This window comes from Roseovarius sp. ZX-A-9 (assembly GCF_028369135.1).
Taxonomy (GTDB): Bacteria; Pseudomonadota; Alphaproteobacteria; order Rhodobacterales; family Rhodobacteraceae; genus Roseovarius.
This window is the reverse complement of the sequence record NZ_JAPWHW010000010.1, coordinates 1-114,843: the sequence shown is the minus strand read 5'-3', so window position 1 is coordinate 114,843 and position 114,843 is coordinate 1. Positions and strand designations below refer to the sequence as shown.

Below are 114,843 nucleotides of genomic sequence, written 5' to 3'. Positions count from 1 at the left end.
TCTGCACGTCGCAGGCCACCCCGAGGGCAACCGCGACATCGACCCGGACGGATCGATGAAAAACGTGGATGACGCCCTGCGCTGGAAACAGAAATTCAGCGAAACCACCGATGCCGAAATGGCGTTGGCCACCCAGTTCGCCTTTGACGCCAAACCGATCATCGCATGGGCCGACAGCCTTGCCGCGGCCGGGATCACCCTGCCCATCCATATCGGCATCGCCGGCCCCGCGAAACTGCAGACGCTGATCAAGTTCGCTATCGCCTGTGGCGTCGGCCCGTCGCTGAAAGTGCTGCAAAAGCGCGCCATGGACGTGACCAAGCTGCTGCTGCCCTACGAGCCGACCGACGTGCTGACGGAACTGGCCGCGCACAAGGCCGCGCACCCCGATTTCAACGTGACCAACGTGCACTTCTTCCCGCTCGGCGGGATCAAGGCGAACGCCACATGGGCAATCGAGCATGGCGGTTCAGCCGCTGTTCCGGCAAAAGACGCTGCATCGCAGGCATGAAAGTGCTTTGGAGAAAACCGTGCCTGCGCGCTAAGGTGACTGCATCCACATCATGCAGGAGCGGAGCCCATGCGTATCCAACAGCTTCTTTTATGCCTTATCGCGTTCATTCTTCCCAGCGGTCTGGCCGCCCAGATCCAGCCCACCAACCCGGCAGGGTACTGGCGCTGCGTCGTCAACTCTCCGATCTATTCCATCGATCTGGAGCTGCAGATCTACCCCGACCAGTCGCTCTATCATCAGGGCACGATCATCTACGCGCAGACCAGCGGCATCTACAACGTGCGCGGCGGCGGTCGCTGGCTGCTCAGCCCGCCCGATGTGAGTTCGTCAGAATATCTCTTCCACTTCCAGATGCATCCGCAGGATGGCAACCATGCCATCTTCTCCGTCTACGCACGACCCACCGGCGATCCGCAATTCCTCAGCAACCGGTTTCAAAGCCCGGATTCCGGCGCGGTCGTCGACACCCGTTGCCAACGGCTGGGCTAAGACCCGACCTGCCGCAACCTGACCACCCAATTCGCTGACAGGCCGCGCTTGCGCGCGCCTGCTCTCAACTTCTGCATTGCCAAAGGATACCTGCATGACCCGCACGATCGTCGAAAGCAAAACGAAAACAGCCGTGATCGGGTTCGACGAACCGTTCTGCGTGATCGGTGAGCGGATCAACCCGACGGGCCGCAAGAAACTTGCCGCGGAACTGGAAGCGGGCGATTTCTCGACCGTGGAATCCGACGCCATCGCCCAGGCCGCGGCGGGCGCGACCGTGCTCGATATCAACGCGGGCGTGGTCTACAATTCCAACCCCAACCCGAACGAGACCGAGCCACCGCTGATGACCAAGATCATCGAACTGGTGCAGGGGCTGGTCGACCTGCCGCTATGCATCGACAGCTCCGTTCCGGCGGCGCTGGAAGCCGGGCTGAAAGCCGCACATGGCCGCCCGCTGCTGAACTCGGTCACCGGCGAGGAAGACCGGCTGGAATTCGTGCTGCCGCTGGTCAAGAAATACAACGTGCCTGTCGTTGCCATCTCCAATGACGACACCGGCATCTCCGAAGACCCCAACGTACGCTTCGAAGTGGCCAAGAAGATCGTCCAGCGCGCCGCCGATTTCGGCATTCCCGCCCATGACATCGTGGTCGATCCGCTGGTCATGCCCATCGGCGCGATGGCCACCGCCGGGCTTCAGGTCTTTGCCCTCGTGCGCCGCCTGCGCGAGGAACTGGGCGTGAACACCACTTGTGGGGCTTCGAACATCAGCTTTGGCCTGCCCAACCGCCACGGCATCAACAACGCCTTTCTGCCCATGGCGATGGGCGCCGGCATGACCAGCGCCATCATGAATCCGATCGCCCTGCCCGTAAAACAGGCCGAGATCGCCGCCAAAAAGGCCGAGGTTGCCGAAAGCGGCCTGATCCTGCCCGACGATATGGACGACGAGACCTTCTGCCAACTGTTCGGCCTGGGCAGCACCAAGCCACGGGCGGGCAAGGAAATGGAAGCGATCTACGCCGCCAACTTTCTGACCAACAACGATCCGCATGGTGGCAAATGGATCGAGTTCAACAAGGTCGCGCCCAAGGCCGGGCATGAAGGCCGTGGCCGGGCTGGCCGCGTTGGCGGGCGCCGCCGTCGCAGCTAAGCTGACCTGAAGAGAGACCGACAAACCCCGCTCCGGCGGGGTTTTCTCTTTCCCGTCAGCATGGCTTGATCCCGGGCTGCGTGCGTGTCGCGCGCGCATGTCAGTTTGCCCGCACGCAGCCCGGGGCGCGGCCCCGGACCCCGTGATATTTCGGGCAAGTGGAAAGCCCTTTTCGGGATTCGTGGTGATCCGGCGAGAAATGTTGCACAGCACGTGAAAACCGTGAGGATCAACCCCATGAAACGTTCATCACTCAGCCTCAAGTGGCTGGAAGTTTTCCAGCTTGCCGCACGCTCGGGCTCCATCCGGGATGTGGCCGAGGAAACCGGCCTGTCGGTCAGCACCGTGTCGCATCACATCCGCGCGCTGGAAATGGCGCTGGGGGTCAGCTTGCTGGATCACCGGCGCCGTCCGATGGTCGTCACACCGGCAGGCGCGCTGTTCGTACGGTCCGTGGACGAGGCGCTGCAACTGTTGCGCAAGGCCGAGGTTGAGGTACGATCCGGCACCCTGCCCGAAACCCGCGCGCTGGCGCTGGCCTTGATCGAGGATTTCGATAGCGAGATCGCGCCAGAGCTGGCCCGCATTCTGACCGGTGCGATGCCCAATTGCGAGTTTCGCCACCTGACCCGGCCAAGCCACGAGATACTTGGGCTGTTGCACAACCGCGAGATTGATATCGGCATCGCCACGCGGCCGCAGTCAGATCCACCCGATCTGATCGAACACCCCCTGCTCCGCGACCCCTATGTGCTGGCCGTGCCTGCCGCCCAGCAGATCGCACCCGAGGACTATCTGACGGGGCGCTGTCCGCTGCCGCTGCTGCGATATGCCAAGTCCCAGATCATGGGCGCCCAGATCGAGGCGCAACTGCGGCGCCTGCGCATCGATCTGCCCCGACAGTTCGAGTTCGAGAGCAACCAGTCGATCATGGGCCTGATCGCCGAGGGCGGCGGCTGGGCGATCACCACGCCGCTGAACTACATGCGCGCGCATCGGTTCCATCGGCAGATCTCGTTGATCGCCTTCCCCGGCAAGGGGTTCGCGCGCTACATCTCTGTCTTCACCGGCGATGTTCACAGCGCGGCCGTGACCAGCACCGTCACCGGCACCTTGCGGCGTCTGATCCAGAACCGCGCGGTCGATCCGGCGGTGGAGCGCATGCCGTGGTTGCAAGGGGCCTTTGCCCTGTCGGAAGAGCATCAGACCGCCAAAGCGTTTCGCCTTTGACCCGAGGCGTCAGGTAAGGGCGGAACGTTTCAGAGGATCGTGAACGCGGCGCGGATCGCCGCATCCTGTGCCGGGCTGAGATAAGCCGGCTGATGCGTTTCCAGCACCTCCCGGGCGCGCAGCCGCGCCTGCCCCCAGGCATCGGGCCCGCCCTTGTCCGCCCAGGTGCGCGGATTGTCGCGATCCGCCAGCGCCGGATAGACGTAATCGCGCTCCATCGCCTGCAAGGTCTGCGCCCCGCCCAGAAAATGCCCCTCGCCCAGCACCGCGGCGCAGATCGCCTCAAAGCCAAGGTTTTCCTCGCTCACCTCGATCCCCCGCAGGGCGCGATAGGTGGCCGAATGCATCTCGTTGTCGAGGATGAACGCCTCGAAACTTGCGCCCAGCAGCGAGGCTGTCATGCCCGAGCTTTCGTAGATCAGGTTGCCCCCCGCCAACGCCGCCGCCAGTGAGGTCAGACCTTTTTCCGCGCCATATTGCGCATCGATCGCCTTGGCATCGGTCATTGAGGCCGCCACACCAGACACCAGCCCCAGCCAGTTGCTAAGCTGCGCCGAGGCGGCGTTGAGCACCGCGATCTCGCCACCGCCGCCCGCAAACGCCCCTGTGCGCAGATCGATGACCAGCGGCCAGTTGGAAAAAACCATCGGATGGCCCGGCTTGATGCAATGCACCATGACGAGGCTGGCCAGCGTCTCGGCCAGCGATTGCGCCAGGAACCCCGCCAGCGTCGCCGGTGCCGTCGCCCCCGCCTGCGCGGCGGTGATGCACGACACCGGGATATTGTGTGCCAGGCATTCAAAGACCACGTCAACCGCATCCGCACCGAAGCGCATCGGCGAGATCACCGGGCTGATATGTGCCTTGACGAAGGGGCGTTTGGCGAACTCGCCCTCGCCCCCCGCCGCGATGTCGAACATCTGCACGATGGGCGCCACGTTTTCGGCCAGGGTAAAGGCGGTGGCGACAGGCTTGGTCGTATTCTTCATCAACGCATAGGCCGTGTTCACATCCAGCGCATATTCGTCCGGCACGTCCGTTGCGATGCAGCAGCGGGTAAACCAACTGATATTCGTCAGCGTATCCTGAAGCCGGGTGAAATCATGCAGGTCGCGCAAGGTGGACGCCCGGTAAAGCTGCGTGTCCAGATCGAGCGTCTGCACCGCTGCTCCGCCGGTGCCGAAATGCACCGCCCGCCCGCCAACGGTGATTGAGCGCGCCGGATCGCGCCCGTGCAACGTGAATGTCTTGGGCGTGCTGGCAATCGCGGCATTGACCAGCGCGGGCGGGATCGAGATGCGCGCCCCCGGCATCTGCCGCGCCCCTGCCGCCAGCAACAGCTGCGCCAGACGGTCCGGCACCTCGCCCATGCCCAGATGCTCCAGCAGGCGCAGGGCGGTGGCATAGATCGCCGACAGCTCATGATCGGCCAGCGGCTTGTACGCCCCACCCAACTGCCCCGGCGGCGCGGGGTTGATCACCGGCGGGGCCGCGCGCAAGGCCATGCGGGCGCGACGACCCGACCGGCGCGGCGCGGTGGTGGTTTCCTCGGTCATTTGCGGTGCTCCGTCTGGGGGCCGTCGACCGGCCCGGTTGGTTGCCCCTATGGAAGGGACCCAGTGCCGTTGCCGCAAGCGCCATCACCGCTCAACGCGGCTATTGCGAAACAAGATGCGAATTATTCGAACCTATGTTCCGATGATTGACGCGCTTCCCCACTTTGCGACCATTGCAGCAGCACCGCAGACATCATTCTGGAGTATCCCATGAAATCGCAAACCCGGGCCGTCGTGATCGGCGGTGGTATCGCAGGCTGTTCCACGCTCTATCACCTGACGCAGGAAGGCTGGACCGATGTTGTTCTTGTCGAACGCAACGAGCTGACCTCGGGCACCACATGGCACTCTGCCGCGCAGGTCACGAATTTCGGCATGAACCAGACGATGGTCGGGCTCAAGACGCATTCCATAAACCTTTACAAGGAATTGGCCAACGATCCTGAATACCCGATAAACTACCATCACGGCGATGGCGGCATTCGACTGGCAGGAACCGAGGCGCAGATGGAGGGCTACCGCCATTTCGCGTCGATGGCGCGCGGCATGGGCGTGGAGTTCGAAGTGATCGACGCCGCCGAATGCGCAAGACGCCATCCGCTGATCTCTACCGACAACCTCGTGGGCGGCTTGTGGGACGCGCATGACGGCGATATCGACCCGGCGCAGCTATGTCAGGCGCTGGCACGCCGCGCGCGGCTTGCCGGGGCCGAGGTCTATCGCAACACGCCTGTCACCGGGCTGACCCAGCACCGCGACGACAGCTGGACCGTGCATACCGAACACGGCGGTATCCATTGCGAAGTGGTGATCAACGCCTGCGGCTACCGGGTGAACGAGGTTGCCGCGATGATGGGGGTGCAGCACCCGGTCACGTCGATGGAACACCAGTATTTCCTGACCGAACCGATTCAGGCGATCATTGACGCGGGCCACCGCATGCCGCTGATCCGCTGCCCGATCAGCGACTATTATTGCCGCCAAGAGAAGAACGGCCTGCTGGTGGGGTTCTACGAACAGGACTGCAAGACATGGGGCATGGACGGGATCGACCCGAATTTCGTGAACGCGCTCTGCCCGGACGATCTGGACCGTGTCACCGACGTGCTCGAGGGCGCGTTCGCCCGCATGCCCGCGCTGACAGAGGTGGGCATTCACACGGTGGTCAACGGGCCGATCACCTACACGATTGATGGCGCGCCGCTGGTCGGCCCGATACCGGGCAAGAGAAATGCCTTCTGCATCATCGGCTTGCGCGCCGGTCTTGGCGAAGGTGGCGGGCATGGCTGGCTGCTGGCGCAGCAGGTCGTGCATGGCGAGGCGTGCTATGACACCTGGCCGATCGACCCGCGCCGCTTCACCGGACATGCCAATGTGGAACTGACCGCGCTCAAGGCGGTCGAGGACTACCAGAACGAATTCCGCTTTCATTTCCCGCATGAACACCGGCCCGCCGGGCGCCCCGCCAAAACGACGCCGCTGACCCCGATCATGGCCGCAGAAGGGGCTGAATTTACCGTCGTAAACGGCTGGGAACGCGCGGATTTCTTCAAACCCACCCCGGAGTTTCACGAAACCCACAGCTTCCGCTTTACCGAAACCTTCGACGTGATCGCAGCCGAGGTTGCCGCCGTGCAGAACGCGGTCGGCCTGTGCGAGGTGAACGGGTTCAACCGGATCGAAGTGACCGGCCCCGATGCCGGGGCTTTCCTTGACCGGATGCTCTGCGGGCGTGTGCCGCAGAAAGTGGGCCGCGTCGGGCTGGGCTATCTGCTGAACCATCACGGCATGGTCAAGGCCGAGGCGACGCTCGCCAAGCTGGCGGAGGACCGGTACTGGTACGGCTCTGCGGCAGCGGCCGAATGGCACGACATGGACTGGCTGCAATCGCATCTGCGTGCGGACGAGGACGTGCAGCTCCGCTCGCTGACCAATGATTACACGATCCTCGTTCTGGCCGGCCCCAAGGCCCGCGCCGTGATGCAGGCGGTCAGCCGCGCCGACTGGTCGGCGGCGGCCTTCCCCTGGCTCAGCGTGCGGGACTGTTTCATCGGCATCGCCCCTGCCACGGTGATGGGCGTCAGCTTCTCGGGCGAACTGGCCTACGAGATCCATGTGCCCAACAACCAGCTTTACGCCGCCTATCTCGCCCTGCGGGCGGCAGGTGCGGCGCATGGGCTGCGGCTCTTCGGCGCGCGCGCGGTCGACTCGATGCGGATGGAAAAGGGCTATCTGCACTGGAAAGCGGACCTGCTGACCGAATTCGACCCGTTCGAAACCGGGCTGGATCGCTTTGTCAAAATGGACAAGCCGGATTTCATCGGCAAGGAAGCCCTTGCCGCGCGCCACGCCGATGGGCCGCGCCGCAAGCTGGTCTGCCTGTCGATCGATAGCCGCGAGGCCCCCGCCCATGGCGGCGCATCGGTGATGGTGGAGGACCGCGTTGCGGGCACGGTCACATCAGGGGATTGGGGCCACCGGACGGGCCTGAACCTGGCCTATGCCTTTGTCGAACCGGCCCTGGCGGCGACCGGCACGCAGGTCGAGATCGACATCATCGGGCAGATGGTCAGCGCGCAGGTGATCCCGATGGGGCCATATGATCCGGGGCTGGAACGCGTGCGGGGTTGATCCCGCCGCCCCACGCGAACAAGACCGCGTTAATCATTGATTTCGCCATGGAAAGCGCCTCGGGGCATCCCCGGGGCGCAGCCACGAAAAAGGGGCGCCGCAAGGGCGCCCCGAGTTTCGCGTGACCGGGCTCATTTGGTTCACCGCTCGGTATGTTTTTTGCCTGCGGCCCGATTAGCGTCAGAGGCAAGCGCACTCGCCCCGGATCTTGTTCTTTGCCCGGACAGAACCGGACTATACTGGAAACGACTTCGGTCGGACTGCGCGTTTGAGCAGATACAAGACTTCTGTCAATTGTGAGCCTTTAATCCCATCTACTGTCCGCTTTGCAGAAACTTCCAGATAACGGCACCCCAATTTGCCCACTCAATCCCTTTCTGATTTGCTATCCACCGCCCAACAGCAGATCGAGCAACTTTGTCGGAAAAATCACGTTCATTGACCGAATTTGCCGCGATCTCGGACAACTCCTTGCTCTGCTCTTCGTTAAGCTTCACCCCGACTTGGTCGTCCATGAGAAAAGCGATTTTGGTGTGGCTTATACTGACATTGTTAAATACCGAGTTTTCGCCGCCTTCTCTCACATGCACACCGATATCGACATTGTCCATTTCTAGGCCGTCAACATGTACTGTACCGCCAGCGCTTACTCCAATCTCAGCGTGAGAAAATTTGCAGTTCTTAACGATGACCATCAAACATCCCCTCCTCAGCTGCACCCGCTGGTCGAGCCGCAGGTGTTGCACTTCATGCAGGTGCCGTTGCGCACCAGCGTGTAGTTGCCGCAATCGCTGCAAGCCTCGCCCTCGTAGCCCTGCATCTTGGCCTTGGTGCGCGCATCAACCGACATGCTGCTGCTCATGCTCACCGTGCTGGTTGCCACCGCGGTGACATTCGCCGTCTCGGGTACCAGCGTTTCCAGCGTCGAGACCGGATCGGCTGACCTGTCAAAGGAGATGCCGCCGACCGATTGGCCCCCGTTCAGCACCACCAGTTCCTGCGGCAACCGCTTGCGCAGGTAGCCCGAAGAGCTGATCTGCTTGAGCACTTCCAGCGATCTTGACGCGCCCGCCTCGCTCATCTCCGAGATGTTGCTGACGCCTTCCTCTTCGCCGCGCCCCAGATCGTCAAAGCTGTGACCCTCGGGTTTGACATGCGCCAGATCGGTCCGGTCAAGATAGCTGACCGCCAGTTCACGGAAGATGTAGTCAAGGATCGAGGTGGCGTTCTTGATGCTGTCATTGCCCTGCACCATTCCGGCCGGCTCGAACTTGGTGAAGGTAAAGGCATCGACGAACTCTTCCAGCGGCACGCCGTATTGCAGGCCCACGGACACCGCGATGGCGAAGTTGTTCATCATCGCGCGGAAACCCGCACCTTCCTTGTGCATGTCGATGAAGATCTCGCCCAGCTGACCATCGGCATATTCACCGGTCCGCAGATAGACCTTGTGGCCCCCGATGATCGCCTTCTGGGTATAGCCCTTGCGCCGCTCAGGCAGCTTTTCGCGGGTGGTCTTGACGACCTCCTTGACGATGATCTTCTCGACGATCTTCTCGGCCAGAACGGCGGCCTTTTCCTGCGCTGAGCCGCTTTCCAGCACTTCGGCGGCCTCATCGTCATCCTCGACGAGGCTTGCGGCCAGCGGCTGGCTCAACTTGGAGCCGTCCCGGTAGAGCGCATTGGCCTTCACACCCAGCGACCAGCTCAGCTCATAGGCTTCCTGGCAATCGACGATCGTGGCGTCGTTCGCCATGTTGATCGTCTTGGAAATCGCACCCGAGATGAACGATTGGGCTGCCGCCATCATGGTGATGTGGCTGTTCACGCCGAGGTAACGCTTGCCCTTCTTGCCGCAGGGATTCGCGCAGTCGAAGATGTGGTAATGCTCTTCCTTCAGGTGCGGCGCACCCTCCAGTGTCATCGTCCCGCAGACGTGATCGTTGGCCGCGTCGATATCAGCGCGCGAATAGCCCAGATGCGCCAGCAGATCGAAGGTAGGATCGTTCAGCTTGGCGGCGGGAATGCCCAGCACGTTGGTGCAGAACTCTTCTCCCAGCGTCCACTGGTTGAACACGAAGCGGATGTCGAAAGCCGACCCCAGCGCCGCGTCCACCTTGGCCAGTTCATTGGCCCCGAACCCATGCCCGATCAACGACGTGTGGTTGATCCCCGGCGCGTTGCCGATGGTGCCGTGGCCGACCGCATAGCTGATGATCTCTTCGATCTGGGCAGAGCCGTAGCCCAGCTTTTCCAGTGCTGCCGGAACACTTTGGTTGATGATCTTGAAGTAACCGCCGCCGGCGAGCTTCTTGAACTTCACCAGTGCAAAGTCCGGCTCGATCCCGGTGGTGTCGCAATCCATGACCAGACCGATCGTGCCGGTCGGCGCGATCACGGTGGCCTGCGCATTGCGATAGCCATGCTGTTCGCCCAGCTTCAGCGCCTCGTCCCAGCTGGTCATCGCCAGATCGACCAGACGGCTGTCAGGGCAGTTGGCCTGGTCGAGAGGCACGGGTTTCACCGCCAGCCCTTCGTAGCCTTCGGTGGCGCCATCGGCCGCCTTGCGGTGGTTGCGGATGACGCGCAGCATGTGCTGCTTGTTGCGCTCATAGCCCGCAAACGGCCCCAGCTCTCCGGCCATCTCGGCGCTGGTGGCATAGCTGACACCGGTCATGATCGCCGTCAGCGCCCCGCAGAGCGCGCGGCCCTCGTCACTGTCATAGCCCAGACCCATGTTCATCAGCAGGCCGCCGATATTGGCATAGCCCAGACCCAGCGTGCGGAAATCATAGCTGCGCTGCGCGATCTCCTTGCTCGGGAACTGCGCCATCATCACGCTGATTTCCAGCGTCACGGTCCAGAGCCGCGAGGCGTGCATATAGGCCTCTGCGTCGAATTCGCCGTCCTTGTAGAAGGCCAGCAGGTTCATCGACGCCAGGTTACAGGCCGTATCGTCCAGGAACATGTATTCCGAGCACGGGTTGGACCCGCGGATTTCGCCATCTTCGGGGCAGGTGTGCCAGGCGTTCACGGTGTCATGGTACTGAATGCCCGGATCGGCACAGGACCACGCCGCGTGCCCCACATCTTCCCACAGGTCGCGCGCCTTGATGGTTTTCGCAACCGACCCGTCGGTGCGGTTGAGCAACGCCCAGTCGGCATCATCCTTGACGGCCTTCAGGAACGCGTCGGTGACCCGGATCGAGTTGTTGGAGTTCTGGCCCGACACGCTTGCATAGGCTTCGCTGTCCCAATCGGTGTCATAGGTCGGAAACTCGATGCTGTCATAGCCCTGCTTGGCGTAATCAAGTACGCGCTTCACATAGGTTTCGGGGATCGCGCTCTTCTTGGCGCCGCGAATGGCCTCTTTCAACTGCGCGTTCTTTTTCGGGTCGACCGAATCTTCGCTGCTGCCATCCCATGCGCGGATCGCGGCAAAGATTTCGTTCAGCTTCATCTCGTGCATCTTGGAGCCCGCGACGATGCTGGCGACCTTCTGCTCTTCCTTGACCTTCCAGTTGATGAATTCCTGGATATCGGGGTGGTCGGCATCGCAGATCACCATCTTGGCCGCGCGGCGCGTGGTGCCGCCCGACTTGATCGCGCCCGCCGCACGGTCACCGATCTTGAGGAAGCCCATCAGGCCCGACGATTTGCCACCGCCCGACAGCGGCTCATTGGCCGCGCGCAGGGACGAGAAGTTGGTGCCGGTGCCCGAACCGTATTTGAACAGACGCGCCTCGCGCACCCACAGGTCCATGATGCCGCCGTCGCCGACCAGATCATCCGAAACCGACTGGATGAAACATGCGTGCGGCTGGGGATGCTCATAGGCGCTGGTGGATTTGGTCAGCTCGCCGGTCTGGTAGTCGACATAGTAATGCCCCTGCCCCGGTCCGTCGATGCCATAGGCCCAGTGCAGCCCGGTGTTGAACCATTGCGGGCTGTTGGGGGCAGCCATCTGCTCGGCCAGCATATAGCGCATTTCGTCAAAATAGGCCTGCGCGTCCGCCTCGGTGGTGAAGTAGCCACCCTTCCAGCCCCAGTAGGCCCAGGCACCGGCCAGACGATCAAACACCTGCCGCGCGCTGGTCTCGCCGCCTTTTGCAACATTGTCGCCATCGGGGACCGACCGCCACAGGAATTCGGGCACGCCCTTTTCCTTGACGCGCTTCAGCTTGGCGGGAACGCCGGCCTTGCGAAAATATTTCTGCGCGATCACGTCGCTTGCGACCTGGCTCCAGCCGGCCGGCACTTCGACATTGTCGAGCTTGAAGACGGTCGTGCCGTCCGGGTTGCGGATTTCCGAAGAAGTGGTCTTGAATTGGAGCGCCGCGTAAGCGTCCTGGCCTGCCTTGGTGAATTTTCTTTCGATTTTCATTTTATCGCTGCCCCATGATCCAGCATTCTTGTTCGGCGCGCTTTCCGGCGTTGCGGTGCCGCACCCCTCATTTTGCCGGCGACAAGGAAAATCCCCCCTCGCCACATGGATCGTCATGCGGGAGGAACCGCCAGGTGCTTGGCACCCGGTTGTATTGGTGGGAATTGCCCCTGCCGAGGCGGGCGACACTATATATGGTGTGTCCACTCACCGGCCTGCACAAACTGGCGTATCTAGGCATAGATCGTCAACGGGAATTTTACGAAATGATAACCAAAAATCTGTTGACCTTCCCGGTTTGTCGCCCCGCGTTCAACGCGTACCGATTCATCCCCACAACCGTCCACAGATGCTGCGCCCGCAATGCTGCGGCAGCGCAGCATTTGAAAGCCCAAGTTTTCGGCGCGTTTAGCCGCCATTGTGCAAGAAGCAGCTGAGACATTGCCTGCGTCATCCCCAGCCGGGCCGCTTGAAAAATTAAGAAAGGTTAACGCGAATTATTTTTTTTCCCGCCCATCCGAAGCGGCGCAAGAATGCAACAGTACACAAACAGTTCGCGCGGCCCCCAAAGGGGCGAACCACACGGATTTCAAGTTTGATGAAAAATGGTCGGGGCGGCAGGATTCGAACCTACGACCCCCTGTACCCAAAACAGGTGCGCTACCAGACTGCGCCACGCCCCGAACCATGCGCGCTGTCTACTTGCGAATTCCAGGATTGAAAAGCCCTTTTGATGACCTCTCGTTCAACAAGGCCACGCGGCCCGGTCAGACGCCACCGAAGGGTGCTGCATTTCGCTGCCGGGCACGATGCCCAGACGCTCGGCCAGCCCGCCGTTGATCTCCAGCACCATCTGCGTATCTTTGCCGCTCATGATCGGAGACAGGTCATGCGGCTTGGCACGGTGATGCACCTTTCGCACGGTGCCAGTCGCATCAATAAAGATCATGTCGAGCGGAATGAGCGTGTTCTTCATCCAGAATCCCACGCGCCGCTCATCGGGATAGACAAACAGCATCCCGGCGCTCTGCGGCATGCTTTCGCGGTGCATCAGCCCCTGGGCGCGCTCGGCCTCGTCATCGGCCAGTTCGACCGTGAACCGCGCCTGCCCCCAATCGCCCCGCAGCAACACCTGGTCGTCGCGGCATTCCCCGGCCGCGGTCATGCCGCTCCAGAGCGTGAGAATCAGCGCCGTCGCTACTTTCCCGATTTTACCGCGCTTTCCCATCCACACACCTCCGTCGCCATACGGCCACGCTTACCTTGTATAACACGGATTGCCAGCGCTTCGCCGGGCTGAAGATCGGCCAGGCCAGACCGGCGCAGCACCTCGATATGCACGAATACGTCCTCGCCGGAGCCAAAGGTATTGGCAAAGCCAAAGCCCTTGCCCTTGTCGAACCACTTGATGCGCGCAGGTTCCAGCACCGCGGCACGGATCAGCTCCGGGTCGATCTCATCAAGATCGGCCAGACCGCTCGACTCATCGATTCGCGGCGGGTGAATCTCATACACCTCGACCGCCTGCACACCGCGCTCCGTATCCTGCACGTCCAGCACAACACCCGCCTCGTCCGCAACCGAGCTTTGCCCGAAATTGCGCAAGACGTTTGCATGCAGCAGGATATCAGGACCACCTTCGTCTGCCACAACGAATCCGAACCCCTTGACGGGGTCGAACCACTTCACGCGCCCGCGCACTTTGCGAACTGTGTCTTCCATTGGCGTCGCTACACTTTCTTCCGACCGGCTCAACAGTCCTTAACTCCTATTCAGGTCCCGCCTCACCCCACTACAACCCTCGTAGAAACCCATGTCACTTGCAAGCAGAAAACGGATTATATTTCAGACATTTGCAACCCACGTCACGTGAGTGTCACGGTTGCAGTCGCTCAATTTCCCAAGGTTTTTCAGCAGCTTCGCGGCGCCAGACAAAACGGTCATGCAGGCGAAAATCACCATCGGCCCAAAATTCAATCTCGACCGGCGTGATCATGAATCCCCCCCAGAACGGCGGGCGCGGCGGATTGGTGCCGTGCCGCGCCGAGACTTTGGCCACCTCCGCCATCAGCGCCGCTCTACTACTCAGGGGACGCGACTGCTGCGAGGCCCAGGCCCCCAAACGCGACTTGAGCGAGCGCGACGCATAATAAGAATCCGCTTCTGGTCCGTCAAACCGCACCACCTGTCCGCGGACCCGCACCTGACGGCGCAGCGACTTCCAATGCATCACGAAAGCGGCCTGCCCGGACGCCGCCAGCTCCTTGCCCTTGGCGCTTTCATAATTGGTGTAAAAGACAAAGCCACCCGGTCTGATCTCCTTGAGCAGCACCATGCGCACATTGGGCAGCCCGCGCGAATCCACAGTCGCCAGCGCAATGGCGTTGGGGTCATTCGGCTCACTCGCCTCGGCCTCGGTCAACCAGCGCTGCGCGATCGCAAACGGATCGTCCCCAGCGAATATACCTGTTCGTTTTACCATCTTCACTCTCTCCGGCCACGGTCCAGCTTCCAGACTGTTCGAACGCATATCGAGAAGCCGGGCAACATGAAATGCGCAAATCATAACACATTCGCGACAGGCATGCCTCCGCGCATCTCCGGCTTGATCACAAAGGCGAGCGAGGCTTGATGCACCCCCGGTGATCGCCTAAAGGAACAAAATGAAATAATTCGAGGCGGGGACAGGACATGTCAAATCAACTGATGGCGGGCAAGCGCGGATTGATCATGGGCCTGGCCAATGACAAATCAATCGCCTGGGGCATCGCCCGCGCCTGCGCCGATGCGGGTGCCGAAATGGCATTCTCTTACATGGGCGACGCATTCAAGAAGCGGGTAGAGCCGCTGGCGGCGCAACTGGGCGTCACGCAACTGTTTGATTGCAACGTATCCGACCCGGCCTCGATCGACGCGGCTTTTGCCGAGATCGAAAAGGTCTGGGGCAAGATCGACTTTCTGGTGCACGCGATCGGCTTTTCCGACAAGAACGAATTGCGCGGCCGCTACGTGGACACCAGCCGCGACAATTTCCTGATGACGATGGATGTCAGCTGCTACAGCTTCACCGCCGTCGCACAACGTGCCGAGAAACTGATGACAGAGGGCGGCTCGATGCTGACCCTCACCTATTACGGTGCCGAGCAGGTCATGCCGCACTATAATGTCATGGGCGTGGCCAAGGCCGCGCTTGAGGCATCGGTGAAATACCTCGCCGAGGATCTGGGCAAGGACGGCATCCGCGTCAATGCGATCTCCGCCGGTCCGATCAAGACGCTGGCCGCCAGCGGCATCGGCGATTTCCGCTATATCCTGAAATGGAACGAGCTGAACTCGCCCCTGCGCCGCAACGTGACCATCGACGATGTGGGCAAATCCGCGCTCTACCTGCTCAGTGATCTGGGCAGCGGCGTCACCGGCGAAAACCTGCATGTTGATGCGGGCTATCACGTCGTCGGGATGAAGGCCGTGGACGCCCCCGATATCGACGCAACCAAATAGGCGCAGAGACCAGGAGTCCCCGCATGGACGTCGCAACGGTCCTGCTGTTCAACCTCGCCATTCTTGGCGCACTGGCCAGTCCGGGGCCCGCCTTCATCGTCATGATCCGGTCGGCATTCGCAGGCGGACGCCGCGCCGCGCTGCTGACCGGGCTGGGGTTGTCTATTGCTGCTGTCTGCTGGTCAATACTGGCAGTGCTGGGTTTGCAGGTGGTCTTTCTCGCCGTGCCTGCGGCCTATGTCGCGCTGAAAATCCTGGGCGCAGGCTACCTGCTGTGGCTGGCCGTATCGCTCTGGCGCCATGCCGACCGGCCTGTCGAGACCGTCCCGCCCGGCTTCGGGCGCGGATTTCGCCTCGGCCTGATCACCAACATGGCCAATCCCAAGCTGGTCTTTTTCGTTGCCGCGATCTTCTCGACGGTGGTCCCTGCCGGACTGCCCGTAACCGCCAAGGTGCAATTGATTGCAAACCACTTTACCATCGAACTTCTGTGGTATGGGTTCGCGGCATTCGTGCTGACCACCGCGCCGATGCGCCGGGCCTATATCGCCATGAAAACCCGGTTCGACAAGGGTGCCGCCCTCGTGCTCGGGGCGCTGGCCCTGCGGATCGTGACCTGAGACAAAAACAACAAGGATAGCCGACGATGATTGATCCCCTTCCCCATGAAAAAGGCTTTCACGTCAGCTGGGACCAGCTGCACCGCGACGCGCGCGCTCTGGCTTGGCGGCTGGATGGGCACGGGCCTGACGACGGCGCCTGGCGCGCGGTTGTGGCAATCACCCGTGGCGGCATGGCCCCCGCGATGATCGTCGCGCGAGAGCTGGACATCCGCACCGTCGATACGATCAGCGTCAAGAGCTACAACCACCAGACTCAGTCCGAGCCTCGGGTGATCAAATCCCCAGACATGGACGTGATCGGCGATGGCACCGGCGTGCTGATCGTCGATGATCTGGTCGATACCGGCCGCACCCTCGAAGTGGTGCGCGCGCATATGCCCAAAGCCCATGTCGCCACCGTCTATGCCAAGCCCAAGGGGCGCAGCCAGGTGCAGACCTTCGTGACCGAGGTCAGCCAGGATACCTGGATTTTCTTCCCCTGGGACATGGCCCTGCAATATGTCGAGCCCTATCGCGGCGCCTGACCCCGACACCGTTGCAGTACCGACGCAATACCGACACGATACCGACGCCGATAAACCACCGGGAAGATGCCCATCCGATCGGATGAGCCGCCCCGCCGGAGACCCTCATGACCCGTACCGCCAGCACCTTTTTCCCACCCGTCATGGAAGCCCGCCGCTGGCTTGACGGAGTCACATTCTCCGACGAGTGGCCGCTGATCAATGTCAGCCAGGCCGCCCCCGTCGATCCCCCGCCAGAGCCGCTGCGCCAGGCCATCGCCGATGCGGCGCTGTCAGAGCCACAGGCACATCTCTACGGCCCGGTGCTCGGCCTGCCCACCCTGCGCAGCGAAGTCGCCACCCAGTGGAGCGCCGCTTACGGCGGCTCGTTGACACCCGAAAACGTCGCGATCACTTCCGGCTGCAACCAGGCGTTCTGCGCCGCCATCGCCGCGCTTTGCGGAGAAGCGGATGAAGTCATCCTGCCAACTCCTTGGTACTTTAATCATAAAATGTGGCTCGACATGAACGGCGTGCGCACGCTGCCGCTGCCCGCACGCGCCGGATTGCTGCCCGACCCCGAAGAGGCCGCCGCGCTCATCACGCCGCGCACCCGCGCGATTGTTCTGGTCACGCCCAACAATCCCGGCGGCGTGGAATACCCAGCAGACCTCGTGCGCGCCTTCTATGATCTGGCACGTGCGCGCGGCATCACGCTGATCGTGGACGAGACCTACCGCGATTTCGACGCGCGCAGTGGCGCACCGCACGATCTGCTGACCGATCCCGATTGGGCCGACACGCTGATCCAGCTTTATTCGTTCTCCAAGGCCTACCGCCTGACCGGCCACCGGGTTGGCGCAATGGTCGCTTCGCCGCAACGCCTTGCGGAAGCAGAGAAATTTCTCGACACCGTGACCATCTGCCCGAACCAGCTGGGCCAGATCGCCGCCCTCTGGGGCATGCAGAACCTCACGCAATGGCTGGCGGGTGAGCGGGCCGAAATCCTCGACAGGCGCGCCGCGATCGAGGACAACATGCCCGCACTGGAGGCCGAAGGCTGGCAGTTGATGGGATGCGGTGCCTATTTCGCTTACCTGCGGCACCCCTTCGCAGAAAGCTCTGCCGCGCTGGCGCCGAAACTGGTGCGCGAGGCAGGCGTTCTGCTGTTGCCCGGCACCATGTTCACACCCGCGGGCGACCCTTTGGGCGCGCGCACGGTCCGCATCGCGTTTGCCAATGTCGACCGCGCCGGGATCGGCGCTCTGGCCGGGCGGCTGTCCGGCCTGGGCTGGCCCCTTGCCCCGGACCGGACCAACGCGTAGACAGTTCCGGACCTGCCCACTGCGGCAGGCACAGTCAAGGCACCCAAGCACACCAAAGAGGGCCCGATGAAAGGCAATAACGTTTCCAAATCCGCGATGTGGGTCCTGATGGCCCTGCTGATCCTCGGCCTCGGCGGCTTTGGTGTCACCAACCTTTCGGGCAACATTCACAGTGTCGGCTCGGTCGGCGACACCGAAATCGACCTCAACAAATATGCCCGCGCGCTGCAGGCCGAAATCCGCGCCCTCGAAGCAGATCGCGGCGAGCCGGTATCATTCGCGCAGGCGCAGGCCGTGGGGCTTGACACACAGGTGCTGTCACGTCTGGTTGCCGAGGCCGCGCTCGACCACGAAACCGCACAGCTGGGTCTGTCCATCGGTGACGAGAATCTGCGTGATCAGATCCTGGATATTCCGGGTTTTCGGGGCGTTAACGGTGAATTTGACCGAGAAGCCTATTCCTTTGCGCTCGATCAGGCCGGGCTGAGCGAAGCCGTCTTTGAAGAGGATGTGCGCACCGAAGCCGCCCGCACATTGCTGCAGGGGGCGATCATTTCGGGCGTCAGCGTCCCGCTCGCTTATACCGACACGCTGCTTACCTATGTAGGCGAAGTGCGTGATGTCACGCTGGCGACGCTGTCGCGCGGCGATCTGGCCACCGGCCTGCCCGAGCCGACCGAAGAGGACCTGCGCAGCTTTCACCAGGCACATCTGCCTGACTTCACGACGCCCGAAACCCGCAAGATCACCTATGCTTGGCTCACGCCCGAGATGATCATCGACGAGGTCGAAGTAGACGAGGCCGCCCTGCGCGAGGCATATCAGGCGCGGCTGGCTGAATTCGACCGCCCCGAACACCGCTTGGTCGAACGGCTCGCCTTCCCCGACCGCGCCGCCGCCGCTGCCGCCAAGGCCGAAATCGACGCCGGAACCCGCAGCTTTGAGGATTTCGTGCTGGAGCGCGGTCTGGAACTGAGTGACGTCGACATGGGCGATGTGTCAAAGGGCGATCTGGAAGGCGCCGGCGAAGACGTTTTCGCCGCCGATGCCGGTGACATCGTCGGGCCGCTGGACAGCCCCATCGGCCCTGCCCTTTTCCGCGTGAACGCTGTCCTGCAGGCAAGCAAGACCACTTTTGAAGAGGCCGAGCCGGAATTGCGCGACATGCTCGCTGCTGACCGTGCCCGCCGCGTGATCGACGCCCAGATCGACTCGGTCGACGACCTGCTCGCAGGCGGCGCCACGCTGGAGGATGTCGCGAGCGAGACCAATCTCGAACTGGGCCAGATCGAATGGCATGACGGTGTCGTGGAAGGCATCGGCGCCTATCCCGAATTTCGCCGGGCCGCCGCCGCGATCACCGCGACGGACTATCCTTCGGTTGCCACTCTGGAAGACGGCTCGATCTTTGCCATGCGCCTCGACGAGATCACCGAACCCGAGATCATGCCACTCGAAGAGGTGCGCGAAGCAGTGCGCGAGGCGTGGGTGTCGCAATCGGTTACCGACGCGCTGCGCGCCCAGGTTGCAGACCAGGTGACGGCGCTGGAAAATGGGGACAGTTTTCCAGATGCAGACCTAGACGGCGAGGCCGTGACCGGCCTTACGCGCCGTGGCTTCCAGCCGGGCACGCCACCCGAATTCATCGAAACCGTTTTCGGAATGAACGAAGGCGATGTCACACTGGTCGACGGCAACGAGCGCCTGTTCGTGCTGCGTCTCGACCGGGTCGCGCCGCCCAACGACGACGATCCCGAGCTGGCACAGCTGCGCAGGGGCCTGACCGATCAGGCTGCCAACGACATCGCCCAGGACCTCTATCAGGTGGTCGCCAACGATATTCGCAATCGCGCGGGGATCACGCTGGATCAGCAGGCGCTGAACGCCGTGCACGCGAACTTTCAGTAAGGCACACACGGGATGGAACTGACCCCCGCATTCGACGCGTTTGCCCCGCGCTTTGACGCCGGAGAGGCGCAGGTGGTCTATGCCCGCCTTGCCGCCGATCTCGATACGCCGGTGTCCCTGATGCTCAAGCTGACAGGCGCCGCACCAGACGCCTTCATGCTCGAATCCGTCACCGGTGGCGAAGTGCGCGGACGCTACTCGATCATCGGGATGAAACCCGATCTGGTCTGGAAGTGCCACGGCACCACCAGCCAGATCAACCGGCACGCCCGTTTCGACGGCGAAGCCTTCGAGGTCCAGGACGGTGATCCACTGGCCAATCTCCGCGCCCTGATCGCAGAGAGCCGCATCGACCTGCCCGAAGGCCTGCCAGCCGCCAGTGCCGGCCTTTTTGGCTATCTTGGCTATGACATGATCCGGCTGGTCGAACACCTGCCGAACGTCAATCCCGACCCGCTGGGCCTGCCGGACGCGGTGATGCTGCGCCCGTCGGTCATTGCGGTGCTGGACGGGGTCAAGGGCGAGGTGATCGTTGTGGCCCCGGCCTGGACAGGCAACGGACAATCCGCGCGCGCCGCTTACGCGCAGGCCGCTGAACGGGTCATGGATGCCGTACGCGATCTGGAACGCACCCTGCCCCGCGCCAGCCGCGAAATGGGCGAGGCGCACGAGGATGCGCCGCCCGTGTCGAACTTCACCCGAGCCGCCTACAAGGACGCGGTGGAGAAGGCCAAGGAATACATCCGCGCAGGCGACATTTTCCAGGTGGTGCCCTCGCAGCGCTGGACCCAGCCGTTCACGCAGCCCCCCTTTGCGCTTTATCGCAGTTTGCGGCGCACGAATCCGTCGCCCTTCATGTTCTATTTCAATTTCGGCGGCTTCCAGGTGGTGGGCGCCAGCCCCGAAATCCTCGTACGGGTCTTTGGCAACGAAGTTACAATCCGCCCGATCGCGGGCACGCGTCCGCGCGGGGCGACCCCGGAAGAGGATCGCGCCAACGAGGCCGATCTGATGGCCGACCCCAAGGAACTGGCCGAGCACCTGATGCTGCTCGATCTGGGGCGTAATGACACCGGCAAGGTGTCGAAAATCGGCACGGTGCGCCCGACGGAAAAATTCATCATCGAGCGTTACAGCCACGTCATGCATATCGTCAGCAACGTGGTGGGCGAGTTGGCCGAGGATCAAGACGCGCTGTCAGCGCTGCTGGCCGGGCTGCCTGCTGGCACGGTCAGCGGTGCGCCCAAGGTCCGCGCGATGGAGATCATCGACGAGTTGGAGCCGGAAAAGCGTGGCGTCTATGGTGGCGGTGTCGGCTATTTCAGCGCGGGCGGCGACATGGATGTCTGCATTGCCCTGCGCACGGCTGTGGTGAAGAACCAAAAACTCTACATTCAGGCCGGCGGCGGCATCGTCTACGACAGCGACCCCGAATCCGAATACATGGAAACGGTGCACAAATCGAACGCGATCCGCAGGGCCGCAGCGGATGCCGCCCGGTTCACCGGCGACGGCAATACCTGACGCGCCAGATTTTTCGCGAAAAATCTGTGTCAAAAATTTTCTGATTTCAGGACAGACTGCGCAGATGACCCGCCTCATCCTCTTCAACAAACCCCATGGCGTGCTGTCGCAATTCACCGACAAGGGCACTCAGGGCAGCCCGCGCGCGACCCTATCGGACTATATCGATTTGCCCGGCGTCTATCCTGCCGGGCGTCTGGATCGCGACAGCGAAGGCCTGCTGATCCTGACCGATGACGGCAAGCTGCAAGCGCGCATCGCCGATCCACGTTTCAAACAGCCCAAGACATATCTGGTCCAGGTCGAAGGCCTGCCCGATGAGGCCGCGCTGGACGCGCTCGCATCTGGCGTCATGCTAAAGGACGGACCGACCCGCCCTGCCGGGGTGCGCCGCATCGCGCCGCCCGATCTATGGCCGCGCGATCCGCCCGTGCGTTACCGCAAATCCGTGCCCGACAGCTGGCTGGAGATCACCATCACCGAAGGCCGAAACCGCCAAGTGCGACGCATGACCGCGCATGTCGGCCACCCGACACTGCGCCTCGTTCGCTGGCGGATCGGCGATTGGGCGCTGGACGGGATCGCACAGGGCGCATGGCGTGATGGCTGAGCTTCAGCGCTGCTCTGTCAGCACTGCAGAAATCGGCGCAATCGCGACGCTGCTGGCGCGATCCTGCAGCCCCCAGAGCAACAGCGCGCTGATCGTGTCGGCGCGCAGCCGGCCCAGCATGATCACTTCCCCCTGTCCACGCCCGGCCTTGAACGCCGCCTGATCCAGAAAGCGCCGGATCACGGTAGCGTTCTGTCCCTTGGCGTCGAAATCGCGGAACACGCTGCCGGTTGGCACGCCTTCGCGCGAGATCAGCTTGCGCGCGGTATCCAGCCCATTGGGAAACAGAACCAGCCCGTGACCGCTCTCCAACAGGATCGGGGCGAGCTGCTCGGCGGCGGCGCGCCCGGACTGCAGGCCGGTGCCCGTGCCTTCCAGCACCGCGACCGCCTCGGGCACGGCGTTCAGCACCATTTGCATGGCAATTTCAGTGTCGCTCGCCTGGGCGCCCTCTGGCAAATCCACCATCACCAGCACTTCGAAACCCGCATCGCGGTACCGCCGCATCGCTTCTGCCGCGCCGTCCCAGGTGGGATCGACGGCAAAACTCAACGGATAGGGAAAGCTCGACAAGGCGGGCAACCCGATGGGGCTGGTGCCGTCGTCGATCAGCACGATGGCCATCAGCGGCTTTCCCTCGGGGTTTTGAAACGGCACGGCGTTGGCTTCTATGGCCGGTAGCGCCTTTTCGGACGCATCGCGCTCCTCGGCAGGCGTTTCGGCAGCCCCAGTAGTGTCAGTAACGGATGGCAGGCGGTTGGTGGCCACATCCTCGGCAAGATCGCCGATGGTCTTCGATGGCACCGCAGCAATCGCATCGGCCGGAGCTTCGGTCGCGGCTTCCGCGTCGGGCGTGGGCACTTGAGCCCGGATATCGGGCGCGGCATCAGCGCCGGGCGCGTCAGGTTCCATTTCGGGGAAGGCGGCGGGGTCCACATCCACCGTGGGCTGCATCGGCTGGGCCGGATCGACCGAAATCGACATCGAGTCGTCGCCGCCCTCCGGTGCATCAGGCGCCGCGGCTTGCGGGCTGGGTTGCACGGCCGCGTCCTCGCCAAATTCCACGGCGCTGCCACCTGTCGCGACCTGCGGCGCGCTCAGGTTGGCCTGCGCGGTGCCGGTCTGCGGGACCGCGGCGGGCTGCATGTCCTCATCCTTGATCTCGCTCAGATCGTCGGGCACCGAGTTGCTCACCTCCGGGGCGCCTTCGACTCGTGGCACCGCATCAGGCTGCGAGGTCAACGCCACTGGTTCGTCCTCTCTCCCCTGGTTGAACTGTGATCCTGCGGGCACCTCGAGTGCTGCCGCCTCGGGGAGTACCGCCGCCTCGGGCGCCGCGCGTTGCGGCTTCCCGGTCAGCACGGATGCAGTTCCCAGCCCCAGAGCCGCCACCACCGTGCCGGCGATTATCCCTCCAAAAAAACCCTGTGCCATCTCTAATTCATCCCTACCGCTGTTTGCGCCTCTTGACGGTGCCAGCTAACCCTGAACATGTATATCGCGACCAAGGCCCCGGCCTCCACCCCCCATTCGCACGAGGCGCAAAATGCTGCTCTTGATAGATAACTACGACAGTTTTACCTACAATCTCGTGCATTATTTGGGCGAACTGGATGCCGAGGTGCTGGTCAGGCGCAACGACGCGCTGGATGTGCAGGCGGCGATGGCGTTGCGCCCGGATGGCATCGTGCTGTCACCGGGGCCCTGCGACCCGGATCAGGCAGGGATCTGTCTGGCGCTGACGGCGGCTGCGGCCGAAACGGGCATTCCGTTGCTGGGCGTTTGCCTGGGGCATCAGACCATCGGACAGGCCTTTGGCGGCAAAGTGGTGCGCCACTCCGAGATCGTGCATGGCAAGATGGGACAGGTAAAGCATGGGGGCAAAGGCGTTTTTGCCGGACTGCCATCACCGTTCGAGGCCACGCGCTATCACAGCCTCGTGGTCGAGCGCGCCAGCCTGCCCGAGGTGCTGGAAGTAACCGCAGAGCTGGAGGATGGCACGATCATGGGACTGCAACACAAGAGCCTTCCCATCCACGGCGTTCAGTTCCACCCCGAGTCGATTGCCTCGCAGCATGGGCATGCGCTGCTCAAGAATTTCCTCGACATGATGCCGCAGAAAGCCGGGGTTCCCGCATGAGTGACAACCTCAAACCCCTGATCGGCATCGCCGCCGACCGCCCGCTCACCCGCGCCGAAGCCGAGACCGCCTTTGACCACCTCTTTGAAGGCGAGGCGACCCCCAGCCAGATCGGCGGGTTGCTGATGGCGCTGCGCACGCGCGGAGAAACGGTAGACGAATATACCGCCGCCGCCGCTGTCATGCGCGCCAAGTGCAAACCGGTGCGCGCCCCCAAAGGCGCGATGGACATCGTTGGCACCGGAGGCGACGGCAAGGGCACGCTGAACATCTCGACCGCGACGGCCTTTGTGGTCGCGGGGGCGGGTGTGCCCGTGGCCAAGCATGGCAACCGCAACCTCAGTTCCAAGTCGGGCGCCGCCGACGCCCTCGGCCAGATGGGCGTCAACGTGATGGTCGGCCCGGAGGTTGCTGAAAAGGCGCTTGAAAAGGCCGGTATCGCCTTCATGATGGCGCCGATGCACCACCCTGCGATTGCCCATGTCATGCCGACCCGGACCGAGCTGGGCACGCGCACGATCTTCAACATCCTCGGGCCGCTGACCAACCCTGCGGGCGTCAAACGCCAACTCACCGGTGCATTCGCACGCGACCTGATCCGCCCGATGGCCGAAACGCTTGGCCTGCTGGGATCAGAGCGCGCCTGGCTGGTGCATGGCAGCGACGGCACCGACGAGATGACCATCACCGGCGTCACCTGGGTCGCCGCGCTTGAGACTGATGGCAGCGTCAAGGAGTGCGAACTGCACCCCGAGGATTTCGGCCTGCCGGTGCATCCGTTCGAGGATATTCTCGGCGGTACACCCGAGGAGAACGGGATCGCTTTCCGGGCCCTGCTGAACGGGGAAAAGAACGCTTACCGCGACGCGGTCCTGCTCAATGCCGCCGCAGCGCTGGTAATCGCCGACCATGCGCCCGACCTCAAGACGGGGGTTGCACAGGCCCGAGAGAGTATCGACAGTGGGGCCGCCCGCACACGGCTGGAAACCCTCGCCCAAGTGACATCGGAGACCAAATGACTACCCCCAACATCCTGGAAAAGATCAAGGCCTACAAGCTCGAGGAAGTGGCAGCAGCCAAGCAGGAGGTGTCGCCCGACGAGATGCACGAGCGCGCCATCGCTGCCCCCCCTGTGCGCAATTTCCAGGAGGCGCTGACACAGGCCAGCAAACAGGGCTATGGCCTGATTGCCGAGATCAAGAAGGCCAGCCCGTCCAAGGGGCTGATCCGCGAGGATTTCGACCCCGAGGCGCTGGCTGTGGCCTACGAAGAAGGCGGCGCGTCCTGCCTGAGCGTTCTGACCGATACGCCCAGCTTCCAAGGGGCCAAGGAGTACCTGACGCTTGCCCGCGCCGCGTGCAGCCTGCCGGTGCTGCGCAAGGATTTCATGTATGACCCATATCAAGTGAGCGAGGCGCGCGCGTTGGGGGCAGATTGCATCCTGATCATCATGGCCAGCGTGACCGATGAAGAGGCCGCCGAACTGGAGGCCACCGCCGAACGCTGGGGCATGAATTCCATCATCGAGGTCCATAACGAGGCCGAGATGAAGCGCGCGGAACAGCTGAATTCGACCTTGATCGGGATCAACAACCGCGATTTGAATACGTTCGAAACATCGCTTGATGTCACGCGCCATCTGGCCCGCATCGCCCCTGTCGATGCGCTGTTGATTTGCGAAAGCGGGCTGGAAACCTCCAAGGATCTGGCCGACATGGCCCGCTACGGCACACGCTGTTTCCTCATCGGCGAGACGCTGATGCGCGCCGATGACGTGGCCGCTGCGACCCGCGCCATCCTGGCCAGCCCGCTGACCAGCGGAGCAATGTAGTGACCGGCCTTACGCATTTCGACGGCAAGGGCGACGCGCATATGGTCGATGTCTCGGCCAAGGCGGTGACGGATCGGATCGCGGTGGCGGAATGCCACATCACCATGGCGCCGCAAACCTTCGAAATCGTATCGGAAGGGCGCGCCAAGAAAGGCGATGTCCTGTCCGTGGCACGACTCGCCGGAATCATGGGGGCCAAGAAGACGCCCGATCTGATTCCGCTGTGCCATCCGCTGCCGATCGCCTCTGTTGCCGTGGAATTGACCCTAGATGCGGATCTGCCCGGCGTGCGGATAGAAGCAACGGTCAAGACCACAGGCCAGACCGGCGTCGAGATGGAAGCGCTGACCGCCGCCGCCACGGCGGCACTGACGGTCTATGACATGGTCAAGGCTGTCGACCGCGCCATGCAGGTCGGCGGCTTGCGCGTGATGCTGAAAGATGGCGGAAAATCAGGGCGGTACAGCGCGGAATGATCTCGGTCGATGACGCTCTGAACCATCTGTTTGCGCTGACATCCCCGATGCAGGTCGAAACCGTGCCGCTGGTGCAGGCCGCCGGGCGCGTGCTGGCGCGGCCCATGCAGGCCCTGCGCGATCAGCCCCCCTTTGCCGCCTCGGCGATGGATGGCTATGCGCTTCGCGGCGCCGATGCCACCCCCGGCGCGCAGTTCGACGTGATCGCAGAGGCCGCGGCCGGGCACGGCTATGCCGGCACCGTACCCGCGGGCAAGGCCGTGCGCATCTTTACCGGCGCGCCGCTGCCCGAGGGCTGCGACCGGGTCATCATCCAAGAGGACGTGACCCGCGAAGGTGACCGGATCACCTTGGGCGACAAGCTCGATTCCGGGTGGCATGTGCGCCCCGCCGGTGGTGATTTCCGGGAGGGTGGCGAATTTGCCGCGCCGCGCCTGCTGCGCCCGCAGGATATCGCCCTGCTGGCCGCGATGAACATCGCCGAAGTTCCGGTCTACCGCAAACCCAGCGTGGCGGTGATCGCCACCGGGGATGAGCTGGTCATGCCGGGCGAAACCCCGGGTCGGGATCAGATCATCGCCTCGAACTCTTTCGGGCTCAAGGCGCTTCTGGACGCGAACGGGGCCGAGGCGCATCTGCTGCCGATTGCACGCGATACCGTGACCGCGCTCGAGACCGCTTTCGATCTGGCGCAGGGGGCGGACCTGATCATCACCATCGGCGGTGCGTCGGTCGGCGATCACGATCTGGTCGGTTCGGTGGCACAGGCGCAGGGTATGGCGCGCAGCTTTTACAAGGTCGCGATGCGGCCCGGCAAACCGCTGATGGCGGGACGCATGGGCGATGCCACGATGATCGGGTTGCCGGGCAATCCGGTCTCGGCGATGGTCTGCGGGCATGTCTTTGTCCTGCCCGTATTACGCGCGATGCTGGGGCTGGGCGCGGCCCCTGCCCCGCGTAAAAAGGCAGCACTGGCAGTGGCGATGCCCGCTAACGGGCCACGCGAACATTACATGCGCGCGAAGATCGGCCCCGACGGCCTGCACCCAGCGACACAACAGGACAGTGCGCTGCTGTCGGTTCTGGCGGATGCCGACGCGCTTCTGGTCCGGCCGCCCGGCGACAAGCCCCGCCAGGCAGGCGATGTCATGCAGTATATCCCACTCTGACCCAGAGAACGGGGATCGTGCCCGGCTGTTGACACAAAACGGGAACATGCGTAGAACAAAAGGAAATCGACGCAGCCAAAGGACCCACCAGATGCTGACCAAAAAACAGCTCGATCTGCTGACATACATCAACAAATGTGTTCAGCGCGACGGCGTTCCCCCGAGTTTCGACGAAATGAAAGTGGCGCTTGATCTGCGGTCCAAATCGGGCATTCACCGGCTGATCACTGCGCTGGAGGAACGCGGGTTCATCCGCCGCCTTGCGCACCGCGCCCGCGCGCTCGAGATCGTGAAGCTGCCGGAAGCCTTGGGCGGGGCGCCCACGACCGGCTTCAGCCCGCGGGTGATCGACGGCGACAAGCCCTCGGCACCGCAGCCCGCCAATGCCCTCCCCATCGAGGCGGTGCATGCAATGGAACTGCCGGTGATGGGCCGGATCGCCGCCGGTGTGCCGATCGAGGCCATTCAGCACGCTTCGCATAACGTGGCCGTGCCCGGTGCGATGATCAAAGGCCCCGGCGAGCATTACGCGCTGGAAGTCAAAGGCGATTCGATGATCGACGCAGGCATCAACGACGGTGATATCGTCGTGATCCGCGAGACGAACGTGGCCGAGAATGGCGATATTGTCGTGGCGCTGGTCGAAGATCAGGAAGCAACGCTGAAACGGTTCTTTCGCCGGGGCAGTGCCATCGCGCTGGAGGCGGCCAACCCCGCCTACGAAACCCGCGTCCTGCCGAGCGACAAGGTCAAGGTACAGGGCCGACTCGTCGGGCTGATCCGCACATATTGAGCGCTCAACGCGGGCGGGTGTTCCACAGCCGCGCGCCGGTGACCTGGCGCGCGCTGACCATGCGCAGCCCCTTGTCACTGCTGTAGAGCGCCAGCGCACCGGTGCGGCGCAACGTGCCGGGATGCACGATCTGACAGGGCAGCCCTCCGGGCGCGATGGTCGGCGCGGTGTTCAGCACCAGCCACTCTGCCCCGCCGCACCCGGTCAAGGCCTCTGCCGCGCGTTTGCCGCGCAGCGCCGCGATCTTGACGCCACCGGGGGCCGGATCCGTCCAGCGTGTTGCGGCCTGCGCCTGTTCGGCCGCATCGCCGTCATTCTCCAGCCAGTTCTGCGCGATGAAGCCCGCTCCTCGCCCGGCACTCAGCGCGCGGCCGTCGGGCGTCATCACCCCGACCAGGCTGCCGGTGTCGGAAATCAGCACATCGGGCCGTGTTGTTTGCGACCAGAGCACCAGCGCCAACACCATTGGCACCGCCCCCAACACCCGCGAGCGCCCCTGCCATAGCGCCAGGAACAGCCCGCCAAGCGCCAGCAACGGCAGCACAGCGGACCCGGGGCTGACCACCGTGCCGCGCGCTCCTTCGAGATTCGAGACCACATGGGCCACGCCCAATATCCAGTCCAGCCCCAGCCCCATGATCGTCAGTCCGATCCATTCGAAACCGAAGGGCAGCAAGCACGCCGCCAACACCGCTGCGGGCATCACCACGGCCCCCATCAAGGGCACGCTGAGCAGATTGGCGATCAGGCCGTAATGCGCGAACTGGTTGAAATGTGCCGCGGCAATCGGTGCGGTCGCTAGCCCCGCCACCGTCGAGGATATCACCACCGCCAGAACCGGGCGCAGCCAGCGCGGCCCCTTCAGGGCTTCGCGGGCATTGATCCAGCCAAAGACCGCCACCAATGCGGTGGTCGCGGCGAAGGACATCTGGAAACCGGGGCCGAGCAGTGCCTCTGGGCGCAAGCACAGGACGATGATCGCCGCCAACGCCACGGCGCGCAGGCTGAAGGCGCGCCGGTTCAACATCACGGCCACCAGCACCACCGCCGCCATGACAAAGGCGCGTTCGGTCGCCACATTGCCCCCCGAAAGCGCCAGATACACGGCTGCCACAGCCAGCGCGATGGCTGCTGCCAGCGGTTTGACCGGCGCGCGCAGGGCGATCCACGGCACCGCCGCCAGCGCGATCCGCAAGGTGGCAAAGACGAACCCCGCCAAAAGCCCCATATGCAGCCCCGAGATGGCCAACAGATGCGCCAGATTCGTCACCCGCAGCGCTGTCAGCGTCTCCTGCCCCATTCCGGCGCGGTCCCCGGTCATGATCGCTGCGGCAAAGGCCCCGGCCTCGCCCGGCAATTCGGCCTGTACACGTGCCGACAGCGCCATGCGCGCTGCAAAAAGCCGTTGCTCGCCATCGGGCGGCGCCAGTGCCAGCAGCGGCACACGGGTATAGCCCACGGCACCAACACCCAGAAACCAGGCATGGCGCTGAAAATCAAACCCGCCCGGTTCCACCGGCCCGCTCGGCGGTGCCAGATGTCCGGTTGTCATCACCCTCAGTCCGGGCACCGGATCACTGCCCTTGATCGGGCTGTGCAGGGACAATCGCACGCGTCTGGGCGTGCGCTCGGGGGCTACATCGCGCAACACCACGCGGTCCAGCGTCACCCGCACCTTGTCGCTGGCCGACCGGTCGATGCCGACCACCCGTCCCTCTACCGGGCCATAGTAGCGCCAGCCCAGCACCGGCCCTTCGACCCAATGGGCGCGCGCGCCCGCGATCATCCCCCCAGCCAGCACCAGCGCAACACCGACCGCGAGCGGCGATATCGCCTCGTTCAGAAAGCGGGACAGGATGGCAAACGCCGCACAAGCCATTACGGTGCAGGTGAAAGTAAAGGCATCCGGTTCGAACTTCAGCGCGAAATAGAGGCCGATACCGCACCCGAGACAGACCGGCACCCAGACAAAGAGATGACCGCGCTGCATCAACAGCACGGCGCGCAGATATCCAAGCGTCCGGGGCACTTGTTTCCCCCCATGCAGGCCGATAAACAGACCTTCAGGCTAGCCCTGCCACCCTTACCGAAAGGTTAATTCCGCCCATGTCGCAACAAGTCGTGACCCGTTTTGCCCCGTCTCCGACCGGCTATCTTCATATTGGTGGCGCACGCACGGCGCTCTTCAACTGGCTGTTTGCACGCGGGCGTGGCGGCCGCTTCCTGCTGCGGATCGAGGACACGGACAAGGCGCGTTCGACACCGGAGGCAACGCAGGCGATTCTGGATGGAATGGCGTGGATGGGACTGGATCATGACGGAGATGTGATCAGCCAGGCCGCACGCGCCGACCGCCACGCCGAAGTGGCGCATCGGATGCTGGCGGCTGGCAAGGCGTACAAATGCTTTGCAACGCAGGAAGAGATTCAGGCCTTTCGCGACAACGCCAGGGCCGAAGGGCGCTCCACCCTCTATCACAGCCCTTGGCGCGATGCGGATCCGGCCACGCATCCCGATGCGCCCTTCGTGGTGCGGATCAAGGCCCCCCGCGACGGCGCCACGATCATTCGCGACGCGGTGCAGGGCGACGTGACGATCCGCAATGACCAGCTTGATGATATGGTGTTGCTGCGCTCGGACGGTACGCCAGTCTACATGCTGGCCGTGGCGGTAGATGATTTCGACATGGGCGTGACCCATGTGATCCGCGGCGACGATCACCTCAATAACGCGGCCCGGCAGATGATGATCTATGACGCGATGGGCTGGCCCCTGCCCGTCTATGCCCATATCCCGTTGATCCACGGCCCGGACGGCAAGAAACTGAGCAAACGCCACGGCGCGCTCGGTACTGTCGAATATCAGCAGATGGGCTATCCCGCCTCGGGGATGCGCAACTACCTTGCACGGCTGGGCTGGAGCCACGGCGACGACGAATTCTTTACTGACGCGCAGGCGCAGGAATGGTTCGACCTGGACGGCATCGGCAAATCCCCTGCCCGGTTCGATTTCAAGAAACTGGAAAATATCTGTGGGCACCACATCGCCGCGACAGACGATGCTGCACTGCTGCATGAATTGGCAGAGTTCCGGCGCGCGGTCGACCTGCCCGCGCTCAGCCCGGAAAAAAATGCCCTCCTTCTCAGCGGTATGTACTGCCTCAAGGAGCGCGCGCGCACCTACCCGGAGTTGCTTGAAAAAGCAGAGTTTATTCTGGCAGACCGGCCAATTGTGCCAGACGAGAAGGCCGCGGCGCAGCTTACTGATGTATCCCGCGGTATACTGAGAGAATTGACGCCGCACCTGCAAAATGCTAGTTGGACCCGAGAAAACCTCGAGGCGTCAGCCAATGCGTTCGCCGCCGAAAAAGAAATGAAGTTCGGCAAGCTGGCAGGCCCGATGCGGGCAGCTTTGGCAGGACGCAGCGCCACACCGAGTGTGTTCGACATGATGCTGATCCTGGGACAGGAAGAGACACTGGCCCGGCTCGGCGACGCCGCACAGGGCGACGGCTGACCCGACGGATCATTCGTCCGCGCAGCCAGACGTAACAGACGCCCCTGGTGCCGAAACACCCCGGGGCCACAGAGGGAGACCGCCGTATGGCCGACAGCAAGAAAAGTGCAAAACTGAGCATCGACGGCAAGGACTATGAACTACCAGTCTTTTCGCCCACCGCCGGCCCGGATGTGATTGACATCCGCAAGCTTTACGCGCAAGCAGGCGTCTTTACCTACGATCCCGGCTTTACCTCGACCGCCAGTTGCGACAGCACCATCACCTTTATCGACGGTGACAAGGGCGAATTGCTGCATCGTGGCTATCCCATCGATCAGTTGGCCGAAAAATCCCATTACCTCGAAGTGTGCTACATCCTGCTCTATGGCGAACTGCCATCGGCTGCCCAGCTGGAGGATTTCGAGAGCCGCGTGACCAATCACACGATGTTGCACGAGCAGATGAAATATCTGTTCCGTGGCTTCCGCCGCGACGCGCATCCGATGGCGATCATGGTCGGCGTGGTCGGTGCGCTCAGCGCGTTCTACCACGACAGCACCGACATCAACGATCCCTGGCAGCGCGAAGTCGCCTCGGTCCGGATGATTGCCAAGATGCCGACAATCGCGGCGATGGCCTTCAAATACACGATCGGCCAGCCTTTCGTCTATCCGCGCAACGATCTCGATTATGCGTCGAATTTCCTGCGCATGTGCTTTGCCGTGCCCGCCGAAGATTACGAGGTAAACCCGATCCTTTCGCGCGCGATGGACCGTATCTTTACCCTGCACGCGGATCACGAGCAGAACGCATCGACCTCTACCGTGCGGTTGGCATCATCTTCGGGGGCGAATCCCTTCGCCTGTATCGCCGCCGGTATCGCCTGCCTTTGGGGCCCCGCACATGGCGGTGCGAACCAGGCATGTCTGGAAATGCTGCGCGAGATCGGCACAGTGGACCGCATCCCCGAATTCATCGCGCGCGCCAAGGACAAGAACGATCCGTTCCGCCTGATGGGCTTTGGCCACCGCGTCTACAAGAATTTCGACCCCCGCGCGACGGTGATGAAACAGTCCGCCGACGAAGTTCTGGAACTGCTCGGCACCGAAGACAACCCGACCTTGCAGGTTGCCAAGGAGCTGGAGAAGCAGGCGCTTGAGGACGATTACTTCGTCGACAAGAAGCTGTTCCCGAACGTCGATTTCTATTCCGGCATCATCCTTGAAGCGATGGGTTTCCCCACGTCGATGTTCACGCCGATCTTTGCCGTCAGCCGGACGGTTGGCTGGATCTCGCAGTGGAAGGAAATGATTGCCGATCCACAACTCAAGATCGGCCGCCCTCGCCAGCTCTATGTCGGCGAGACGCGGCGCGATTACGTGGATATCGAAAACCGTTAAGTTCAAAAGGCGGCGACAGGATCACTGTCGCCGCCTTTGTTTCTGCCTCGGAAAACCTGTCGCGCAATGCGCCCCGTCGACATGGCGGCCGCTGTCAGCGCCCTTCGAATTTCGGCGCGCGTTTGTCCATGAAGGCCACCACGCCTTCCTTGAAATCGCGCGACTTGCCGCATTCACCCTGCAGTTTTGCCTCCAGTTCCAGTTGCGCATCAAGGCTGTTGTCCCAACTGCTGCGAATGGCCGATTTGAGATGCGCGTAGGCCTGCATCGGCCCGCGTGCCAGATGTTCCGCGCGGGCGCGCCAGTGGGCGTCAAAATCGGCGTCCGGCACCGCCTCCCAGATCATGCCCCAGTCGCTGGCCTGCCGAGCTGTGACCGGCTCGGCAAAGAGCGCGGCCCCCATCGCCTTGGCCGCCCCCATCTGGCGCGGCAGCCAATAGGTGCCGCCCGCGTCGGGGATCAGGCCGATGCGGGTGAATGCCTGCAGGAACACGGCGCTTTCGGTCGCGATCACCACGTCAGCAGCAAGCGCAAGGTTCGCTCCCGCCCCGGCGGCCGCACCGTTGACCGCACTGATCGTCGGCACCGGGCATTCCATGATCGCGCGCAGCATCGGCACGTATTCCTCGCGCAGCACCCGTTCGATATCCAGCGAGGCGGCGCTGCCTCCGTCGCCCAGATCCTGCCCCGAGCAGAACGCCCGCCCCTCGCCGGTGATCACCAGCACATGCGCGCGGCGCCCGGCCTCGCGGGCTGCATCGGTGATCTCGGCGCGCATCTGCGTACTCAGCGCATTCATCTTGCCCGCGCGGTTCAGACGCAGCACGGCAATGTCGTCGGTGATGTCAAAGGTGATGGTGGAATAGTCTTTCACGGCGCCGATTTCCCTGATCTGTGAATTGGCGCTGATTGGACGCGATTTGCGCCCCGAGGAAAAGCGAAACCGTGCGTCACTCGTCCATAATCTGGCGCAACCGCGCCTCTTCGGTCTCGGTCAGGGCACCCGGCCCTGCGGGCTCTGCCCGGGCGCGGCGTCGAATATAGAGCACGGCAATGCCTGCGCCCAGCAGCAGCATCGCAGGTCCTGCCAGCCACAGGACGGCGTTGCTGCCGCCCATCTGCGGCTTCAGCAGAACATATTCGCCGTAACGGTCAACGATGAAACTGACCACCTCGCTGTCCGTATCGCCCTTGGTCAGGCGATCCCGCACCAGCAGGCGCAGATCGCGAGCAAGTTCGGCGTTGGAATCGTCGATGCTCTCGTTGCGGCACACAAGGCAGCGCAGCCCGGACGAAATTTCGCGCGCCCGCGCCTCCAGCGCCGGGTCATCCAGCATCTCGTCTGGTTGCACGGCCAGAACCGGCGCCGCGATCAGGCATAACAGCAGGATCAGACGCCTCATTCCGCAGGCACCCCTTGCACCGGTGCCACTTTGCGCGCGCCGGCGGCCACGCGGTAGCGCCGGTCACTCAGCGACAGCATGCCGCCCAACGCCATCAGGATCGCGCCGCCCCAGATCCAGTTGGCCAGCGGCTTGTGATAGGTACGCACCGCCCAGCCACCACCATCCTGCGGGTCGCCGATCACTACGTAGATATCGCGCAAAAACCCGTTATCGATACCGGCCTCGGTGGTCGGCATCTGCGCGACCGGATAGAACCGTTTCTCGGGATGCAGCACACCGATCACATCGTCGCCGCGTGTCAGGGTGAAATCGCCGGTGGTCGAGATATAGTTCGGCCCCTGCACCCGGCGCACATCGTCGAGCGTCACGGTATAGCCTGCCAGGTCAATGCTGTCGCCGACCTGCGCCACGCGGATATCCTCGGTCGCCCAAGCATTCATCGCGGCCACGCCGGCCATCGTGATCCCCAGACCGCCATGCGCCACCGCCTTGCCCCAGTCGGCGCGCGGCAGGCGCGTCAGACGGCGCAGCCGGTCCCTGATATCCCCGGTGCGTCCGGTACGCGTCCACAGGTCGGTCACCGATCCTCCCACCAGCCACGCCGCCAGAAACAGGCCCATCGGCCCAAGCGCGCTGCGTCCGGTCTGCATCGCAAAGGCCAGCAACCCCGCCGCAATGGCCAGCACGAATGCCGGGGCCAACGCTCGGAGGATGCGCCCGAACGATCCGCGTTTCCACGGCAGCATCGCACCCACCGGCAACACGAGGCCCAGCAACACCATGAAAGGCGTGAAGGCAAGATCGAAGAAAGGCGCCCCGACCGACAGCTTGCGGTCAAAGAACAGCTCGGACACTAGCGGCCAGATGGTGCCGACAAAGACGATGAAACAGGCCACGCCAAGCAGCAGATTGTTCAGAACCAACATCGATTCGCGGCTTTTGACGGCAAAAACACCCTTGGCCTGCATCGCACTGGCGCGCGCGGCAAACATGGTTAACCCGCCCATCATGAACAGCGCCGTGATCGCCAGCAGGAACATCCCGCGTTCAGGATCATTGGCAAAGGCATGTACGCTGGTCAGAACGCCCGACCGGGTGATGAACGCCCCGATCATCGAGAATCCAAAAGCGATGATGGCCAGCAGGATCGTCCAGCTTTTCAGGCTTTCGCGCTTTTCCACCACGATGGCGGAATGCAGCAGCGCCGCCGCGATCAGCCACGGCATGAAGCTGGCATTCTCGACCGGGTCCCAGAACCAGAAACCGCCCCAACCCAGCTCGTAATAGGCCCACCAACTGCCCAGTGCGATCCCGATGGTCAGGAAGATCCACGCCGCCAGCGTATAGGGCCGCACCCAGCGCCCCCAAGCGGCATCGACGCGCCCTTCGATCAAGGCAGCGATGGCAAAGCTGTAAGTCATCGAGAGGCCGACATAGCCCAGATAGAGGAACGGCGGATGGAACGCGAGGCCGGGATCCTGCAACAGCGGGTTGAGATCCTGCCCGTCAAAGGGTGGCACCACAAGACGCAGGAAGGGGTTGGACGTGAAGATGAGAAAGGCAAGGAATGCCACACCGATCATCGCCTGCACCGCCAGCACACGCGCCTTCAGGCTGGGAGGCAGGTTGGTGCCGAACCAGGCCACGCAAGCCCCGAAGAGCGTGACAATCAGGATCCACAACAGCATCGAGCCTTCGTGATTGCCCCAGACGCCGGTGATCTTGTAAAGCAGCGGCTTGGCCGAATGGCTGTTGAGCGTCACCAGCCGTAACGAGAAATCCGAAGTGACAAATGCCCAAGTGAGCGCCGCGAAACTTGCGGCGGTCAACAGGAATTGCGCGGTCGCCGCCGGGGCCGCCACCGCCATCCAGCCGGGCCAACGCTTATGTGCACCGATCAGCGGCAGAACGGCCTGAACGCAGGCCACGCAAAAGGCGAGGATCAGGGCAAAATGGCCAAGCTCTGTAATCATGCGCTTATCATAGGCCGAAGGCACCGGCGCGCCAATCGCAATCGGCGCGCCGGGGTGAACACATTGTCGCGGGCTGGGCGTTCTCAAGCGCGTCGGCTGCGCCGCCACTCCTCCAACGCCGCGTTCGGTTCGGTGTCGCCTGCATCGGCAATCGAAATACCATCGCCCGCCTCTGCGGCCCTGCGATCCAGCCTTTCCAGCGCATCAATATTGGCGATCACCTGCGGCGTCTGTGCCAGCGTGCTGGCGATGGATCGCTGAAACTCCTGTCCCTTGAACTGATGCCGCGCACCAAAATAGAACGACACGACCACGCCCAGCAGCCACCATAACGGCTCTGGCACCAACGCGATGCCCTGCATCCGCGCGGCGAACCATATCGGATCCACCATCGCGGCGACAAAGAGCCCCAGCGTGCCCATCGCCAGCGCCGGACGCGGCAGGCGGTTCACACCATCCATGAAACGATCGAAACCGCCCCGCTGGCGGGCCGCGAACTCTGCGGCGAACTGTTCCAGTGCCTGCGCACGCTCTTCAGTGCGCCGCTTCGCACCGGCTTCGGCGTTTTCGCGAAACACCTCTGCCGCCTCGACCACCACGTTGCGGCCATTGCCGAACACCATGGCCAACACTCTCTCGATCAGTCCCATGCCGCGACCCTTTCATTGAACTCGGCCGCGCTCAGGTGATAGCGGCGAGACATGAACTCTTCGGCGCGCCGGATCCACCCGCCCTTGCCGCCCGAGCGGGTGCGGGCATATTTGCGGCTGGCCGGGCGGCTGTCGGCGAGGTGAAAGTAATAGTTGCGCCGCGCGATCGCGTAGGCATCGGCGATGTGATCGGGCGCATCGGCAGCGGCGCGGGCCGCAGCAGCGATGGTTTGCGGGCCGATGGCCCCGTCCACGGCGATGTCATGGCCCATGCGGCGCAGCAGACGTTGCAGGATTTTCACCGCATTGGCTCCGGCATTCACATACATGTCGAACACGCTGGCCTGCAGAACCTCGGGCAGTCTGCCGATGCCGGGCCGTTCAAAGTAGTGCCGGACAAAGATCGTTTCGGCCTGCGAGCGGCTCAACGCGCGCACATCGCTGGTGTCGATCTTTCCGTCCCCGGTCAGATCCAGACCAAGGCGACGCATCGTATGGATGGTCACGCCGTATTTGGTCGCCCCACCCGGGTCATCCGGGTCGTCGACAAAGCCCCCCTCGCGGGCGACGATTTCACTGGCAATCTGTTCAACTGATTTCATCTGGCGGCCCCTTTGCCCTCGACTTGCGAGGAGAAAGGCTGCGCCTTAGCCGTTAAGGGCGCGTTTACCCATCGGACGGTTCCTGGTAGACGCCCTGCTCTTTCAGCGCATCCACCACTTCCTTGGGCATATAGCTTTCATCATGCTTGGCAAGGATCTCGGTCGCGGTGAAAATCGCACCGTCATAGCGGCCAAGCCCCACCATGCCCTGATTCTCCTCGAAAAGATCAGGCAGGACGCCGGTATATTCCACCGGAATGGACGCCCCGCCATCGGTCACGGAAAAGCGCACCGTCTCGCCCTGGCCGCGTTGCAGCGTGCCGGTCTCGACCAGCCCGCCAATCCGAAACACTTCGGTCGGGCTTGGCGGAGCCGCAATGACCTCGCTCGGGCTGCGAAAGAAGTTGATGCCGTCGCGCATCGCGTAGCCAATCAGCACCGTCGACAGGATCAACGCCACCCCGGCCAGGGCGATGATCTGAATGCGGCGCTGTTTCTTGAGCGATTTCATCGGGCGGCCTGCGGTCCGGTCACGTTACGGGAAAACCGGAGCCAACATCAGCCCGGCGGTCTCCTCCTCACCTAACATCAGATTGGCGTTCTGCAAGGCCTGTCCGCTGGAGCCCTTGGTCAGGTTATCCAGTACAGCAATGACGATGGCGCGTCCTGGGATGCGGTCGCCGCTGACGCCGATATGGCAGAAATTGCTGCCCCGGATGTGCCGCGTGCTTGGGGTCTGGCCATAGGGCAACACTTGCAGAAACGGCTCGTCCGCATAGGCGCCAGCCAGCGCCGCATGGATCGCCTCAGGCTCGCCCTTCACGTAAACAGTGGCAATTATCCCTCTGTTTGCAGGCAATAAATGCGGCGTGAACTGCACTTTCACCTCGCGCCCTGCAATAGCGGAAAATTCCTGATCGAACTCAGCAAGGTGCCGATGTGTGCCACCCACGCCGTAGGCATGCGCGCCCTCTGACAGCTCTGCATGCAGCAGATTTTCCTTCAGGCTGCGGCCCGCGCCGCTCACCCCGGTCTTGAGGTCGATGATGATATCGTCCAGATCGATCAACTTGCCCGCGATCAAAGGCCGCAGGGCATATTGCCCGGTCGCCGCGTTGCACCCCGTGCCCGCCACCAGACGCGCGCCGCGAATGTCTTCGCGGTAGAACTCGGTCAGCCCGTAAACTGCCTCGGCCTGACACTCCAGCGCCGCATGCGCCCCGCCGTACCACTTGGCGTAGACGTCTGGATCGCGCAGCCGGAAGTCGGCGCTGAGATCGACAATCTTCAACGTCTTGGGCAGGTCGCGAATGACCGCCTGGCTGGTGGCATGGGGCAGCGCACAAAAGCACAGGTCGATGCCGGAGAAATCAATCTCGTCGATGGTCACGAGGTCCGGCAGATCAAGGTGGCGCAGATGCGGAAAGACGTCCGCCATCGACTGGCCTGCCTTGGAATTGGCACCCAGCGCCTTGATCTGCATGTTCGGATGGGTGGCAATCAGCCGGACCAGTTCGGCCCCGGTGTAGCCCGATGCGCCAAGGATGGCGATGGAATGTGTCATGGTAAGTATCCCGTTCTTGTTCATGGGAATTGGGGAACGACGGCGCAACCAGAGCGAAGAACACCCGCAAGAGCCTGACAAGCGGCCGCTTAGGCAGCCTGAAACGTGATCTGTCGTCGCAGGAATTGCGTTGCGCGGTCCGACACGCGGCTGGCATCCCCGGTGGTCAGATACCGGCTCTCGGTGCCCGCGCCGGTCATGTTCGGATGACGCGTCAGGTAATCGGCCAGGCTTTCGGCCACCAGCGACGCCTGACTATAGACCGAAACGCCCTCGCCCAGCGCCGCCTGAAAGACCTGCTCCATCAACGGATAATGCGTGCATCCCAGAATCGCCGCCTGCGGCTCCGGCATCTTGCGCTTCAACGCGTCCACATGGCTGCGCACCAGTGCCTCGGCAAGGATCAGATCACCCTCTTCGATGGCATCGACCACGCCGCCACAGGCCTGCGCCTCGACATCCACGCCGATGGCGCGAAACGCCAGCTCGCGCTGGAACGCGCGGCTGCGCACCGTCGCGGGCGTGGCAAAGAGCGCCACATGCTTCACCGCGACCTCGCGCGGCGGTGAATTGTCGCCCCATTCCCGTTCCGTCAATGCCTCGATCAGCGGCACGAAGACACCCAGCACACGCTTGCCCTGCGGCACGCCGGCCTCCTGCATGCGCCGCAAGGCAGCGGCCGAGGCGGTGTTGCAGGCCAGAATGACCAGATCACAGCCCTCGTCCCACAGCCTGTGCACATTGGCACGGGTCAGGTTATGGACATCCTCCGCATCGCGCACCCCGTAGGGCGCATGCGCATTGTCACCCAGATAGACAAACGGCACATCCGGCAGCCGCGCCTGCGCTGCGTCCAGCACGGTCAGCCCGCCCAATCCACTGTCGAAAATACCAACTGCCATCGCTTTGCCCGCCCCTGGACCGGCGCGCCTGTCGGTCCTGTTTCCACCTTTGACCGATGCCCGTTCGGTCAATCGGTCCTGGGCACAGCTAATACGTCGTCACCTGTGGGAATTCCATCCCGGATTTCGCCCCCGGCACGGTTACGCCCGAATTGGTGCGCGCCGCATCACGTGCCCGGATCACTGCGCCGCGATGCTCGAATCACTGCCACCGGCGCGGATCGCAGACAGCAGAGCCTCGCGGGACTTTGCAGCCTTGGCCTCGTTTTTCGCCTTCACCGGGCCAAAGCCACGGATCTGCAACGGCAGTTCGGCCAGCGCCACGATCAGATCGCGGGTCTCATCCGTCAGCTTGGGCAGCGCCTCGGCCATATCAGCCTCGTATTGCTTGATCAGCGCGCGCTCCATCTTGCGTTCCTTGGTGTAGCCAAAAACATCCAGCGGGGTGCCGCGCAGCTTGCGCAGCTTTGCCAGCAGACGCATGGGCCGCTCCATCCACGGGCCAAATTCGCGCTTCTGCGGGCGACCATCGCTGCCCATCTTGGCCATAAACGGCGGTGCGAGATGAAAGCGCATGTTGAAATCGCCCTCGAATTCGGCTTTCGCCTTGTCCCGGCTGCTCAAGAGTAGGCGCGCGACCTCGTACTCGTCCTTGTAGGACAAGAGCTTGTGATAGCCCAAAGCCACGGCCTCGCGCACCGCCTTGTCCGTGATGCCATCGACCAGCTTGCGATACCGCTTGGCCAGTCCCTTGCCCTGGTAGGCCACCAATTGATCGGCGCGATACGCGATCTTGTCTTCCAGTGTCTTGGGCATCTCGATCACGTTCGGCGCCCCGATCCGGGCCGCATCCTGCGGATAGAGTGCCGCCCAGCGCCCAATCTCAAAGGCGCGCAGGTTCTTCTCGACCGCCGTGCCGTTCAGCGCGATCGCCTCGGCAATCGCGTCGTGGCTGATCGGGATCAGGCCGCGCTGCCATGCCGCGCCAAAGATCATCATGTTGGAAAAGATCGAATCGCCCATCACCGCCTTGGCCAGCTCGGACGCATCAAACAGCTGCACATCGCTGCCCAGCCGCGCCTCCAGCGCCAAGGTCAACCTGTCAGTAGGCAGTTTGAACGCCGTGTCGCGGGTGAAATCGCCGGTGATGATCTCGTGGCTATTGACCACAGCACCGGTGCGCCCGCGTGCCGTCAGGCCCAGCGTCTTGGCCCCGGCAGAGACCACCAGATCGCCACCAATCAGCGCGTGGCACTCACCCGTTGCAACGCGGATCGCGCTGATATCGTCCGGGTCTTCGGCAATACGGCAATGGATATGCACCGCGCCGCCCTTTTGGGCCAGGCCGGCCATCTCCATCATGCCCGCCCCCTTGCCGTCGATCTGTGCGGCCTGCGCCAATACCGCGCCGATGGTCACGACACCGGTGCCGCCGACGCCGGTGATCACGACGTTATGGGTGCGCTTGATCGCTGGCAGTTCGGGCAGAGGCATATCCGGCAGTTTCAACTCTGTCGTCGCCCCCTTGCGGATCTTGGCACCTTCCAGGGTGACAAAGCTGGGGCAGAACCCTTTGAGACAGCTGAAATCCTTGTTGCAGGACGACTGGTCAATCGCCCGCTTGCGCCCCAGCTCGGTTTCCACCGGAACGACGGACACGCAGTTCGATTGCACCCCGCAATCACCGCAGCCCTCGCAAACATCCGTATTGATGAACACGCGCTTGTCCGGGTCCGGAAACAGGCCGCGCTTGCGGCGGCGGCGCTTCTCGGCGGCGCAGGTCTGGATATAGACGATGGCCGAAACGCCTTTGACCTTGGACATGCGTTTCTGCACATCCATCAGCTCGGCCCGTTCCTTGAATTCAGTGCCTTGTGGGAAGGCTTTGAAATCAACGTCTTCCTTTTCGTCATAAACGACGACCAGTTCCGCGACGCCCATCGCCTTGATCTCGCGCACGATGCGCGGCGCATCCAGCCCGCCCTCGTTGGGCTGGCCACCGGTCATGGCAACGGCATCGTTATAGAGGATCTTGTAGGTAATGTTCGCATCCGACGCGAGCGCCGCGCGGATCGCCTGCACGCCCGAATGGTTGTAGGTGCCATCGCCAAGGTTCTGGAACACGTGATCGCGGGTGGAGAACGGTGCCTCGCCGATCCAGTTGGCCCCCTCGCCCCCCATATGGGTAAAGCCGGTGGTCTCGCGGTCCATCCACTGCACCATGTAATGGCAGCCGATCCCGGCATAGGCGCGACTGCCCTCAGGCAGCCTGGTCGAGCTGTTATGCGGGCAGCCAGAGCAGAAATACGGCAGACGGCTGGCAATCTCTTCGGCGTTGTCTCCGGCGCGCGCTTCGGCCAGCCGGGACAACCCGGCCTTGATCCGGTCGGTGCCCCGGCCCTCTTCGATCAGGATGCCGCCCAGTTTCTCGGCAATCATGATCGGGTCGAGCGCACCGCGCGTCGGGAACAATTCTTCGCGATGCATCCCGCCGGCCCCGCCCTTGAACCAGCCATAGACGCGCCGATTCGGATCATCAAAAAGAGCCTCCTTGATCTGCACTTCGATCAGCTTGCGCTTTTCCTCGACCACAACGATCAGGTCCAGATCCTCGGCCCAGTCGTGAAAGCCTTTCATGTCCAGCGGAAAGGTCTGACCGATCTTGTAGGCGGTGATCCCCAAACGCTCGGCCTCTGCCGCATCAATCCCCAGCAAATCCAGCGCATGCACCACGTCCAGCCAGTTCTTGCCCGCCGCGACAACGCCGATCTTGGCGCCGCGCTTGCCCAGCATGCGCTTGTCCATCTTGTTGGCACGGCTGAAGGCCTCGGCCGCAAAACGGCGGTAGTCGATCACCCGCGCCTCTTGCGCGTGAGGCGTGTCGCCCAGACGGATGTTCAGCCCGCCCTCGGGCATGTCAAACTCTGGCACAACCAGTTGCATCCGATCCACACTGCCATCGACAACCGACGTCGCCTCGACCGTGTCTTTCATCGTCTTCAGGCCGACCCAAAGCCCGGAAAACCGGCTGAGCGCGTATCCGTATATGCCGTAATCCAGGATTTCCTGCACACCTGCGGGGCTGACAACCGGCATATAGGCATCAACCATCGCCCATTCGGACTGGTGCAGCACGGTACTGCTCTCGCCGGTGTGGTCATCGCCCATCGCCATCAGCACGCCGCCATGCTTGCTGGTGCCGGCCATGTTGGCGTGGCGCATCACGTCGCCGGAGCGGTCCACACCCGGCCCCTTGCCGTACCAAAGACCAAAGACGCCGTCATACTTGCCCTCACCGCGCAATTCGGCCTGCTGGCTGCCCCAGAGCGCCGTGGCGGCCAGATCTTCGTTCAGCCCTTCGTGAAACTTGATGTTCGACTCCGCCAGGATCTTTTCTGCGCGGGTCATCTGCAGATCAACCGCCCCCAAGGGCGAGCCTCGATAGCCGGTCACATATCCCGCTGTGTTCAGCCCTGCCGCCTTGTCGCGGGCCGCCTGCGTCAACATCAAACGCACCAGCGCCTGCGTGCCGTTCAGCAAAACCTGTCGCCTGTTCAGATCAAACCGATCGTTCAGCGAAACCTTGTGCTTGCTCATCTTGAACCTCCCATCGGTCAGGACATTTGGGTCAGCGGACGTCCTTCAACCTAGAGCGATAATAGGTCAATTATTATGACCTAACAACATATTTTTCGTTCCCCCTATCTGGTTCGGTGGTGTCTTTTGCATGGTTTCTTTGCTATTGCGTCCGGAGCGCGTGACAGGAACAGAAAGTTGCACCTATGGACTGGGACAAGCTCAGAATATTTCATGCTGTCGCCGATGCGGGCTCCCTGACCCATGCCGGCGATCAGTTGCACCTGTCGCAATCGGCGGTATCCCGCCAGATCCGCGGGCTGGAAGAGCAGCTGAACGCGACTCTCTTTCACCGTCACGCACGCGGCCTGATTCTCACCGAGCAGGGCGAGTTGCTGTTCGATGCCACGCGCGCGATGGTGAAACGTCTGGATGCCGCGACCGCGCGCATCCGCGACAGCGAAGAAGAAGTGCTCGGCGAATTGCGGGTGACCACCACCATCGGTTTCGGCACGCTCTGGCTGGCGCCGCGCCTGCCGCAGTTCTACGACAAATACCCGGACCTGAAGATCGACCTGATGCTCGAAGAGCGCGTCTTGGACCTGCCCATGCGTGAAGCTGACGTGGCCATCCGCATGAAAGAGCCCAGTCAGGCCGATCTCATCCGCAAGCGCCTGATGAGCGTGCAAATGCGCCTCTACGCCTCCAAAACCTATCTGGAGAAACACGGCACCCCGCAAACCATCGACGAGCTGAAAGAGCTTCGGCTGATCTGTCAAAACCCACGATCCGCACAGGTCGGCGCCGGCGCGCAGTTGGTCAGCGAGTTGATCGCCAACGATATCCCGGCTCAACTGATGGTGAACAACTACTTCGGCGTGCTGCAGGGCGTGCTGCACAATCTCGGCGTCGGGGTGCTTCCGGAGTATCTGGTTTCGGACTTCCCGAATCTCGTGCGCGTTCTCCCTGAGATTGAGTCGGTGGAAGTGCCGGTTTTCCTCGCCTACCCCGAGGAATTGCGCCATTCACAGCGCATCGCCGCCTTTCGTGACTTCGTTCAGGAAGAAATTTTTGCTTACAGGAAAACTCTTAGAGAACAATCTGCTAGCTGATTTCTGGGCGAGACATGCAAAAAATGCATAGCGGACATGCCACCCCTTAGGGCGGATTTATCTTGATCACCCGACCCCGCCTGCCTAAGTGCATTCGTGACGGTAACGTCGTTAGACGATACCGTCATACCTCCCTGTTGGACTATGGCCGAGCTTTATGCTCGGCCTTTTTTTTGGGGAAATGCACGAAACATATACGCTTCACCGACGCGCCGCCGAAAAAACAGGCAGGTTCTGTATCCCCGCAGGTTCAGCGTCTCTCATGCGATTCCCGGCCGGGAATCGACGGCAAACGCCCGCAACGCTGGTCGGGCGTGGATCTGTTCCGTTAAATTGAATCGTGACACCGCAAAGCGCACGCGCTTTGCTCAACCAGAAGTGGTTTTCATCGGGTGTCGATTATTCCGCGACCTTCGGAGGGGCCGGCGCGTCGTCCGCCTTTTGCTCGGGCTCGGGCTTGCGGCGCGGCTTGCGCGCGCGCTTGGGCTTTTCCGGCACCGGGTTCTCAGGGGTCTCGACGAGGCCCGCATCTTCGCTGACGGCCTCGACCACATCGGGCTGATCGCTTGCAGTGGCATCTTCGCCCTGGGGTTTGCCTTCGTGCTCCGGCGACTGGCCTTCACGTTCCTGGCGTTGCGCCCGCTCGCGGTCACGTTCGACCTGGCGTTCACGGTTCTCGCGCTCCTGCTGTTCGCGGCGCGCGTCCAGTTCCTTCTGGGCGGCCCCCAACAGGCGCAGATAATGCTCGGCGTGCTGCTGGAAATTCTCGGCAGCGACACGATCATTGGCCAGTTGCGCGTCTCGCGCCAACTGATTGTATTTCTCTATGATTTGCTGCGGCGTACCGCGCACCTTGCCTTCGGGGCCGGAACTGTCAAACACGCGGTTGACGACATTGCCGACAGAGTTTGAGCGATTGCGGTTCGGCTTATTGCGCGAACGTGACTTCGATGATCTCATATTGATGCTGTTCAGCCTTGTCTTATGTGCCGTGGTTTGACCCGAGGGGCGCCCTATGCGCCAGAGTAATGGAACCGGATCGCGGCAATTGTTGGCTTGGCGTCACGCGGGACCACCCAGAAAGGGTATCCACCGCAGCGACACCTTCAATAAACACGCCAGCCCCATCCCTGCAAGAGAAAAGCGGGCATTTTCACCATTTTATCCGCATCCCGTCGGTTTTTCACGGGGTTTGCGGCGGTTTTCGGCCCATCACCACCCGGTCCCGACCATCCATGTCGAGGCGAATCTGCACTTCAGCGAGGCCAGAATCGTGCAAGAGCGCGGCGACCGCGGGACCTTGCAGATGTCCGATTTCCAGCAACAGCCAGCCACCGGACACCAGATGCGCCGCAGCGTCAGCCGCGATAATCCGGTACGCGCTCAGCCCGTCGCCCTCGTCGGTCAACGCCATGCGCGGCTCGTGCGCCAGTTCCGGGGCCAGATCCGCCATCTCGTCCACGGCGATATAGGGAGGGTTGCTGACGATCAGATCATACTGGCCCGTGACCGCCCCGAACCAGTCCGATGCCACGAACTGCGCCCGCGGGCCGATGCCCAGCTGCGCCGCATTCGCCTCTGCAATCCGCAGCGCTGCCGGTGACAGATCGGTACCCACTCCGCGCGCATCACCGCGCTCGGCCAGCAGAGACAGCAGGATCGCCCCCGACCCCGTGCCCAGATCCAGCACCGTCCCGAACCTGTACTCCAGCGCCGCAACTACCAGCGCTTCTGTCTCGGGGCGCGGGTCCAGAACGTCGGGGCTGACGAGAAATTCATGCTTGAAAAACGCCCGACGGCCCAGGATATGCGACAGCGGGTGCCGCTCCAGCCGCGGTGCGGCGACCTCATGCAGCGTCTGCAGCATCTCGGGGTCAATCGGGTCGTGCTCGGCCAAAGTCAGGCGCGCCAACGGCACCCCCAGCACATGCGCCGCGATCAATCGCGCCTCGCGCTGCGGGGCGTCGATGCCGGCCTGCCCCAATGCGGCGGCCAGGCCCCGGATTGCCGCGCCGACCGTGCCTGCGTGGCTCACTCGCCCATCTCGGCCAGCAGGGTCGCCTGCGCATCCGCTGTCAGCGCGTCGATTACCTCGTCCAGATCGCCCCCCATCACCTGATCCAGCTTGTAGAGTGTCAGGTTGATCCGGTGATCGGTCATGCGGCCCTGCGGGAAGTTGTAGGTGCGGATGCGCTCGGAGCGGTCACCGCTTCCGACCTGCGCCGCACGGTTGGCCGAGCGCTCTCCATCAACCCGGCTGCGCTCCAGGTCATAGAGCCGGGTTTTCAGCACCTGCATTGCAATCTCGCGGTTGCGGTGCTGCGACTTTTCCGATGACGTTACCACCAGACCGGTCGGGATATGGGTGATCCTTACCGCCGAATCGGTGGTGTTCACGTGCTGGCCACCTGCGCCCGATGCGCGCATCGTGTCGATCCGCAGGTCATTCGGGTCGATCTTGATATCCACGTCCTCGGCCTCGGGCAGCACGGCCACGGTCGCGGCCGACGTGTGGATGCGCCCCCCGCTCTCGGTTTCGGGCACACGCTGGACGCGGTGCACGCCGCTTTCGAATTTCAGCCGGGCAAAGACATTGGCACCTTTGACATGCGCCACAACCTCGCGAATGCCGCCAAGCTCGCTCTGCTGTTCTTCGATGATGTCAAAGCGCCAGCCGCGCGCCTCGGCGTAGCGCTGATACATGCGCAGCAGGTCAGCAGCAAACAGCGCCGCCTCCTCGCCCCCTGTGCCGGGCCGGATTTCGATCATCGCCGGACGGGCATCCGCTTCGTCCTTGGGCAAGAGCGTCAGTTGCAGCGCGGCCTCGAGTGCTGGCAGTTTTTCGCGCAGATCCCGCAACTCTTCCTCGGCCAGCGCCTTCATCTCGGGATCGGCCAGCATGTCCTCGGCCCCCTTGATGGCGGCCAGCATCTCCTGGTAGGTTCGAATTTCCTCGACCACCGGGCGCAATTCCGCATATTCGCGGCCCAGCGCGGCAATATCGCCATCGCCGGTTGCCATCTTGGCCTCCAGATACTCGAAGCGCTCTGCGATCTGTTGAAGTCTGTCCATTGGAACCATGCGCGCGGGTGTCCATTATCACAAGCAATTGGTCAAGGCCCGGTGCCATGCTATAATCATGTGTATGAGAAAGTTTTTGCTGCTTGCACTCGTCGCATCACCCGCGCTGGCCGATGCCACCATCGGCGGCAAGACCGTGGATTGCTATTGCACCGACAAGACCGGCTCGCGGGTGGAACTGGGCGAAATGACCTGCCTGCATGTCGATGGCAAAATGTTCATGGCCCAGTGCCAGATGTCGCTCAACGTACCGATGTGGCGCAAGATTTCGGACGGGTGCCTGTCGTCTTCCCTGCCCCAGAACCTGCGCCCCCAGAGCGTTCAGCCAGCCGTCAATCCGGGCAGCGTTGACTCCTAGATCAGAGATGCCGTAGCGCAACCGCCCGTATATCTCGATCCGGTCGCCGCTCTGACGGATCGTGGTGTAGTCGGGGAATCCGACCACTTTCGTGCGGGTCACATAGGTAATCATCCCGCTTTGCACCGATCCCGCCAGCACCGAGGTGCGCGGCGTGGCGCGGATCACGGTATCAAGCCACGCCAGCCCGTCGGGACCAAGCTCTGCCAAACGTATCGCGCCGCCCGCCAGATCCTGGTTCTGCAGCGTCTGCGGCATCTCGTGCCAGCGCTCCGGATCGGACGGGGCCAAACGCACCCAGCCGATCGCAATGATGCCGACCAGAACCACTAGCCCCAGCCATCTGGTCCACCGCATTTTTCAACGCCTCCCAAATGCGGTAACCGCCCCCACCGGGAGTCAGCGGTCGCGCTTGTCCCAGCCCAGCAGACAGATCAGTGCCATCGCCACATGCGCGCCCGCGATAGCCGTCGCCCCGGTTGTGTCAAAGGGCGGCGACACTTCGACAATATCGCCCCCCTTGATGTTGATCCCCGCCAGATCGCGCAGGATGATTGATACCTGCCCGCTGCTCAGCCCGCCCCAGACGGGCGTGCCGGTTCCCGGCGCAAAGGCCGGGTCCAGCCCATCGATATCAAAGCTCAGATATGTCGGATGATCACCCAGTATCGCCCTGATCTTCTTGGCCGCCTCCACCGGGCCGCGCTCATGGACCTCGCGCGCGTCGATGATATTCATGCCCATCGGGTCCGGCACGGTGGTACGAATGCCAACCTGAACCGAACGGGCCGGGTCGATCAGCCCTAGCTTGATCGCCTTGTAGAACATCGTGCCGTGGTCGATCCGCTCCATGTTGTCGTCTTCCCAGGTGTCGGTATGGGCATCAAACTGCAACAACGACATCGGTCCGTATTTCTCGGCATAGGCCTTGAGGATCGGAAAGCTGATATAATGATCACCGCCCAGCACGACGCTGGCGACATCGGCGGCCAGAATGGTGCGGATATGATCGGTCAGACGGCCGGGAAACTCGGGCACCATCGCATAATCGAACGCCAGATCGCCGTAGTCGATGATATCGAGCGCCTCCATCGGGTCATAGCCCCAGCCGTACGGCGCATCGGCGGTTTGCAGCGCGCTGGCCTCGCGGATTGCGCGCGGCCCGAGCCGCGTGCCGGTCCGGTTGGTCACCGCCTGATCAAAGGGCACGCCGGTCACGGCAATATCGACGCCGTTCAGATCCTTGGTATAGCGGCGGCGCAGGAATGACGTGGCCCCGCCAAAGGTGTTCTCATAGGTCTGGCCGCGCAAGGATTTGCGCGTAAATGCCTGATCCACCTGGGAACTCGCATCATTCAGTGACATTCTTCATCCCTTCTCGTTTCGGCGGGCGGCGCGCTCTGCGCCGTCACTCCACCGGTTGCGCCCGCTCCACGAGCCGGGCAAAAAACGACGCCCCGATGGGCGCGGCGTCATCGTTGAAATCGAATTTCGGGTGGTGCAGGCCCGCGGCCTCGCCCTGCCCCAGAAAGAGATAGGAACCGGGGCGCGCCTCAAGCATGTAGGAAAAATCCTCGGCCCCCATTTCGCGGGTGCGGTCGGTGATCACGGCCGCATCACCCGAGATTTCACGCGCCACAGCTGCGGCGAATTCGGTCTGTGCAGCATGGTTCACGGTCGGCGGATAGCCCACCTCGATCCGCAGCGCGGCCGTAACCCCGTATGACGCCGCCTGCCCCGCGATGATCTCGTCAAGCCTTGTCCTGACATAGGCGCGCAAGTCATTGTCAAAGCAGCGAACTGTTCCGTTTATATAGGCCGTATCCGGCACGATGTTCTCGGCGCTGCCGGTGTGGATCTGGGTCACGGAAATCACCAGATCATCCAGCGCATAGTGATTGCGGCTGACGATGGTCTGGATCGCCTGCACGATCCCGCAGCAGGCCACGACCGGGTCAGCAGTCTCGTGCGGATAGGCGCCGTGCCCACCGCGCCCGGTGATGTCGATATGAAACGTGTCCACCGCCGCCATGATCGGCCCCGGCGTGGTGGAAAACGTGCCCAAGGGCAGGCCCGGCATGGTGTGCAGCGCATAGACCTCGGCAATATCGTAGCGGTCCATGATACCTTCTTCGACCATCACACGCCCGCCGCCCGGCCCCTCTTCGGCTGGCTGAAAGATCAGCGCCACGCGTCCGCGAAAATTGCGCGTCTCGGCCAGATAGCGCGCCGCGCCCAACAACATCGTGGTGTGCCCGTCATGGCCGCAGGCATGCATCGCGCCTTGCGTCTGGCTGGCCCAATCCGCACCGGTCGCCTCGATGATCGGCAGCGCGTCCATATCGGCGCGCAGCCCGATGGTCGGCCCCGCGCGGCGCCCTTCGATGATCGCGACGACACCGCTGGTCGCAATCCCCGTCTCGATTTCGGTGATGCCAAAGGCTCGTAGCTGCTCCACGACAAATGCCGCCGTCTCGTGGCAGTCGAACCCCAGTTCGGGCCGCGTATGCAGATGCCGCCGCCAGACGGTCATTTCATCGGCGAAGCCTGCGATACGATTGATTACGGCCACGGGTGGACTCCCCCATCATTGCCCGGCAATTTGCACTCAACCCCAAACTGGACCCTTGCGCAATGCCTGATCCCTCTCTCATCACCGACCCGCGCGGCGGCATGCCGCGCCTGCTGGAAATCATGCGCCGCCTGCGCGATCCCGAAACCGGCTGTCCGTGGGATATCGAACAGGATTTCGGCACCATCGCCCCCTACACGATCGAAGAGGCCTACGAGGTCGCAGACGCGATCGAGCGCGCCGACTGGGATGAACTGCGCAGCGAACTGGGCGATCTGCTGTTACAGGTCGTCTTTCACGCACAGATCGCGCAGGACAAGGGCCTGTTCGACTTTGCCAGCGTCGCCGATGCCATCTCGGACAAGATGGTGGCGCGCCATCCGCATGTCTTCGGGGACGAGAGCCGTGACAAATCCGCCGAGCAGCAGACCCGCGACTGGGAGACAGTCAAGGCCGCCGAACGCGCCGCCCGCGCCGAAACCGGCACGCTGAGCGGAGTGGCCCTTGGCCTGCCGGCGCTCTTGCGGGCGGTCAAGCTGCAGAAACGCGCAGCGCGGGTCGGGTTCGACTGGCCGCAGACATCGCAGGTGCTGGACAAGATCGCCGAGGAAATGGCCGAGCTGCAAGAGGCTGCCGCCAGCGGCGACGTGGGTCACACCGAGGAGGAATTCGGCGATCTACTCTTTGTCATGGCCAATCTCGCGCGGCACATGAAGATCGACCCCGAAGCGGCCCTGCGACGTGCCAACGCCAAATTCACCCGGCGATTCGAGCGGATCGAGGCGTTGCTGGCGGCACAGGGCAAAACACCGCAGGATAGCGATCTGGCCGAAATGGATGCGCTCTGGGACCAGAGCAAAGCGGAAGAAAAGCAACGCTGAGTACCGACGACCCGGATATCAGATCACCGGCATCTCGGGCCCCGAAAACCGGGTCAACCGCTCTGGTCCTGCGGCGCGGATCACGATGTTTTCCTCATGCACCAGCAGTCGCCCCGGCGCGACTTCAATCCCCGGCTCCAGCGTGATCACCATGCCTGCGCGCAATTCGCTGTCATCCTTGGCCGACAGCGACAACCCTTCGGTCAGTTGCATGCCCAGACCATGCCCCAGCCGCCCGGCACCCTCGCCGCCGCCAGTGATCGCGGCCATCGCGGCGTAAACGTCGCTGGCCTGTGCGCCGACCTGCGCCGCATCCAGCCCTGCCGCCGTCGCCTCGATCAGACGCGCATGTGCGTCCCTTGCGGAGTTGCTGGGTAATCCGACTGCAAAATTTCGGTCGTAGTCACAGAAATACCCGTCCCAGACAGCGCCGGTGTCCAGCATCAATACATCACCGGGCGCCAGCGGCGTCTCTGCGGCGGGTGAAATCACGTCCGCATACCCATCCGGCCCCGCGCCGCCCGCAAGATACGGCACCCAGTCCGCGCCCTCGTCCAGCAGCAACCGCTGAAAATCGCGAAACACCCGGTCCAATGGCACGCCTGCGCGGGCGATTTCCGGCACCCGGTCAAAGGCGCGCCCGGCAATGCCGCAGGCCCTTGCGATCTTGGCAATCTCGGCTTCGGATTTTACCGCGCGCAGCGCAGCGACAATCCCGTGATCATCGACAAAATGCAGCCCGCTTGCCGCCTTGAGCAGTTCGAAATCGTCCAACGGCATCCGCAGATGCGATTCGCGCCCCGAGGGCAGCCCGATCGGACCGCCAACCTCGCGCAGCGCGTCCGCCAGCAGGCTGATACCGTCATCCCAAGGATCCGGCGCGGCCCAGGTGCGGATATCCTCCACCCAGGTCTGCCGCATCAGCGCCGCACCGATCGACGGGATCACCGCGACAGGCACGCCCGCGCGCGGCAGGATCAGAAACCACGGGCGGCTCGGGCTCTCCCAAAATCGGGTGAGGAAGCCGCTGAAATAGCGCAGATCGGCCTCGGTGGTCAGCAGGATCGCGCCCAACCCGGCGGCATCCATCCGCACCTGCGCCGCATCCAGTCTGGCGGCGAACTCGGCGCGGTCAAATCCGCGCGTCATGCGTCCGATTCTTCGCTGAGAATGCACAGCACCCGTGCATCCGGGCCCAAGTCCATCAGCGCGAGCGCTGCCAGCCCCGCCGCGCCCGACGGGGTGCTGGCCAGACCCTGCTGTGCCAGTTGCGGCAACACCGCTGCGGCCTGCGCATCGCTGATCAGCGCGAAAGCATCCGCATCACGCGCCAATCCGTGCAGCGCGATCAATGACGGTGCCTTGCAATCGAGCCGTCCCATGTTCGAAACCGGCCCCACTGTATCGACAGCATGGCCCGCCTTGATGCTGGCCTGCAATGCAGGGGCTGCGTCAGGCTCGACCACTATAATCCGCGGCGCGTCGCCCCAGACCTTGCGAAAATAGGCAGCTGCGGCCCCGGCCAAACCGCCGACCCCGGCCTGAAGCATGATATGCGTGGGCGGACCCGGCATCGCGTCCGTCGCTTCTGCCGCCAGCGCCAGATATCCCTCCATCAGGCGATGCGGGATGTCGAAGTAACCCGGCCAGGATGAATCCGACAACAGCGTCCAACCCTCTTGCTCTGCCGTGTGCATCGCCGCATCCATGCTTTGCTGGTAATCCGATCCGGCGCGCACCACTTCGGCCCCCTTGGCTTTCAGCCGGACGGCAAAGCTGTCGGGAACCGTATCCGCCAGGTAGATCACAGCGCGCGCGCCAAAGATCGCCGCCCCCGCCGCCACCGACAGGCCGTGATTGCCCGCGCTCGCGGTGATGTAAGTGCGCCCCGCAAGGGCCGTACGCAGGTCATCCGCCCCCATCTCAACCTCGGCATGGGCGATCACATAGGCCGCCCCCAGCGCCTTGAAACTGCCCAGCCCCATGCGCGCGCGCTCGTCCTTGACCCAGACTTCCGCGCCGAACCCGTCGACCCTGACCAAGGGTGTAGCGACCGCCACCGGGCATTTCGCCAAGAGTGCCCTTGGTGCATTTGCATCGATGCTGGGAGCCGGTGCGCCATGCAGCACGTCCACAGGCAGGCCTGTTCCCCGCCATGGGTTTTCAAGTATGTTCATGATCCCTCCGGTCAGTGGGCGCATAGGACCGGGCAATCCGGCCCCGGTCAAGCATTGCATGCACTGCGTCGCGATCGACCCTTCCCCTGCGCGCTCGGGTGGCCTAATGGATGGCGCGTCAACTGAGCACTTCATGTTGGGCGAAAAACCCATTATGGAAGCGCCGAAACCGTCTTTGGGGATTTATCGAGCCATGCAGGAACCGGACATCACACCCGATCTGATCGCAGCACACGGGCTGAAACCGGACGAGTACGAACGCATCCTGGAGATCATCGGCCGCGAGCCCACCTTTACCGAACTGGGCATCTTCTCGGCCATGTGGAACGAACATTGTTCCTACAAATCGTCCAAGAAATGGCTGCGCACCCTGCCGACAGAGGGGCCGCAAGTGATCTGCGGGCCCGGCGAGAACGCCGGCATCGTCGATATCGGCGACGGCCAATGCGTTGTGTTCAAAATGGAAAGCCACAACCACCCCTCCTACATCGAACCCTATCAAGGGGCGGCGACCGGTGTGGGTGGCATCCTGCGCGACGTGTTCACCATGGGCGCCCGTCCCGTTGCCGCGATGAATTCGCTCAGCTTCGGCGCGCCGGACCACCCCAGAACGCGCCAGCTGGTGCATGGCGTGGTCGCGGGTGTCGGCGGTTATGGCAACTGTTTCGGCGTGCCCACCGTGGGCGGAGAACTGCGCTTCGATCCGGCCTATAATGGCAACTGTCTGGTGAACGCATTCGCCGCAGGCTTGGCCGATACGGACAAGATTTTCTATTCCGCCGCCAGCGGCGTCGGCCGCCCGGTGGTCTATCTCGGCGCCAAGACAGGTCGCGACGGCGTCGGTGGTGCCACCATGGCCTCGGCCGAATTCGACGACACGATCGAGGAAAAACGCCCCACAGTGCAGGTCGGTGACCCGTTCACCGAAAAGCGCCTGATGGAGGCGACGCTGGAGCTGATGGCGACAGGTGCCGTGATCTCGATTCAGGATATGGGGGCCGCGGGCCTGACCTGTTCGGCCGTGGAAATGGGCGACAAGGGGCACCTTGGCGTCAAGCTGAACCTTGAGGCCGTGCCGCAACGCGAAGCGAACATGACCGCTTACGAAATGATGCTCTCGGAGAGCCAGGAACGCATGCTGATGGTGCTGGAGCCTTCGCTGGAAGCCGAGGCACGGGCCGTCTTCGAGAAATGGGACCTCGATTTCGCCATCGTCGGTGAAACCATCGCCGAGGACCGCTTCCTGATCCTGCACAATAACGAAGTGAAGGCCGATTTGCCGCTGGCAGCACTTTCCGGCACGGCCCCCGAATACGACCGCCCGTGGGTGGAAACGCCCGCGCCCGCACCGCTCGACCCCACGTCAGTGCCACAGGTCGATCCCATTGATGCGCTTCGGATGCTGATCGCATCGCCCAACTATTGCAGCCGCGAATGGGTCTACCAGCAATATGATTCGATGGTCATGGCCGACACAGCGCGCGGGCCGGGCCTCGGGGCCGGGCTGATCCGGGTGCATGGCACCGATAAACTGTTGGCCTTCACCTCGGACGTGACGCCGCGCTATGTGCAGGCCAACCCCGAAATGGGCGGCAAACAGGCGGTGGCCGAAGCCTACCGCAACCTGACGGCACTGGGAGCCACGCCATTGGCAACCACCGACAACCTCAATTTCGGCAACCCCGAAAAGCCCGAGATCATGGGCCAGTTCGTCGGCGCCATCAAAGGCATCGGCGCAGCCGTCGCAGCCCTCGACATGCCCATCGTGTCAGGCAACGTATCGCTCTACAATGAAACCGACGGCACCGCGATCCTGCCGACGCCAACAATCGGCGCGGTCGGGCTGATCGCACATGCGGACGCGGCCATCACCGGCACTGCCCGCGAAGGCCATATGGCCCTGCTGATCGGCGAGCCCGGTGCGCATCTGGGGCAATCCGCCTTGCTGGCCGAAGTCTTCAGCCGCGCCGAGGGCGACGCACCGCAGGTCGATCTGGACGCCGAAAAGCGCAACGGTGAGTTCATCCGCGCCAATCACGACATGATCCGTGCCTGCACCGACCTGAGCGATGGCGGTCTGGCACTTGCGGCATTCGAGATGGCCGAGGCGGCAGGCGTCGGCCTGACGCTCGACACGGACGACACCGCCGCCCTCTTTGGCGAAGATCAGGCGCGGTATCTGGTGGCGTGCAATTTCGATCAGGCCGAGGCGCTGATGAGTGCCGCTGCCAGCGCGGGCGTGCCGATCTCCTGCGTCGGGCGCTTTACCGGCAGCAACGTGACCTTCGGCGCGGCCTCTGCCCCCTTGGCCGATCTCGCCACGATCTATCGCGAGAGCTTTGCCGAGCATTTCGCCTGACTTCGGACGATAGCCCCCGGCGGGGCCATCGCCTTGAGTATTAAAAAATGAAGCCCGGGACAGCGCTGATGGCTCCCGGGCTTCTTCTTTGTCCAAATACGTTTGTTCGGGGTAACAGACGCCGCAGGCGCCCGCCCCCTCGCGGGGCTCAGCGCCGCAGCGTTCCCGGCCTGGGTATTCTCAGGCGTTGGCTTCGCGGATCTTGTCGGCGGCGGCCTTGTCATAAGCCACGCCGTTGGTTTCCAGCAGCGTGTCCAGCTCGCCCGACAGGGTCATCTCGGTGATGATGTCGCAGCCGCCCACGAACTCGCCCTTGACGTAGAGCTGCGGAATGGTCGGCCAGTCGGAATAGTCCTTGATCCCTTGGCGCAGGCTCTCATCGGCGAGCACGTTCACGTCGGTAAACTCCACTCCCATGAAGTTGAGCACGCCCGCCACACGCGAGGAAAACCCGCATTGCGGCATGGATTTGGTGCCCTTCATGAAGAGAACGACATCGTGCGCTTTCACGGTCTCTGCGATCTGGGTGTTTGCGTCTGTCATGTTATCTGCCTTCCTGGATTTCCGGGCGGATGCCGGACGTGATCAATCGGGGGCCCGCGTGGTCAATGCGAGCGCGTGCACCTCGCCGGCCGAGCCGTCCATCTTGCCTTTCAGCGCGGCATAGACGGCACGCTGCTGCTGCACACGGTTCTTGCCGCGAAAGCTTTCGTCGATCACTTCGGCGGAAAAATGCGCGCCGTCGTCACCCTGCACGGATATCTGTGCACTCGGGAACGCCTCGCGGATCATCTCTTCTATGTCGGTGGCGAGAATGGCCATGTATCAGCCCTCCTTTGCATCTCACCCCGATGTAGAACGCACAGACGCGCTCTGCAAGATGGGGATCACCCGGATTTCCCTGCCTTTCCCGCCAAGAGCCGCGCCCGGCCCCTGCGACGCATGGCAAACGCCGCTTGCACAGGCCCGGACCAGCGGCCATTGTCGCGCCATGATCCGCCCCGCGACACATCCCGGTGCCACGCCATGACCACCCTGCCCAAATGGGGGCTTGTCGCGACCATCAAGGCCGATGCCCGCGCCATCCTGAACTTTGCCGCCCACCACCTCGACCTCGGGGCCCACCGGCTGCACATCTTTCTCGATGCCGACTGCCCGCAGGCGCGTGCCGCGCTGGAGGCGCATCCGCGCTGCAATGTCATCCTCACGGACGAAGCCTATTGGGCCGCGCACCGCCGCGACCGTCCCGAGGCGCATCAGGCACGCCAGACGATGAACGCAACACGCGCCTATCGCCGCCGCCCCGGCGTCGACTGGCTGGCGCATATTGATGTCGATGAATTCCTCTGGCCCGAATGCCCCATCGCCGAACAACTGGCCGATCTGCCCGACACGGCGCGCACCGCGCGCATGCGCCCGATCGAGGCGTTGGCCCCCCTGCCCGGCGATGACCCCACGCAGACCTGGTTCAAGGGCTGCGCCGCGCGCCAGAGAGTCCGCAACCGCCAGACCGAAGAGATCTATCCGACATTTGGCGCCCATCTCAACGGCGGCTTTCTCAGCCACGTGACCGGCAAGATTTTCGTGCGCACCGGCACCAAGGGCATAAAGTTTCGTATTCACAATGCGTTTCTGGACGGCGCACAGATCCCGAACGATTTCGACCTGCCGCAGACCCGGCTCTGCCATTTCCACGCCCCCAGTTGGGAAGGCTGGCAGCGCGCCTATCGCTACCGGCTGGAGCGCGGATCCTACCGCGTCGGCCTGAAAGCCTCGGGCAGCAATGCGACGACGATGAACGCCCTCTTTTCCCTGATCGAGGCCGAAGGCGGCGAAGGCGCCCTGCGGGCCTTTTACGACGAGGTCTGCACCGCCTCGCCGGACCTGCGGGCGCGTCTGGCTGAACATGACCTGCTGCACCGCGTTTCGCTCGATCTGGACAGCAAACGCGCGCGACATTTCCCCGATTTCGGCTGACGTCAGGCCGCCCACAGGCAACTGTTGCCAATTTCGCAACAATTCGCGCAACTTCCGTGGGATTGGTCACGTTACAGCATGCCGCATTGCCCTGAGCCCGATTTAGCGCTATATCGCCGCCCAAGGGTCTTCTCATGTGGAAAACCACGGGGCTGATGTGGCTCTGGACCCAATCAGACGTACGGGCCAGATTGTGTCCGTAAACCACGGATATGCATGACCAAATTCTCTGAACTCAACCTCAATCCGAAGGTCTTGAAGGCCGTTGAAGAGGCGGGCTATGAAAGCCCCACACCCATCCAGGAAGGGGCGATTCCCCCTGCGCTCGAAGGCCGCGACGTTCTGGGCATTGCCCAGACCGGTACCGGCAAGACCGCCGGGTTCGTCCTGCCGATGATCACATTGCTGGCGCGCGGCCGGGCAAGAGCGCGTATGCCTCGCAGCCTTGTGCTATGCCCCACGCGCGAACTGGCTGCACAGGTGGCCGAAAACTTCGACACCTACACCAAGCACCTGAAACTGACCAAGGCGCTGCTGATCGGCGGCGTGTCGTTCAAGGAACAGGACAAGCTGATCGACAAGGGCGTCGATGTTCTGATCGCGACACCCGGTCGCCTGCTCGACCATTTCGAGCGCGGCAAACTGTTGCTGACCGGCGTGCAGATCATGGTGGTGGACGAGGCCGACCGGATGCTCGACATGGGGTTCATCCCCGATATCGAACGCATCTTCTCGCTGACGCCCTTCACCCGCCAGACGCTGTTTTTCTCGGCCACCATGGCGCCCGAGATCGAGCGGATCACCAACACGTTCCTCTCCGCGCCCGCGCGGATCGAAGTGGCCCGTCAGGCCACCGCCTCGGAAACCATCGAACAGGTGGTCGTGATGTTCAAGGGCTCGCGCCGCGACCGCGAAGCCAGTGAAAAGCGCAAGCTGCTGCGCACGCTGATCGACAATGAAGGCGAGAAATGCACAAACGCGATCATCTTCTGCAACCGCAAGACAGATGTGGATATCGTCGCGAAATCCCTCAAGAAAAACGGCTATGACGCGGCCCCGATCCATGGCGATCTGGACCAAAGTCAGCGCACGCGCACCCTCGACGGGTTCCGCGAAGGCTCGCTGCGCTTTCTCGTGGCCTCTGATGTGGCCGCGCGCGGTCTCGACGTGCCTGCGGTCAGCCACGTGTTCAATTTCGACGTGCCGGGCCATCCCGAAGACTACGTGCACCGGATCGGCCGCACCGGGCGTGCGGGTCGCGAAGGCAAGGCGATGATGATCTGCAATCCGCGTGACGAGAAGAACCTCGCCGCGATCGAAACGCTGGTTCAAAAGCCTATCCCGCGCCTCGACAACCCGCTGGCGTCGGACACACCCGCGCCACAAGCGGACGCAGCAGAGGTAGCGGAAGAGCAACCGAGCAAGCCGCGCCGCACCCGCAGCCGTCGCAAACCCGATGACGCGCCACAAGCGGTGCAAGAGGCCCCTGCCAAGGCCGAGGCTCAGCCTGTCACCGCACCGGCACCCGAAGTGCAGGCGGCACCCGAAGCAAAACCTGCCCCCGAAGAGCAGCGCGCGCCCGAACCACGCGAAGAGACCAAGCCCAGATCGCGCGGCGGACGTGGTGGAAGGGGTCGTGACAATTCGGACAACGGCAACAAGGTCGTGGGCATGGGCGATCATATGCCCAGCTTCATCGCCCTTAGCTTTGAGGATCGCAGCGCAAGCTGAAGAATGCTGCACCCTGCCTGACCAAGTGAAATTTCCAAACGCCCGCAGCCTTTCAAGGTTGCGGGCGTTTTCTTTGATCAGTCGATATAGGCGTCGCCGCGCTGCCCCGCGCGCTCATGATGGATCGGCAGTGTGCGCCCATAAAGCTGCATCGTGCGTTCCGGCGCGCCGACCATGCCCGGTTCCTGCACATAGGAAAAGATCGCCACATAGCGCCGCCGCGCGCCCTCCAACGGCGCGACGCGGTGCAGTGAATAGCGCCCGCGAAACAGTTGCAGATCGCCCGGCTCCAGCTCCAGCACCTTGACCCGATCAGAGCTGCCCGCCAGCACGCGTGCGACTTCCTCGAAATTCTCGTCGCCCTCCCGAATACCGGGGGCATATTCGAATGCACCGCCGCTTTCGGCATTCTGGATCGCCAGCGTCACGGTGAAATTGTTGGTGTCGAAATGCCAGGGAAACCCGTTGCCCGCCTCGGCCATATTCACGATCACATCCGCCAACGGGTCGGCATAACGGAAAAACGCCTCTTCCTGCAGGCAGTCGCGGATGAAGTCATCGAAACCCGGGAAGTCATAGATCGACCGCAGCGGGGCGCCCTTGGCGAAATTATCCGCCGGGATGAACGCGTTCGAGCGGTCGTAAAATTGCCGGCGCGGATCATCCTCGGGCAGAGCGGGATCATCCTGCGTGAAATACGGGTTCGTGCGGCTGAAGGATCGGTGCCCCTTCTCCGCCACGGCATCGGCCTCTGCCGTCAGGGCGGCAATCCCGGCGGGCGTCAGAAACCGCTTGATCACCGCGCAGCCATCCTCGGCCAGATCGGCCCGCACCCTTTCCAGCACCGCGTCGCGCTCTGGCCCGTGCCGGTGGATGGGATAGAGGGACAGATTGATCATCTGGCTGGCGTCTTGGGTCATGGCGGCCTCCATATGGTGCAGCCCCATCAAACGAGACAGGCACAGCCCGCGTCCCGCCGTTTCACGACACATCGCCTGTCGATTTTTTGCCACGCCCTGCATTTTCCGGTCACGACGTCATTGATCGCCCCCGATTCGCCAATTACGCTCCCCCTTGCAGATACAACTGCACTTTCCAAACATGAGGGGAAAACCCATGACTTCAGATCGTTTCGACGATGCGCTGAGCTTTGCCGCGCGGCTGCATCGCAGCCAACGGCGCAAGGGCGCGAACATACCCTATATCTCTCACCTTCTGTCAGTCTGCGCGCTGGTGATCGAATATGGCGGCGACGAGGATCAGGCCATCGCCGGCCTGCTGCATGACGCGGTAGAGGATCAGGGCGGCATGGAAGCCGCACGCCAGATCGAGGCCCGCTACGGGCCGCGCGTCGCGCGGATCGTGCTGGAATGCTCGGACAATGATGGCCACGACAAGGCCCCGTGGCGCGAACGCAAAGAAGCGTATCTGGACGGGATCGCCGAGAAATCGGACGATGCGGTGCTGGTCACCGCCTGCGACAAGCTGCACAACGCGACGACGATCCTGCATGACCTGCAATCCGTCGGCACAGCGGTGTTCGACCGTTTCACCGGACGGCAGGACGGCACATTGTGGTATTACCGCGCCCTCGCGGAGACGCTGACGGTGCGCCGTCCCGGCCCGCTGGCAGAACGCCTGACCGAGACGGTCGCACAGATCGAACGCGCGGCCGCCTGATCAGGCTCAGCTCATCCGGCTGATGATCACCGTCACCTCGGGCTTCTTGCCGATCTCGGCATTGGCCGAGTGGCGCGTGACGCGGCGCAGTTCCTCTTCCAGCTTTTCATCATTGGCGCGCACCTTGCTTCCGGCGCGCCCCAGGAACTGGCTCAGGTCCTCTTCCAGCACATCGACCAGCGGCGCACGGCTCTGGCCCACCTCGGCCAGACCCTTGATCTCGCACCAGGGATCGCCCAGCAGCTCGGCGTCGTCGTCGAGGATCACGTTGACGCTGACATGCCCGTTCAGCGCCATGCGGATCCGGTCGCGCACAACGCCGTCCAACGCACCAACCTTTACCGACCCGTCCAGATAGGTCCGCCCGGTCTCGACATACTCCACCACGGTGGGCGTCGCTGCGGTGAGGTCGATCATCGTGCCGTTCACGGCCAACACGCCCTTCATCGGCTTGGGTTTGCAGATTTTCACGTGCTCGCGCAGATGCCGGTGCTCACCATGCATCGGCACCACGATCTGCGGGCGGATGATTTCATGCATCGCCTCCAGATCAGGCCGGTTGGCATGGCCGGAAACATGATAGAGTCCACTGTCGTCATCCACCACATCAACCCCCATTTCCGAGAATTGGTTGATGATCCGAATGACGCCGCGCTCATTGCCGGGGATCGTCTTGGACGAGAAGAGGAAAAGATCGCCCTCCTTCATCTTGATCCCCTGGTATTTCCCGTTGGCCAGCTGCGCGCTGGCCGCGCGCCGCTCGCCCTGGCTGCCGGTCACGATCAGCATCAGGTTTTCACGCGGCACGTTCTTGGCATCCTCGGGGCTGACCGTGCTGGGAAAATCCTTGAGCACGCCGGTCTCGACCGCCGCCTCGACCATCCGCCGCATGGCACGCCCCATCAGGCAGACCGACCGCCCCGCCCGCTCACCGGCCTCGGCCAAGGTTTTCACACGCGCGACGTTGCTGGCGAATGTCGTGGCCGCAACCATGCCCTTGGCACTGGCCACCAGCTTCTCGATCTCGGGGCCGACAGTGGATTCCGAGCGCCCCTCGTGGCGGCTGAAGACGTTGGTGGAATCGCACATCAGCGCCAGCACGCCGTCCTTCGCGATATCTTCCCACATCGCGTGGTCAAACGGTTCGCCCACGCCCGGTGACGTGTCGATCTTGAAATCACCGGTATGGACCAGCCGCCCCTTGGGCGTGTCGATCACCAGACCCGAGCTTTCCGGAATGGAATGCGAAATCGGCACGAATCCCACCGTGAAGGGCCCCGCCGTGATCGTTTCGGGCCAGGCGGATGCGGTCCGCACGGCCTTTTCGGGGTGGCCATGTTCGGCCATCTTGCGCCGCGCGATATTGGCGGTAAAGGCGCGTGCATAGACAGGCGCGCCCAGACGATCATAGTAATGCGCAACGGCACCGACGTGATCCTCATGCGCATGGGTGACGAATACCGCCTCCAGATCGCCCTTGCGTGCCTCCAGCCAACTGATGTCGGGCAGGATCAGGTCCACGCCCGGGCTGCCATCCATGTCAGGGAAGGTCACCCCCAGATCCACGAGGATCAGCCGCTCCTTGCCGGGTTTTCCGTAGCCGTAAACATAGGCATTCATGCCAATTTCGCCCGCCCCGCCAAGGGGCAGGTAAATCACTCGGTTCTCGCTCATCCGGCCTCAACCTTTCAATTTGTTGTGCGCGTGGATCACGGTCAGACCGTGCATCGTCAGATCATCTTCGATCTCGTCAAAGAGGGTGTGCCCCTGCGCAAAGAGCGACGCAAGCCCGCCCGTACCAATAACCTTCATGGGGCGGGCATATTCGTCACGGATCTGGCCACAAATCCCCCGCACCAGGCCGACATAACCCCAGAACACCCCCGATTGCATGCATTCGACCGTGTTGGTGCCGATCACCTTGGCTGGCACGGACACATCGACATGCGGCAACGCGGCGGCGGCCATGTGCAGCGCCTCAAGGCTCAGGTTCACGCCCGGCGCGATCGCCCCGCCGACATAGGCACCGTCAGCCGCCACCACGTCAAAGGTGGTTGCCGTGCCGAAATCCACGACGATCAAATCGCCGCCATGCCGGTCATGGGCGCCTGCCGTGTTCACCAGACGGTCCGGTCCCACGATCGTGCCCGCGTCGACCCGAGGCTCGACCGGCAGCGCGCAATCGGGCTTGCCCACGACCATCGGGCGACAGCCAAAGAACCGGTCTGCAAAGACCCGCAGGTTGAACACCACGCGCGGCACCGTGGACGAGATGATCACCTCGTCAATCTCCACATCCAGCCCGTAATGTTTCACCAGCGTCGAATACCAGGTAAAATACGCATCCGCGGTGCGCGCATGATGAGTCGAGGTGCGCAACGTGCACAAGAACTTGGTGCCGTCCCAGATCGCAAAGACGGTGTTGGTATTCCCGCAGTCAATCGCCAGCAGCATGGCCTGTCTCCGTCTCGTCGAAAAACACCTCTGCGGCGGCGATGGCCTGCCGCCCAGTGCCGGTTGATAGAACAAGATTGCCGTCTTCGTCCACTGTCTCGAACCGGCCTGTGGTCTCGGTCCGGCCGGTGCGCGCGGTCATCATCTGCCCCAGACGTGCGGCCCGCCCCAGCCACGCGGTGCGGATCGGGGCAAATCCCTGCATCAGAAATTGCTCCTCGCGCCGCGCATAGGCTGCGGCCAGATAGGTCAGAAAGTCCTCCGGGCTGATCTCTGTCCCGGTTTCGCCGCGCAGCGAAACGGGGCGAAGCGCGCCCGCTTCCACCTGCTCCGGGGCATGGCTCAGGTTAACGCCAATGCCGATGGCCAGATGGCCCAGGGACCCGCCAGCGCCGGCACTCTCCAACAGGATGCCGGCCAATTTGCCGCCATGCAGCAGCACATCGTTCGGCCATTTGAGCGCAAAACTCTCGGGCCGCCCTGTCACCGCCACCAAGGCATCATCCAGCGCCAGTGCCGCTACGAAGGAGCGCAAGGCCGCCTGCCCCGGCGCTTCGTTCGGGTGCAACACCAGCGTCGCAGCAAGGTTACCTTGCGGGTCAGTCCATGGCCGGCCGCGCCGCCCGCGTCCGGCCGTCTGTCGATGCGCCATGATCCATGTCGGCGCTGTCAGCGTCGCGGCACGACGCGCCGCCTCGGCATTGGTGCTGTCCACCTCCGCCATGACGTCGCGCGCATATCCGATCGGCCAGACAGGGTCTTTCATCTTTCCAAAAATACCTTTGCCGAAGGCACCCGCCTGCAAGGCGGGCAAAAAATGAAAGCGACGCGCCGTGGCGCGTCACCCTCCTGACACAACCCGTGCAGCAGCAAACCGATCAGTTGACCAGTGTCGCCGCGGCCGCCTGCGCCATGCCCTCGATGCCAAAGAGGTTGATCACCCCGATCACCATCACCGCCGCCGAGGCCATCAGGATCCCCCACAACACCGGCGAGCGCGGCGCATCCAGGGTCTCGCCCTCGGCGCCAAAATACATCAGGTAGACGATCCGCAAATAGTAATAGGCACCGATCACCGAGGCGATCACGCCAGCCACGGCCAACCATGCGAGGCCCCCGTCATAGGCTGCACGAAGCACGTAGAGCTTGCCGAAGAACCCCAGGAAGGGCGGTACACCGGCCAGGCTGAACATCAGGATCAGCATGGCGAGCGCACGCGTCGGGTGGCTGTTTGCATAGTTGTTGAGGCTGGAAATCTCGGTCACCGGCTGGCCATCGCGATGCATGGTCAGGATGAAGGTAAATGCCCCGATATCCATCGCCACGTAGATCGCCATGTAGATCAGCATCGCCTGCACGCCGAAGCTGCCGCCGCTGGCCAACCCCATCAGGGCAAAGCCCATATGGCCGATCGTGGAATAGGCCATCATCCGCTTGATGTCGCGCTGGCCGATCGCGGCGATACTGCCCAGGAACATCGACAGCACGCTGAGCACCGCCAGGATCTGCTGCCAGTCGCCGACAACGCCACCGAAGGCATCATGCAAGGTCCGCGCCAGCAGCGCCATCGCCGCCACTTTCGGTGCGGTGGCAAAATAGGCCGTGACTGGCGTCGGAGAGCCTTCATAGACATCCGGCGTCCACATGTGGAACGGCACCGCCGAAACCTTGAACGCCAGGCCAATCATCACCATGACCATGCCCAGCAGCAGCCCGACGGGCGCCTGCCCCTCGGCCGACGCAATGATGCCCGCGAAATTCGTCGTTCCGGCATAGCCATAGGTCAGCGACGCGCCATAGAGCAGGATGCCCGACGCCAGCGCGCCCAGCACGAAATACTTCAACCCGGCTTCGGTCGACTTCACGCTCTCGCGCCGCATCGAAGCAAGGATATAGAGCGACAGGGATTGCAGCTCCAACCCCATGTAGAGCGTCATCAGGTCGTTCGCGCTGACCATCGTCATCATGCCGACAGTGCCGAGCGCGATCAGGATCGGATACTCGAAGCGCAATGTGCCCATCCGGGTCATGTATTCCTGGCTCATCAGCAGGATCGCCGCCCCGGCGAGCAGCACCATGATCTTGGCAAAGCGCGAGAAATCATCCTCGACGAACATGCCGCCGAAGGCGAGGTTCTGACCGTCGCCGGTGGCGCCGATCCAGAAGGCCATCGCGACAAACAGCGCGGCGGTCAGCCAGACCAGCATGCCGGCCATCTTGTCCTTGCCGGTATAGACCGCGCCCAGCAGAGCCAGCATCGCATAGACCGCGATGACGATCTCGGGCAGGATTATGTTCAGATCAGACTGGATCATCTTCGATGCCCCTTAATGCAATGTCGCTGCGGTCTGGCTGACAGCATTGGTTTGCGCGTCCGCCAGAGCAGTTTCGTAGTTGGATATCAGTGCCTCGACCGAGGGGCTGATGATGTCCGTCACCAGGCTGGGATAAACCCCCAGCAGCAAGGTCATGGCCACCAGCGGCGCAAAGATCGCGCGTTCCCGCTTGGTCATATCAGTGATGCTGCGCAGGCTCTCCTTGATCAGGTCGCCCATCACCACCCGGCGATAGAGCCAGAGCGCATAAGCCGCGCTGAGGATCACACCCGTCGCCGCCACGAAAGCGACCCAGGTGTTGACCTGAAACACGCCGAACAGCGTCAGGAATTCGCCAACGAACCCGCTGGTCCCCGGCAGGCCGACATTGGCCATGGTGAAGAACATGAAGATCAGCGCGTAGGCCGGCATCCGGTTCACCAGGCCACCATAGGCGTCGATCTCGCGGGTATGCATACGGTCGTAGATCACACCGACAATCAGAAACAGCGCGCCCGAGATGAAGCCGTGGCTGATCATCTGGAAAATCGCCCCGTCGATCCCCTGCTGGTTGGCTGCGAAAATGCCCATCGTGACATAGCCCATATGGGCCACGGAACTGTAGGCGATCAGCTTTTTCATGTCCTCTTGGGCCAGAGCCACCAGCGACGTGTAGACGATCGCGATCGCTGACATCCACAGGACCAGCGGCGTCAGCACCTCTGCCCCCACCGGGAACATCGGCAGGCTGAAGCGCAAGAAGCCGTAGCCGCCCATCTTGAGCATGATAGCAGCCAGCACGACCGAGCCAGCGGTCGGCGCCTGCACGTGCGCATCCGGCAGCCAGGTATGAACCGGCCACATCGGCATCTTGACCGCAAAGCTGGCAAAGAACGCGAGGAACAACAGCGTCTGCGCGCCACCCACGATGTAAACGCCCAGCAGGCTGAAGCCGTCGGAGGCGAATTCATGTGTCATCAGCGTCGGGATGTCCGTGGTGCCCGCATCCGTGAACATCGCCACCATCGCCACCAGCATCAGCACCGAGCCGAGGAAGGTGTAGAGGAAGAACTTGAAGCTGGCATAGATACGTTGCTTGCCGCCCCAGATCCCGATGATCAGGAACATCGGGATCAGCCCCGCCTCGAAGAAGACGTAGAACAGAACCAGGTCCAGAGCCATAAACACGCCGAGCATCAGCGTCTCGAGGATCAGGAACGCGATCATGTATTCCTTGACCCGCACGGTGACGTTCCACGACGCGGCAATGGTCAGCGGCATGATGAAGGTGGTCAGCAATACAAAGAGGACGCTGATCCCATCAACACCCATCTTGTATTTCAGGCCCAGCAGCCATTGGCGCTCTTCCACGAACTGAAAGCCGGTGTTGCTCGGGTCGAAATCGAACAGGATGAACAGCGACACGAGGAAAGTGACCGTCGTGGCCACCAGCGCCACCCACTTGGCGTTGCGCTGCGCTGCCTCGTCTTCTCCGCGTAGGAAAATCGCGAGGATCCCAGCCGCGATCAACGGCAGAAACGTAACGATCGACAGGACGTTATCCATTAGTGTGTCCCCCCGCCTATCGTGACCCATGTGACAAGGACCGCGACCCCGATCACCATGGCGAATGCATAGGTAAAGATATAGCCAGACTGCGCACGCCCTGCGAGCCGAGTGAAGAAGGGCACGATGCCCAAGGCCACGCCGTTGATCGTCCCGTCAATCACGCTGCCATCCCCGCGTTTCCACAGAAAGGCGCCAAGCCGCTTGGCCGGGTTGACGATGAGTGCATCGTAAATTTCATCGAAGTACCATTTATTGAGCAGGAAGAGATAGAGCGGCCGCTGACTTTCGGCAGCCTTGCGCGGCATGCTGGGATCCCAGACATAGAACCACAGCGCCGTGACCAAGCCGATCAGCATGGCGATGAACGGGCTGACCTTGACCCACGTGGGGGCATGGTGTGCATCCTCCATCACGTGGTTGTCCGCCCCCATGTAAATCGCACCCTTGGGTGCCTCGCCCGAATGCACGGCAGCAGCGGCATGTTCTTCGCCCGCTTCTGCGGCAACTTCGGCGTCGCCTTCGCTCGCCTCGGCATGATGCTCGGGGATACCGAAGAACTTGTTCACCTGCGCATGATCGCCAAAGAAACTGCCATACCAGACCATCCCGGCAAAGACCGACCCCAGCGCCAGAACGCCCAGCGGGACCAGCATGACCATCGGGCTTTCATGCGCGTTCTCGTGGGTGTGCTTGTCGCCGCGCGGCGTGCCAAAGAACGTCAGCAGCATCAGCCGCCAGCTGTAGAAGCTGGTAAACAGCGCCGCGATCACCAGCATCCAGAAGGCATAGCCGCCATTGGTGCCGGCCCATGCGCTCTCGATCACCGCGTCCTTGCTGAGGAAACCGGCAAAGCCGATATGTGTCAGCGGAATGCCGACGCCGGTAATGGCCAGCGTGCCGATCATCATCGCCCAGAACGTATAGGGCAGCTTGTGACGCAGCCCGCCATAGTTACGCATGTCCTGCTCGTGATGCATCCCGTGGATGACGGAGCCGGCCCCAAGGAACAGCATCGCCTTGAAGAACGCGTGCGTGAACAGGTGGAACATCGCCACCGAATACATGCCGACGCCTGCGGCCACGAACATGTAGCCCAACTGGCTCATGGTCGAATAGGCGATGACCCGTTTGATATCGTTCTGAACCAAACCGATGGTCGCTGCCACGAAAGCCGTTGTTGCGCCAAGGAAGGTCACGAACATCATCGCCTCGGGCGCGTATTCCATCAGCGGCGACATGCGGCAGACCAGGAACACGCCCGCCGTCACCATGGTTGCCGCGTGGATCAGTGCCGACACAGGTGTCGGGCCTTCCATCGCGTCCGGCAACCATGTGTGCAGGAAAAGCTGCGCCGATTTGCCCATCGCGCCGACGAACAGCAGGAAGGCAATCAGGTTCGCCGCGTTCCAATCGGCCCAGAGGAAGGTGATATTCGTCTGCGCCAGTCCCGGCGCGGCGGCAAACACGTCATCAAACTTGATGCTGTCGGTCAGGTAGAACAGCCCGAAGATACCAAGCGCAAAGCCGAAATCGCCGACCCGGTTGACCACGAAGGCCTTGATCGCGGCGGCATTGGCCGACGGCTTGCGATAGTAGAACCCGATCAGCAGGTAGGACGCCAGCCCGACCCCTTCCCAGCCAAAGAACATCTGCGCCAGGTTGTCGGCGGTCACCAGCATCAGCATCGCGAAGGTGAAAAGCGACAGATAGGCAAAGAAACGCGGGCGGTAGCTCTCGTTTTCGCCGAAATTGGCATCATGGGCCATGTAGCCCATCGAATAGAGATGCACGAGCGCCGACACGGTCGTGACCACGATCAGCATGATCGCTGTCAGCCGGTCCAGGCGGATCGCCCAGGCGGTGTCCAAGTGGCCCGACTGCACCCAGTCGAGGATGTGGATGTATTGCGTGGTGCCGTCATGGCCCAGGAAAATGACCCAGCTCAGCACGCAGGCCAGAAACAGCAGACCCGTTGTGATCCACTGCGCGGCCGCATCGCCGATCACCCGCCAGCCGAAGCCTGCGATGATGGCCCCGATCAGGGGCGCGAAAAGGATGATCTTTTCCATGAGCTCAGCCCTTCATCACGTTGACGTCTTCGACCGCGATCGTGCCACGGTTACGGAAGAAACACACAAGGATCGCAAGGCCGATAGCGGCCTCCGCGGCGGCGACAGTCAGGATGAACAGGGTAAAGACTTGCCCCACCAGATCGCCCGCATAGCTGGAGAAGGCGACCAGGTTGATGTTGACTGCCAGCAGCATCAGCTCGATCGACATCAGCAGAATGATCACGTTCTTGCGGTTCAGGAAAAGCCCGAAAATGCCGATGACGAAAAGTGCCGCCGCCACAGCCAGGTAATGTTCAAGTCCGATCATTTCTGTCCCTCCGGGTCATTGCCCGTCTTGTCTGTCTTGTCTCGGTGCCGGGTTTGATCCGGCACCTCTTCAATCTTTGTCCGGCGTGTGGGCCGGGTCGTTCTGTCCCACGCGCCTCCCCGGAAAGGTCCGGGGCGGGTGTTACGCTATAGCCCCTGCCCCGGTTTCACGTCGCGCAGCTCCATCGCCTTGGCCGGGTCGCGCCACATCTGGTGCAGCACGTTCTGGCGTTTGACATCCTCGCGATGGCGCAGCGTCAGCACGATGGCCCCGATCATCGCCACCAGCAGGATCAGGCCCGCCAGCTGGAACAGCAGGAAGTACTGGTCATAGAGCACAAGGCCAAGGGCTTCGGTGTTATGCGTGCCGGCTGTGGGCACGGCCTGCCGCGCTGCCTCGGCGGTTTCGGCCACTTCCCATGCGCCCAGAGCAATGCCCAGCTGCATCAGCAGGACCAGCCCGATGAGCAGCGCCAGAGGCATGTATCTTGCCATTTCCGCCTTCAACTCGGCGAAATCAACATCCAGCATCATCACTACGAAGAGGAACAGCACCGCCACCGCGCCGACATAGACGATCACCAGCAGCATCGCGACGAATTCGGCCCCCAGCAGCACGAACAGGCCCGCTGCACTGATGAATGACAGGATCAGCCACAGCACGGAATGCACCGGGTGGCGGCTGATCACGGTGAAAAGTCCGCCGATCACGACCGAAATCGCGAAAAGATAAAAGGCCAGTGCCATGACGGTCATGTGTCTCTTCCTTCTTCTTCCTGCGTATCGAGCACCTGTTGCGCCAGTTCCAGCGCCCGGGTCATCGCAGGTAACCCGGCAAACATCGACATTTGGCCGATCGTCTCGACGATGTTCTGCTTGGTGGCTCCGGCCTCCAGCGCATGCCGCACTGCCTGACGAAAGGCAACATCGCTTTGTGCGCCCTGCATGGTCAGCCCGGCCACCATCAGCAACATACGTGTGCGCGCGTCCAGCCCACCTTCGTTCAGCGTGTTGCCGAACATCATTTCCATCATGTCCTTGGGCATGGTGCCCATCATTTTTTCAAAACCCTTGGGCGTGAACGCCTCCATCGCGGGAAACGACTTCGCCATTTCCTGCGCCTGGCGCAACATCTGCTCAAAAGGGTTGGTTGAAACGGTCATGCGTTCACCTCTTACCGATACGGTGCGTCGAGTTCGAGGTTGCGGGCAATCTCGGCTTCCCAGCGGTCGCCGTTGGCTAGCAGTTTGTCCTTGTCGTAAAACAGTTCTTCGCGGGTCTCGGTGGCGAATTCGAAATTCGGCCCCTCGACGATTGCATCCACCGGGCACGCCTCCTGGCAGAAGCCGCAATAGATGCATTTGGTCATGTCGATATCATAGCGCGTGGTGCGGCGGCTGCCGTCGTCGCGGGGTTCCGCGTCGATGGTGATCGCCTGCGCCGGGCAGATCGCCTCGCAGAGTTTGCAGGCAATGCAGCGCTCTTCCCCGTTGGGATAGCGGCGCAGCGCGTGCTCGCCGCGAAACCGCGGGCTCAGCGGGCCTTTCTCATGCGGATAGTTCAGCGTCGCCTTGGGGCCAAAGAAATATTTGAACCCCACCTTGAAGCCCAGAATCCAATCGCCCAGCAGGAAATACCAGGCCGCGCGTCCGTAATCTACATTCGCCATCCGCTCAGCTCCTCACGTCTGATTCAAGGTGGGTCTTACCGGCATTTTCATGCCCGTTCCAGCGGGTCTCGTAGTCGCTTTGCAACGCGAAGTCCGGCAGGTGCGACTCCTCGGTCTTTTCAATCTCGTAATACAGATAGGTCCGCCCCGGACCGATCTTGTTCTTCAGCTTCAGCCGCACGCCGGTCAGCGCCGGATCCTGAAACTCGACCTGGCCGAAACCATCCTCGGGCTCTACCGGGACAGCGCGGCAATCGATCACGTTACAGTTGCAGGCCCGCTTCCAGAAGGTCCAGACCAGCTCGGGGTTGAACTGGTACATGCCATGCCCGTACCAGCCGTTCAGGCCATTGGCACTGACCAGCCGCCCGCCGGGCTTGAGCATCCGGAACAATCCCTCCAGCGCCATCGGCACGTTGAACACATGCTCGACCGTGCCACCGTCGAATATCAGGTCAAACTTGTTTTCCAGCTTCTTGGCGGGCCGCTTGTTCAGATCGTGCAGAACATCGGCGCCCTCGTAATTCGAGAAGTCCATCGTTTCCATCTGGCCAAAGCCCAGCTTGGCCATCAGCGTCTCGGCAAAGCCGTCATCCTGCAGGAAATCGAACCGTTTGCCTTCGATCCCGTAGCGCTGCAGCGTCTTCTCGTATAGCTGGCGGTGCTTGGTCTGAATGCCGAAACTCTGCCGGCCAAGCATCAGCGTCCGGCCCTCGGGCCGGAAGCGGGTGCTCAGCTCAACGAGCCGATCAAACAGAACATAGTCGATCCCCAAAGGATCAGCCCCCCATTGTATAGCGCGCCCAGAACGCGCCCAATACTTCGAATTTTGCCAGGAATGCGATGATCACGACCCAGCCCAGCGACAGCGGCAGGAACACTTTCCAGCCAATGCGCATCAACTGGTCGTAGCGGTAGCGCGGCGTGATCGCCTTGACCATCGCGAAGAGGAAGAAGAAGAACGCCATCTTGCCGACCATCCACAGCGCGCCGTCAGGCAGGCCCGGAATGGGCGACAGCCAGCCGCCGAAGAACAGCAGCGTCGTCAGCGCACACATCAGGAAGATCGCGATATACTCGCCCGCCATGAACAGCAGGAACGGCGTCGCCGAATATTCCACCTGGTAGCCAGCCACCAGTTCGGATTCCGCTTCCGGCAGGTCAAAGGGCGGACGGTTGGTTTCGGCCAGCGCCGAGATGAAGAACAGGACGACCATCGGCAAATGCGGCAACCAGTACCAGCCGAAGAAGCCGTAATTGGTGTCCTGCGCCATCACGATTTCCCCGAAATTCAACGACCCGGTGGAAATGATGACGCCAATGATGATCAGACCGATGCTGACCTCGTAGGAAATCATCTGCGCGGCGGACCGCAAACTACCCAAGAACGGGTATTTCGAGTTCGACGCCCAGCCGCCCATGATCACGCCGTAAACCTCCAGGCTGGAGACGGCAAAGACATAGAGGATCGCGACATTGAGATCGCTGATCACCCAGCCATCGGCAAAGGGGATCACCGCCCAGGCGATCACCGCCAGCACGAAACTGATCAGCGGGGCCAGCATGAACACGGCCTTGTCGGCGCCTGCGGGCACCACCACTTCCTTGACCACGTATTTCAGCGCATCGGCCACCGATTGCAGGATGCCGAAGGTGCCCACCACGTTGGGGCCACGCCGCATCTGGACCGCGGCCCAGATTTTCCGGTCTCCATAGACCAGGAACAGCAGCGAGATCATGACAAACCCGAGAACCGCGAGGCATTGCGCCGCAATGATCACCAGAGTGCCAAAAGGTGTTGCAAAGAATTCAGCCATCAGGTCCTCACACCATCGGTATTCCGTTTTCCGCACAGTCGGCGGCGACGACTTCGGCGTCGATTGTCTTCAGCCCGCGCGGAAGCGCCGGTGAGATCGTATAAACCGCATCACCGCGCCAGATGCCACCCTCTTCCACGATATTCGTGCGCAAATGCCGGGCAAAACCGTATCCTCGGATAAGCGCATACTGCGCCGCGGCGCAGGCAGCGTAGCGGTCGACATCGCTGGTTGCCCGCGCGCCCGCCATCACGACGTGGAAATTCACCAGGTCACCATCCAGCAGCTGTGTCTCGACGCCGCGATAATCGGGCGCGAAACGGTTGGTCTCCGGCCCCGCAGGCTCGCATCCCGCGACACCACCGGTGGCGATGAGCGCGCAAACGCTCAGGGATATGGGCGCGCGGTGCAGCATCACTCTGCGGCCACCGGCTCGGCGCGGCGCGCCTTGGCGCCGGCGCTCAGCTCGGCCATCAGGGTGCTGGCGCGGGCAATCGGGTTGGTCAGATAGAAATCTCCGATCGCAAGCCGGAAATCGGCTTTGCCCGGCTTGGTCACCTTCAGCGGCTGCCACTCGTTCTCCGGCACCATATCGACCTGCGCCAAGTGCGGAGCGGCCTCGACCAGCGCACGGCGCAACTGCGGCAGGCTGTCATAAGGCAGTGCCGCGCCCAACTCGCCCGAAAGGGCCCGCAGGATCGCCCAGTTTTCCTTGGCCTCGCCAGGGGCAAAGCTGGCGCGCAGCGCCAGTTGCGGACGCCCTTCGGTGTTCACGAACAGCCCCTGTTCCTCGGTATAGGCGGCACCGGGCAGAATCACATCGGCACGGTGCGCGCCACGGTCGCCGTGGCTGCCCTGGTAGATCACGAATGGGCCAGCCTTGACGTCGATCTCGTCGGCCCCGAGGTTATAGACCACCTCGGCCCCGTCCAGCGCGGCCTCCATGCCACCCGTCGTGGTGCATCCCGCATCCATCGCGCCCACGCGCCCGGCGGCGGTGTGCAGCACCAGCAGTTTCGCGCCCGCTCCTTCGGTATAGGCCATGACCTGGCTCAGCACGGCCTCGCCATCGGCCTCTTGCAGCGCGCCCTGCCCGACGATCACGATCGTGTCGTCCTTGGCTTCGACCTTGCCGACCAGATCGGTCAGCGCATCGCGGCCTGCGCCGAAATGATGGTAATCAAACGTCAGATCGACCTTCGGACCGATCACGCCCACACGGGCGCCCGCAAGCCACGCCTTGCGAATGCGCGCGTTCAGCACAGGCGCCTCGACACGCGGATCGGCTCCGACAATCAGGATCGTCTTGGCGGTATCGATTTCCTCGATGGTCGCCGTCCCGACATAGGCCGAGCGATTGCCCTCGGGCAGCTTTGCCCCGTCGGTGCGGCATTCGACATGACCACCCAGACCTTCGATCAGGTTTTTCAGCGCAAACGCAGCCTCGACCGGGACCAGATCGCCAACCAGACCTGCGACCTTCTTGCCCTTCATCGCGGTGGCGGCAGCCGCCAGAGCCTCAGGCCAGGTGGCCGGGCGCAGCTTGCCGTTTTCGCGCACATAAGGCTGGTCCAGCCGCTGGCGGCGCAGCCCGTCCCAGACAAACCGCGTCTTGTCGGAAATCCACTCTTCGTTCACGCCGTCATGGTTGCGCGGCAAAAAGCGCATGACTTCGCGCCCCTTGGTATCAACCCGAATGTTGCTACCCAGCGCATCCATCACGTCAATGCTCTCGGTCTTGGTCAGCTCCCAGGGGCGTGCGGTAAAGGCGTAAGGCTTGCTGACCAGCGCGCCCACCGGACACAGGTCGATGATGTTGCCCTGCATGTTGCTGTCCAGCGTCCCGCCCAGATAGGTCGTGATCTCGGCATCCTCGCCGCGGCCTGTCTGGCCCATCATCTGGATACCGGCCACCTCGGTGGTGAAGCGCACACAGCGGGTGCAGGAAATGCAGCGGGTCATGTGGGTTTCAACCAACGGCCCCAGATCAAGGTCGATGCTGGCGCGTTTGGGCTCGCGATAGCGGCTGAAATCGACGCCGTAGGCCATCGCCTGATCCTGAAGATCGCATTCGCCGCCCTGATCGCAGATCGGGCAATCCAGCGGGTGGTTGATCAGCAGGAATTCCATCACGCCCTCGCGGGCCTTCTTGACCATCGGGCTGTTGGTTTTCACGACCGGCGGCTGGCCTTCGGGGCCGGGACGCAGATCCTTGACCTGCATCGCACAGGACGCGGTCGGTTTCGGCGGGCCGCCGACAACCTCCACAAGACACATCCGGCAGTTACCCGCGATCGAGAGCCGCTCATGATAGCAGAAACGCGGAATTTCCACGCCTGCTTCTTCACAGGCCTGGATCAGGGTCATTGCCCCGTCCACCTCTACCTCGGTTCCGTCGATGATGATCTTGCGAAGGTCAGTCATTTTCGTTCACTTTGCTTTGAGAAAGGCGCCGATCTGCGTCTGCGCGGCAATTTCGGTACGGCCCAGTTTGCACAGGCTGGCATGGTCCAGGTTGCTGGCGCCCTTCGAATGGAAGTAGGCGTTGCGCAATTTGCGCATCTCGGCCTTGTTGTCAGAATCGCTCACATAGGCGTCGATTTCAGAGTCGGTATAGCCGCGCTCGGCGGCCATCTTCTTGAGCCCGTTAAGATAGGACCGTGCGGTCCAGAGCCGGCCCGAGATTTCGTCACAGGACCGCCGGATCTTGTCGGCAACCGCAATCGCCAGCAGACCCGCGTTAATGTCCTGCTCTTCGCGCAGCTCTGCCCGGGCGTCCTGAGCGGCAAACGCAAACAGGGTGAAGCTGAGAATGGCAGTGGTTATCATCCGCATGTTGATACTCCTCTTGGTGCATGCCGAGAGACCCGCAAACAATGCAGATCCTTCAGCGATGCAAATGGAGTCCGGCCTATGTGTTATGCAATAACACGGGCGAAAATCTGCTGATTTCTGCGACAAACCTACCATTCCACGCAACTTCCACGCATCGTCAAGGCATCGCCCTCGGTCGTGACCGTCGCGGCATCGGGATCAGACCCCGGCTGCCACTCGATCGAGGAATCGCCAAACGCCTTGATGCAGTAACGGATCGCCTCGTGACGCCCGGCCTTGCGCGCGCCTTCGATCCCCTGCCCCACACGGCGGACCGAGACGACGAAATCCTCGCGCCGGTCGCCGTCCTTCTTGGCTTTGGCGGGATAGAATTTACCGTCGAACATTTCGCGATCGCCCGGCTTGGCGCAGGCTCCGAGCACCAGCACAGCGGCCAGCACCCCGATCATGATCCGCTTTCCTGTCATGCCGCACCTCCAAAAACCGCCAAAATCGCCGAAATCGCCAGCAAGAGACACATCAGCCAGCCCAGCACATAGGCAAAGGAGCGCGCGCCCATGTCCGCCTTGCCGCCGCGCAGGTGGATGATCAACATCACCACCCGCGAGATGAAAAAGACCGAGGCATAGAGGTTCACCCAGAACGGTGCAGCCCCCGCCAGGATCGCCGCCAGCGTAACCAGAGCAAAAGTGCCCACGGTTTCGGCAGCATTGCTGTAAGCGCGGTGCAAGCGATAGGTGGCATCAGCATAGTCCTGCGGCGGTGTCGCGCCCGGCGCCAGCCCGGCCGCCGTCTTGCGCATCGCCGACAAGGGGCTGAGCGCAAGGGTTATTACACCCATGAGCGCCATCGCGACGATCGCGTGTCCGTATGCTGCAAATTCATTCATGCCTCGCGCCCCTTATCCACCGGTCCGGCACAGGAAATCATGGCCCATGTGGCCGTCCGTCTGCCCCAGGGCCACGAAGATCGCCAGAGGTTTCATTCCGCTGCCACCGCGCTGACACGACCGGTGCGCTTGTGCTTGATCCGGTCCTCGATCTCGTCGCGGAAATTGCGGATCAGGCCCTGGATCGGCCAGGCGGCCGCATCGCCAAGGGCGCAGATCGTGTGGCCTTCGACCTGTTTGGTGACATCCAGCAGCATGTCGATTTCCTCGACCTCCGCATCGCCCCTCACCAGACGTTCCATCACACGCATCATCCAGCCTGTGCCCTCGCGGCAGGGTGTGCACTGGCCACAGCTTTCGTGCTTGTAGAACTTCGACAGCCGCCAGATCGCCTTGATGATGTCGGTATCCTTATCCATCACGATCACCGCCGCCGTGCCCAGACCAGACCGCTGGTCACGCAGGTAATCGAAATCCATGATCGCATCGCGCATGTTCTCGCCGCGAATGCAGGGCACCGAAGAGCCGCCGGGAATGACCGCCTTGAGGTTGTCCCAGCCGCCTCTGATGCCGCCGCAATGTTTCTCGATCAACTCTTCGAAGCTGATGCTCATCGCCTCTTCGACGACGCAGGGGTTGTTCACATGGCCCGAAATCGCAAACAGCTTGGTCCCGCTGTTGTTGGCGCGGCCAAATCCGGCAAACCATTCCGGTCCGCGCCGCAGGATCGTCGGGACCACCGCGATGGATTCCACGTTATTGACCGTGGTCGGGCAACCATAAAGCCCCGCTCCCGCCGGGAAGGGTGGCTTCATCCGCGGCATGCCCTTCTTGCCTTCGAGGCTCTCCAGAAGCGCGGTTTCCTCGCCGCAGATATAGGCCCCGGCCCCATGGCTCAGGTAGAGGTCGAAATCGAACCCGGCCCCGCAGGCATTCTTGCCGATCAGCCCGGCCTCGTAGGCTTCGTCGATCGCGTGCTGCAGCGCCTCGCGCTCGCGGATATATTCGCCGCGAATGTAGATATAGCAGGCATGGGCCTGCATCGCGAAACTGGCAATCAGGCAGCCTTCGACCAGCGTATGCGGATCGTGGCGCATGATCTCGCGATCCTTGCAGGTGCCCGGCTCGGATTCGTCGGCATTGACCACCAGGTAGCTCGGGCGTCCGTCGCTTTCCTTGGGCATGAAGGACCATTTCAGCCCGGTGGGGAAACCCGCACCGCCGCGCCCGCGCAGGCCGCTGGCCTTCATCTGGTCAATGATCCAGCCACGCCCGTTCTGCAAAATCTTCGCGGTTCCATCCCAATGGCCGCGCATCTGCGCACCCTTGAGGGTCCGGTCATGCATGCCGTAAAGGTTGGTAAAGATACGGTCCTGATCTTTCAGCATTCCGCCACTACCCCTGATTGTCCTGGCGCGAACGCCAAATATTGAAAACCATCCAAAGTGCCCAGATGAAACCGCCAAGCGCGGCCATGTCGGCCAGCGCCAACATCCGCGGGCTGAGGCCCATCCGGCCACCGATAAACGTCGCCAGCACCCATAGCACCGCCGTGCCGGCAATCACCAGCGCGGCGCGCCGCCCTTGCATCTGCTCGGTATGTCCGGTGCCTTGCGTCACGTCATTGCGTCCTTACTTCTTCTTGCCCTTGGAGCGTTTGGAAAACTCCGTCTCGCCACCGGCGGCAAGCGTTCTGGCCTGCGCGACCCAGCCATCGCGGGTCACGCGGCCCTTGAACCCTTCGAGGTTCTGATCAACCCAGGCCACCTGCCCGCCCGACCACGCGGCGATCTGGTCGAAATGGTAAAACCCCATGCGGTTCAGCAGTTGCTCCAGTTTCGGACCGACCCCCTTGATAAGCTTGAGGTTATCCGACATGCCACCGCGCGCAGCGCTCAGCGTTTCGGGCTTTTCCCCAGCCGCCGGGGCCGCAACGGGCGCGGCGGGCGAAACCTCTACAGGCACTGCGGGTGCGGCATCCGCCGGCACGGCTTCGGCCGGGGCGTCATCTTTCGCCGGTGCAGGCGCGGGCGTTGGCGCTGCGGGGCGCGGTGCCGGGCTCGGCTCTGCCGCAGTCGGCGTCGCGCTGCTGCAGAACAGCCCCGGAAAGACATAGCCGCAGATCACAAAGACCAGCCCCCCGAGAAGAATACTGGCCAACCAGTTCAGGCCGATGACGACCAGCAACAGCGTCGCAACGACGACGCCTGCTGCCGCAGCCATCGCCCAGCATCTCCTGCCGCAGCTCATTTCCTCGTCCGTCATCATCCCGTACTCTCTTCCTATGGCGGGCGCGTCGTCATCGCCCTGATTTCAAGCCGTTCCGCGTTCAATCTGGGCCAGGGATCGATCGTGAAGCAGCCACATCATTCATAGGTATTACCGCATTTCATCACTTTGCCCGCATCAAATGCAGGGCGAAACGCTTCAGTAGACGTCACCCTTCTTTACCCGGCTGGCAAAATCGGTCTCGCCGCCAGAAGCCAAAATACGGGCCTGTTCGACCCAGTTATCGCGGCTGACCCGCCCCTTGAAGCCTTGCAGATTTTCGTCAACCCAGGCCACTTCGTCGCCGGACCAGTTCGCGATCTGGTCAAAATGGTAGAATCCCAACCGGTTCAGCAACTGCTCCAGCTTCGGCCCGACGCCCTTGATCATCTTCAGGTCGTCCGCCTTGCCCCCGCGCGCGCCCTCAAGCGTAGCAGGTTTGGTGCCGGTCTCCGACGTTGCGGCAGTTTCGGCCTCCTTCGGCGCCGCCTTTTCCGAGGCTGCAGGCTTGGCCGCGGCCTTGGCTGTCTTGGCGGGCTTTGCTGCCTTCACGGGCTTGGCCGCGTCTTTCGGGGCGGCGGCCGGGCTTTGCTTCGGCTTGCCCTTCGAGGTGGCGGCATCGCCCTTGGCGGCGTCATCCTTGTCCAGCCGCGCGCCCTTGGCGACAATCTCCACCGGTGTTTCGTTCAGCGCGACCGACGGCGCGGCGGGCTTATGCCGGGCGCCCTTGTCATGCCACGGTGTCAGCAACGGCACTTCGGTGCCGTCAATCCGCTTGATCGTTTCACCCAGATCATGCGCCCGTTGCACGCTGGCATTGTACTTGGTGACGCCGCTGTCGAATTCCTTGAGGCTGGTCAGCCCGCTCAGTGGTTCCGCAGCGTAACGGCCATTCTGCGGGCCGGGCGTGGGCACTTTGCCCGCCGCCAGCTCGTCGATGATCTCGCCCATGCGCTTGGCGGTCAGATCCTCGTAGTAATCCTTGCCGATCTGCGCCATCGGCGCATTGGCACAGGCCCCGAGGCATTCCACCTCTTCCCAGCTGAACTTGCCATCGGCACTCAGCTGATGCGGCTTCTCAGCAATCTTTTCCTTGCAGACACCGATCAGGTCCTCGGCGCCGCAGATCATGCAGGACGTGGTGCCACAGACCTGGATATGCGCAACCGATCCGACTGGCTGAAGCTGGAACATGAAATAGAACGACGCCACTTCGAGTGCCCGGATATAGGCCATGCCCAGCATCTCGGCCACGCCTTCGATCGCGGGGCGGGTGAGCCAGCCTTCCTGCTCTTGCGCACGCCACAAGAGTGGAATGATCGCGCTGGCCTGACGGCCCTCGGGAAACTTGGTGATCTGCGCCTCGGCCCAGGCCTGATTTTCAGGCGTGAAGGCAAAGCTCTCGGGTTGGTCGTGATACAGACGGCGAAGCATCTAGCGCAGTCTCCTGTTTAGGCCGGGCACGCCGCGCAAGGCGCTTACCCGCAAAATGTCATTTCCGCATCGCCCCATCGAACCGAGGCGCATGTTCTTGCTGCCGTTACCGGCAATGACCGTCAAATACGATCAGGCTCTCATCCGGGCCGTAATAGATTGCCGCCCCTTCGCTCACCAGCTTTTCGATCACGATATCGGTCGCCACCGGATCCAGCCCGGCATTGACGATCGCCTGGCTCTGGTCGCGCTTGCCCATCCGGCAGTCATGCGCGCCCATGAAGGCCAGAAACGCCTGCTCGGGGTCCGGTGTGATCTTGCGGGCCAGATCCTGCGCGGCGGCACATTGGGCCGCCTCGATCTGCAGGCTCGCCCCGTCGGGCGTCACCGTCAGCTCGCCATTGCCTTCCAGCTCTTCGCGCAGCAATGCCACCTGGGCCGGTCTCAGGCCGTAGCCTTCCATCTTGTAGGTCAGCCCGTCCACGGGTTGCGCGCAATTGTCGCCCTGCCCCATGACAGCCATGAACCGCTCGCGATCCGTCGGGCCAGCGCCCTGCAGACAGGCGTCACCGCGCACCAGCAAGGCGGGGCCGACTCGGCTGGCTTTCTGTTGGTCTTCAAGGGCCACGATAATGGCGCTGGCTTCGCCCGCATCGGTAAAGCCTGCGGCCGAAAGCGTTGCGTCGAGATCGGCAATGACACAGCCCTGCGCGCGCGCTACTTCCAGCAGCGCATCCATCCGCGCGGCATCGACGGCGTAGGAGGGCGCGGCCAGCGACACAGCCAGCGCAGTCATCATTCCCAGTCGCCTCACCTGTCGATCTCCCCGAACACGACATCCATCGTGCCGATGATCGCAGCCACATCGGCCAGCTGGTGGCCACTGGCGACATGATCCATCGCCTGCAGATGCAGGAACCCCGGTGCGCGGATCTTGGCGCGGTAGGGTTTGTTGCTCCCGTCCGACACCAGGTAGACGCCGAACTCCCCCTTGGGGGCCTCGACCGCGGCATAGATTTCACCCGCAGGGACGTGGAAGCCTTCGGTATAAAGCTTGAAGTGATGGATGAGCGATTCCATCGAGGTCTTCATGTCCGAGCGGCTGGGCGGCGTGATCTTGCCCCGGGCCAGAACATCACCGCGCCCCTCGGGCGCGCGCAACTTCTCGATTGCCTGATGGATGATGTGCAGCGATTGGCGCATCTCCTCCATCCGGACAAGGTAGCGGTCATAGCAATCGCCATTCTTGCCGACGGGGATCTGGAACTCGAACTCGTCATAGCATTCATAGGGCTGCGCGCGGCGCAGGTCCCACGCCATGCCGCTGCCGCGCACCATGACACCCGAGAATCCCCAGTCGAGCGCTTCCTGCTCGGTGACGACGCCGATATCGACGTTGCGCTGCTTGAACACGCGGTTCTCGGTCAGCAGCAATTCGATATCATCCAGCACCTGCGGGAATGCCTTGCCCCAGGTCTCGATATCGTCCAGCAAATCGTCGGGCAGGTCCTGATGCACACCGCCGGGCCGGAAATAGGCCGCGTGCAGGCGCGCGCCACAGGCCCGCTCGTAGAATACCATCAGTTTCTCGCGCTCTTCGAAACCCCAGAGCGGTGGCGTCAGCGCGCCCACGTCCATTGCCTGCGTCGTCACGTTCAGCAGGTGGTTCAGAATGCGACCGATTTCAGAGTACAGAACCCGGATCAGGCTGGCGCGGCGCGGCACTTCCACACCGGTCAACTTTTCGATGGCCAGACACCAGGCATGTTCCTGGTTCATCGGCGCCACGTAGTCCAGCCGGTCGAAATAGGGCAGGTTCTGCAGGTAGGTGCGGCTCTCCATCAGCTTTTCGGTGCCACGGTGCAGCAGGCCGATATGCGGGTCACACCGTTCGACGATCTCGCCGTCCAGTTCCAGCACCAGCCGCAACACACCATGTGCCGCCGGGTGCTGCGGGCCAAAGTTGATGTTGAAATTGCGGATCTTCTGTTCGCCGGTCACGGCGTCTTCGAACCCTTTGGAGCCGTCCATCATTTGTGATCCTTTCGCGCCGCTTCAGCCCGTGCCAAACGCATCCGCGCCTCGCCCAGTCCGAACACGATCAGCGCCACACCTGCCACGGTAGCAAAGCCAAATAAAACCATCAGCCCTTCGCCTCCTCTTTCTTCTCATCGCCCGGCAGGATGTATTCGGCACCCTCCCACGGCGACATGAAGTCGAATTGCCGATATTCCTGCACAAGGCTGACCGGCTCGTAGACCACGCGCTTTTGCGCCTCGTCATAGCGCACTTCGGTATAGCCCGTGGTCGGGAAATCCTTGCGCAGCGGATGCCCGCGGAAGCCGTAATCGGTCAGGATGCGGCGCAGGTCCGGATGGCCCGAGAACAGCACGCCATACATGTCGAACACTTCGCGCTCGAACCAGTTGGCCGATGGGTGCACCTCCACGATCGACGGCACCATGTCCTCTTCGCGCACCGCGGCGCGCAGACGGATGCGGTGGTTCTGGTACATGCTCAGGAAATGATAAACCAGATCGAACCGCTTGGCCCGCTCGGGATGGTCAACGGCGGTGATATCCACCAGCGTCGAAAACCGGCAGGTCGGATCGGTCTTCAGGAACTCGACCAGCCCGGCGAGGTTGGTCAGCGCCACTTCCAGCGTCAACTCGCCATGCGCGACGCTCCAGCCCAGCACGCAATCGCTGCGTTTGAGTTCGATATGCGTGCCCAGCTCGTTTAGCGCGTCACTCATTCTCTATCCCCCTCGCCTGTCCGATGCACGGGTCCGCCCTTAGCGGACGATCGTGCCGGTACGGCGGATTTTTCGTTGCAACTGCAGAATACCGTAGACCAGCGCCTCGGCGGTCGGCGGGCAGCCGGGCACGTAGATGTCGACCGGCACGATCCGGTCACAGCCGCGCACCACTGAATAGCTGTAGTGGTAATAGCCGCCACCATTGGCGCAGGACCCCATCGAGATCACGTAGCGCGGCTCGGGCATCTGGTCATAAACCTTGCGCAGCGCCGGGGCCATCTTGTTGGTCAGCGTGCCGGCCACGATCATCACATCCGACTGGCGCGGGCTGGCGCGCGGGGCAAAGCCGAAGCGCTCAACGTCATAGCGCGGCATGGCGGTGTGCATCATCTCGACCGCGCAACAGGCCAGACCAAAGGTCATCCAGTGCAGGCTGCCGGTGCGCGCCCAGTTGATGATATCCTCGGTCGAGGTCAGCAGAAAGCCCTTGTCCTGCAGATCGCGATTCAGCTCCTGCGTGGCATATTCGCGGTCCGCGCCCGCATGGTTGACGCCTGTCGCTATTGCCATTCCAGCGCTCCCTTTTTCCACTCGTAGGCAAACCCGATGGTCAGCACCCCGAGGAAAACCATCATCGACCAGAACCCGACCATGCTGACATCCTTGAAGGCCACGGCCCAGGGAAACAGCATCGCAATTTCAAGATCGAAAATGATGAACAGGATCGACACCAGATAGAAACGCACATCGAACTTCATGCGCGCATCATCGAATGCGTTGAACCCGCATTCATAAGCACTGACCTTTTCCGCATCCGGATTGCGCACGGCAATGATCACGGCAGCGAGGATCAGAACAACGCCAAGCCCAATGGCAATGGCCAAAAACACGAGAATTGGGAGGTATTCCCTCAACATCTCTTCCAAGAGCGGCTCCTTTTCTGCACCCGGTTCGCTCCGCGCGCGGTCAAGTGGCAAAATTGACTGATCTTGTGTCTACCCCTGCCCCAAGTTGGGGTCAACCAGCGCCGCGCAAAAACGGCCCCCCGAAACCCACGGGGGCGCCGCGCCATTACACACCTGCGTCAAACCTGTCGGGCTACCGCCTGCCGCCCGTTACCGCACCCCTTTCCGAGGTGTAGCCAACCGGCCTATCCCTGCGCCCAGCGCGGCTTGCGCTTGTCAAAGAACGCGCCGATTCCCTCACGGGCCTCGGCCCCGTCCCAGCATTTGGCCAGCTCGCCCACCGTATGCGCGATCACCTCTTCGTCGATGCGCGGCCCCAGATGGCGCAACAGCGCCTTCGAGCGCGCCACCGCTTCGGGTGCACAGCTGAGATAGGGCACGACCTCCTGCTCGACAGCAGCATCCAGATCATCCGCCGGCACCGCGCGCGCCAGCAGGTTCAACTGCACCGCCTCGGTGGCGTCGAACCGGCGCCCGGACATGAAGACGCGGCGCGCCTTTGCCTCGCCCATGCGCGCCGCCACATAGGGGCCGATGGTCGCTGGAATGAGGCCTAGCCGTGTCTCGGTCAATGCCATCGTGATACTGTCCGCGCCGATCGCCACGTCGCAGACACTCGCCATGCCGACACCGCCGCCAAAGGCATTGCCATGCAGCCGCCCGATCAGCGGTTTCGGCAAGGTGTTCAGCGCCTGCAACATATATGCCAGCTTGGCGGCTTCGGTCGAACGCACGGCAGGGGCGGCATCGAACTGTTCGCGCATCCAGCCCAGATCGCCACCCGCGCAGAACGTCTTGCCCTTCGCGGCCAGCACCACGGCGCGCACAGCCGGGTCACCGCCCAGCTCGCCCGCAGCGCGGGTCAGTTCGGCAATCATCTGCGCCGAGAGCGCATTGTGCTTCTCCGCCCTGTCCAGCCACAGCGTCGCCACGCCGCGCGTGTCCATCTCGATACTCAGCGTCTCATAATTCATCGTCAGTTATCCCCGGTACAAGGCGGTCCATCTACCGCCAGTCATGAAAAATCCAGACCATACGGTCCACGAACCAGATTTCCGGCAGCATCGTCAGGAGCATGCCAAAAACCGCGTTACATCCAGCCGTTAAATCGCGCAGGCTCCGCGAATATGCGCGGATTGTTCCAGACCCCGACCACGGATTGGCGTGCCGCCACCAGGTCGCATCGTCCATCGCCATCAGCCGTTCCGCCCTGCGATAGAAATCCATCAAGCGCCCCGCATCGCCCGCGCCATATCCGCCGCCCGCATCAGCACATCGCGGTCCAGCCCTGTGACATGGCCCAGCGCATCCAGCCGGTCATGCACTTTCTCGGTCGCCACGTTGCCCGCCGCTCCCGGTGCATAGGGACAGCCCCCCAGCCCGCCCACGGCGGCGTCAAAGACCCTCAGACCGTGTTCCAGCGACACTTCGATGTTCTCCAGCGCACGACCCGCCGTGTCATGAAAATGCCCCGCAAGCTGTGCGGCCGGAACCACCTCCAGCACTGCCGCCAGCATCTTTGCGACGCGCTCGGGCGTGCCCTGCCCGATCGTGTCCCCCAGGCTGATCTCGTAACACCCCATGTCATGCAACGCAGCCGCCACCCGCGCCACGTCACCCGGCGGCGTCGGCCCGTCATAGGGACAGTCGGTCACGCAGGACACGTAGCCGCGCACCGGCACGCTCGCCGCGCGCGCCGCCTCTGCCACCGGGGCGAACCGCTCCAGGCTATCGGCGATGGTGGCGTTGATATTGGCACGTGAAAACCCCTCACTCGCCGAGCCAAAGATCGCCACCTCATCGGCCTTCGCCGCCAGCGCATCCTGCAAACCGCGCATATTGGGCGTCAGCGCCGCATAGCGCACACCCGGCGCCCGTGCGATACCCGCCAGCACCTCGGAAGAGCTGGCCATCTGCGGCACCCATTTCGGGCTGACGAAACTGGCCACCTCGATACGAGAAAACCCCGCACCGCTCAGCAGATCGACCAGCGCGATCTTTTCCGCCGCCGGGATGTCGCGCGCCTCGTTCTGCAAACCATCGCGCGGCCCCACTTCGAAAATCTCGACACCGCGGCTCATGCCCCCTGCCCCTTCATTTTGCCAAAAATACTCATTCTTCCCATGCCGGATAGAAATCCCGGTCGTAGATGCGGCTGCTGTCCGGCCCGGGCAATGCATCCTGGTAACTTTGCCGCTCGGTCAGGCGTGCGAACCATTTGGCGGTTTCGGGAAAGCCCTCCAGCGTCGCGAAATGCTGCGCCATGTAGACCGCCTGACCAACACAGATATCTGCCGCCGAATAGCCGCCCGTCAGCAGGTAATCGCGGTTTTCCACCGGCGTGCTCAACCGCGCCTCGATCGCCGCATAGCACTTGCGCAGCCGTGCAGCCTCCAGCTTCATCACCACCGGGCTGCGCATCGAATCCTCATACAGCAGCACATGCTGCTGGGTCAGCGCCGCCACGTGCTGGCTGACCGTTTCGGCGAAATGCACCCAGACCAGCCAGGCCATCCGGTCCATGTCGCGGGGCGCGCGCCCCATCCCGCGCTCGGGGAACCGCTCGCAAAGGTACTCGACCATCGCGCCACTCTCGAACATGCGCTCGCCGTCGATCTCGAGCGCGGGCACCCGCCCGGCAGGTGACAACGTCAAAAACTCCGGGCTGCGCAGACTGCGGTCAAACGCATGCTCGACCAGACGAAACTCCTCGCCCAGTTCATTCAGCAGCCAAAGCACACGCATCGAGCGGCTTTGCGGCACATGGTGCAGCGTAATCATCCTGTCTCTCCTGTCATTTCCACCCCGAGGGCGGGCATCGTATCCCGGACGGTGCGGCGCGCTTCCATCGCCGCGTACCATGCCCCCAACGCCGGATACGCTCCAAGTGTTTCGGCCCCGTCCGGCGCTTGCGCGAAATAAGCCAGCATCGGCAGCAGATGGCAATCAGCCAGGGTGACGCGCCCCGGGTTCAGCACCAGCCCCTCTGCCGCAATCGCCTCGAGCGCGGTCAGAACCGGCCCCGCGCGGTCCAGCCCCGCCGCAATCTCGGCCTCATCCGCCGCCTCGCCCTGCAACGGGCCAAACACCCGCTGCGAAAAGACCTGCCGCACCAAGGGCCAGTAGCCATAGGCATCGACGATCCCGATCACCTGCCGCATCCGCGCCCTTGGCCGCGCCGTGCCGGGGGTCATCTGCCCGCCTGCAAACTCGGCATCGACATAATCGAGGATCGCCGCCGTCTCCCACAGCCGAAACGCGCCATGCTCCAGCACCGGCACCCGGCCAAAGGGATGCAGCGGGATCAGTTGCGCCTGCCCGGCCTCGGCAAAAGGATCGACATCGACAAAATCGAATGCCGCGCCCGCCTCGGCCAGTGCCAGCCGCGCCGCCCATGTATAGACGCTCGGGCCATATCCCGTCAGACGCAGCACCTGCGCCATCAGGCCGCCTCTCCCTCCGCCTCTTCCGCCTCCAGCCGCACCAATGCCGCGCCCGCCGCGACCTGCGAACCGGCGGTGACCAGCACCTCCGCCACGACACCGTCGCGCGCGGCCAACAATGCATGCTCCATCTTCATCGCCTCCAGCACCGCCAGCCGGTCGCCTGCCTTTACCGCCTCGCCCGCCTTGGCGAAGACCGCCTTCACCAGCCCCGGCATCGGTGCCTCAATCAGCGCACTGTCGCCGCCACGCGCACTGGCACGGTCCAACGGGTCAACGATCTCAAAGCTCAGCCCGTATTGCGCGAAGACCGTGACCAGAGAGCCGGTCACGACCACCTCCGGTGCGATCTGCCCGTCCAGCTGCCAGCGCCCGCCGATGCGGCGCGCCTCGACGGTCTGCGCGCCCAGCAGCACATCGCAGGCATCCGCCGACAGCACCCGCACCCGCAGCACGATCTCCTCTTCGCCACGGCGCAGCACCTGTGCGCGTTCCAGCGGCGTCCAGAGCGTGAACCCGATCTCGCCTTCACCGCCTTCCAGCAGCCCCAGCGCCGCCATCCCCGCCAGCGCGACATCCTGCGGCGTGGGCTCCGGAGGCACCACCAGCGCGTCCAGATCACGCGCGATCAGCCCGGTATCGACCTCACCGCGCGAAAATCCGTCATGCCGCGCCAGCGCGCCCAAAAATGCCAGGTTGGTGACCGTCCCCGCCACCTCGCAGACCTCCAGCGCCGCCGACAGCCGCCGCAGGGCCACTTCGCGGGTGGGGCCGTGGGTGATCAGCTTGGCAATCATCGGATCGTAGAACGGGCTGATCTCGTCGCCTGTCCGCACGCCGGTATCCGCGCGCGCATCGGGCGGAAAGCGCAGATGCGCCAGCGTGCCGGTGGCAGGCAGGAAGCCTTTGGGCACATCCTCGGCATATAGCCGCGCCTCGAAGGCATGGCCAGTGATGCTCAGATCCTCCTGGGCGACGGGCAAGGCCTCCCCGCTGGCCACGCGCAACTGCCATTCCACCAGATCAACGCCGGTGATCGCCTCCGTGACGGGATGTTCCACCTGCAACCGCGTGTTCATTTCCATGAACCAGAACCCGTCCGGCCGCAGCCCGCCGGCCCCATCGACGATGAACTCTACCGTACCCGCCCCGCTATAGCCGATCGCCTCGGCCGCGCGCACCGCCGCCGCCCCCATCGCCGCGCGCACGTCTTCGGTCATGCCCGGCGCGGGCGCTTCCTCGATCACCTTCTGATGACGCCGCTGCAACGAGCAGTCCCGCTCAAAGAGATGCACGGCGCGCTGGCCATCACCGAACACCTGCACCTCGATATGGCGCGGCTGCTGGATGTATTTCTCGACCAGCACGGCGTCATTGCCGAACGCCTTGGCGGCTTCGCTGCGCGCGCTTTCCAGCGCGTCGGCGAAATCATTCGCTTTCTCGACCAGCCGCATACCCTTGCCGCCGCCGCCTGCCACGGCCTTGATCAGCACCGGATACCCGATCTCGGCGGCGCGCTCGGCCAGGAACCCGTCATCCTGGTTCTTGCCGTGATAGCCCGGCACCACCGGCACGCCAGCCTCGACCATCAACGCCTTGGCCGCGTCCTTCAGGCCCATGGCCCGGATCGCGCGTGACGATGGCCCGATAAAGACCAGCCCCGCCGCAGTGACGGCATCCACGAAATCGGGGTTCTCGCTCAGAAAACCGTAACCGGGGTGAATCGCCTGCGCACCGGCGGCTTTGGCCGCCGCGATAATCGCATCACCACGCAGGTAACTGTCAGCAGGCGCCGCCCCACCGATATGCACCGCCGCATCCGCCAGCGCCACATGCCGCGACGCCCGGTCCGCGTCCGAATAGACCGCGACCGTGCGCACCCCCATCGCCCGCGCGCTCTCTATGATGCGGCAGGCGATCTCGCCCCGGTTGGCAATCAGTATCGTGTCAAACATACCTGTGTCTCTCCATCCTGGGGCCGTACCTGCGCTGCCCGGCATTCTTCTTTGTCCAATTCCTCAGACGCCACATTTCCGCGTTTTGCAGCCATCATCCGGTCAACTTGTCGCCGGTGCTGGCCCACCGACACGATACCGACGTGATACCGACATCATGCCGATGCTCCATTCTACATCCGGAAGACGCCAAACCGCGTCTCTTCTATCGGTGCACAAAGCGCGGCCTGCAGGCTGAGGCTCAGCACGTCGCGGCTTTTCCGCGGGTCGATGATACCGTCATCCCAGAGCCGGGCCGAGGCATAGAGCGGATGACTCTGGCGCTCGAACATATCGATCGTCGGCTGCTTGAAGTCCGCCTCTTCCTCGGCGCTCCAACTGCCGCCCTTGCGCTCGATCGCATCGCGTTTCACCGTCGCCAGAACCCCTGCCGCCTGCGCACCGCCCATCACCGAAATCCGGCTACTCGGCCAAGACCACATGAATCGCGGCTGATAAGCCCTTCCGGACATGCCATAATTTCCTGCGCCAAAAGAGCCACCCACGACCATCGTGATCTTTGGCACAGATGTGGTCGCCACGGCCGTCACCATCTTGGCGCCGTGCCGCGCGATGCCCTCAGCCTCGTATTTGCGCCCGACCATGAAGCCGGTGATGTTCTGCAAAAAGAGCAGCGGAATGCGCCGCTGGCTGCACAGTTCGACGAAATGCGCGCCCTTCTGCGCCGATTCCGAGAACAACACGCCGTTATTGGCGATGATCCCCACCGGGCAGCCCTTGAGATGCGCAAACCCGCAGACCAGCGTTTCACCGAACCGCGCCTTGAACTCGTCAAAGCGCGAGCCATCCACCACCCGCGCGATCACCTCGCGAATGTCATATGGCGTCCGCAGATCGGCGGGCACGACGCCCAGCAATTCTTCGGGATCATAGGCCGGTTCTTCAGGGCTCTGCATTTGCACGGTTGCCGACTGCGCCCCGCCCAGATTGGACACCGCGCGCCGCGCCAGCGCCAGCGCATGCGCGTCATCTTCGGCCAGATAATCCGCCACGCCGCTGAGGCGCGTATGCACGTCACCACCACCCAGATCCTCCGCACTCACCTCTTCGCCCGTCGCCGCCTTGACCAGCGGTGGCCCGGCAAGAAAGATCGTGCCCTGTTCCTTGACGATGATCGTCACATCCGACATCGCGGGCACATAGGCGCCACCGGCAGTACACGACCCCATGACCACGGCGATCTGCGGGATGCCCTTGGCGCTCATCCGGGCCTGATTATAGAATATCCGGCCAAAGTGGTCGCGATCGGGAAACACTTCGTCCTGATTGGGCAGGTTCGCCCCGCCGCTATCCACCAGATAGAGGCATGGCAGGTGATTTTCTTCGGCAATCTCCTGCGCGCGCAAGTGTTTCTTAACCGTCATGGGGTAATAGGTACCTCCCTTCACCGTGGCGTCGTTGCACACCACCATGCAGAGCCGTCCGTGCACGCGGCCCACACCGGCAATCAACCCCGCGCATGGCGCGGCACCGCCATAGAGGCCATGTGCCGCCGTCGCGCCCACCTCCAGGAACGGGCTGCCGGGGTCCAGAAGCCCCGCCACCCGGTCACGCGGCAACATCTTGCCGCGCGCCAGATGCCGCTCGCGCGGCCCCTCGCCACCGCCTGCCGCGGACAGTTCCGCCGCGGCGCGTACAACCTCAAGCGCCTCCAGATGCCCCGCCCGGTTGGCCTGAAACGCTTCGGAGGACGGCAATGCCGTTGACTTCAGTTTCATTGCTTATTCTCCATACGGGGGATTGGGTGAATTCCTGTCCTGCGGACTGTTTTTGTTGCAGGATTTTGACTCAGGTCAAATCGCGCCGCTGCGATGCAGCATATGATTTGCGAAACGACCAAAGGAAGACGACCATGACCAGAACTGTTTCCGCCATCGCCCTTGTAGCAGCGATCGCCGCGCCGCTGCCAACCCTTGCCCAAAGCCAGGGTGATTGGACGCTTGGCTTCGGTATTCACAATGTCTCGCCCCAAGGGGGCGACAGCGCCACGACCCCGGGCCTGATCGACGTCGAGGACAACGCGCGTCCGACGCTGACCTTTGAATACTTTGTTGCTGACAGGATCGGCATCGAGGTGCTGGCCGCTTGGCCGTTCGAGCATGATATCAATCTGGTCGGCACCGGCAAAGTCGCCACGACCAAGCATTTGCCGCCCACAATCTCGTTGCAATACCACTTCGTGAACAACTCGACGATGACCCCGTTCGTTGGCGTCGGTATCAACTACACCCACTTCTTTGATGAACAGGGGGTCGGCGCCTTGGCCGCCTCTGCGGTGGATCTGAGTGACAGTTGGGGCCTTGCCGCCCATGCCGGCGTCGATTTCAAGGTCAGTGACCGCGGCGCGCTGCGTCTTGATGTGCGCTACATCGACATCGAATCCGACCTGAAAATCAACGGTGTCAAACAAGGCAAAGTCAAGATTGATCCGTTGGTCTTTGGTGTGGCCTATGTCCACCGGTTCTGACGTCGTTTGATCCAAAGCCTGAATAGGTGTGACGGATTGCGGGTCTGCCCAAAGGCAGGCCCGTTTCTGTGTATGGTGAAGCCTCACGATTGCCCCCCTTCACCCGCCGCACGCGCCTTCAGCGCCTTGCGGATCACCTTGCCTGTCACTGTCATCGGAAGCGCATCAACAAAGCCTATTTCTCTTGGATATGAATACCTTGCAAGCCGCTCTTTGACAAAATTCCGGAGCGCCGCTTCCATCGCGGCATCCCCTGCATATCCCGGTTTCAACACCACATAGGCCTTGACGATCTCGGTGCGCAGCGGATCGGGCTTGCCAACCACACCGACGGTGCTGACCGCCTCGTGACGCAGCAGGCAATCTTCGATCTCGGCCGGGCCGATCCGGTAGCCACCACTGGTGATCACGTCATCCTCGCGCCCGACAAACCGCAGGCAATCACCCTGCCACATGCCCTTGTCGCCGGTCAGCATCCAGTCGCCGTGATACTTCTGCGCGGTTTCCTCGGGGCGGTTCCAGTAGCCCAGCATCATGCTGGCCGTGCCCCGCCGGATCGCGACGTCGCCTTCGGCATCCGTGGGCTGGCCAGATGCATCCAGCACGGCAATATCGAATCCCGGCACGGGTTTACCGATACAGCCCGGCATGGGGGCGAACAGCGCCCCGCAGGACGAGGCAACCATGTTGCATTCGGTCTGACCGTAAAATTCGTTGATCGTCAGGCCAAAGGCCCGGCGCCCCCAATCCAGCATTTCCGCCCCCAGCGGCTCGCCGCCGCTCGCAACGCTGCGCAGCCCGCCGATGGATGCATCTTCAGCCTTGAGCATCCGCAGCGCCGTAGGTGGAAAAAAGACATTTCTGACAGAGGCTTCGGCGATGATCTTGCAGCATTCGCCGACGCTGAATTTCACCATGCGCGCGGCAACCACCGGCACACCCAGCGCCAATCCCGGCATGAGAACGTCGAACAACCCGCCGATCCAGGCCCAATCGGCCGGCGTCCACAGGCAATCACCTTTCTGCCCCAGGAAATCATGGCTGATCTCAACGCCGGGCAGATGGCCGGTCAGCACCCTATGGCCGTGCAGCGCGCCCTTGGGGCTGCCGGTGGTGCCGCTGGTGTAGATCAGAACGGCAGGGTCATCCGGGCCAGTCTGCACGGCAGCAAAGGGCGCATCGTCCAGGGGCATCATTTCTGGCAAGAGCGGTGTCACGCTACTGAGCGGCCTCAGCATCTCGGCACCTTCACCGTCCGTAATCACAAACCGCGCACCTGCATCCGTAACCCGCGACGTCAGCGCGTCCTGCATGAACAGTTTGAACAAGGGGATTGATATTGCGCCTATTTTCCAGATCGCGATATGGGCAACGGCGCACCATTTATCCTGCGAGCGCAAGACACCCACACGGTCGCCGCGCGTCACGCCGCGCTCCAGCAATGCCCGCGCAAGCCCGTCTGCCAGCCGCGTCAGATCGCCATAGCTGACATCCTCGCGCCCGGCGGTCAGGTCGATGATCGCGGTTTTATCCGCAGGCTGAGCCAGCACCTGATCGGCCATGTTCAAGCGTGCCGGCAGATCCCAGGTAAAACCATCGCAGAGCCGGTCGTAGCTATCCGTGGGCTTCAGCATGCGCTCTCACGCCCACGGCAGAAGTCAAGGCAACGAGTCACGTGATACTCCTTTTTCGCACATTGGCAGGGCATCAATAGCGGGTGGCATTCGACAGATGGATCGACTGGCGCGCCGCCGCGGGCAAAAGGTTGGCCACCGTGGCGGGCGCCGTCAGCAAAAGGGTTGCGATCATGGTTCGATTCACCTCATCGCCCCCATCAGTTCGCGCCCGACCAGCATACGCCGGATCTCGGACGTGCCTGCGCCGATTTCCATCAGCTTGGCATCGCGGAACAATCGCGCGACCGGCGCGTCGTTCAGAAAGCCCGCGCCGCCCATCGCCTGAACGGCCTGATGCGCCTGCACCATCGCCTGCTCGCTTGCGTAGAGGCAGCAGGCAGCGGCGTCCTGACGCGTGACATCGCCCCGATCACATGCCTTGGCGACCTCGTAGACATAGGCGCGGGCCGAATTCATCGCGGTATACATGTCCGCGATCTTGCCCTGCATCAGCTGGAAATTCCCGATCGGCTGGCCGAACTGCTTGCGCTCGGCGAGGTATGGCATGACCTCGTCCAGACAGGCCGCCATGATGCCCGTGCCAATACCCGCCAACACGACGCGTTCGTAGTCGAGGCCAGACATCAAAACCCGCACGCCCCGGCCTTCTTCACCGAGGATGTTCTCGAACGGCACTTCAACATTGTCGAAGATCAACTCGGCGGTGTTCGAGCCGCGCATGCCCAGCTTGTCGAAATGCGGGCTTGTACTGAAACCCGTCATCGATTTCTCGATCAGAAAGGCGGTGATACCCTTGCTGCCTGCCTCCGGGTCGGTCTTGGCATAGACCACCAGCGTGTCAGCGTCGGGTCCGTTGGTAATCCAGTATTTGTTGCCATTCAGGCGGTAGTGGTCGTTGCGCTTTTCGGCACGCAGTTTCATGCTGACCACATCGCTGCCCGCCCCCGCCTCGGACATGGCCAGAGCACCGACATGTTCACCGCTGACCAGCTTGGGCAAATATTTCTGCCGCTGTTCGGGCGTGCCGTTCAGCTTGATCTGGTTCACGCAGAGGTTGGAATGCGCCCCGTAGCTGAGCGAGACCGAGGCACTGGCGCGGGCGATTTCCTCTACCGCGATCACATGGGCGAGGTAGGACATCCCCGCACCACCGAATTCCTCCGGCACAGTGATCCCCAAGAGGCCCAACTCGCCCATCTCGGCCCACAAGGCGTGCGGAAAGACATTCTCGCGGTCAATCTCGCCCGCCATTGGCCGGACCCGCTCTTGTGCCCAGCGATGGACCATGTCGCGCAGCGCGTTCACGTCCTCTCCCAGATCGAATTGCATCGCGGCGTTAAACATCGGCCATATCTCCCGGAATGGATTTATTGAACACTTGTTCATTTATATACCACCGCGCCCATACCGGTCAATCCCGGCATTGCAGCGGATCGGGGCACCGGCAGGGAACAACCGGCTCACCCAACACGTTAAGCCCGCAAACCCAACCTGCACAGGAGCAAATCGACATGACCGACATGATGATGGACGAATTCTGGAACCGCGCCGAGAAGATCACCGCCGGAATGCTGTCCGCCGCCGACGCGCCGCCCCGCCCGATGGCGCATCAAGTCAGCAAAGACGATAAGGCGCTATGGTTCATCACCGCGCAAGGTACGGACATTGCCGATGCGGCGCGCGCCGGGTCAAAGGCGCAGCATATCCTCGCCTGCGCGCACGGTCAGCTTTATGCCGCGATCGACGGCAGGCTCAGCGTTGAGGCCAACAACGAAAAGCTTGACGAACTCTGGTCGCCGATGGCCGCCATCTGGTTTGATGACGGGCGCGAGGATGCGGATATTTGCCTTGTTCGCTTCACGCCCGAAAAGGCCGAGATCTGGGCCACGGACGGCAAACCCAGGGCGCTTTACGAATTGGCCAAGGCTGCCGTTACCGACGAGACGCCCGATCTGGGCGACCACGCAAAGTTGCGCTTTTGATGGGACGCATCGGCCTTTGGCTCGGGGTGGTCGCGATTGCCGCGCTCCCCCGCGCCGCCTTATCAGATCAGATCGGTGAAATTGGCGTGGATTGGGCAGGCAACGATATCGTGATCGAAGCGGTGCGCGATCCCAAGGTCAACGGAGTCACCTGTCACCTGGCCTATTTCAGTCGCGGCGTTATTGATCGGCTGGCCAACGGGAACTGGTTCGAAGATCCTTCGAACAGCGCCATTGAGTGCCAGCAAACCGGGCCAATCACGCTGGGCAATATCGACCGTTCCGAAGGGGGCGAGGACGTGTTCCGCACCAGCCGGTCGATCGTTCTCAAATCCTTGAGGGTCAAACGCATCTATGACGCGGCCAATCATACGCTGATCTACGTCGCCCACACGCGTGAACTGACCCAAGGTTCGGCCAAGGTATCCATCTCGACGGTGCCGATCCCGCAAGGCGCCGCCGACGGCAAGTAATGGCCGTGCCTCAGCCCGCTCGCGCCTGCCAGACCGCCCCCACTTCGGCGCGGATGATGCGCGCGATCTGCGCGCAATCATCCAAGCTGAAGGTCAGCGGCAGGCGCATGTCAACGATCCCCTTCAGGATGCGGTCCGTCGCGGGCATCCGTTCTGACGGGGCGTAGCGCCAGCTGTCGTAGCGGCTGGTAAAACCGGTGGGCTCAGCGCCGCCGAACCATTTCAGCTCGACCCCGCGCGCCAGACACCGCGCGATCACGTCGGCGATTGCATCATCGCCCCAATCGAGCAGCAGGAACTGGATAGATGACCCGACATAGGTTTCCTCTTCCGGGCGCTCGACGATCCGCAAACCCGGAGTGCCGCGCAGCCCCTCTTCAACCGTGCGATAGCGCGCGTTCCACGCCGCGCATTGCGTATCCAGCCGCGCCAGTTGCGGGCGCAGGATCGCCGCGCGCAGGTTGTCCATCCGGCCCGACACGTTGGGCGTGACATACTTCACCCGCTCGAACACCTCTTCCGGCGGCGGGGTGCCGTTGCGCCCGTAGAGCATGTAGGACCCCGACAGCATGATCGCCCGCGCCATCACCTCGGCGTCATCGGTAATCAGAAATCCGCCCTCACCGGAATTGACATGCTTGTAGGTCTGCATCGAATAGCAGCCGATCAGCCCGTCGCGGCCCGACGGGCGACCCCGCCACGCTGCGCCCATCGTATGTGCGCAATCCTCGATCACGGTAATGCCCGCCGCTTTGCATATCTGCAAAAGCCGGTCCATATCCGCCAGATGCCCGCGCATATGGCTCAGCATCAGCACGCTGGATTGATCCGCTTTGGCCGCCAGATCATCGAGGTCGATGGTCAGCCCCTCGGTCACGCCCACAAACACCGGCACCGCGTTCACGCTGGCGATGGCCCCCGGCACTGGCGCCAGGGTAAAGGCATTGGTCAGCACCTTTTCGCCCGGCCCGACACCGATGGCGCGCAGCGCGGTGGCCATGGCATAGCCCCCCGAGGCGACAGCCAACGCATATCTGGCCCCCGTGTAGGCGGCAAATTCGCGCTCCAGAAGCGCCGCCTCCCCCACTTCGCCCGGCGCAAGATTGTACCGATGCAACCGGCCCGAGCGCATCACCTCCAGCGCCGCCGCAATCCCCTCCTCGGGGATCGGCTCCTGCTGGGTGAAACTTCCTGTGAATATTTCTGTCATATGCGCAGCATCTACGCGGTGGCGGCCCCGGGTCAATGACCCGCTACCGAAAACGCCACCTATCCGATCAATTTGCGCACCACGTCGGGCAATTCATCGAAATGATCGATGATCGCCTCGGGCGTCAGATCGTCCAGCGCATCATCCCCCGGCCCGAAACGGACCAGCACCGACGGCAGACCTGCCGCGCGCGATGTCTCGCGGTCTGTCACCGTATCGCCCACCAGCAGGGCCCGCGCCGGATCGCCGCCCGCCCGTCGCGCGGCTTCGCGCAGCGGTTCGGGGTCAGGTTTTCGCACCGGCAGGGTATCGGCACCGATCAGCGCACCAAAACTGTCCAGCGCGCCCAACCGATCCATCAGCAGCCGGGCCAGGTATTCCGGCTTGTTGGTACAGATCGCCACCTTGTACCCGTCGCGTTTCAGCGCCTCGACCGTTTCCATTGCGCGGGGGTAAAAGACCGTATGCGTGTCAATCGCCTGCTCATAGGCGTCCAGCAGCACCGGATAAAACCGATCCAGCAAAGTCGGCTCGGCTGCCTGTCCCAGCCGCGTCAGCCCGAGCGTCAGCATCGCGCGCCCGCCGCGCAGCGCCGTGGCCGCATCGGTCTCCGGCACCAAGATGTCGCCCTCTCCCATCTGCCGGAAACAGGCATTCGCCGCCGCGATGAGGTCGCCGCTGGTGTCGGCCAATGTACCATCCAGATCGAATACAACTGTCCGCATGCTGTTGATTTCCTATCCCTAACGCCAAAACGGGCGTTTTTCCGCGCAGTTCTGACACATTCGGCAATGTCAATTGATGCACGCCCGCCTTGCACAAGTTTCAACAGCAGATAAAAGAGACACGATCTGAAGGCAAAGAGAATCCAATGAACATTGCATTGATCATTTTGGCCGCTGGCAAAGGCACGCGGATGAAATCCGATTTGCCGAAGGTGCTGCATCCCATAGCGGGCGCGCCTATGCTGGTGCATGCCATGCGCGCTGGCGCCACGCTCGAGCCGGACCGGACGGTGATCGTCGCGGGCCACGGCGCCGAAGCCGTCAGCGCCGCTGCGCTGGATCATGACCCTGACGCCACGATCGTCCTGCAAACCACGCAAGAGGGCACCGCCCACGCGGTGAAACAGGCCGCAACCGCGCTGGAAGGCCACGAGGGCGATTCCATCGTGCTTTATGGCGACACGCCCTTTATCCAACCCGAAACCCTGGAACGGATGGTCGAGGCACGGCAGAACCATGACGTGGTCGTGCTGGGATTTACCGCCGCCGACCCGGGCCGCTACGGTCGATTGGTGATGCAAGGCGACATGCTGGAACGGATTGTGGAATTCAAGGACGCGGACGAGGCCACCCGGGCAATCGACTTTTGCAACAGTGGCGTCATCGCCGCGAAAACCGAGGTCCTGTTCGATCTGATCGAGGCCGTCGGCAATGACAACGCCTCTGGAGAGTACTACCTGACCGATATCATCGGTATCGCGCGCGACCGCGGCCTCAGCGCCACGGCAGTGGCCTGCGACGAGGCTGAAACGCTCGGGGTGAACTCGCGTGCCGAACTGGCGCAGGCAGAGGCGCTCTTTCAGGCACGCGCGCGCAACGAGGCGGTCGAGAACGGCGTGATCTTCTACGCGCCCGACAGCGTCTATTTCGCCTATGACACGATGATCGGCCCCGGCACGCTGGTTGAACAGAACGTGGTATTTGCGCCCGGCGTCACGATCGAGAACGATAGCCACATCAGGGCGTTTTCACATCTGGAAGGGTGCCATGTCGCCCGCGGTGCCGTCGTTGGCCCCTATGCGCGTTTGCGTCCGGGGGCCGAACTGGCCGAAAAGGTGAAAGTCGGCAACTTTGTCGAGATCAAGAATGCGGTGCTGGACGAAGGTGCCAAGATCAACCACCTGAGCTATATCGGTGATGCGCATGTCGGTGCGGACACCAACGTGGGTGCAGGCACCGTCACCTGCAACTATGATGGCGTGATGAAGCATCATACCGAGATCGGAGCGCGGGTCTTTATCGGGTCAGACACCATGCTTGTCGCACCGGTGACGGTGGGCGACGATGCCATGACCGGATCGGGATCGGTGATCACGCAGGACGTGCCCGCAGGTGCATTGGCATTGGGGCGTGCGCGGCAAATCAATAAAGTGGGCATGGCCCGCAAATTGTTCGAAATTCTAAAATTTAAAAAACAAAAACGCGATAGAGAGGCATGAAATGTGCGGAATTGTAGGGGTCCTTGGCCGACACGAAGTTGCACCCATCCTGGTCGAAGCGCTCAAACGTCTTGAATACCGCGGCTATGACAGTGCCGGGATCGCCACCATCAATGACGGCGCCCTTGACCGGCGCCGTGCTGTGGGCAAGCTGGTCAACCTCGGCGATCTGCTGGTGCATGAACCGCTGGCCGGCAAATCCGGTATCGGCCACACCCGCTGGGCGACCCACGGCGCGCCAACTCTGACCAACACGCACCCGCACCGTGCGGGCCGCGTCGCCGTCGTCCATAACGGCATCATCGAGAATTACCGCGAATTGCGCGCCGAACTGGCCAAATGCGGCATCACCCACCGGACAGAGACCGACACCGAAACCGTCGCGCTGATGGCGCAACACATGATCGATCAAGGGGCCACACCCGAAGAGGCCGCACATCAGACCATCGCCAAGCTGGAAGGCGCCTATGCGCTGTGCTTTCTCTTCGAGGGCGAAACCGACCTGCTGATCGCCGCCCGCAAAGGCAGCCCGCTGGCCATCGGCCACGGCGACGGCGAGATGTATGTCGGCTCGGACGCGATCGCACTGGCACCGCTCACCGACCGGATCACCTATCTCGAAGAAGGCGATAGCGCCGTCATCACCCGCAAGACACTGACGATCCGCGACGCAAATGGCACGCTGGCCAACCGCGAGATGAAAACGATCCGGATCGACAACGCCCGTGTCGACAAGGCCGGGCACAAGCATTTCATGGCCAAAGAGATTGCCGAGCAACCCACCGTGATCGGCGAGGCGCTCAATTTCTACCTCTCAAACGAGGGCAAGGAAATCCATCTGCCCGGGGACGGAATTGATTTCACGGCGTTGAACCGGCTCACGATGGTCGCCTGCGGCACGGCGTATTATGCGTGCATGACGGCAAAATACTGGTTCGAGCAACTGGCTGGCATGCCGGTCGAGGTCGATATCGCCTCTGAATTCCGCTATCGCCAACCGCCGGTGACAGAAGGCACTGCCGCGCTGTTTGTCAGCCAATCGGGCGAGACCGCAGATACGCTCGCAGCCCTGCGCTACTGCGCGGGCAAGGCGGATCAGATCCTGTCGGTCGTCAACGTCCCCGAAAGCTCAATCGCCCGCGAAAGCGATCTGGCCCTGCCGATCCACGCCGGGGCCGAAATCGGCGTCGCTTCGACCAAGGCATTCACCTGTCAGCTGACCGTGCTGCTGCTGCTGGCGCTGAAGGCTGCGCATATGCGCGGACGGCTCGATGACGATGGCCTGGCCGACATGCTGTCCAAGATGCGCGGGCTGCCCGCAGCATTGAACAATGCCATGGAAATCGAAGGCTCGGTGCAAACCATCGCGCAATCGCTGAGAGATGTGGGCGATGTCCTGTTCCTGGGGCGTGGCCTCATGTACCCTATGGCGCATGAGGGCGCATTGAAGCTGAAGGAAATCAGCTACATACACGCCGAAGCTTATGCATCTGGAGAGCTGAAGCACGGCCCGATCGCGCTGATCGACGAAAAGCTTCCGGTCGTCGTCATGGCGCCGCGCGACGCGCTCTTTGACAAGACTGTTTCGAACATGCAGGAGGTCATCGCTCGCGGCGGCAAAATCATCCTGATCACCGATCAGGCCGGCGCGGACGAGGTCTCAGAAGACGTGTGGCAGACCATCATCATGTCCGAGATCGACCCGGTCCTCAGCCCGATCCTCTATGCGATACCGGTGCAGTTGCTGGCCTATCACACGGCCGTGGCCAAGGGCACGGACGTGGATCAGCCGCGCAACCTGGCCAAATCGGTGACGGTGGAATAACCGCCCTCAGGGCGAGGTCTGGTAGACCCGCAGTTCCGGCAAGCTGGTCAACGGCACGCCCAGCAGGCGCATCGCGGCCAGTGACAGCCGGCTGCCCGCCGTTTTCGGCCCGTCGATCGGGATCAGATCGACCTGAACCGACTTCCCCGTCGCCCCATGCCGGACCCGGCCCTTGCCGGGTTCGCGAACCAGTGGCGTCTTCAGCCAGAAGCCCGGCTCTGCCGGTGCCCCCAGTGACGCAATCGTGACACCCAGATCGCGGCCGCCCGATGCGGCCTGCGCCGCCGCCTTTTCCGCCGCCGATGTGGTATCGAGCGCCTCAGCAGTCTGCGCCGTGCCGCCCGAAAACGTACCAGCAGCGGCCGGTCGCGCCTCTGGCCGCAGGGTTTCGGCAGTTGGCGTATTCGCGGTGACTGGCGCGGATTCTGCCGTCTCGGAACGGCGCAACTGACCGTCCAGCCCCAGCGTGCCGCAACCTGTCGCCAAAAGCACCGCCGTCATGGAAAAAATGTATCTCATGACCCGGAGTTTAGGGGGGGCCCCCGCGCGCTTCAATCCCAAGATCACCCTTGCCCCTACCGGGGCCGAGGACTAGACTCCCGCACATGTCTGCACCCCTCATCGACCCCTTCCATCGCGCCATCAACTACCTGCGCGTTTCGGTCACCGACCGCTGTGATTTCCGCTGCGTCTACTGCATGTCGGAAAACATGACCTTTCTGCCCAAGAAAGAGTTGCTGAGCCTCGAAGAACTGGACCGCATGTGCAGCACCTTCATCGGTATGGGCGTTGAAAAACTGCGGATTACCGGCGGTGAGCCGCTGGTGCGGCGTGATATCATGACGTTTTTCGCCGCGATGACCCGACATCTGGATAGTGGCGCGCTCAAGGAACTGACGCTGACCACCAATGGCAGCCAGTTGGAGCGGTTCGCAGATCAGTTGCACGTCGTCGGAGTCCGCCGGGTCAACGTGTCGCTCGATACGCTGGATGAGAAAAAATTTGCCGACATCACGCGCTGGGGCCGCCTGCCACAGGTTCTGCGCGGAATCGACGCCGCGCAAAAGGCCGGTCTTCGTGTCAAGATCAACGCCGTCGCGCTGAAAGGGTTCAACGAGGACGAGCTTGTCAGCATGACCGAATGGTGCGCGGATCGCGACATCGACCTGACATGGATCGAAGTCATGCCGATGGGCGATATCGGCAACGAGGACCGTCTGGGCCAGTATTGGAAGCTGACCGATCTGCGCGCGCGCCTTGCGGAGCGCTACACCTTGACCGAACTGGCAGAGCGCACCGGCGGCCCTGCCCGCTATGTGCGGCTGGAGGAAACCGGGCAGAAAATCGGTTTCATCACGCCGCTCACGCATAATTTTTGCGAAAGCTGCAATCGCGTGCGGCTGACCTGCACAGGCGAGCTTTACATGTGCCTCGGACAAGAGGACATGGCCGATCTGCGGGCACCGCTACGGAACTTTCCGACCACCACGGCCCCATTGCAGGAAGCCATCCGCAATGCCATTACGCGTAAACCCAAAGGGCATGATTTCGACTATTCCCGTCAAAGCGTCGACGGCCGTGTCACCCGCCACATGAGCCATACAGGCGGCTGATGCGCCAGCCCGCGCCGCCCGGTCTGGTGCGTCTTTATGCGCGGCTCGCAGGGCTGGTCGCACCGTTGGCCTATCGCCGAATTTCCGTCAGACTTCAGGCCCAGGATATTGATCCCAAAAGATTTCCTGAACGTATGGGCCGGGCGACCGCCGCCAGGCCCGACGGTAAATTGCTGTGGTTTCATGCCGCCAGCGTCGGCGAGAGCCTGTCGGTGCTGCGCCTGATCGAGTATATGGGCGAAGAGCAGCCGACGCTGTCGTTCCTGATCACTTCCGGCACCGCCACTTCGGCGCAATTGCTGGCGCGCAGGTTGCCGCCGCGCTGCCAGCATCAGTTCGCCCCGCTGGACAGCCGCAGTGCCGTGCGCCGGTTTCTGGCGCACTGGCGCCCCGATGCGGCGGTGTTCGTCGAAAGCGAGCTGTGGCCGAACATGCTGCGCGAGACGCATCGCACAGGTGTACCGCTGGCGTTGTTGAACGCGCGCATATCCGACCGCTCCGCCCGCCAGTGGAAGCGGTTCGGGCGCACCGCGCGCTATCTGCTTGGCCTCTTTGCAATGATCCATACACAGGATGAGCGCACGACCCGGCATTTTCACGATCTTGGCCTTACCCACGCCGTCACCGGGCAGAACCTGAAATCGGCGTCCGGTCCCCTGCCCTATGACGCAGAGCAACTGCAATCACTCAGGCAAACTCTTGCCGAACGGCCGAACTGGGTGGCCAGTTCGACCCATCCCGGCGAAGAAGAGATCATACTGGACGCGCATGAGGCATTGCTTGCCACGCATCCCGATCTGCTCTTGATCGTGGTGCCGCGCCACCCGGAACGGGGCGACGAAGTGCAGCAACTCATCGAGGCGCGCAACATGACACAGGCCCGGCGCAGCACGGGCGGGGCGCCTGGGCCCGGGGTGCAGGTTTATCTGGCTGACACAATGGGCGAAACAGGGCTTTGGTACGCCATGAGCCCCATCGTGTGCCTAGGCGGATCGTTCACACCGGTGGGCGGGCACAACCCGTATGAGCCCGCCTATGCCGGGGCGGCGGTCCTGCACGGTCCGCTTTATGCCAATTTCGCGGGCGCTTACGCCGAATTTTCCAGCGCGGGTGGTACGGTCGAGATCGCCGACGCCGCAGCGTTGACAGACGAGATCGGCCGCCTGCTAACCCAGCCCGACCAACTGCGCGCCCTTTGCACGCAATCCAGCCGGTTTGCCGCAGCGCAAGAGGATATGCTGGGCACACTGTCCGACACCCTTTCTCGGGCGCTCGGCCTGCGATAGAACCTCCTGGAACCACTGCAAGGGCCAGCCGCGTGCCAGAGCTGATCGTCACCAATTTCAACCGCAATTTCACCGGTGTTTCGGCCACTGCGGCCGGCGTGGTGCGCCAGCAGGCCAGCCGCTACGATCTGGCGCTCGCCGGTCACGCGCTGCCCGGCTGCCCCGACCCTATCTCGCCCGCTGTGGCGCTGCGGCTATCGCGTGCAGTCCCCTCGGGGCGTCCGTTCATCCTCTGGCATGTGCGGCGAAACCCAGAAATGCGCAAGGCGCTCTGGGCGCGCGATGTGCTGCGCCTGCCGGTGCGCATCGTCTTTACCTCTGCGGCCCAGCGGCGGCATTCACTGGTGCCGCGCTGGTTGATTTCGCGCATGGATGCGATCATCGCCACCACTGACCGGGCTGCGGAATTTGTGCCGCATGTGCGCGCGGTTGTGCCGCACGGCGTTGACACGGAACGGTTTTTTCCCGCCGCCGACCGTGACAAGGCTTGGGCTGCAACCGGCTTTCCCGGGGCACGGGGGATTGCCACGATCGGCCGCATCCGCGCCGAGAAGGGCACCGACCGCTTTGTCGCTGCGATGTTACGCCTGCTGCCCGATCAGCCGGACGTGACCGCATTGGTCATCGGACGCGCCGCCACAGCCGACAAGGCGTTTCTGCAAAACCTGAAGGATCAGATCGCAACCGCGGGCTTGTCGGACCGTATCCTTTTTCCCGGCGAAGTCGCCCCCGAGGCGCTGCCTGCGCTGCTGCGCGGCCTCTCGGCCGTGGTGCAATTGCCACGCTACGAAGGCTACGGCATGGCCCCGTTGGAAGGCATGGCCAGCGGCGTGCCGTTCGTCGCCACCGATGCGGGCTATTACCGTAGCTTTGCGGCGCAGGGCCGCACGGGGTTAATCACCACCGACGATGCGCAAGACACCGCTGATGCGCTGCGGATGCTGCTGAGCGACCCCGCACGCCACGCCGCCATGAGCAGCGCTGCGCGCGACGCCGCCGAGATCCATTTCAGCATCCAGCGCGAGGCGGACGGGATCGGCGCGGTTTATGAGGCGATGTGGTCAGAAGGCTGAGTTTCAGACCGGCATGCGCTGTTCGACCAATTCGGCCCACCAGCTGCACCCGGCGGGAATGGCGGCATCGCTGAAATTGTATTCGGGGTTATGCACCATCGCCGTGTCGCCGTTACCGACAAGGATATAGGCCCCCGGGCGTTCCTCCAGCATATAGGCGAAATCCTCGCCCCCCATGACCAGCGGCGCCGCGGCGCAATCGCCGCTGACACGGCGCGCCACGTCGGCAACGAATTCGGTCTGCGCCGGATGGTTCACCATAACCGGATAGTTGCGATCATACCTGACCTCTGCCGTCCCACCCATCGCCTGTGCGGTATGCGCGCAAATAGCTGCAAACCGCGTCTCGGCCAGATCGCGTATCTCGGGGTTGAGCGTACGCACGGTGCCTTTCAACAGCACCGATTGCGGGATGACGTTGAACGCGGTGGAGGAGGAATCGATCGACGTGACCGACACCACGATCTGCTCGGTCGGATCGGCGTTGCGGCTGGAGATGGTCTGTAGCGCCATGACCATCTGGCTGGCCATCACGATGGGATCAATCGTCTCGTGAGGCTTGGCCGCATGGCCACCGCGCCCGTTCAGCGTCACCTCGAACATATCGGTCGCTGCAAAGAACGGGCCGGGCCGGATCGCGAATTGTCCCAACGGGACACCGGGCCAGTTGTGCATTCCATACACTTCCTGAATGCCGAACCGGTCCATCAACCCGTCATCACACATCACCTTGGCGCCGCCACCACCCTCTTCGGCGGGTTGGAAGATGACGACCGCCGTCCCATCGAAATTGCGCGTCTCGCAGAGGTATTTCGCCGCCCCCAGCAGCATCGCAGTGTGACCGTCATGACCGCAGGCATGCATTTTCCCCGGTGTCTTGCTGGCATAATCCAGCCCAGTAGCCTCATGGATCGGCAGAGCGTCCATATCTGCGCGCAGGCCCACCACTTTGCCAGAGGTGGTTTCACGCCCCCGGATGACGCCGACGACCCCGGTGCGACCGATGCCACTGACAACTTCATCGCAGCCGAACGCGCGCAGCTTTTCCTCGACCAGTGCACTGGTGCGGTGTGTGTCGAACATCAGTTCGGGATGCGCGTGGATATCGCGGCGCCATTCGGTGATTTCATCGTGCATTTCTGCAAAGCGATTCTTGACAGGCATAACGCGCTCCTCTGTATCAATTCGGGTCTTTGTTATCCGGTTTGCGGCGACAGAACAAAGTGCTTTGGACCCACCCGACTATACTGCATCGGTAAGTCGGAACCGGACGGGATCTCGGGCCATGCGGCATCCTGCAACGGCCCGCGATTCAGGCGTTTTTCGGGGTCTGGATGCACGACAGCGGCCAACAGCGCACGTGTATAGGCATGGGCCGGACGCTCCAGCACGGCGGGCGTCGGGCCATGTTCCACGATCCGCCCGCGATGCATCACCGCGACCCGGTGCGCAATCCTTGAGACCGTGCCGATGTCATGGCTGATGAACAGAATGCCGAGGCCGAGTTCGCGCTGCAAGCTGCCGAAAAGCTCCAGTATTTCTGCCCGCACCGGTGCATCGAGCGCGGTTACCGCTTCGTCCGCGATCAGCGCCGCCGGATTCAGCGCCAGCGCCCGGGCAATCGCCACACGCTGACGCTGCCCACCGGAAACCTGATGCGGGTAGCGCTGCATCAGGGCCGGATCCAGCTGGACCGCGCAGAACAGCGCATTGACACGGTCCAGCCGTTCGCGCCGCTTGCCTATCCCGTAATTCTGCAAAGGGGCAGCCACTTGGGCGCCCAGCGTCAGACGCGGATCAAGACCGTCCGCCGGATCCTGAAACACCATCTGCAAGCGCGCGCGCCTGTTTCGCAGTGCTGCACCGCGCAACCCGGTCAGTGCCGTGCCTTCCAGCAATACCTCGCCAGCGTCGAAACCTTCCAATTGCATCAGCGCCCGCGCCACCGAGGATTTTCCGCTGCCAGATTCGCCAACCAGCGCCAATGTTTCGCCGCGGTCGATGCTGAAACTGACATCACGCACTGCTTCTGTCCGGCCGGTGATCCGCCGCATCAGACCGCTGCGGCGTGGATAGCCGAGGCTGAGGCCACGCACCTCCAACACAGGTTCTGCCGGGGACAAAGGCGGGGATGGTGTGCTCTGTCCGAGCTGCGCTGCGCGCAACAACCTTTGCGTTTCCGCATGGCGCGGTGCCTGAAAAATCTCGCGCACCGGTCCTTCTTCGACGATGCGCCCGGCGTCGATCACCGCAACCCGGTCGGCGATCTGCGCGACCACGCCCATGTCGTGGGTGATCAGCAGCAAGGCAATGCCGCGCTGGCTGCGCAGACGGTCCAGAAGCGCCAGAATGTCGGCCTGCACGCACACATCAAGCGCGGTCGTCGGCTCGTCGGCAATCAGGATTCGCGGCTCTCCGGCCAGGGCAATCGCGATCATTGCACGCTGGCGCAACCCGCCGGACAATTCATGCGGATACTGGCTCAGATGCATTTCGGGTTCGGGCATCATCACCTCGCGCAGCAATGCCGCCGCCTCGCTGCGGGCCGCGCTGCGTGCCATCCCGCGATGCAGCGCCAGCACTTCGATCAGTTGCGCGCCGATCGTCTTCACTGGGTTCAATGCCGTCGAGGGGTCCTGAAAAATCAGCCCGATCCGCGCGCCGCGCAGCGCACGAAGCTGCGCGGCATCTGCACGGGCCAAATCCACCTGCCCGCCTGATTGATTGAGCAGGATCTGCCCCTCGGTCAGCACTGCCCCGTCATGCCCTTCCAGCCGCAGGGCCACCAGGCTCAAAATGGATTTGCCCGCCCCCGACGCCCCCACGAGGCAGAGCGCCTCGCCGGGGTACAGATCCAGCGACAGTCCGCGCAGGGCCATGACGGGGCCAGCGGCACCGCGGTCAAAGGCAACACTGACGTTGCGCAGGCTCAGAATCGGCGGTGTGGACAAGAAATGCCTCTGGATGATCTCGCGGCGGGCCTTGCACGCTAGTGTCTGCCGCCCGCCGGTGTCAAATCACAAGCCTGCGGCACATGCCCGGTGTGGCTTAAAACTGCGACAAATCGAAAACTGTACCCACAAACGATGCTATGTTTGATTTAACCGTGCAATTGCGATTCATTCGCGCGATACGGATTTTCACACAAAATGTTGGACGCAAAATGACCTTATCCACCACGCTCACGGGAATGGCGCTTGGCACGCTCATGGCGCTGCCGCTCGGCGCCGCCGAACGCGGCGCGGATGGCGAGGTACGAATCCTGTACTGGCAGTCGCCAACGACGCTCAACCCGTATCTGTCGGGTGGGATCAAGGACAACGACGCTGCCAGCCTCATACTGGAACCGCTGGTGCGATATGATCCCACCGGCGAGATGATCCCCTGGCTGGTTGACGAGCTGCCGACGCTGGAAAATGGCGGCGTCAGCGCCGACCAGACCCGTATCACCTGGCGGCTGAAAGACGGGCTGCGCTGGTCTGATGGCACTGCCGTGACCTCTGCCGATCTGCGCTTTAGCTGGCAATATTGCACCGCAGAGGGCGGCGGCTGTGCCCAGGTTGCGAAATTCACGGATGTGGTGGATGTCGAAACGCCCGATCCACGAACCGCCACCGTGGTCTTTTCCAAGCCCAAGCCGTTCCCCTACGGGCCGTTTGTCGGGGCGCAGGCCCCGATTCTGCAGGCCGCGCAATTCGCGGATTGCCTCGGGACGCGCGCCCCCACCTGTACCGAAGCGAACTTTGCGCCCATCGGCACCGGTCCCTACCGCGTCAAGGAATTCCGGCCGGGCGATGTTGTCGTCTACGAGATCAACCCCGAATACCGCGATCCGTGGAAACCCAGCTTTGCCACGGTCACGATCAAGGGTGGCGGCACCGCCGAGGGCGCGGCACGCGCGGTGCTGGAAACGGGCGAGTTCGACTACGCCTGGAACTTGCAACTCAGCCCCGATGTGCTGTTGCGCAAGCAGGCGCGTGGCAAAGGCAAGGTGATCAGCGCTTTCGGCTCGCTGGTCGAGCGGATCGCGGTGAATTTCTCCGATCCCGACCCAAACTTGGGCGCCGCGCGCTCCACGGCGGCGCATCCCAACCCCGTGCTCAGCGATGCGGCCGTCCGGCGGGCCCTTTCGATGGCGCTGGACCGGCGGCTATTGTCCGAGATCGGTTATGGCCCCGCCGGGCGCCCCGCCTGCAATCTGCTCCCCTTCGCCGCCGGTGACACTGACCCCGCCTGCCTGCAACAGGATCTGGAAGGCGCGCGGGCGCTGCTGGATCAGGCGGGTTGGGTGGACAGCGATGGCGACGGCGTGCGGGACAAGGACGGTACCAAATTGCGCCTTGTGTTCCAGACATCCACCAACGCCGTGCGGCAGGATTTTCAGGCGGTGATCAAGGAATGGTGGCGCCAGATCGGCATCGAGACGGAGTTGCGCAACATCGATGCGTCGGTATTTTTCGGCACCGATCCGGGCAGCCCGGACACGATGCAGAGGTTCTATGCCGATGTTCAGATGTTCGCCGGCGCCTATGATGGCACCGATCCCGAGAACTATCTGGCCAGCTGGACCTGCGGCAAGGCCCCGACGCCAGAAAACCAGTGGCAGGGCAGCAATGTCAGCCGCTGGTGTGATCCGGCCTATGACGCGATGGCCGCGAAAATGGCCGTCACCGGCGGAATCGACGCCCGCACCACGCTGGCAAAGGCGATGAGTGACGCTTTGGTGGAGAACGGTGTCGTGCTGCCGCTTGTGGATCGCGGCCGCGTATCTGCGCTTGTCCACGATCTCGGCGGCGTCGCAATCAATGCCTGGGACAGCGAACTGTGGAATATCGCCGACTGGCACCGTATCAAGAACTGACGGGATCGGGCGCGCGCAGCCCAAAAAGCCCGCGCTCCCCGATAGGCGCCCACAATGCTGAACTACACCATCCGCCGCCTGACCATGGCCTTGCCGACATTGCTGGCAATCAGCCTGATCGTGTTCGCCCTGATGGAACTGGCACCCGGCGACCCGATGGCCCGGCTGCCGCTGTCGATTTCGCCCGAAGTCAAGGCGCAGATGCGCGAGGCGCTTGGCCTTGATGCCCCCAGCCATGTGCGCTTTGGCAAATGGCTCTGGCAGCTCGGCGTGGTCGAGCCGTCGGTGTGGATCGACAACTTGTTCGGTACAGCTCTGGCCGAGGGGCAGACCCGGATGATAAGCTGGCAGACCCGTGGCCCGGTGATGGAATTGATCGGCCAGCGCTTGCCGCAGACGCTCTGGGTAGTCGGGCTGGCCTATCTTGTTGGCACGATGCTGGCGCTGCCCATCGGCATCTGGTCGGCCTACCGTCAGTATTCCGCGTTTGACCAGATCGCCACCGGGGTCAGCATCATCGGCTTTGCCGTGCCGCCGTTTTTCTCGGGCGTTTTGCTGATCCTGCTGTTCAGTGTGCATCTGGAATGGCTCCCGTCGGTTTATGACACGACACTGCAGGTCTCTGGCTGGGATAGCTTTACCCAACAGCTGAGGCAGATGGCCCTGCCCGTCGCAGTGCTCAGCCTGCAGACCACAGCGCAGATCAGCCGCTACATGCGCAGTGCCATGCTCGACCATTTGGGGCAGGACTATGTGCGCGCAGCACGCGCACGCGGCGTCAGCGAAGGCGGCATGCTGCTGCGGCATGTGTTGCCGAATGCGCTGGTGCCGGTGGTCAGCGTGATCGCACTGGGACTGCCGCAGATCTTTGCCGGGGCCATCGTGACCGAGCAAATATTTCGTGTGAACGGCGTGGGGCATTTGCTGATCACTTCGATCCAGGCCAACGACCTGCCCACGGTACAGACCATAACCGTGCTTCTGGCGGCGTTGATCGTGGTCAGCAATCTGATCGCTGATCTGGCCTATGGCGCGCTCGACCCGAGGATCCGCTATGACTAACGCGCGCCGCCCTCTCGCCCTGTGGTTCGGGGCCTGGCTGTTAGGGCTCATCGTCCTGAGCACGGCTCTGGGGCCGATGCTCTGGGGGCTGCCTGTCGATCAGATGGACCTCGCCGCGCGCAACCAAGGGCCCAGTGCCGCGCATCCGCTGGGGACCGATCAACTGGGCCGGGATCTGCTGGCGCGGGTGCTGGCGGGCGGGCGCATCTCGCTGGGCGTCGGTGCGCTGGCGATGCTTGTCTCGGTCGCGCTCGGAACGGCGATCGGCGTGCTGGCGGGCATGGTGCGCTGGCTCGATGGGCCGCTCATGCGGCTGACGGATCTTTTCCTGTCGCTGCCACTGCTGCCGCTGGTGCTGATCGCGATCACGCTCTTTCGCGCGCCGCTCAGCGCCGCGTTCGGGCCCGAGACGAGCATTTTCGTGCTTGTCGTGACCGTCATCGGCGCGACCAGTTGGATGCCCACGGCGCGGGTCGTGCGCGGCGAAGTGCTGAGCGTGATGGGGCGCAGCTACGTCATGGCGGCGCGCAGCACCGGCACAAGGGGTGTGACCATCGCCACCCGCCATGTGCTGCCCAACACGCGCTCGGCCATCATCGTCTCGGCCACGCTCAGCGTCGCGGCGGCGATCATCACCGAAAGCACCCTCAGCTTTCTCGGCTTGGGCTTCCCGCCCGATTTCGCCACTTGGGGGCGGCTGCTTTTTGACGGCACCGCTTATCTAAGCGATTACCCCGGCCGCGCACTCTGGCCCGGGGCCCTGATATCCCTGTCGGTGCTGGCCATCGTCTATGTCGGCGACGGCCTGCGCGACCGTGGCGATCCGCGGAATTTGCGATAGCGCCAAAGCGCCTCGAACTGTCTTCATGCCTCGATTAAATCTCGAAGCGCTTTAATGCACCGATTTGCGAATCCGCGAGATCACCCACCAGACCACACCAATCACCGGCAGCGTGACAGCAGCGGTCACCACGCCACCGCTGACCCCGAGTTTCGCGGCAACCGGATAGAGCAGATACCCCGTCAGGGAGACTGCATAATAGCTGATCGCGACAACGCTGAGCCCCTCAACCGTGCGCTGCAGGCGTAGCTGCGCATCGGCGCGCCGGTCCATACTCTCCAGCAGCGCCTGGTTCTGCGCACTACGCTCCACGTCGACACGTGTACGCAGCAGGTCACCGGCCCGCATCGCACGATCCGCCATCGCACCAAGCCTCTGTTCGGTCGCCTCGATGGTTCGCATCGCGGGGGCGTAGCGACGCATCATGAATTCGGCAAAGGTCTGGCGGCCTTCGAACCGCTCTTCGCGCAGCACCTCGATGCGCTGGTGAACGATCCGCTGATAGGCCGCCGTCGCAGAAAACCGAAACGAGGATTCCGCCACCATCGCTTCCAGTTCGGCCGAGACGACGAGCAGAGCCTTCAGCGTATCCTCGGCAGGCTGGTCGGCCGCACTCATTTCCGCGATGAGGCGGGTCAGTTCCGTGTCAATCTCGGCCATGCGTGCCGACATGCCGCGCACCCGCGCGAACCCCAGCATCGAGATGGATTTGTAAGTCTCGATCTCGCACAGACGCTGCACGATCCGGCCCAACCGCCGCGGCCCCGTGCCAGGCGATGCACTGACGGCAAAGCGGGTGTGGCCCGCCGGATCGATCCGGAAATCCCCCGCCACGACCGCGGCATCATCAAGCACCCGTGCCACCGCGAGGCTCTCGGCGACAAAACAATCCTCGTTCTGGGCCCGCAACACGGCGTCCTCGGGCCGCTCGGCCAGACGGATGATCGCAGAGGTGATCCGCGCGCCCGGCGCCCGTTCAAGCCAGTCGGCAGGAAAGACATCGAATTCCGACGGGTCAAACGCGCGATCAGAGATGCCGTCGCGAAAGATGGTGTAGGTCACGAACTCAGTATGGCTTTCCCATTTCAGCCGGTTCCGGCCGATTTCGCCGGAATAGTGATTCGCATCGGGACGCGGGTGCGGTGCGCCGAACCGGTCGAGCAGGTCAATCAGGTGCGCCCGGTCGGCATCCAGATCTCGCGCGGCAGCGCCCTCGGTGCGCTTGATCGCCAGGTAGACGGCAGTTGCAGGTGCGCTGAGCGACGGAAACGGCCGCGCGTGCAACTCGTTCGACAATTGATAACGCAATGGATGGTCTTCGATGGGCGGCACGGGGCGGGCTCCTGGCAATTTGCGCTCAATCTACTCAAGTTGCACCAAAAGGAAATGGATTATATCGTCACATCAATGACTTAACGGTAGACAGCGGCATACCGAACCACCGGCTGGGCAGATTGTACAAAAAAAGGGCAGCCCAAGGGCTGCCCGATTTCATCTGGTCTTGGCTTGCTTGGCCCTGCCTTACTCAGTCGAGTTTTGGGAGCAGGCTCGTGATGCTGTCCTTGGCGTCGCCGTAGAACATGCGGGTGTTTTCCTTGTAGAACAGCGGGTTCTCGAT

General features: G+C 62.9%; 106 protein-coding genes, 1 tRNA gene and 1 pseudogene (1 of these 108 only partly in view). 38 read left to right on the top strand and 70 right to left on the bottom strand.

Features of this window, described 5'->3' with window-relative positions:
* The 4 genes from O3306_RS11705 to O3306_RS11690 all read left to right on the top strand — a co-directional run.
* On the top strand, positions 1-511 hold the 3' portion of the coding sequence (locus O3306_RS11705) for a methylenetetrahydrofolate reductase (RefSeq protein ID WP_272007344.1). It extends 431 nt beyond the left edge of the window; 511 of the gene's 942 nt are visible here — the last part of the coding sequence; its start codon lies off the left edge, out of view; its stop codon occupies positions 509-511.
* Positions 512-580: 69 nt separating this feature from the next.
* Positions 581-1,003: a hypothetical protein gene (locus tag O3306_RS11700; protein WP_272007341.1), complete on the top strand. Its 423-nt coding sequence runs from the start codon at positions 581-583 to the stop codon at positions 1,001-1,003.
* A 94-nt stretch (positions 1,004-1,097) separates the two neighbouring features.
* The gene (locus tag O3306_RS11695) at positions 1,098-2,159 is read left to right on the top strand and encodes a dihydropteroate synthase (protein WP_272007339.1); all 1,062 of its coding nucleotides are present in this window, start codon (positions 1,098-1,100) and stop codon (positions 2,157-2,159) included.
* 237 nt (positions 2,160-2,396) lie between these two features.
* Positions 2,397-3,389, top strand: a complete 993-nt coding sequence (locus O3306_RS11690) for a LysR family transcriptional regulator (RefSeq protein WP_272007336.1) — start codon at positions 2,397-2,399, stop codon at positions 3,387-3,389.
* A 29-nt stretch (positions 3,390-3,418) separates the two neighbouring features.
* Here the strand turns inward: O3306_RS11690 and O3306_RS11685 are convergent, their stop codons facing one another.
* Complete coding sequence (locus O3306_RS11685) at positions 3,419-4,945, bottom strand: trimethylamine methyltransferase family protein (RefSeq protein ID WP_272007333.1); 1,527 nt, start codon at positions 4,943-4,945, stop codon at positions 3,419-3,421.
* Positions 4,946-5,155: 210 nt separating this feature from the next.
* Here O3306_RS11685 and O3306_RS11680 point away from each other — a divergent pair, with 210 nt between their 5' ends.
* Positions 5,156-7,576, top strand: coding sequence for a GcvT family protein (locus O3306_RS11680; protein ID WP_272007331.1), 2,421 nt, complete (start codon positions 5,156-5,158; stop codon positions 7,574-7,576).
* A 314-nt stretch (positions 7,577-7,890) separates the two neighbouring features.
* Here O3306_RS11680 and O3306_RS11675 read toward each other — a convergent pair whose 3' ends face one another.
* The 6 genes from O3306_RS11675 to pdxH all read right to left on the bottom strand — a co-directional run bounded on the left by O3306_RS11675 (position 7,891) and on the right by pdxH (position 14,442).
* Positions 7,891-8,274, bottom strand: a complete 384-nt coding sequence (locus O3306_RS11675; RefSeq protein ID WP_272007328.1) for a hypothetical protein — start codon at positions 8,272-8,274, stop codon at positions 7,891-7,893.
* Between the two features lie 11 nt (positions 8,275-8,285).
* Positions 8,286-11,960: a vitamin B12-dependent ribonucleotide reductase gene (locus O3306_RS11670; RefSeq protein ID WP_272007325.1), complete on the bottom strand. Its 3,675-nt coding sequence runs from the start codon at positions 11,958-11,960 to the stop codon at positions 8,286-8,288.
* A gap of 606 nt (positions 11,961-12,566) precedes the next feature.
* Positions 12,567-12,643, bottom strand: a tRNA-Pro gene (locus O3306_RS11665).
* Positions 12,644-12,705: 62 nt separating this feature from the next.
* Positions 12,706-13,188, bottom strand: a complete 483-nt coding sequence (locus O3306_RS11660; protein ID WP_442969996.1) for a DUF192 domain-containing protein — start codon at positions 13,186-13,188, stop codon at positions 12,706-12,708.
* Positions 13,158-13,682, bottom strand: coding sequence for a cold-shock protein (locus O3306_RS11655; RefSeq protein WP_272007322.1), 525 nt, complete (start codon positions 13,680-13,682; stop codon positions 13,158-13,160). The genes O3306_RS11660 and O3306_RS11655 overlap by 31 nt, the downstream gene beginning before the upstream one ends.
* A 154-nt stretch (positions 13,683-13,836) precedes the next feature.
* Positions 13,837-14,442, bottom strand: a complete 606-nt coding sequence (gene pdxH, locus O3306_RS11650; protein WP_272007494.1) for a pyridoxamine 5'-phosphate oxidase — start codon at positions 14,440-14,442, stop codon at positions 13,837-13,839.
* A gap of 209 nt (positions 14,443-14,651) precedes the next feature.
* Here pdxH and fabI point away from each other — a divergent pair, with 209 nt between their 5' ends.
* The 7 genes from fabI to O3306_RS11615 all read left to right on the top strand — a co-directional run bounded on the left by fabI (position 14,652) and on the right by O3306_RS11615 (position 21,954).
* Positions 14,652-15,461 carry an enoyl-ACP reductase FabI gene (gene fabI / locus O3306_RS11645; protein WP_272007319.1) on the top strand — a complete coding sequence of 270 codons (810 nt, stop codon included), beginning with the start codon at positions 14,652-14,654 and terminating at the stop codon, positions 15,459-15,461.
* 23 nt (positions 15,462-15,484) lie between these two features.
* Entirely contained in the window at positions 15,485-16,081 is a 597-nt protein-coding gene (locus tag O3306_RS11640; protein ID WP_272007316.1) for a LysE family translocator, read from the top strand.
* A 26-nt stretch (positions 16,082-16,107) separates the two neighbouring features.
* Complete coding sequence (gene gpt, locus O3306_RS11635; RefSeq protein WP_272007312.1) at positions 16,108-16,608, top strand: xanthine phosphoribosyltransferase; 501 nt, start codon at positions 16,108-16,110, stop codon at positions 16,606-16,608.
* A 107-nt stretch (positions 16,609-16,715) separates the two neighbouring features.
* Positions 16,716-17,912, top strand: a complete 1,197-nt coding sequence (locus O3306_RS11630) for an aminotransferase (protein WP_272007309.1) — start codon at positions 16,716-16,718, stop codon at positions 17,910-17,912.
* Between the two features lie 66 nt (positions 17,913-17,978).
* Positions 17,979-19,820: a peptidylprolyl isomerase gene (locus tag O3306_RS11625; RefSeq protein ID WP_272007307.1), complete on the top strand. Its 1,842-nt coding sequence runs from the start codon at positions 17,979-17,981 to the stop codon at positions 19,818-19,820.
* Between the two features lie 12 nt (positions 19,821-19,832).
* Positions 19,833-21,344 carry an anthranilate synthase component I gene (gene trpE / locus O3306_RS11620; protein WP_272007304.1) on the top strand — a complete coding sequence of 504 codons (1,512 nt, stop codon included), beginning with the start codon at positions 19,833-19,835 and terminating at the stop codon, positions 21,342-21,344.
* Positions 21,345-21,408: 64 nt separating this feature from the next.
* The gene (locus O3306_RS11615; RefSeq protein ID WP_272007301.1) at positions 21,409-21,954 is read left to right on the top strand and encodes a pseudouridine synthase; all 546 of its coding nucleotides are present in this window, start codon (positions 21,409-21,411) and stop codon (positions 21,952-21,954) included.
* 3 nt (positions 21,955-21,957) lie between these two features.
* Here the strand turns inward: O3306_RS11615 and O3306_RS11610 are convergent, their stop codons facing one another.
* Positions 21,958-23,388, bottom strand: coding sequence for a divergent polysaccharide deacetylase family protein (locus O3306_RS11610; protein WP_272007299.1), 1,431 nt, complete (start codon positions 23,386-23,388; stop codon positions 21,958-21,960).
* Positions 23,389-23,500: 112 nt separating this feature from the next.
* Here O3306_RS11610 and O3306_RS11605 point away from each other — a divergent pair, with 112 nt between their 5' ends.
* The 6 genes from O3306_RS11605 to lexA all read left to right on the top strand — a co-directional run bounded on the left by O3306_RS11605 (position 23,501) and on the right by lexA (position 28,363).
* On the top strand, positions 23,501-24,094 hold the full coding sequence (locus O3306_RS11605) for an anthranilate synthase component II (RefSeq protein WP_272007296.1): 594 nt from the start codon (positions 23,501-23,503) through the stop codon (positions 24,092-24,094).
* Entirely contained in the window at positions 24,091-25,113 is a 1,023-nt protein-coding gene (gene trpD / locus O3306_RS11600; RefSeq protein ID WP_272007293.1) for an anthranilate phosphoribosyltransferase, read from the top strand. The genes O3306_RS11605 and trpD overlap by 4 nt, the downstream gene beginning before the upstream one ends.
* Positions 25,110-25,925: an indole-3-glycerol phosphate synthase TrpC gene (trpC, locus tag O3306_RS11595; protein WP_272007290.1), complete on the top strand. Its 816-nt coding sequence runs from the start codon at positions 25,110-25,112 to the stop codon at positions 25,923-25,925. Before trpD ends, trpC begins: the two co-directional genes overlap by 4 nt.
* The gene (gene moaC, locus O3306_RS11590) at positions 25,925-26,401 is read left to right on the top strand and encodes a cyclic pyranopterin monophosphate synthase MoaC (RefSeq protein WP_272007287.1); all 477 of its coding nucleotides are present in this window, start codon (positions 25,925-25,927) and stop codon (positions 26,399-26,401) included. Before trpC ends, moaC begins: the two co-directional genes overlap by 1 nt.
* Positions 26,398-27,570, top strand: coding sequence for a molybdopterin molybdotransferase MoeA (locus O3306_RS11585; protein ID WP_272007285.1), 1,173 nt, complete (start codon positions 26,398-26,400; stop codon positions 27,568-27,570). The genes moaC and O3306_RS11585 overlap by 4 nt, the downstream gene beginning before the upstream one ends.
* 91 nt (positions 27,571-27,661) lie before the next feature.
* Positions 27,662-28,363, top strand: a complete 702-nt coding sequence (gene lexA, locus O3306_RS11580; RefSeq protein WP_272007283.1) for a transcriptional repressor LexA — start codon at positions 27,662-27,664, stop codon at positions 28,361-28,363.
* Between the two features lie 4 nt (positions 28,364-28,367).
* Here lexA and O3306_RS11575 read toward each other — a convergent pair whose 3' ends face one another.
* Entirely contained in the window at positions 28,368-30,392 is a 2,025-nt protein-coding gene (locus O3306_RS11575; RefSeq protein ID WP_442969995.1) for a ComEC/Rec2 family competence protein, read from the bottom strand.
* Between the two features lie 77 nt (positions 30,393-30,469).
* Here O3306_RS11575 and gltX point away from each other — a divergent pair, with 77 nt between their 5' ends.
* Both gltX and gltA read left to right on the top strand, forming a co-directional pair.
* Positions 30,470-31,879, top strand: coding sequence for a glutamate--tRNA ligase (gene gltX / locus O3306_RS11570; RefSeq protein ID WP_272007279.1), 1,410 nt, complete (start codon positions 30,470-30,472; stop codon positions 31,877-31,879).
* Between the two features lie 86 nt (positions 31,880-31,965).
* The gene (gene gltA / locus O3306_RS11565; RefSeq protein ID WP_272007276.1) at positions 31,966-33,261 is read left to right on the top strand and encodes a citrate synthase; all 1,296 of its coding nucleotides are present in this window, start codon (positions 31,966-31,968) and stop codon (positions 33,259-33,261) included.
* Positions 33,262-33,355: 94 nt separating this feature from the next.
* On the opposite strand, the gene O3306_RS11560 is transcribed toward gltA, so the two are convergent.
* From O3306_RS11560 to O3306_RS11520, 9 genes are all read right to left on the bottom strand, one after another.
* A complete protein-coding gene (locus O3306_RS11560) occupies positions 33,356-34,135 on the bottom strand; it encodes an enoyl-CoA hydratase-related protein (protein ID WP_272007273.1) in 780 nt (259 codons plus the stop codon).
* A 76-nt stretch (positions 34,136-34,211) separates the two neighbouring features.
* A complete protein-coding gene (locus O3306_RS11555) occupies positions 34,212-34,664 on the bottom strand; it encodes a cytochrome c-type biogenesis protein (RefSeq protein ID WP_272007271.1) in 453 nt (150 codons plus the stop codon).
* Positions 34,661-36,640, bottom strand: coding sequence for a heme lyase CcmF/NrfE family subunit (locus tag O3306_RS11550; protein WP_272007268.1), 1,980 nt, complete (start codon positions 36,638-36,640; stop codon positions 34,661-34,663). Before O3306_RS11550 ends, O3306_RS11555 begins: the two co-directional genes overlap by 4 nt.
* 83 nt (positions 36,641-36,723) lie before the next feature.
* A complete protein-coding gene (locus tag O3306_RS11545; RefSeq protein ID WP_272007267.1) occupies positions 36,724-37,290 on the bottom strand; it encodes a holin family protein in 567 nt (188 codons plus the stop codon).
* Positions 37,281-37,892 carry a holin-associated N-acetylmuramidase gene (locus O3306_RS11540; RefSeq protein WP_272007266.1) on the bottom strand — a complete coding sequence of 204 codons (612 nt, stop codon included), beginning with the start codon at positions 37,890-37,892 and terminating at the stop codon, positions 37,281-37,283. The genes O3306_RS11545 and O3306_RS11540 overlap by 10 nt, the downstream gene beginning before the upstream one ends.
* Before the next feature lie 64 nt (positions 37,893-37,956).
* The gene (gene ccmE / locus O3306_RS11535; protein ID WP_272007264.1) at positions 37,957-38,403 is read right to left on the bottom strand and encodes a cytochrome c maturation protein CcmE; all 447 of its coding nucleotides are present in this window, start codon (positions 38,401-38,403) and stop codon (positions 37,957-37,959) included.
* 24 nt (positions 38,404-38,427) lie between these two features.
* The gene (argC, locus tag O3306_RS11530) at positions 38,428-39,456 is read right to left on the bottom strand and encodes an N-acetyl-gamma-glutamyl-phosphate reductase (RefSeq protein ID WP_272007262.1); all 1,029 of its coding nucleotides are present in this window, start codon (positions 39,454-39,456) and stop codon (positions 38,428-38,430) included.
* Between the two features lie 89 nt (positions 39,457-39,545).
* Positions 39,546-40,358 (bottom strand): glutamate racemase, encoded by an 813-nt coding sequence (locus tag O3306_RS11525; RefSeq protein WP_272007260.1) that lies wholly within the window; start codon positions 40,356-40,358, stop codon positions 39,546-39,548.
* A 180-nt stretch (positions 40,359-40,538) separates the two neighbouring features.
* Entirely contained in the window at positions 40,539-43,955 is a 3,417-nt protein-coding gene (locus tag O3306_RS11520) for an indolepyruvate ferredoxin oxidoreductase family protein (RefSeq protein WP_272007258.1), read from the bottom strand.
* A gap of 185 nt (positions 43,956-44,140) precedes the next feature.
* On the opposite strand from O3306_RS11520, the gene O3306_RS11515 reads away from it, so the two are divergent.
* Positions 44,141-45,046 (top strand): LysR family transcriptional regulator, encoded by a 906-nt coding sequence (locus O3306_RS11515; RefSeq protein WP_272007256.1) that lies wholly within the window; start codon positions 44,141-44,143, stop codon positions 45,044-45,046.
* A gap of 399 nt (positions 45,047-45,445) precedes the next feature.
* On the opposite strand, the gene O3306_RS11510 is transcribed toward O3306_RS11515, so the two are convergent.
* The 3 genes from O3306_RS11510 to prfA form a co-directional block, all read right to left on the bottom strand.
* Entirely contained in the window at positions 45,446-46,006 is a 561-nt protein-coding gene (locus O3306_RS11510) for a DUF4167 domain-containing protein (RefSeq protein ID WP_272007253.1), read from the bottom strand.
* Between the two features lie 223 nt (positions 46,007-46,229).
* The gene (gene prmC, locus O3306_RS11505) at positions 46,230-47,081 is read right to left on the bottom strand and encodes a peptide chain release factor N(5)-glutamine methyltransferase (RefSeq protein ID WP_272007251.1); all 852 of its coding nucleotides are present in this window, start codon (positions 47,079-47,081) and stop codon (positions 46,230-46,232) included.
* A complete protein-coding gene (gene prfA, locus O3306_RS11500) occupies positions 47,078-48,127 on the bottom strand; it encodes a peptide chain release factor 1 (RefSeq protein ID WP_272007248.1) in 1,050 nt (349 codons plus the stop codon). Before prfA ends, prmC begins: the two co-directional genes overlap by 4 nt.
* A gap of 64 nt (positions 48,128-48,191) precedes the next feature.
* On the opposite strand from prfA, the gene O3306_RS11495 reads away from it, so the two are divergent.
* On the top strand, positions 48,192-48,485 hold the full coding sequence (locus tag O3306_RS11495; RefSeq protein ID WP_272007488.1) for a hypothetical protein: 294 nt from the start codon (positions 48,192-48,194) through the stop codon (positions 48,483-48,485).
* Positions 48,486-48,500: 15 nt separating this feature from the next.
* Here O3306_RS11495 and O3306_RS22415 read toward each other — a convergent pair.
* The 3 genes and pseudogenes from O3306_RS22415 to O3306_RS11480 form a co-directional block, all read right to left on the bottom strand.
* Positions 48,501-48,743: pseudogene (locus tag O3306_RS22415) on the bottom strand (DUF1499 domain-containing protein); the annotation flags it as partial.
* 141 nt (positions 48,744-48,884) lie between these two features.
* On the bottom strand, positions 48,885-49,850 hold the full coding sequence (speB, locus tag O3306_RS11485; RefSeq protein ID WP_272007246.1) for an agmatinase: 966 nt from the start codon (positions 49,848-49,850) through the stop codon (positions 48,885-48,887).
* A gap of 43 nt (positions 49,851-49,893) precedes the next feature.
* Positions 49,894-51,057 carry a M20 aminoacylase family protein gene (locus tag O3306_RS11480; protein WP_272007243.1) on the bottom strand — a complete coding sequence of 388 codons (1,164 nt, stop codon included), beginning with the start codon at positions 51,055-51,057 and terminating at the stop codon, positions 49,894-49,896.
* 62 nt (positions 51,058-51,119) lie between these two features.
* Here O3306_RS11480 and mazG point away from each other — a divergent pair, with 62 nt between their 5' ends.
* Positions 51,120-51,938 carry a nucleoside triphosphate pyrophosphohydrolase gene (gene mazG / locus O3306_RS11475; RefSeq protein WP_272007240.1) on the top strand — a complete coding sequence of 273 codons (819 nt, stop codon included), beginning with the start codon at positions 51,120-51,122 and terminating at the stop codon, positions 51,936-51,938.
* 18 nt (positions 51,939-51,956) lie between these two features.
* Here the strand turns inward: mazG and O3306_RS11470 are convergent, their stop codons facing one another.
* Both O3306_RS11470 and O3306_RS11465 read right to left on the bottom strand, forming a co-directional pair.
* Complete coding sequence (locus O3306_RS11470) at positions 51,957-53,087, bottom strand: M24 family metallopeptidase (RefSeq protein WP_272007238.1); 1,131 nt, start codon at positions 53,085-53,087, stop codon at positions 51,957-51,959.
* The gene (locus O3306_RS11465; protein WP_272007236.1) at positions 53,084-54,115 is read right to left on the bottom strand and encodes a pyridoxal-phosphate dependent enzyme; all 1,032 of its coding nucleotides are present in this window, start codon (positions 54,113-54,115) and stop codon (positions 53,084-53,086) included. Before O3306_RS11465 ends, O3306_RS11470 begins: the two co-directional genes overlap by 4 nt.
* A 193-nt stretch (positions 54,116-54,308) precedes the next feature.
* Here O3306_RS11465 and purL point away from each other — a divergent pair, with 193 nt between their 5' ends.
* The gene (gene purL / locus O3306_RS11460) at positions 54,309-56,474 is read left to right on the top strand and encodes a phosphoribosylformylglycinamidine synthase subunit PurL (RefSeq protein WP_272007234.1); all 2,166 of its coding nucleotides are present in this window, start codon (positions 54,309-54,311) and stop codon (positions 56,472-56,474) included.
* Between the two features lie 180 nt (positions 56,475-56,654).
* Here purL and grxD read toward each other — a convergent pair whose 3' ends face one another.
* Together grxD and O3306_RS11450 are read right to left on the bottom strand one after the other, a co-directional pair.
* Entirely contained in the window at positions 56,655-57,017 is a 363-nt protein-coding gene (gene grxD / locus O3306_RS11455) for a Grx4 family monothiol glutaredoxin (protein ID WP_272007232.1), read from the bottom strand.
* Positions 57,018-57,059: 42 nt separating this feature from the next.
* Positions 57,060-57,296, bottom strand: a complete 237-nt coding sequence (locus tag O3306_RS11450; RefSeq protein WP_272007229.1) for a BolA/IbaG family iron-sulfur metabolism protein — start codon at positions 57,294-57,296, stop codon at positions 57,060-57,062.
* A gap of 204 nt (positions 57,297-57,500) precedes the next feature.
* Here O3306_RS11450 and O3306_RS11445 point away from each other — a divergent pair, with 204 nt between their 5' ends.
* The gene (locus O3306_RS11445) at positions 57,501-58,451 is read left to right on the top strand and encodes a glycosyltransferase family 2 protein (protein ID WP_272007226.1); all 951 of its coding nucleotides are present in this window, start codon (positions 57,501-57,503) and stop codon (positions 58,449-58,451) included.
* Positions 58,452-58,667: 216 nt separating this feature from the next.
* The gene (locus tag O3306_RS11440) at positions 58,668-60,182 is read left to right on the top strand and encodes a DEAD/DEAH box helicase (protein WP_272007223.1); all 1,515 of its coding nucleotides are present in this window, start codon (positions 58,668-58,670) and stop codon (positions 60,180-60,182) included.
* 77 nt (positions 60,183-60,259) lie between these two features.
* Here the strand turns inward: O3306_RS11440 and O3306_RS11435 are convergent, their stop codons facing one another.
* Positions 60,260-61,102 (bottom strand): HalD/BesD family halogenase, encoded by an 843-nt coding sequence (locus O3306_RS11435; RefSeq protein WP_272007219.1) that lies wholly within the window; start codon positions 61,100-61,102, stop codon positions 60,260-60,262.
* Positions 61,103-61,298: 196 nt separating this feature from the next.
* Between O3306_RS11435 and O3306_RS11430 the strand changes: the two genes are divergently transcribed.
* On the top strand, positions 61,299-61,862 hold the full coding sequence (locus tag O3306_RS11430; RefSeq protein ID WP_272007216.1) for an HD domain-containing protein: 564 nt from the start codon (positions 61,299-61,301) through the stop codon (positions 61,860-61,862).
* A 6-nt stretch (positions 61,863-61,868) separates the two neighbouring features.
* Here O3306_RS11430 and O3306_RS11425 read toward each other — a convergent pair whose 3' ends face one another.
* The 33 genes from O3306_RS11425 to O3306_RS11265 form a co-directional block, all read right to left on the bottom strand.
* A complete protein-coding gene (locus O3306_RS11425) occupies positions 61,869-63,536 on the bottom strand; it encodes a ribonuclease J (protein ID WP_272007213.1) in 1,668 nt (555 codons plus the stop codon).
* A gap of 6 nt (positions 63,537-63,542) precedes the next feature.
* Positions 63,543-64,316, bottom strand: coding sequence for a type III pantothenate kinase (locus tag O3306_RS11420; RefSeq protein WP_272007210.1), 774 nt, complete (start codon positions 64,314-64,316; stop codon positions 63,543-63,545).
* The gene (locus O3306_RS11415; RefSeq protein ID WP_272007207.1) at positions 64,300-65,082 is read right to left on the bottom strand and encodes a biotin--[acetyl-CoA-carboxylase] ligase; all 783 of its coding nucleotides are present in this window, start codon (positions 65,080-65,082) and stop codon (positions 64,300-64,302) included. Before O3306_RS11415 ends, O3306_RS11420 begins: the two co-directional genes overlap by 17 nt.
* 112 nt (positions 65,083-65,194) lie before the next feature.
* Complete coding sequence (gene nuoN / locus O3306_RS11410) at positions 65,195-66,631, bottom strand: NADH-quinone oxidoreductase subunit NuoN (RefSeq protein ID WP_272007204.1); 1,437 nt, start codon at positions 66,629-66,631, stop codon at positions 65,195-65,197.
* Positions 66,632-66,643: 12 nt separating this feature from the next.
* The gene (locus tag O3306_RS11405) at positions 66,644-68,197 is read right to left on the bottom strand and encodes an NADH-quinone oxidoreductase subunit M (RefSeq protein ID WP_272007202.1); all 1,554 of its coding nucleotides are present in this window, start codon (positions 68,195-68,197) and stop codon (positions 66,644-66,646) included.
* Complete coding sequence (gene nuoL / locus O3306_RS11400; RefSeq protein WP_272007199.1) at positions 68,197-70,269, bottom strand: NADH-quinone oxidoreductase subunit L; 2,073 nt, start codon at positions 70,267-70,269, stop codon at positions 68,197-68,199. The genes O3306_RS11405 and nuoL overlap by 1 nt, the downstream gene beginning before the upstream one ends.
* A 4-nt stretch (positions 70,270-70,273) precedes the next feature.
* On the bottom strand, positions 70,274-70,579 hold the full coding sequence (gene nuoK, locus O3306_RS11395; protein ID WP_272007197.1) for an NADH-quinone oxidoreductase subunit NuoK: 306 nt from the start codon (positions 70,577-70,579) through the stop codon (positions 70,274-70,276).
* 146 nt (positions 70,580-70,725) lie between these two features.
* Positions 70,726-71,334 carry an NADH-quinone oxidoreductase subunit J gene (locus O3306_RS11390; RefSeq protein ID WP_272007195.1) on the bottom strand — a complete coding sequence of 203 codons (609 nt, stop codon included), beginning with the start codon at positions 71,332-71,334 and terminating at the stop codon, positions 70,726-70,728.
* Complete coding sequence (locus tag O3306_RS11385; protein ID WP_272007193.1) at positions 71,331-71,741, bottom strand: carboxymuconolactone decarboxylase family protein; 411 nt, start codon at positions 71,739-71,741, stop codon at positions 71,331-71,333. The genes O3306_RS11390 and O3306_RS11385 overlap by 4 nt, the downstream gene beginning before the upstream one ends.
* Positions 71,742-71,752: 11 nt before the next feature.
* Positions 71,753-72,247 carry an NADH-quinone oxidoreductase subunit NuoI gene (gene nuoI, locus O3306_RS11380; protein WP_272007191.1) on the bottom strand — a complete coding sequence of 165 codons (495 nt, stop codon included), beginning with the start codon at positions 72,245-72,247 and terminating at the stop codon, positions 71,753-71,755.
* A gap of 4 nt (positions 72,248-72,251) precedes the next feature.
* A complete protein-coding gene (locus O3306_RS11375) occupies positions 72,252-73,022 on the bottom strand; it encodes a methyltransferase domain-containing protein (protein ID WP_272007189.1) in 771 nt (256 codons plus the stop codon).
* Between the two features lie 4 nt (positions 73,023-73,026).
* Positions 73,027-74,064 (bottom strand): NADH-quinone oxidoreductase subunit NuoH, encoded by a 1,038-nt coding sequence (gene nuoH, locus O3306_RS11370; protein WP_272007187.1) that lies wholly within the window; start codon positions 74,062-74,064, stop codon positions 73,027-73,029.
* Between the two features lie 7 nt (positions 74,065-74,071).
* On the bottom strand, positions 74,072-74,479 hold the full coding sequence (locus O3306_RS11365; protein WP_272007486.1) for a hypothetical protein: 408 nt from the start codon (positions 74,477-74,479) through the stop codon (positions 74,072-74,074).
* Entirely contained in the window at positions 74,479-76,488 is a 2,010-nt protein-coding gene (nuoG, locus tag O3306_RS11360; RefSeq protein ID WP_272007185.1) for an NADH-quinone oxidoreductase subunit NuoG, read from the bottom strand. Before nuoG ends, O3306_RS11365 begins: the two co-directional genes overlap by 1 nt.
* A 6-nt stretch (positions 76,489-76,494) precedes the next feature.
* Entirely contained in the window at positions 76,495-76,899 is a 405-nt protein-coding gene (locus tag O3306_RS11355; RefSeq protein ID WP_272007182.1) for a DUF5333 domain-containing protein, read from the bottom strand.
* 128 nt (positions 76,900-77,027) lie between these two features.
* Positions 77,028-77,366, bottom strand: coding sequence for a hypothetical protein (locus O3306_RS11350; protein ID WP_272007180.1), 339 nt, complete (start codon positions 77,364-77,366; stop codon positions 77,028-77,030).
* A complete protein-coding gene (locus tag O3306_RS11345) occupies positions 77,363-77,788 on the bottom strand; it encodes an MAPEG family protein (protein ID WP_272007176.1) in 426 nt (141 codons plus the stop codon). Before O3306_RS11345 ends, O3306_RS11350 begins: the two co-directional genes overlap by 4 nt.
* 92 nt (positions 77,789-77,880) lie before the next feature.
* Positions 77,881-79,176 carry an NADH-quinone oxidoreductase subunit NuoF gene (gene nuoF, locus O3306_RS11340; protein ID WP_272007173.1) on the bottom strand — a complete coding sequence of 432 codons (1,296 nt, stop codon included), beginning with the start codon at positions 79,174-79,176 and terminating at the stop codon, positions 77,881-77,883.
* Between the two features lie 7 nt (positions 79,177-79,183).
* Positions 79,184-79,408, bottom strand: coding sequence for a DUF5337 domain-containing protein (locus tag O3306_RS11335; RefSeq protein ID WP_272007170.1), 225 nt, complete (start codon positions 79,406-79,408; stop codon positions 79,184-79,186).
* 12 nt (positions 79,409-79,420) lie between these two features.
* Complete coding sequence (locus O3306_RS11330; RefSeq protein ID WP_272007167.1) at positions 79,421-80,011, bottom strand: NADH:ubiquinone oxidoreductase; 591 nt, start codon at positions 80,009-80,011, stop codon at positions 79,421-79,423.
* A 204-nt stretch (positions 80,012-80,215) separates the two neighbouring features.
* Positions 80,216-81,490, bottom strand: coding sequence for an NADH-quinone oxidoreductase subunit E (locus tag O3306_RS11325; protein WP_272007165.1), 1,275 nt, complete (start codon positions 81,488-81,490; stop codon positions 80,216-80,218).
* A gap of 106 nt (positions 81,491-81,596) precedes the next feature.
* A complete protein-coding gene (locus O3306_RS11320) occupies positions 81,597-82,289 on the bottom strand; it encodes a hypothetical protein (protein WP_272007162.1) in 693 nt (230 codons plus the stop codon).
* 11 nt (positions 82,290-82,300) lie between these two features.
* A complete protein-coding gene (locus O3306_RS11315; RefSeq protein ID WP_272007160.1) occupies positions 82,301-83,524 on the bottom strand; it encodes an NADH-quinone oxidoreductase subunit D in 1,224 nt (407 codons plus the stop codon).
* 109 nt (positions 83,525-83,633) lie between these two features.
* Positions 83,634-84,245 carry an NADH-quinone oxidoreductase subunit C gene (locus O3306_RS11310; protein ID WP_272007157.1) on the bottom strand — a complete coding sequence of 204 codons (612 nt, stop codon included), beginning with the start codon at positions 84,243-84,245 and terminating at the stop codon, positions 83,634-83,636.
* A 39-nt stretch (positions 84,246-84,284) separates the two neighbouring features.
* On the bottom strand, positions 84,285-84,818 hold the full coding sequence (locus tag O3306_RS11305; RefSeq protein WP_272007154.1) for a NuoB/complex I 20 kDa subunit family protein: 534 nt from the start codon (positions 84,816-84,818) through the stop codon (positions 84,285-84,287).
* Entirely contained in the window at positions 84,809-85,174 is a 366-nt protein-coding gene (locus O3306_RS11300) for an NADH-quinone oxidoreductase subunit A (RefSeq protein WP_272007151.1), read from the bottom strand. Before O3306_RS11300 ends, O3306_RS11305 begins: the two co-directional genes overlap by 10 nt.
* Before the next feature lie 224 nt (positions 85,175-85,398).
* Complete coding sequence (locus O3306_RS11295) at positions 85,399-86,187, bottom strand: crotonase/enoyl-CoA hydratase family protein (RefSeq protein ID WP_272007149.1); 789 nt, start codon at positions 86,185-86,187, stop codon at positions 85,399-85,401.
* A gap of 31 nt (positions 86,188-86,218) precedes the next feature.
* Complete coding sequence (locus tag O3306_RS11290) at positions 86,219-86,440, bottom strand: hypothetical protein (RefSeq protein WP_272007146.1); 222 nt, start codon at positions 86,438-86,440, stop codon at positions 86,219-86,221.
* On the bottom strand, positions 86,440-87,294 hold the full coding sequence (locus O3306_RS11285) for a hydroxymethylglutaryl-CoA lyase (RefSeq protein ID WP_272007144.1): 855 nt from the start codon (positions 87,292-87,294) through the stop codon (positions 86,440-86,442). The genes O3306_RS11290 and O3306_RS11285 overlap by 1 nt, the downstream gene beginning before the upstream one ends.
* 31 nt (positions 87,295-87,325) lie before the next feature.
* Positions 87,326-87,994: a glutathione S-transferase family protein gene (locus tag O3306_RS11280; protein ID WP_272007141.1), complete on the bottom strand. Its 669-nt coding sequence runs from the start codon at positions 87,992-87,994 to the stop codon at positions 87,326-87,328.
* Entirely contained in the window at positions 87,991-88,656 is a 666-nt protein-coding gene (locus tag O3306_RS11275; protein ID WP_272007138.1) for a glutathione S-transferase family protein, read from the bottom strand. Before O3306_RS11275 ends, O3306_RS11280 begins: the two co-directional genes overlap by 4 nt.
* The gene (locus O3306_RS11270; RefSeq protein ID WP_272007135.1) at positions 88,656-90,611 is read right to left on the bottom strand and encodes an acetyl/propionyl/methylcrotonyl-CoA carboxylase subunit alpha; all 1,956 of its coding nucleotides are present in this window, start codon (positions 90,609-90,611) and stop codon (positions 88,656-88,658) included. Before O3306_RS11270 ends, O3306_RS11275 begins: the two co-directional genes overlap by 1 nt.
* A 173-nt stretch (positions 90,612-90,784) precedes the next feature.
* On the bottom strand, positions 90,785-92,389 hold the full coding sequence (locus O3306_RS11265) for a carboxyl transferase domain-containing protein (RefSeq protein ID WP_272007132.1): 1,605 nt from the start codon (positions 92,387-92,389) through the stop codon (positions 90,785-90,787).
* A gap of 134 nt (positions 92,390-92,523) precedes the next feature.
* Here O3306_RS11265 and O3306_RS11260 point away from each other — a divergent pair, with 134 nt between their 5' ends.
* The gene (locus O3306_RS11260; protein WP_272007129.1) at positions 92,524-93,138 is read left to right on the top strand and encodes an OmpW/AlkL family protein; all 615 of its coding nucleotides are present in this window, start codon (positions 92,524-92,526) and stop codon (positions 93,136-93,138) included.
* A gap of 83 nt (positions 93,139-93,221) precedes the next feature.
* Here O3306_RS11260 and O3306_RS11255 read toward each other — a convergent pair whose 3' ends face one another.
* The gene (locus O3306_RS11255; RefSeq protein ID WP_272007126.1) at positions 93,222-94,772 is read right to left on the bottom strand and encodes an AMP-binding protein; all 1,551 of its coding nucleotides are present in this window, start codon (positions 94,770-94,772) and stop codon (positions 93,222-93,224) included.
* A 183-nt stretch (positions 94,773-94,955) separates the two neighbouring features.
* Positions 94,956-96,119 carry an isovaleryl-CoA dehydrogenase gene (locus O3306_RS11250; protein WP_272007124.1) on the bottom strand — a complete coding sequence of 388 codons (1,164 nt, stop codon included), beginning with the start codon at positions 96,117-96,119 and terminating at the stop codon, positions 94,956-94,958.
* 167 nt (positions 96,120-96,286) lie between these two features.
* On the opposite strand from O3306_RS11250, the gene O3306_RS11245 reads away from it, so the two are divergent.
* Together O3306_RS11245 and O3306_RS11240 are read left to right on the top strand one after the other, a co-directional pair.
* Positions 96,287-96,757 (top strand): pyridoxamine 5'-phosphate oxidase family protein, encoded by a 471-nt coding sequence (locus O3306_RS11245; RefSeq protein WP_272007122.1) that lies wholly within the window; start codon positions 96,287-96,289, stop codon positions 96,755-96,757.
* The gene (locus tag O3306_RS11240) at positions 96,757-97,230 is read left to right on the top strand and encodes a CreA family protein (RefSeq protein ID WP_272007119.1); all 474 of its coding nucleotides are present in this window, start codon (positions 96,757-96,759) and stop codon (positions 97,228-97,230) included. The genes O3306_RS11245 and O3306_RS11240 overlap by 1 nt, the downstream gene beginning before the upstream one ends.
* A gap of 10 nt (positions 97,231-97,240) precedes the next feature.
* Here the strand turns inward: O3306_RS11240 and O3306_RS11235 are convergent, their stop codons facing one another.
* Positions 97,241-98,440, bottom strand: coding sequence for a DegT/DnrJ/EryC1/StrS family aminotransferase (locus O3306_RS11235; RefSeq protein ID WP_272007116.1), 1,200 nt, complete (start codon positions 98,438-98,440; stop codon positions 97,241-97,243).
* Positions 98,441-98,499: 59 nt separating this feature from the next.
* Positions 98,500-99,165, bottom strand: a complete 666-nt coding sequence (locus tag O3306_RS11230; protein WP_272007114.1) for an HAD-IA family hydrolase — start codon at positions 99,163-99,165, stop codon at positions 98,500-98,502.
* Positions 99,166-99,311: 146 nt separating this feature from the next.
* Between O3306_RS11230 and glmU the strand changes: the two genes are divergently transcribed.
* On the top strand, positions 99,312-100,664 hold the full coding sequence (gene glmU, locus O3306_RS11225; protein ID WP_272007111.1) for a bifunctional UDP-N-acetylglucosamine diphosphorylase/glucosamine-1-phosphate N-acetyltransferase GlmU: 1,353 nt from the start codon (positions 99,312-99,314) through the stop codon (positions 100,662-100,664).
* Between the two features lies 1 nt (position 100,665).
* Positions 100,666-102,489 carry a glutamine--fructose-6-phosphate transaminase (isomerizing) gene (gene glmS / locus O3306_RS11220; RefSeq protein WP_272007108.1) on the top strand — a complete coding sequence of 608 codons (1,824 nt, stop codon included), beginning with the start codon at positions 100,666-100,668 and terminating at the stop codon, positions 102,487-102,489.
* Positions 102,490-102,495: 6 nt separating this feature from the next.
* Here glmS and O3306_RS11215 read toward each other — a convergent pair whose 3' ends face one another.
* Positions 102,496-103,008, bottom strand: coding sequence for a hypothetical protein (locus O3306_RS11215; protein WP_272007106.1), 513 nt, complete (start codon positions 103,006-103,008; stop codon positions 102,496-102,498).
* 86 nt (positions 103,009-103,094) lie between these two features.
* On the opposite strand from O3306_RS11215, the gene moaA reads away from it, so the two are divergent.
* The 3 genes from moaA to O3306_RS11200 are packed head-to-tail and all read left to right on the top strand — an operon-like array spanning position 103,095 to position 106,461.
* Positions 103,095-104,102, top strand: a complete 1,008-nt coding sequence (moaA, locus tag O3306_RS11210; protein WP_272007104.1) for a GTP 3',8-cyclase MoaA — start codon at positions 103,095-103,097, stop codon at positions 104,100-104,102.
* Complete coding sequence (locus tag O3306_RS11205) at positions 104,102-105,388, top strand: 3-deoxy-D-manno-octulosonic acid transferase (protein WP_272007102.1); 1,287 nt, start codon at positions 104,102-104,104, stop codon at positions 105,386-105,388. Before moaA ends, O3306_RS11205 begins: the two co-directional genes overlap by 1 nt.
* Before the next feature lie 32 nt (positions 105,389-105,420).
* Positions 105,421-106,461: a glycosyltransferase family 4 protein gene (locus O3306_RS11200; protein WP_272007099.1), complete on the top strand. Its 1,041-nt coding sequence runs from the start codon at positions 105,421-105,423 to the stop codon at positions 106,459-106,461.
* 3 nt (positions 106,462-106,464) lie between these two features.
* Here the strand turns inward: O3306_RS11200 and O3306_RS11195 are convergent, their stop codons facing one another.
* Positions 106,465-107,625, bottom strand: coding sequence for a M20 aminoacylase family protein (locus tag O3306_RS11195; RefSeq protein WP_272007097.1), 1,161 nt, complete (start codon positions 107,623-107,625; stop codon positions 106,465-106,467).
* A 32-nt stretch (positions 107,626-107,657) separates the two neighbouring features.
* A complete protein-coding gene (locus O3306_RS11190; RefSeq protein ID WP_272007093.1) occupies positions 107,658-109,412 on the bottom strand; it encodes a dipeptide ABC transporter ATP-binding protein in 1,755 nt (584 codons plus the stop codon).
* 212 nt (positions 109,413-109,624) lie between these two features.
* Between O3306_RS11190 and O3306_RS11185 the strand changes: the two genes are divergently transcribed.
* The 3 genes from O3306_RS11185 to O3306_RS11175 are packed head-to-tail and all read left to right on the top strand — an operon-like array spanning position 109,625 to position 113,225.
* On the top strand, positions 109,625-111,322 hold the full coding sequence (locus tag O3306_RS11185; RefSeq protein ID WP_272007091.1) for a peptide ABC transporter substrate-binding protein: 1,698 nt from the start codon (positions 109,625-109,627) through the stop codon (positions 111,320-111,322).
* 54 nt (positions 111,323-111,376) lie between these two features.
* A complete protein-coding gene (locus tag O3306_RS11180) occupies positions 111,377-112,384 on the top strand; it encodes an ABC transporter permease (RefSeq protein ID WP_272007089.1) in 1,008 nt (335 codons plus the stop codon).
* Positions 112,350-113,225, top strand: a complete 876-nt coding sequence (locus O3306_RS11175) for an ABC transporter permease (protein WP_442969994.1) — start codon at positions 112,350-112,352, stop codon at positions 113,223-113,225. The genes O3306_RS11180 and O3306_RS11175 overlap by 35 nt, the downstream gene beginning before the upstream one ends.
* 51 nt (positions 113,226-113,276) lie before the next feature.
* On the opposite strand, the gene O3306_RS11170 is transcribed toward O3306_RS11175, so the two are convergent.
* Positions 113,277-114,557, bottom strand: a complete 1,281-nt coding sequence (locus O3306_RS11170; protein ID WP_272007084.1) for a DUF3422 family protein — start codon at positions 114,555-114,557, stop codon at positions 113,277-113,279.
* Between the last annotated feature and the right edge of the window lie 286 nt (positions 114,558-114,843).

What these genes read in the sequence shown, in the direction of transcription:
- O3306_RS11700 (WP_272007341.1), top strand. Translation starts at nt 581, where the DNA reads ATGCGTATCCAACAGCTTCTTTTATGCCTTATCGCGTTCATTCTTCCC.
- O3306_RS11695 (WP_272007339.1), top strand. Translation starts at nt 1,098, where the DNA reads ATGACCCGCACGATCGTCGAAAGCAAAACGAAAACAGCCGTGATCGGG.
- O3306_RS11690 (WP_272007336.1), top strand. Translation starts at nt 2,397, where the DNA reads ATGAAACGTTCATCACTCAGCCTCAAGTGGCTGGAAGTTTTCCAGCTT.
- O3306_RS11685 (WP_272007333.1), bottom strand. Translation starts at nt 4,945, where the DNA reads ATGACCGAGGAAACCACCACCGCGCCGCGCCGGTCGGGTCGTCGCGCC.
- O3306_RS11680 (WP_272007331.1), top strand. Translation starts at nt 5,156, where the DNA reads ATGAAATCGCAAACCCGGGCCGTCGTGATCGGCGGTGGTATCGCAGGC.
- O3306_RS11670 (WP_272007325.1), bottom strand. Translation starts at nt 11,960, where the DNA reads ATGAAAATCGAAAGAAAATTCACCAAGGCAGGCCAGGACGCTTACGCG.
- O3306_RS11660 (WP_442969996.1), bottom strand. Translation starts at nt 13,188, where the DNA reads ATGGGAAAGCGCGGTAAAATCGGGAAAGTAGCGACGGCGCTGATTCTC.
- O3306_RS11655 (WP_272007322.1), bottom strand. Translation starts at nt 13,682, where the DNA reads ATGGAAGACACAGTTCGCAAAGTGCGCGGGCGCGTGAAGTGGTTCGAC.
- pdxH (WP_272007494.1), bottom strand. Translation starts at nt 14,442, where the DNA reads ATGGTAAAACGAACAGGTATATTCGCTGGGGACGATCCGTTTGCGATC.
- fabI (WP_272007319.1), top strand. Translation starts at nt 14,652, where the DNA reads ATGTCAAATCAACTGATGGCGGGCAAGCGCGGATTGATCATGGGCCTG.
- O3306_RS11640 (WP_272007316.1), top strand. Translation starts at nt 15,485, where the DNA reads ATGGACGTCGCAACGGTCCTGCTGTTCAACCTCGCCATTCTTGGCGCA.
- gpt (WP_272007312.1), top strand. Translation starts at nt 16,108, where the DNA reads ATGATTGATCCCCTTCCCCATGAAAAAGGCTTTCACGTCAGCTGGGAC.
- O3306_RS11630 (WP_272007309.1), top strand. Translation starts at nt 16,716, where the DNA reads ATGACCCGTACCGCCAGCACCTTTTTCCCACCCGTCATGGAAGCCCGC.
- O3306_RS11625 (WP_272007307.1), top strand. Translation starts at nt 17,979, where the DNA reads ATGAAAGGCAATAACGTTTCCAAATCCGCGATGTGGGTCCTGATGGCC.
- trpE (WP_272007304.1), top strand. Translation starts at nt 19,833, where the DNA reads ATGGAACTGACCCCCGCATTCGACGCGTTTGCCCCGCGCTTTGACGCC.
- O3306_RS11615 (WP_272007301.1), top strand. Translation starts at nt 21,409, where the DNA reads ATGACCCGCCTCATCCTCTTCAACAAACCCCATGGCGTGCTGTCGCAA.
- O3306_RS11610 (WP_272007299.1), bottom strand. Translation starts at nt 23,388, where the DNA reads ATGGCACAGGGTTTTTTTGGAGGGATAATCGCCGGCACGGTGGTGGCG.
- O3306_RS11605 (WP_272007296.1), top strand. Translation starts at nt 23,501, where the DNA reads ATGCTGCTCTTGATAGATAACTACGACAGTTTTACCTACAATCTCGTG.
- trpD (WP_272007293.1), top strand. Translation starts at nt 24,091, where the DNA reads ATGAGTGACAACCTCAAACCCCTGATCGGCATCGCCGCCGACCGCCCG.
- trpC (WP_272007290.1), top strand. Translation starts at nt 25,110, where the DNA reads ATGACTACCCCCAACATCCTGGAAAAGATCAAGGCCTACAAGCTCGAG.
- O3306_RS11585 (WP_272007285.1), top strand. Translation starts at nt 26,398, where the DNA reads ATGATCTCGGTCGATGACGCTCTGAACCATCTGTTTGCGCTGACATCC.
- lexA (WP_272007283.1), top strand. Translation starts at nt 27,662, where the DNA reads ATGCTGACCAAAAAACAGCTCGATCTGCTGACATACATCAACAAATGT.
- gltX (WP_272007279.1), top strand. Translation starts at nt 30,470, where the DNA reads ATGTCGCAACAAGTCGTGACCCGTTTTGCCCCGTCTCCGACCGGCTAT.
- gltA (WP_272007276.1), top strand. Translation starts at nt 31,966, where the DNA reads ATGGCCGACAGCAAGAAAAGTGCAAAACTGAGCATCGACGGCAAGGAC.
- O3306_RS11555 (WP_272007271.1), bottom strand. Translation starts at nt 34,664, where the DNA reads ATGAGGCGTCTGATCCTGCTGTTATGCCTGATCGCGGCGCCGGTTCTG.
- O3306_RS11550 (WP_272007268.1), bottom strand. Translation starts at nt 36,640, where the DNA reads ATGATTACAGAGCTTGGCCATTTTGCCCTGATCCTCGCCTTTTGCGTG.
- O3306_RS11545 (WP_272007267.1), bottom strand. Translation starts at nt 37,290, where the DNA reads ATGGGACTGATCGAGAGAGTGTTGGCCATGGTGTTCGGCAATGGCCGC.
- O3306_RS11540 (WP_272007266.1), bottom strand. Translation starts at nt 37,892, where the DNA reads ATGAAATCAGTTGAACAGATTGCCAGTGAAATCGTCGCCCGCGAGGGG.
- ccmE (WP_272007264.1), bottom strand. Translation starts at nt 38,403, where the DNA reads ATGAAATCGCTCAAGAAACAGCGCCGCATTCAGATCATCGCCCTGGCC.
- argC (WP_272007262.1), bottom strand. Translation starts at nt 39,456, where the DNA reads ATGACACATTCCATCGCCATCCTTGGCGCATCGGGCTACACCGGGGCC.
- O3306_RS11525 (WP_272007260.1), bottom strand. Translation starts at nt 40,358, where the DNA reads ATGGCAGTTGGTATTTTCGACAGTGGATTGGGCGGGCTGACCGTGCTG.
- O3306_RS11520 (WP_272007258.1), bottom strand. Translation starts at nt 43,955, where the DNA reads ATGAGCAAGCACAAGGTTTCGCTGAACGATCGGTTTGATCTGAACAGG.
- O3306_RS11515 (WP_272007256.1), top strand. Translation starts at nt 44,141, where the DNA reads ATGGACTGGGACAAGCTCAGAATATTTCATGCTGTCGCCGATGCGGGC.
- O3306_RS11510 (WP_272007253.1), bottom strand. Translation starts at nt 46,006, where the DNA reads ATGAGATCATCGAAGTCACGTTCGCGCAATAAGCCGAACCGCAATCGC.
- prfA (WP_272007248.1), bottom strand. Translation starts at nt 48,127, where the DNA reads ATGGTTCCAATGGACAGACTTCAACAGATCGCAGAGCGCTTCGAGTAT.
- O3306_RS11495 (WP_272007488.1), top strand. Translation starts at nt 48,192, where the DNA reads ATGAGAAAGTTTTTGCTGCTTGCACTCGTCGCATCACCCGCGCTGGCC.
- speB (WP_272007246.1), bottom strand. Translation starts at nt 49,850, where the DNA reads ATGTCACTGAATGATGCGAGTTCCCAGGTGGATCAGGCATTTACGCGC.
- mazG (WP_272007240.1), top strand. Translation starts at nt 51,120, where the DNA reads ATGCCTGATCCCTCTCTCATCACCGACCCGCGCGGCGGCATGCCGCGC.
- O3306_RS11470 (WP_272007238.1), bottom strand. Translation starts at nt 53,087, where the DNA reads ATGACGCGCGGATTTGACCGCGCCGAGTTCGCCGCCAGACTGGATGCG.
- O3306_RS11465 (WP_272007236.1), bottom strand. Translation starts at nt 54,115, where the DNA reads ATGAACATACTTGAAAACCCATGGCGGGGAACAGGCCTGCCTGTGGAC.
- purL (WP_272007234.1), top strand. Translation starts at nt 54,309, where the DNA reads ATGCAGGAACCGGACATCACACCCGATCTGATCGCAGCACACGGGCTG.
- grxD (WP_272007232.1), bottom strand. Translation starts at nt 57,017, where the DNA reads ATGACAGACGCAAACACCCAGATCGCAGAGACCGTGAAAGCGCACGAT.
- O3306_RS11450 (WP_272007229.1), bottom strand. Translation starts at nt 57,296, where the DNA reads ATGGCCATTCTCGCCACCGACATAGAAGAGATGATCCGCGAGGCGTTC.
- O3306_RS11445 (WP_272007226.1), top strand. Translation starts at nt 57,501, where the DNA reads ATGACCACCCTGCCCAAATGGGGGCTTGTCGCGACCATCAAGGCCGAT.
- O3306_RS11440 (WP_272007223.1), top strand. Translation starts at nt 58,668, where the DNA reads ATGACCAAATTCTCTGAACTCAACCTCAATCCGAAGGTCTTGAAGGCC.
- O3306_RS11435 (WP_272007219.1), bottom strand. Translation starts at nt 61,102, where the DNA reads ATGACCCAAGACGCCAGCCAGATGATCAATCTGTCCCTCTATCCCATC.
- O3306_RS11430 (WP_272007216.1), top strand. Translation starts at nt 61,299, where the DNA reads ATGACTTCAGATCGTTTCGACGATGCGCTGAGCTTTGCCGCGCGGCTG.
- O3306_RS11425 (WP_272007213.1), bottom strand. Translation starts at nt 63,536, where the DNA reads ATGAGCGAGAACCGAGTGATTTACCTGCCCCTTGGCGGGGCGGGCGAA.
- O3306_RS11420 (WP_272007210.1), bottom strand. Translation starts at nt 64,316, where the DNA reads ATGCTGCTGGCGATTGACTGCGGGAATACCAACACCGTCTTTGCGATC.
- O3306_RS11415 (WP_272007207.1), bottom strand. Translation starts at nt 65,082, where the DNA reads ATGAAAGACCCTGTCTGGCCGATCGGATATGCGCGCGACGTCATGGCG.
- nuoN (WP_272007204.1), bottom strand. Translation starts at nt 66,631, where the DNA reads ATGATCCAGTCTGATCTGAACATAATCCTGCCCGAGATCGTCATCGCG.
- O3306_RS11405 (WP_272007202.1), bottom strand. Translation starts at nt 68,197, where the DNA reads ATGGATAACGTCCTGTCGATCGTTACGTTTCTGCCGTTGATCGCGGCT.
- nuoL (WP_272007199.1), bottom strand. Translation starts at nt 70,269, where the DNA reads ATGGAAAAGATCATCCTTTTCGCGCCCCTGATCGGGGCCATCATCGCA.
- nuoK (WP_272007197.1), bottom strand. Translation starts at nt 70,579, where the DNA reads ATGATCGGACTTGAACATTACCTGGCTGTGGCGGCGGCACTTTTCGTC.
- O3306_RS11390 (WP_272007195.1), bottom strand. Translation starts at nt 71,334, where the DNA reads ATGACCGTCATGGCACTGGCCTTTTATCTTTTCGCGATTTCGGTCGTG.
- O3306_RS11385 (WP_272007193.1), bottom strand. Translation starts at nt 71,741, where the DNA reads ATGACCGTTTCAACCAACCCTTTTGAGCAGATGTTGCGCCAGGCGCAG.
- nuoI (WP_272007191.1), bottom strand. Translation starts at nt 72,247, where the DNA reads ATGGCGAATGTAGATTACGGACGCGCGGCCTGGTATTTCCTGCTGGGC.
- nuoH (WP_272007187.1), bottom strand. Translation starts at nt 74,064, where the DNA reads ATGGCTGAATTCTTTGCAACACCTTTTGGCACTCTGGTGATCATTGCG.
- O3306_RS11365 (WP_272007486.1), bottom strand. Translation starts at nt 74,479, where the DNA reads ATGCTGCACCGCGCGCCCATATCCCTGAGCGTTTGCGCGCTCATCGCC.
- nuoG (WP_272007185.1), bottom strand. Translation starts at nt 76,488, where the DNA reads ATGACTGACCTTCGCAAGATCATCATCGACGGAACCGAGGTAGAGGTG.
- O3306_RS11355 (WP_272007182.1), bottom strand. Translation starts at nt 76,899, where the DNA reads ATGCGGATGATAACCACTGCCATTCTCAGCTTCACCCTGTTTGCGTTT.
- O3306_RS11350 (WP_272007180.1), bottom strand. Translation starts at nt 77,366, where the DNA reads ATGACAGGAAAGCGGATCATGATCGGGGTGCTGGCCGCTGTGCTGGTG.
- O3306_RS11345 (WP_272007176.1), bottom strand. Translation starts at nt 77,788, where the DNA reads ATGAATGAATTTGCAGCATACGGACACGCGATCGTCGCGATGGCGCTC.
- nuoF (WP_272007173.1), bottom strand. Translation starts at nt 79,176, where the DNA reads ATGCTGAAAGATCAGGACCGTATCTTTACCAACCTTTACGGCATGCAT.
- O3306_RS11330 (WP_272007167.1), bottom strand. Translation starts at nt 80,011, where the DNA reads ATGGCTGCGGCAGCAGGCGTCGTCGTTGCGACGCTGTTGCTGGTCGTC.
- O3306_RS11325 (WP_272007165.1), bottom strand. Translation starts at nt 81,490, where the DNA reads ATGCTTCGCCGTCTGTATCACGACCAACCCGAGAGCTTTGCCTTCACG.
- O3306_RS11320 (WP_272007162.1), bottom strand. Translation starts at nt 82,289, where the DNA reads ATGATGACTGCGCTGGCTGTGTCGCTGGCCGCGCCCTCCTACGCCGTC.
- O3306_RS11315 (WP_272007160.1), bottom strand. Translation starts at nt 83,524, where the DNA reads ATGATGGACGGCTCCAAAGGGTTCGAAGACGCCGTGACCGGCGAACAG.
- O3306_RS11310 (WP_272007157.1), bottom strand. Translation starts at nt 84,245, where the DNA reads ATGAGTGACGCGCTAAACGAGCTGGGCACGCATATCGAACTCAAACGC.
- O3306_RS11305 (WP_272007154.1), bottom strand. Translation starts at nt 84,818, where the DNA reads ATGGCAATAGCGACAGGCGTCAACCATGCGGGCGCGGACCGCGAATAT.
- O3306_RS11295 (WP_272007149.1), bottom strand. Translation starts at nt 86,187, where the DNA reads ATGAATTATGAGACGCTGAGTATCGAGATGGACACGCGCGGCGTGGCG.
- O3306_RS11290 (WP_272007146.1), bottom strand. Translation starts at nt 86,440, where the DNA reads ATGGATTTCTATCGCAGGGCGGAACGGCTGATGGCGATGGACGATGCG.
- O3306_RS11285 (WP_272007144.1), bottom strand. Translation starts at nt 87,294, where the DNA reads ATGAGCCGCGGTGTCGAGATTTTCGAAGTGGGGCCGCGCGATGGTTTG.
- O3306_RS11280 (WP_272007141.1), bottom strand. Translation starts at nt 87,994, where the DNA reads ATGATTACGCTGCACCATGTGCCGCAAAGCCGCTCGATGCGTGTGCTT.
- O3306_RS11275 (WP_272007138.1), bottom strand. Translation starts at nt 88,656, where the DNA reads ATGGCGCAGGTGCTGCGTCTGACGGGATATGGCCCGAGCGTCTATACA.
- O3306_RS11270 (WP_272007135.1), bottom strand. Translation starts at nt 90,611, where the DNA reads ATGTTTGACACGATACTGATTGCCAACCGGGGCGAGATCGCCTGCCGC.
- O3306_RS11265 (WP_272007132.1), bottom strand. Translation starts at nt 92,389, where the DNA reads ATGAAACTGAAGTCAACGGCATTGCCGTCCTCCGAAGCGTTTCAGGCC.
- O3306_RS11260 (WP_272007129.1), top strand. Translation starts at nt 92,524, where the DNA reads ATGACCAGAACTGTTTCCGCCATCGCCCTTGTAGCAGCGATCGCCGCG.
- O3306_RS11255 (WP_272007126.1), bottom strand. Translation starts at nt 94,772, where the DNA reads ATGCTGAAGCCCACGGATAGCTACGACCGGCTCTGCGATGGTTTTACC.
- O3306_RS11250 (WP_272007124.1), bottom strand. Translation starts at nt 96,119, where the DNA reads ATGTTTAACGCCGCGATGCAATTCGATCTGGGAGAGGACGTGAACGCG.
- O3306_RS11245 (WP_272007122.1), top strand. Translation starts at nt 96,287, where the DNA reads ATGACCGACATGATGATGGACGAATTCTGGAACCGCGCCGAGAAGATC.
- O3306_RS11240 (WP_272007119.1), top strand. Translation starts at nt 96,757, where the DNA reads ATGGGACGCATCGGCCTTTGGCTCGGGGTGGTCGCGATTGCCGCGCTC.
- O3306_RS11235 (WP_272007116.1), bottom strand. Translation starts at nt 98,440, where the DNA reads ATGACAGAAATATTCACAGGAAGTTTCACCCAGCAGGAGCCGATCCCC.
- O3306_RS11230 (WP_272007114.1), bottom strand. Translation starts at nt 99,165, where the DNA reads ATGCGGACAGTTGTATTCGATCTGGATGGTACATTGGCCGACACCAGC.
- glmU (WP_272007111.1), top strand. Translation starts at nt 99,312, where the DNA reads ATGAACATTGCATTGATCATTTTGGCCGCTGGCAAAGGCACGCGGATG.
- glmS (WP_272007108.1), top strand. Translation starts at nt 100,666, where the DNA reads ATGTGCGGAATTGTAGGGGTCCTTGGCCGACACGAAGTTGCACCCATC.
- O3306_RS11215 (WP_272007106.1), bottom strand. Translation starts at nt 103,008, where the DNA reads ATGAGATACATTTTTTCCATGACGGCGGTGCTTTTGGCGACAGGTTGC.
- moaA (WP_272007104.1), top strand. Translation starts at nt 103,095, where the DNA reads ATGTCTGCACCCCTCATCGACCCCTTCCATCGCGCCATCAACTACCTG.
- O3306_RS11205 (WP_272007102.1), top strand. Translation starts at nt 104,102, where the DNA reads ATGCGCCAGCCCGCGCCGCCCGGTCTGGTGCGTCTTTATGCGCGGCTC.
- O3306_RS11195 (WP_272007097.1), bottom strand. Translation starts at nt 107,625, where the DNA reads ATGCCTGTCAAGAATCGCTTTGCAGAAATGCACGATGAAATCACCGAA.
- O3306_RS11185 (WP_272007091.1), top strand. Translation starts at nt 109,625, where the DNA reads ATGACCTTATCCACCACGCTCACGGGAATGGCGCTTGGCACGCTCATG.
- O3306_RS11180 (WP_272007089.1), top strand. Translation starts at nt 111,377, where the DNA reads ATGCTGAACTACACCATCCGCCGCCTGACCATGGCCTTGCCGACATTG.
- O3306_RS11175 (WP_442969994.1), top strand. Translation starts at nt 112,350, where the DNA reads ATGGCGCGCTCGACCCGAGGATCCGCTATGACTAACGCGCGCCGCCCT.